110 protein-coding genes (1 of these 110 only partly in view) are annotated in these 113,046 nt (G+C 68.7%); 57 read left to right on the top strand and 53 right to left on the bottom strand.

All coding sequences use genetic code 11. From position 1 onward, the window contains the following. Both scy and mce read right to left on the bottom strand, forming a co-directional pair. Positions 1-1,276, bottom strand: partial view of a polarized growth protein Scy gene (scy, locus tag ACV530_RS08055; RefSeq protein ID WP_494331780.1) — the beginning only. The gene continues 3,185 nt to the left of window position 1, outside the view; the window shows 1,276 of its 4,461 coding nt (coding positions 1-1,276); its start codon is at positions 1,274-1,276; its stop codon lies beyond the left edge, outside the window. Between the two features lie 174 nt (positions 1,277-1,450). Then, a complete protein-coding gene (mce, locus tag ACV530_RS08050) occupies positions 1,451-1,891 on the bottom strand; it encodes a methylmalonyl-CoA epimerase (protein WP_494331593.1) in 441 nt (146 codons plus the stop codon). A 141-nt stretch (positions 1,892-2,032) separates the two neighbouring features. On the opposite strand from mce, the gene ACV530_RS08045 reads away from it, so the two are divergent. Both ACV530_RS08045 and meaB read left to right on the top strand, forming a co-directional pair. Next, a complete protein-coding gene (locus ACV530_RS08045; RefSeq protein ID WP_494331592.1) occupies positions 2,033-3,250 on the top strand; it encodes an acetyl-CoA C-acetyltransferase in 1,218 nt (405 codons plus the stop codon). A 50-nt stretch (positions 3,251-3,300) separates the two neighbouring features. Next, complete coding sequence (gene meaB, locus ACV530_RS08040; RefSeq protein ID WP_494331591.1) at positions 3,301-4,272, top strand: methylmalonyl Co-A mutase-associated GTPase MeaB; 972 nt, start codon at positions 3,301-3,303, stop codon at positions 4,270-4,272. 64 nt (positions 4,273-4,336) lie between these two features. On the opposite strand, the gene ACV530_RS08035 is transcribed toward meaB, so the two are convergent. The 4 genes from ACV530_RS08035 to ACV530_RS08020 form a co-directional block, all read right to left on the bottom strand. Then, positions 4,337-4,810, bottom strand: coding sequence for a MarR family winged helix-turn-helix transcriptional regulator (locus ACV530_RS08035; protein ID WP_494331590.1), 474 nt, complete (start codon positions 4,808-4,810; stop codon positions 4,337-4,339). Between the two features lie 140 nt (positions 4,811-4,950). Then, positions 4,951-5,661, bottom strand: a complete 711-nt coding sequence (locus ACV530_RS08030) for an AIM24 family protein (RefSeq protein WP_494331589.1) — start codon at positions 5,659-5,661, stop codon at positions 4,951-4,953. After that, on the bottom strand, positions 5,658-6,308 hold the full coding sequence (locus ACV530_RS08025) for an AIM24 family protein (protein ID WP_494331588.1): 651 nt from the start codon (positions 6,306-6,308) through the stop codon (positions 5,658-5,660). Before ACV530_RS08025 ends, ACV530_RS08030 begins: the two co-directional genes overlap by 4 nt. Beyond that, positions 6,305-6,943 carry an AIM24 family protein gene (locus ACV530_RS08020; RefSeq protein ID WP_494331587.1) on the bottom strand — a complete coding sequence of 213 codons (639 nt, stop codon included), beginning with the start codon at positions 6,941-6,943 and terminating at the stop codon, positions 6,305-6,307. The genes ACV530_RS08025 and ACV530_RS08020 overlap by 4 nt, the downstream gene beginning before the upstream one ends. Positions 6,944-7,136: 193 nt before the next feature. Here ACV530_RS08020 and ACV530_RS08015 point away from each other — a divergent pair, with 193 nt between their 5' ends. From ACV530_RS08015 to ACV530_RS07990, 6 genes are all read left to right on the top strand, one after another. After that, the gene (locus ACV530_RS08015) at positions 7,137-7,481 is read left to right on the top strand and encodes a DUF3817 domain-containing protein (protein ID WP_494331586.1); all 345 of its coding nucleotides are present in this window, start codon (positions 7,137-7,139) and stop codon (positions 7,479-7,481) included. Beyond that, positions 7,478-7,774, top strand: coding sequence for an MTH1187 family thiamine-binding protein (locus ACV530_RS08010; protein WP_494331585.1), 297 nt, complete (start codon positions 7,478-7,480; stop codon positions 7,772-7,774). Before ACV530_RS08015 ends, ACV530_RS08010 begins: the two co-directional genes overlap by 4 nt. A 68-nt stretch (positions 7,775-7,842) precedes the next feature. Continuing rightward, on the top strand, positions 7,843-8,355 hold the full coding sequence (locus tag ACV530_RS08005) for a MarR family winged helix-turn-helix transcriptional regulator (RefSeq protein ID WP_494331584.1): 513 nt from the start codon (positions 7,843-7,845) through the stop codon (positions 8,353-8,355). A 141-nt stretch (positions 8,356-8,496) separates the two neighbouring features. After that, a complete protein-coding gene (locus ACV530_RS08000) occupies positions 8,497-8,835 on the top strand; it encodes a DUF3817 domain-containing protein (protein ID WP_494331583.1) in 339 nt (112 codons plus the stop codon). 108 nt (positions 8,836-8,943) lie between these two features. Beyond that, positions 8,944-10,644, top strand: coding sequence for a coenzyme B12-dependent isobutyryl-CoA mutase large subunit (icmA, locus tag ACV530_RS07995; RefSeq protein ID WP_494331582.1), 1,701 nt, complete (start codon positions 8,944-8,946; stop codon positions 10,642-10,644). Positions 10,645-10,801: 157 nt separating this feature from the next. Next, positions 10,802-12,400 carry an Ig-like domain repeat protein gene (locus ACV530_RS07990; RefSeq protein ID WP_494331581.1) on the top strand — a complete coding sequence of 533 codons (1,599 nt, stop codon included), beginning with the start codon at positions 10,802-10,804 and terminating at the stop codon, positions 12,398-12,400. Between the two features lie 22 nt (positions 12,401-12,422). Here the strand turns inward: ACV530_RS07990 and ACV530_RS07985 are convergent, their stop codons facing one another. After that, complete coding sequence (locus ACV530_RS07985; protein WP_494331580.1) at positions 12,423-13,055, bottom strand: TetR/AcrR family transcriptional regulator; 633 nt, start codon at positions 13,053-13,055, stop codon at positions 12,423-12,425. Between the two features lie 204 nt (positions 13,056-13,259). On the opposite strand from ACV530_RS07985, the gene ACV530_RS07980 reads away from it, so the two are divergent. The 6 genes from ACV530_RS07980 to ACV530_RS07955 all read left to right on the top strand — a co-directional run bounded on the left by ACV530_RS07980 (position 13,260) and on the right by ACV530_RS07955 (position 22,713). Next, positions 13,260-14,216, top strand: a complete 957-nt coding sequence (locus tag ACV530_RS07980; RefSeq protein WP_494331579.1) for a tetratricopeptide repeat protein — start codon at positions 13,260-13,262, stop codon at positions 14,214-14,216. Positions 14,217-14,792: 576 nt separating this feature from the next. Further along, a complete protein-coding gene (locus ACV530_RS07975) occupies positions 14,793-15,422 on the top strand; it encodes a DUF6230 family protein (RefSeq protein WP_494331578.1) in 630 nt (209 codons plus the stop codon). Positions 15,423-15,534: 112 nt separating this feature from the next. Then, the gene (locus tag ACV530_RS07970) at positions 15,535-16,023 is read left to right on the top strand and encodes a DUF6114 domain-containing protein (protein WP_494331577.1); all 489 of its coding nucleotides are present in this window, start codon (positions 15,535-15,537) and stop codon (positions 16,021-16,023) included. Next, positions 16,013-17,236 (top strand): hypothetical protein, encoded by a 1,224-nt coding sequence (locus tag ACV530_RS07965; protein ID WP_494331576.1) that lies wholly within the window; start codon positions 16,013-16,015, stop codon positions 17,234-17,236. The genes ACV530_RS07970 and ACV530_RS07965 overlap by 11 nt, the downstream gene beginning before the upstream one ends. A 447-nt stretch (positions 17,237-17,683) precedes the next feature. After that, positions 17,684-22,027 (top strand): RICIN domain-containing protein, encoded by a 4,344-nt coding sequence (locus ACV530_RS07960; protein ID WP_494331575.1) that lies wholly within the window; start codon positions 17,684-17,686, stop codon positions 22,025-22,027. Then, the gene (locus ACV530_RS07955; RefSeq protein WP_494331574.1) at positions 22,024-22,713 is read left to right on the top strand and encodes an immunity protein CdiI family protein; all 690 of its coding nucleotides are present in this window, start codon (positions 22,024-22,026) and stop codon (positions 22,711-22,713) included. Before ACV530_RS07960 ends, ACV530_RS07955 begins: the two co-directional genes overlap by 4 nt. Positions 22,714-22,793: 80 nt before the next feature. On the opposite strand, the gene ACV530_RS07950 is transcribed toward ACV530_RS07955, so the two are convergent. Then, positions 22,794-23,252: an ATP-binding protein gene (locus ACV530_RS07950; RefSeq protein WP_494331573.1), complete on the bottom strand. Its 459-nt coding sequence runs from the start codon at positions 23,250-23,252 to the stop codon at positions 22,794-22,796. Positions 23,253-23,529: 277 nt separating this feature from the next. Here ACV530_RS07950 and ACV530_RS07945 point away from each other — a divergent pair, with 277 nt between their 5' ends. Together ACV530_RS07945 and ACV530_RS07940 are read left to right on the top strand one after the other, a co-directional pair. Then, positions 23,530-24,417: a helix-turn-helix domain-containing protein gene (locus ACV530_RS07945; RefSeq protein WP_494331572.1), complete on the top strand. Its 888-nt coding sequence runs from the start codon at positions 23,530-23,532 to the stop codon at positions 24,415-24,417. 9 nt (positions 24,418-24,426) lie between these two features. Beyond that, on the top strand, positions 24,427-24,624 hold the full coding sequence (locus ACV530_RS07940; protein ID WP_494331571.1) for a DUF397 domain-containing protein: 198 nt from the start codon (positions 24,427-24,429) through the stop codon (positions 24,622-24,624). A 90-nt stretch (positions 24,625-24,714) separates the two neighbouring features. On the opposite strand, the gene ACV530_RS07935 is transcribed toward ACV530_RS07940, so the two are convergent. The 8 genes from ACV530_RS07935 to pta all read right to left on the bottom strand — a co-directional run bounded on the left by ACV530_RS07935 (position 24,715) and on the right by pta (position 34,010). Beyond that, positions 24,715-25,566 carry a hypothetical protein gene (locus ACV530_RS07935; RefSeq protein WP_494331570.1) on the bottom strand — a complete coding sequence of 284 codons (852 nt, stop codon included), beginning with the start codon at positions 25,564-25,566 and terminating at the stop codon, positions 24,715-24,717. 114 nt (positions 25,567-25,680) lie between these two features. After that, positions 25,681-26,949 carry a PP2C family protein-serine/threonine phosphatase gene (locus ACV530_RS07930; protein ID WP_494331569.1) on the bottom strand — a complete coding sequence of 423 codons (1,269 nt, stop codon included), beginning with the start codon at positions 26,947-26,949 and terminating at the stop codon, positions 25,681-25,683. 14 nt (positions 26,950-26,963) lie between these two features. Further along, entirely contained in the window at positions 26,964-28,484 is a 1,521-nt protein-coding gene (locus tag ACV530_RS07925) for an AMP-binding protein (protein WP_494331568.1), read from the bottom strand. Then, the gene (locus ACV530_RS07920) at positions 28,481-28,843 is read right to left on the bottom strand and encodes a VOC family protein (protein ID WP_494331567.1); all 363 of its coding nucleotides are present in this window, start codon (positions 28,841-28,843) and stop codon (positions 28,481-28,483) included. Before ACV530_RS07920 ends, ACV530_RS07925 begins: the two co-directional genes overlap by 4 nt. Further along, positions 28,833-29,012, bottom strand: coding sequence for a ribbon-helix-helix domain-containing protein (locus tag ACV530_RS07915; RefSeq protein WP_494331566.1), 180 nt, complete (start codon positions 29,010-29,012; stop codon positions 28,833-28,835). The genes ACV530_RS07920 and ACV530_RS07915 overlap by 11 nt, the downstream gene beginning before the upstream one ends. Positions 29,013-29,128: 116 nt before the next feature. Beyond that, positions 29,129-30,553, bottom strand: a complete 1,425-nt coding sequence (gene pyk, locus ACV530_RS07910; protein ID WP_494331565.1) for a pyruvate kinase — start codon at positions 30,551-30,553, stop codon at positions 29,129-29,131. A gap of 72 nt (positions 30,554-30,625) precedes the next feature. Further along, complete coding sequence (locus ACV530_RS07905; RefSeq protein WP_494331564.1) at positions 30,626-31,837, bottom strand: acetate kinase; 1,212 nt, start codon at positions 31,835-31,837, stop codon at positions 30,626-30,628. Between the two features lie 76 nt (positions 31,838-31,913). Further along, positions 31,914-34,010 (bottom strand): phosphate acetyltransferase, encoded by a 2,097-nt coding sequence (gene pta / locus ACV530_RS07900; protein ID WP_494331563.1) that lies wholly within the window; start codon positions 34,008-34,010, stop codon positions 31,914-31,916. A 215-nt stretch (positions 34,011-34,225) separates the two neighbouring features. Between pta and ACV530_RS07895 the strand changes: the two genes are divergently transcribed. Beyond that, positions 34,226-35,251, top strand: a complete 1,026-nt coding sequence (locus ACV530_RS07895; RefSeq protein WP_494331562.1) for an ATP-dependent 6-phosphofructokinase — start codon at positions 34,226-34,228, stop codon at positions 35,249-35,251. Between the two features lie 40 nt (positions 35,252-35,291). Here ACV530_RS07895 and ACV530_RS07890 read toward each other — a convergent pair whose 3' ends face one another. From ACV530_RS07890 to ACV530_RS07870, 5 genes are all read right to left on the bottom strand, one after another. Continuing rightward, complete coding sequence (locus tag ACV530_RS07890; protein WP_494331561.1) at positions 35,292-36,161, bottom strand: NAD(P)-dependent oxidoreductase; 870 nt, start codon at positions 36,159-36,161, stop codon at positions 35,292-35,294. A gap of 106 nt (positions 36,162-36,267) precedes the next feature. Continuing rightward, positions 36,268-38,802 (bottom strand): ABC transporter permease, encoded by a 2,535-nt coding sequence (locus ACV530_RS07885; protein WP_494331560.1) that lies wholly within the window; start codon positions 38,800-38,802, stop codon positions 36,268-36,270. Positions 38,803-38,927: 125 nt separating this feature from the next. Further along, complete coding sequence (locus tag ACV530_RS07880; protein WP_494331559.1) at positions 38,928-39,707, bottom strand: ABC transporter ATP-binding protein; 780 nt, start codon at positions 39,705-39,707, stop codon at positions 38,928-38,930. A gap of 207 nt (positions 39,708-39,914) precedes the next feature. Further along, a complete protein-coding gene (locus ACV530_RS07875) occupies positions 39,915-40,733 on the bottom strand; it encodes a carbohydrate ABC transporter permease (protein ID WP_494331558.1) in 819 nt (272 codons plus the stop codon). Between the two features lie 29 nt (positions 40,734-40,762). Then, the gene (locus ACV530_RS07870; RefSeq protein ID WP_494331557.1) at positions 40,763-41,341 is read right to left on the bottom strand and encodes a TetR/AcrR family transcriptional regulator; all 579 of its coding nucleotides are present in this window, start codon (positions 41,339-41,341) and stop codon (positions 40,763-40,765) included. A 98-nt stretch (positions 41,342-41,439) separates the two neighbouring features. On the opposite strand from ACV530_RS07870, the gene ACV530_RS07865 reads away from it, so the two are divergent. After that, positions 41,440-42,204: an SDR family NAD(P)-dependent oxidoreductase gene (locus tag ACV530_RS07865; protein ID WP_494331556.1), complete on the top strand. Its 765-nt coding sequence runs from the start codon at positions 41,440-41,442 to the stop codon at positions 42,202-42,204. Between the two features lie 27 nt (positions 42,205-42,231). Here ACV530_RS07865 and ACV530_RS07860 read toward each other — a convergent pair whose 3' ends face one another. Beyond that, positions 42,232-42,663, bottom strand: a complete 432-nt coding sequence (locus ACV530_RS07860; RefSeq protein WP_494331555.1) for a CBS domain-containing protein — start codon at positions 42,661-42,663, stop codon at positions 42,232-42,234. A 204-nt stretch (positions 42,664-42,867) separates the two neighbouring features. Here ACV530_RS07860 and ACV530_RS07855 point away from each other — a divergent pair, with 204 nt between their 5' ends. Further along, entirely contained in the window at positions 42,868-43,650 is a 783-nt protein-coding gene (locus ACV530_RS07855) for a VOC family protein (RefSeq protein ID WP_494331554.1), read from the top strand. A 60-nt stretch (positions 43,651-43,710) separates the two neighbouring features. On the opposite strand, the gene ACV530_RS07850 is transcribed toward ACV530_RS07855, so the two are convergent. Together ACV530_RS07850 and ACV530_RS07845 are read right to left on the bottom strand one after the other, a co-directional pair. Continuing rightward, positions 43,711-43,908: a DUF397 domain-containing protein gene (locus tag ACV530_RS07850; RefSeq protein ID WP_494331553.1), complete on the bottom strand. Its 198-nt coding sequence runs from the start codon at positions 43,906-43,908 to the stop codon at positions 43,711-43,713. Between the two features lie 13 nt (positions 43,909-43,921). Next, positions 43,922-44,773: a helix-turn-helix domain-containing protein gene (locus tag ACV530_RS07845; protein ID WP_494331779.1), complete on the bottom strand. Its 852-nt coding sequence runs from the start codon at positions 44,771-44,773 to the stop codon at positions 43,922-43,924. Between the two features lie 254 nt (positions 44,774-45,027). On the opposite strand from ACV530_RS07845, the gene ACV530_RS07840 reads away from it, so the two are divergent. Continuing rightward, on the top strand, positions 45,028-45,504 hold the full coding sequence (locus ACV530_RS07840; RefSeq protein ID WP_494331552.1) for an ATP-binding protein: 477 nt from the start codon (positions 45,028-45,030) through the stop codon (positions 45,502-45,504). Positions 45,505-46,128: 624 nt separating this feature from the next. Further along, entirely contained in the window at positions 46,129-47,220 is a 1,092-nt protein-coding gene (locus ACV530_RS07835) for a hypothetical protein (protein ID WP_494331551.1), read from the top strand. A gap of 12 nt (positions 47,221-47,232) precedes the next feature. Here the strand turns inward: ACV530_RS07835 and ACV530_RS07830 are convergent, their stop codons facing one another. Then, positions 47,233-47,709 (bottom strand): rhodanese-like domain-containing protein, encoded by a 477-nt coding sequence (locus ACV530_RS07830; RefSeq protein ID WP_494331550.1) that lies wholly within the window; start codon positions 47,707-47,709, stop codon positions 47,233-47,235. A 93-nt stretch (positions 47,710-47,802) separates the two neighbouring features. On the opposite strand from ACV530_RS07830, the gene ACV530_RS07825 reads away from it, so the two are divergent. After that, the gene (locus tag ACV530_RS07825) at positions 47,803-48,261 is read left to right on the top strand and encodes an Lrp/AsnC family transcriptional regulator (RefSeq protein WP_494331549.1); all 459 of its coding nucleotides are present in this window, start codon (positions 47,803-47,805) and stop codon (positions 48,259-48,261) included. Here the strand turns inward: ACV530_RS07825 and ACV530_RS07820 are convergent. Then, positions 48,194-49,018 carry a TetR/AcrR family transcriptional regulator gene (locus tag ACV530_RS07820; protein ID WP_494331548.1) on the bottom strand — a complete coding sequence of 275 codons (825 nt, stop codon included), beginning with the start codon at positions 49,016-49,018 and terminating at the stop codon, positions 48,194-48,196. The genes ACV530_RS07825 and ACV530_RS07820 overlap by 68 nt on opposite strands. A 120-nt stretch (positions 49,019-49,138) precedes the next feature. Between ACV530_RS07820 and ACV530_RS07815 the strand changes: the two genes are divergently transcribed. From ACV530_RS07815 to ACV530_RS07800, 4 genes are all read left to right on the top strand, one after another. Next, complete coding sequence (locus ACV530_RS07815; RefSeq protein ID WP_494331547.1) at positions 49,139-49,357, top strand: hypothetical protein; 219 nt, start codon at positions 49,139-49,141, stop codon at positions 49,355-49,357. Between the two features lie 109 nt (positions 49,358-49,466). Then, positions 49,467-49,838: an MmpS family transport accessory protein gene (locus ACV530_RS07810; protein ID WP_494331546.1), complete on the top strand. Its 372-nt coding sequence runs from the start codon at positions 49,467-49,469 to the stop codon at positions 49,836-49,838. Between the two features lie 556 nt (positions 49,839-50,394). Next, positions 50,395-51,240, top strand: a complete 846-nt coding sequence (locus ACV530_RS07805) for an MmyB family transcriptional regulator (RefSeq protein ID WP_494331545.1) — start codon at positions 50,395-50,397, stop codon at positions 51,238-51,240. Between the two features lie 85 nt (positions 51,241-51,325). Beyond that, positions 51,326-52,384 (top strand): PhlD, encoded by a 1,059-nt coding sequence (locus tag ACV530_RS07800; RefSeq protein WP_494331544.1) that lies wholly within the window; start codon positions 51,326-51,328, stop codon positions 52,382-52,384. A gap of 1 nt (position 52,385) precedes the next feature. Here ACV530_RS07800 and ACV530_RS07795 read toward each other — a convergent pair whose 3' ends face one another. From ACV530_RS07795 to ACV530_RS07785, 3 genes are all read right to left on the bottom strand, one after another. Beyond that, positions 52,386-53,255, bottom strand: coding sequence for a helix-turn-helix domain-containing protein (locus ACV530_RS07795; RefSeq protein WP_494331778.1), 870 nt, complete (start codon positions 53,253-53,255; stop codon positions 52,386-52,388). A 141-nt stretch (positions 53,256-53,396) separates the two neighbouring features. Beyond that, a complete protein-coding gene (locus ACV530_RS07790; RefSeq protein ID WP_494331543.1) occupies positions 53,397-54,050 on the bottom strand; it encodes a maltokinase N-terminal cap-like domain-containing protein in 654 nt (217 codons plus the stop codon). Positions 54,051-54,157: 107 nt separating this feature from the next. Next, on the bottom strand, positions 54,158-54,772 hold the full coding sequence (locus ACV530_RS07785; RefSeq protein WP_494331542.1) for a TetR family transcriptional regulator: 615 nt from the start codon (positions 54,770-54,772) through the stop codon (positions 54,158-54,160). Between the two features lie 82 nt (positions 54,773-54,854). Here ACV530_RS07785 and ACV530_RS07780 point away from each other — a divergent pair, with 82 nt between their 5' ends. The 6 genes from ACV530_RS07780 to ACV530_RS07755 all read left to right on the top strand — a co-directional run bounded on the left by ACV530_RS07780 (position 54,855) and on the right by ACV530_RS07755 (position 59,690). Further along, positions 54,855-55,778, top strand: coding sequence for an oxidoreductase (locus tag ACV530_RS07780; protein WP_494331541.1), 924 nt, complete (start codon positions 54,855-54,857; stop codon positions 55,776-55,778). Between the two features lie 118 nt (positions 55,779-55,896). Further along, on the top strand, positions 55,897-56,283 hold the full coding sequence (locus ACV530_RS07775) for a hypothetical protein (protein ID WP_494331540.1): 387 nt from the start codon (positions 55,897-55,899) through the stop codon (positions 56,281-56,283). Positions 56,284-56,480: 197 nt separating this feature from the next. Then, on the top strand, positions 56,481-57,161 hold the full coding sequence (locus tag ACV530_RS07770) for an AzlC family ABC transporter permease (protein WP_494331539.1): 681 nt from the start codon (positions 56,481-56,483) through the stop codon (positions 57,159-57,161). Further along, entirely contained in the window at positions 57,158-57,472 is a 315-nt protein-coding gene (locus ACV530_RS07765) for an AzlD domain-containing protein (protein ID WP_494331538.1), read from the top strand. The genes ACV530_RS07770 and ACV530_RS07765 overlap by 4 nt, the downstream gene beginning before the upstream one ends. A 62-nt stretch (positions 57,473-57,534) precedes the next feature. After that, positions 57,535-58,920 carry a class-II fumarase/aspartase family protein gene (locus ACV530_RS07760; RefSeq protein WP_494331537.1) on the top strand — a complete coding sequence of 462 codons (1,386 nt, stop codon included), beginning with the start codon at positions 57,535-57,537 and terminating at the stop codon, positions 58,918-58,920. Further along, entirely contained in the window at positions 58,917-59,690 is a 774-nt protein-coding gene (locus ACV530_RS07755; RefSeq protein ID WP_494331536.1) for a methyltransferase domain-containing protein, read from the top strand. The genes ACV530_RS07760 and ACV530_RS07755 overlap by 4 nt, the downstream gene beginning before the upstream one ends. Positions 59,691-59,693: 3 nt before the next feature. Here the strand turns inward: ACV530_RS07755 and serC are convergent, their stop codons facing one another. From serC to ACV530_RS07715, 8 genes are all read right to left on the bottom strand, one after another. Further along, complete coding sequence (gene serC / locus ACV530_RS07750) at positions 59,694-60,788, bottom strand: 3-phosphoserine/phosphohydroxythreonine transaminase (protein WP_494331535.1); 1,095 nt, start codon at positions 60,786-60,788, stop codon at positions 59,694-59,696. Position 60,789: 1 nt separating this feature from the next. After that, positions 60,790-62,175, bottom strand: coding sequence for a glutamate-cysteine ligase family protein (locus ACV530_RS07745; protein ID WP_494331534.1), 1,386 nt, complete (start codon positions 62,173-62,175; stop codon positions 60,790-60,792). Positions 62,176-62,256: 81 nt separating this feature from the next. Continuing rightward, the gene (locus ACV530_RS07740; protein ID WP_494331533.1) at positions 62,257-62,904 is read right to left on the bottom strand and encodes an O-methyltransferase; all 648 of its coding nucleotides are present in this window, start codon (positions 62,902-62,904) and stop codon (positions 62,257-62,259) included. Next, complete coding sequence (locus ACV530_RS07735; RefSeq protein WP_494331532.1) at positions 62,904-64,067, bottom strand: amidohydrolase family protein; 1,164 nt, start codon at positions 64,065-64,067, stop codon at positions 62,904-62,906. Before ACV530_RS07735 ends, ACV530_RS07740 begins: the two co-directional genes overlap by 1 nt. A gap of 70 nt (positions 64,068-64,137) precedes the next feature. Continuing rightward, a complete protein-coding gene (locus ACV530_RS07730) occupies positions 64,138-65,010 on the bottom strand; it encodes a carbohydrate ABC transporter permease (protein WP_494331531.1) in 873 nt (290 codons plus the stop codon). 2 nt (positions 65,011-65,012) lie between these two features. Next, positions 65,013-66,356, bottom strand: a complete 1,344-nt coding sequence (locus ACV530_RS07725; protein WP_494331777.1) for an extracellular solute-binding protein — start codon at positions 66,354-66,356, stop codon at positions 65,013-65,015. 78 nt (positions 66,357-66,434) lie between these two features. Beyond that, positions 66,435-67,109, bottom strand: coding sequence for a response regulator (locus tag ACV530_RS07720; RefSeq protein WP_494331530.1), 675 nt, complete (start codon positions 67,107-67,109; stop codon positions 66,435-66,437). Further along, complete coding sequence (locus tag ACV530_RS07715; protein WP_494331529.1) at positions 67,106-68,803, bottom strand: sensor histidine kinase; 1,698 nt, start codon at positions 68,801-68,803, stop codon at positions 67,106-67,108. The genes ACV530_RS07720 and ACV530_RS07715 overlap by 4 nt, the downstream gene beginning before the upstream one ends. Before the next feature lie 45 nt (positions 68,804-68,848). Here ACV530_RS07715 and ACV530_RS07710 point away from each other — a divergent pair, with 45 nt between their 5' ends. Continuing rightward, positions 68,849-70,234: a cation:dicarboxylate symporter family transporter gene (locus ACV530_RS07710; RefSeq protein WP_494331528.1), complete on the top strand. Its 1,386-nt coding sequence runs from the start codon at positions 68,849-68,851 to the stop codon at positions 70,232-70,234. Between the two features lie 95 nt (positions 70,235-70,329). Here ACV530_RS07710 and ACV530_RS07705 read toward each other — a convergent pair whose 3' ends face one another. Next, positions 70,330-71,619, bottom strand: a complete 1,290-nt coding sequence (locus tag ACV530_RS07705; protein ID WP_494331527.1) for a helix-turn-helix domain-containing protein — start codon at positions 71,617-71,619, stop codon at positions 70,330-70,332. A gap of 205 nt (positions 71,620-71,824) precedes the next feature. Between ACV530_RS07705 and ACV530_RS07700 the strand changes: the two genes are divergently transcribed. Continuing rightward, on the top strand, positions 71,825-72,319 hold the full coding sequence (locus tag ACV530_RS07700) for a hypothetical protein (RefSeq protein ID WP_494331526.1): 495 nt from the start codon (positions 71,825-71,827) through the stop codon (positions 72,317-72,319). Positions 72,320-72,395: 76 nt separating this feature from the next. On the opposite strand, the gene glgB is transcribed toward ACV530_RS07700, so the two are convergent. The 4 genes from glgB to ACV530_RS07680 form a co-directional block, all read right to left on the bottom strand. After that, entirely contained in the window at positions 72,396-74,699 is a 2,304-nt protein-coding gene (glgB, locus tag ACV530_RS07695; RefSeq protein ID WP_494331525.1) for a 1,4-alpha-glucan branching enzyme, read from the bottom strand. A 25-nt stretch (positions 74,700-74,724) separates the two neighbouring features. Continuing rightward, positions 74,725-76,137 carry a maltokinase N-terminal cap-like domain-containing protein gene (locus ACV530_RS07690; RefSeq protein WP_494331524.1) on the bottom strand — a complete coding sequence of 471 codons (1,413 nt, stop codon included), beginning with the start codon at positions 76,135-76,137 and terminating at the stop codon, positions 74,725-74,727. 202 nt (positions 76,138-76,339) lie between these two features. Beyond that, positions 76,340-78,091 carry a maltose alpha-D-glucosyltransferase gene (gene treS, locus ACV530_RS07685; protein ID WP_494331523.1) on the bottom strand — a complete coding sequence of 584 codons (1,752 nt, stop codon included), beginning with the start codon at positions 78,089-78,091 and terminating at the stop codon, positions 76,340-76,342. Continuing rightward, the gene (locus tag ACV530_RS07680) at positions 78,088-80,091 is read right to left on the bottom strand and encodes an alpha-1,4-glucan--maltose-1-phosphate maltosyltransferase (RefSeq protein ID WP_494331522.1); all 2,004 of its coding nucleotides are present in this window, start codon (positions 80,089-80,091) and stop codon (positions 78,088-78,090) included. The genes treS and ACV530_RS07680 overlap by 4 nt, the downstream gene beginning before the upstream one ends. Positions 80,092-80,694: 603 nt before the next feature. Between ACV530_RS07680 and glgP the strand changes: the two genes are divergently transcribed. The 7 genes from glgP (at position 80,695) to ACV530_RS07645 (ending at position 87,066) form a co-directional block, all read left to right on the top strand. Further along, complete coding sequence (gene glgP / locus ACV530_RS07675; RefSeq protein ID WP_494331521.1) at positions 80,695-83,322, top strand: alpha-glucan family phosphorylase; 2,628 nt, start codon at positions 80,695-80,697, stop codon at positions 83,320-83,322. 195 nt (positions 83,323-83,517) lie between these two features. Next, a complete protein-coding gene (locus ACV530_RS07670; protein WP_494331520.1) occupies positions 83,518-83,910 on the top strand; it encodes an SAV_915 family protein in 393 nt (130 codons plus the stop codon). Next, positions 83,900-84,220: a DUF6317 family protein gene (locus ACV530_RS07665; protein ID WP_494331519.1), complete on the top strand. Its 321-nt coding sequence runs from the start codon at positions 83,900-83,902 to the stop codon at positions 84,218-84,220. The genes ACV530_RS07670 and ACV530_RS07665 overlap by 11 nt, the downstream gene beginning before the upstream one ends. Continuing rightward, a complete protein-coding gene (locus tag ACV530_RS07660; RefSeq protein WP_494331518.1) occupies positions 84,217-85,533 on the top strand; it encodes a WXG100 family type VII secretion target in 1,317 nt (438 codons plus the stop codon). The genes ACV530_RS07665 and ACV530_RS07660 overlap by 4 nt, the downstream gene beginning before the upstream one ends. Positions 85,534-85,642: 109 nt before the next feature. Next, complete coding sequence (locus ACV530_RS07655; RefSeq protein WP_494331517.1) at positions 85,643-86,047, top strand: hypothetical protein; 405 nt, start codon at positions 85,643-85,645, stop codon at positions 86,045-86,047. 88 nt (positions 86,048-86,135) lie between these two features. Continuing rightward, positions 86,136-86,561 carry a hypothetical protein gene (locus tag ACV530_RS07650; RefSeq protein ID WP_494331516.1) on the top strand — a complete coding sequence of 142 codons (426 nt, stop codon included), beginning with the start codon at positions 86,136-86,138 and terminating at the stop codon, positions 86,559-86,561. Between the two features lie 142 nt (positions 86,562-86,703). Continuing rightward, positions 86,704-87,066 carry a hypothetical protein gene (locus tag ACV530_RS07645; RefSeq protein ID WP_494331515.1) on the top strand — a complete coding sequence of 121 codons (363 nt, stop codon included), beginning with the start codon at positions 86,704-86,706 and terminating at the stop codon, positions 87,064-87,066. Positions 87,067-87,115: 49 nt separating this feature from the next. Here ACV530_RS07645 and ACV530_RS07640 read toward each other — a convergent pair whose 3' ends face one another. Both ACV530_RS07640 and ACV530_RS07635 read right to left on the bottom strand, forming a co-directional pair. Next, positions 87,116-88,678, bottom strand: coding sequence for a M4 family metallopeptidase (locus tag ACV530_RS07640; protein ID WP_494331514.1), 1,563 nt, complete (start codon positions 88,676-88,678; stop codon positions 87,116-87,118). 402 nt (positions 88,679-89,080) lie between these two features. After that, positions 89,081-89,500, bottom strand: a complete 420-nt coding sequence (locus tag ACV530_RS07635) for a DUF6415 family natural product biosynthesis protein (protein WP_494331513.1) — start codon at positions 89,498-89,500, stop codon at positions 89,081-89,083. A 135-nt stretch (positions 89,501-89,635) separates the two neighbouring features. Here ACV530_RS07635 and ACV530_RS07630 point away from each other — a divergent pair, with 135 nt between their 5' ends. Then, positions 89,636-90,988 (top strand): NsdA family TPR-like regulatory protein, encoded by a 1,353-nt coding sequence (locus ACV530_RS07630; protein WP_494331512.1) that lies wholly within the window; start codon positions 89,636-89,638, stop codon positions 90,986-90,988. A 23-nt stretch (positions 90,989-91,011) separates the two neighbouring features. Beyond that, positions 91,012-91,560: a GNAT family N-acetyltransferase gene (locus ACV530_RS07625; protein WP_494331511.1), complete on the top strand. Its 549-nt coding sequence runs from the start codon at positions 91,012-91,014 to the stop codon at positions 91,558-91,560. Here ACV530_RS07625 and ACV530_RS07620 read toward each other — a convergent pair. From ACV530_RS07620 to ACV530_RS07600, 5 genes are all read right to left on the bottom strand, one after another. Continuing rightward, entirely contained in the window at positions 91,541-92,359 is an 819-nt protein-coding gene (locus ACV530_RS07620; protein ID WP_494331510.1) for a class I SAM-dependent methyltransferase, read from the bottom strand. The genes ACV530_RS07625 and ACV530_RS07620 overlap by 20 nt on opposite strands. Positions 92,360-92,468: 109 nt before the next feature. Beyond that, the gene (tgmC, locus tag ACV530_RS07615) at positions 92,469-93,689 is read right to left on the bottom strand and encodes an ATP-grasp peptide maturase system methyltransferase (RefSeq protein ID WP_494331509.1); all 1,221 of its coding nucleotides are present in this window, start codon (positions 93,687-93,689) and stop codon (positions 92,469-92,471) included. Next, a complete protein-coding gene (gene tgmB / locus ACV530_RS07610) occupies positions 93,673-94,641 on the bottom strand; it encodes an ATP-grasp ribosomal peptide maturase (protein WP_494331776.1) in 969 nt (322 codons plus the stop codon). The genes tgmC and tgmB overlap by 17 nt, the downstream gene beginning before the upstream one ends. Then, positions 94,641-94,946: a putative ATP-grasp-modified RiPP gene (gene tgmA / locus ACV530_RS07605; RefSeq protein ID WP_494331508.1), complete on the bottom strand. Its 306-nt coding sequence runs from the start codon at positions 94,944-94,946 to the stop codon at positions 94,641-94,643. Before tgmA ends, tgmB begins: the two co-directional genes overlap by 1 nt. A gap of 128 nt (positions 94,947-95,074) precedes the next feature. Continuing rightward, positions 95,075-95,476, bottom strand: coding sequence for an ATP-binding protein (locus ACV530_RS07600; RefSeq protein ID WP_494331507.1), 402 nt, complete (start codon positions 95,474-95,476; stop codon positions 95,075-95,077). Between the two features lie 273 nt (positions 95,477-95,749). On the opposite strand from ACV530_RS07600, the gene ACV530_RS07595 reads away from it, so the two are divergent. From ACV530_RS07595 to ACV530_RS07585, 3 genes are all read left to right on the top strand, one after another. Beyond that, on the top strand, positions 95,750-96,904 hold the full coding sequence (locus tag ACV530_RS07595) for a helix-turn-helix domain-containing protein (RefSeq protein WP_494331506.1): 1,155 nt from the start codon (positions 95,750-95,752) through the stop codon (positions 96,902-96,904). 21 nt (positions 96,905-96,925) lie between these two features. Beyond that, the gene (locus tag ACV530_RS07590; RefSeq protein ID WP_494331505.1) at positions 96,926-97,501 is read left to right on the top strand and encodes an HD domain-containing protein; all 576 of its coding nucleotides are present in this window, start codon (positions 96,926-96,928) and stop codon (positions 97,499-97,501) included. 296 nt (positions 97,502-97,797) lie between these two features. After that, positions 97,798-98,643, top strand: a complete 846-nt coding sequence (locus ACV530_RS07585; RefSeq protein WP_494331504.1) for a class I SAM-dependent methyltransferase — start codon at positions 97,798-97,800, stop codon at positions 98,641-98,643. Here ACV530_RS07585 and ACV530_RS07580 read toward each other — a convergent pair. The 3 genes from ACV530_RS07580 to ACV530_RS07570 all read right to left on the bottom strand — a co-directional run bounded on the left by ACV530_RS07580 (position 98,636) and on the right by ACV530_RS07570 (position 103,626). Next, positions 98,636-100,060 (bottom strand): M4 family metallopeptidase, encoded by a 1,425-nt coding sequence (locus ACV530_RS07580; protein WP_494331503.1) that lies wholly within the window; start codon positions 100,058-100,060, stop codon positions 98,636-98,638. The genes ACV530_RS07585 and ACV530_RS07580 overlap by 8 nt on opposite strands. A 79-nt stretch (positions 100,061-100,139) precedes the next feature. Then, entirely contained in the window at positions 100,140-101,711 is a 1,572-nt protein-coding gene (locus ACV530_RS07575; RefSeq protein ID WP_494331502.1) for a M4 family metallopeptidase, read from the bottom strand. A 232-nt stretch (positions 101,712-101,943) separates the two neighbouring features. Next, a complete protein-coding gene (locus ACV530_RS07570) occupies positions 101,944-103,626 on the bottom strand; it encodes a M4 family metallopeptidase (RefSeq protein WP_494331501.1) in 1,683 nt (560 codons plus the stop codon). A gap of 332 nt (positions 103,627-103,958) precedes the next feature. Between ACV530_RS07570 and ACV530_RS07565 the strand changes: the two genes are divergently transcribed. The 6 genes from ACV530_RS07565 to ACV530_RS07540 all read left to right on the top strand — a co-directional run bounded on the left by ACV530_RS07565 (position 103,959) and on the right by ACV530_RS07540 (position 107,773). Then, on the top strand, positions 103,959-104,381 hold the full coding sequence (locus tag ACV530_RS07565) for a hypothetical protein (protein ID WP_494331500.1): 423 nt from the start codon (positions 103,959-103,961) through the stop codon (positions 104,379-104,381). Further along, a complete protein-coding gene (locus ACV530_RS07560) occupies positions 104,378-104,911 on the top strand; it encodes a thiol-disulfide oxidoreductase DCC family protein (protein WP_494331775.1) in 534 nt (177 codons plus the stop codon). The genes ACV530_RS07565 and ACV530_RS07560 overlap by 4 nt, the downstream gene beginning before the upstream one ends. Before the next feature lie 39 nt (positions 104,912-104,950). Continuing rightward, the gene (locus ACV530_RS07555) at positions 104,951-105,679 is read left to right on the top strand and encodes a TetR/AcrR family transcriptional regulator (protein WP_494331774.1); all 729 of its coding nucleotides are present in this window, start codon (positions 104,951-104,953) and stop codon (positions 105,677-105,679) included. Positions 105,680-105,703: 24 nt separating this feature from the next. Next, positions 105,704-106,264 (top strand): hypothetical protein, encoded by a 561-nt coding sequence (locus ACV530_RS07550; RefSeq protein WP_494331499.1) that lies wholly within the window; start codon positions 105,704-105,706, stop codon positions 106,262-106,264. Between the two features lie 274 nt (positions 106,265-106,538). Then, entirely contained in the window at positions 106,539-106,808 is a 270-nt protein-coding gene (locus tag ACV530_RS07545; RefSeq protein ID WP_494331498.1) for a hypothetical protein, read from the top strand. A 113-nt stretch (positions 106,809-106,921) separates the two neighbouring features. Then, entirely contained in the window at positions 106,922-107,773 is an 852-nt protein-coding gene (locus ACV530_RS07540) for an LLM class flavin-dependent oxidoreductase (RefSeq protein ID WP_494331497.1), read from the top strand. A gap of 99 nt (positions 107,774-107,872) precedes the next feature. Here the strand turns inward: ACV530_RS07540 and ACV530_RS07535 are convergent, their stop codons facing one another. Beyond that, positions 107,873-108,736, bottom strand: coding sequence for a YwqG family protein (locus ACV530_RS07535; RefSeq protein WP_494331496.1), 864 nt, complete (start codon positions 108,734-108,736; stop codon positions 107,873-107,875). A gap of 218 nt (positions 108,737-108,954) precedes the next feature. On the opposite strand from ACV530_RS07535, the gene ACV530_RS07530 reads away from it, so the two are divergent. The 5 genes from ACV530_RS07530 (at position 108,955) to ACV530_RS07510 (ending at position 112,800) form a co-directional block, all read left to right on the top strand. Then, positions 108,955-109,221: a hypothetical protein gene (locus ACV530_RS07530; protein WP_494331495.1), complete on the top strand. Its 267-nt coding sequence runs from the start codon at positions 108,955-108,957 to the stop codon at positions 109,219-109,221. Continuing rightward, positions 109,190-109,723: a DUF6879 family protein gene (locus tag ACV530_RS07525; protein WP_494331494.1), complete on the top strand. Its 534-nt coding sequence runs from the start codon at positions 109,190-109,192 to the stop codon at positions 109,721-109,723. Before ACV530_RS07530 ends, ACV530_RS07525 begins: the two co-directional genes overlap by 32 nt. Before the next feature lie 16 nt (positions 109,724-109,739). Then, on the top strand, positions 109,740-110,588 hold the full coding sequence (locus ACV530_RS07520) for a helix-turn-helix domain-containing protein (RefSeq protein ID WP_494331493.1): 849 nt from the start codon (positions 109,740-109,742) through the stop codon (positions 110,586-110,588). Between the two features lie 391 nt (positions 110,589-110,979). Further along, on the top strand, positions 110,980-112,059 hold the full coding sequence (locus ACV530_RS07515; protein WP_494331492.1) for an NsdA family TPR-like regulatory protein: 1,080 nt from the start codon (positions 110,980-110,982) through the stop codon (positions 112,057-112,059). 183 nt (positions 112,060-112,242) lie between these two features. Further along, positions 112,243-112,800: a hypothetical protein gene (locus ACV530_RS07510; RefSeq protein WP_494331491.1), complete on the top strand. Its 558-nt coding sequence runs from the start codon at positions 112,243-112,245 to the stop codon at positions 112,798-112,800. Positions 112,801-113,046: the final 246 nt, after the last annotated feature.

Genomic DNA, 113,046 nt, shown 5'->3' with positions numbered 1-113,046 from the left:
CCTTCGCCTCGCCCTTGAGCTGCTCCGCGGTGTCCGCGGCCTGCTCGCGCAGCCGCTCGGCCTCCGCCTCCGCCTCACGGCGGATCCGCTCGGCCTCGGCGGCGGCCGACTGGGTGGTGGCCATGGCGTCCTCCGACGCCTTGCTCAGGACCTCCTCCGCCGTACGCGCCGCCAGGGCGAGCTGCGCCGCCGAGTCCTCGGCGGCGGCGCTGCGCGCCTTGTCCGCCGTCTCGGCCAGCAGCCGCTCGGCCGTCGCCGCCGCGTCGTCGCGCAGCTGCTCCGCCTCGGCCCGCAGGGCCTCGGCCTCCTTGGTCGCCTCGCCCACCAGCCGGGAGATCTCCGCCTTGGCGGTACGGGCACGCTGCTCGTTGTCCGTCTCGGCACCGGCAAGCCGCGCGGCGGCGGCCTCCTTCGCCTCGGCGACCAGCTTCTCGGCCTCGGCCCGCGCCTCGCGCAGCGCCGTCTCGGCCTCCTGCATCCGCGCCTCGGCGGCACGCGTCAGCTCGGCCGACGTCACCCGGGCCTGGTCGGACTCCGCGCTCGTCGTCGTACGCAGCTGCTCCGCGTGGTCGGTGGCCTCCTGCGCCTGCGTGGACGCGGCGGTCAGCAGCCGCTCGGCGTCCGTACGCGCCCGGCGCAGGATCGCTTCGGCTTCCGCGCGCGCCTCCTCGGCGGCCGAACCCAGCCGGCCACGGGCCTGCTCGGTCAGCCGCTGGGCCTCCGTACGGGCCGTGGCGAGCGACTGCTCGGCCTCCGCCCGCGACTCCTCGAGCAGCCGGCGGGCCTGGGACTCGGTACGGGTGCGCAGCTGCTCGGCCCAGGCGACGTTCTCGTTGACGTGCGACTCGACGGTCTGGCGGCGCTCGTTGAGCTCCTCGTCCAGCCGCTGACGGCGCGCCACGGCCTCGGCGTGCAGCTCGGCTTCCAGCCGGGCCTGCCGCTCGGCCTGCTCCTGGAGCAGACGCTGCGTCTGGGCCCGCGCCTCGCGCAGCTCGCGCTCGGCGTCCGTGCGCAGCTGGTCGGCCTGGATCTGCGCGTTGCGCAGCAGTTGCTCGGCCTGGTAGTCGAGACCGGCCGTGTCATAGGCAGGGCGGTGCGCGAGAGTGCGGCGCGCCTCATGGAGTTTGGCGCGCAACACCTCGACCTGGTAGCCGAGGTCGTCGGCGTGCTGGACCGCTTTCTCCCGCTCGGTCTTCAGCCGATCCATCTCGGCCTCGAACATCGAGAGGGTGTCGGCCTCAGCCCGTTGACTCTCCTGGCGCTCGTAGCCCCGCACAGCGCGGTCCATCCGTCCCCTGGTCGCGTCGGCGGCCGGCCCCGTACTGCGTGGTGGTGGAACCCGGAGCCCGCCCTTCCGAAGAAATGGTGTCAGATCATCGGCACAGCCTGGGCCGGGCCCCACCCGCACCCCGGCCGAACCTGCACTCTACCGGCCGGGGGAAGGTGAGGGTCAGTGCTCCTCGGCATGGCGGGGCGCGGAGGTGACCAGTTCGGTCAGCACACCGTGGCAGTCCTTCGGGTGCAGGAAGGTGATGCGGGACCCCATCGAGCCGATGCGCGGCTGCTCGTAGAGCACGCGCACACCCTTGCCCTTGATGTCCTCCGCGTCGCCGTCCACGTCGGCGGTGCCGAAGGCGATGTGGTGGACCCCTTCGCCGTTCTTGGCAAGCCACTTGGCGACGGTCGAGTCCTCCCGGATCGGCTCCAGGAGCTGGAGATACGAGGCGCCGCCGTCCGACGTCTCATTGATCTTCAGCATGGCCTCGCGTACGCCCTGTTCCTCGTTGACCTCGGTGTGGAACACCTCGAAGCCGTACGTGGCACGGTAGAAGTCGACGGTCTTGTCGAGGTCGAAGCAGGCGATCCCGATGTGGTCGATGCGCGTCAGCATGCAACCAGTCCACCGCCGTACGTTTGGTTACGCAACGTGCGCGCGATCACACCCGCAGCCCGGTGACCCGGCGGGTACTGCTCAGTACATTTTCCGAAACACCCTTGCACCTCTCGGATTCCGCTCGAAGGAGCCGTGTTCATGTCTGGTACGAACGGTTCGACCGGCAATACCTCCGTGATCGTCGCGGGCGCCCGTACGCCCATGGGCCGGCTCCTCGGCTCGCTGCGCTCGTTCTCCGGGGCCGACCTGGGCGGTGTGGCCATCAAGGCCGCCCTCGACCGCGCGGGCATCGGCGGCGACCAGGTCCAGTACGTGATCATGGGTCAGGTGCTCCAGGCCGGTGCCGGCCAGATCCCGGCGCGGCAGGCGGCCGTCAAGGCGGGCATCCCGATGAGCGTTCCGGCGCTGACCATCAACAAGGTCTGCCTGTCCGGCCTCGACGCCATCGCGCTGGCCGACCAGCTCATCCGCGCGGGCGAGTTCGACATCGTCGTGGCCGGCGGCCAGGAGTCGATGACCAACGCCCCGCACCTGCTGCCCAAGTCCCGCGAGGGCTACAAGTACGGCGCGGTCGAGATGCTCGACGCGATGGCGTACGACGGGCTCACGGACTCCTTCGAGGGCATCGCCATGGGCGAGTCCACCGAGAAGCACAACACCCGCCTGGGCATCCGCCGCCCCGAGCAGGACGAGATCGGCGCGCGCTCCCACCAGCGGGCCGCCGCGGCGCAGAAGAACGGCCTGTTCGAGGCCGAGATCACCCCGGTGGAGATCCCGCAGCGCAAGGGCGAGCCGGTCGTCTTCAGCAAGGACGAGGGCATCCGCCCGGAGACCACCGCCGAGACGCTGGCCAAGCTGAAGCCGTCCTTCGCCAAGGACGGCACGATCACCGCGGGCACGGCCTCGCAGATCTCCGACGGTGCCGCCGCCGTGGTGGTGATGAGCAAGGCCAAGGCCGAGGAGCTGGGCCTGCAGTGGATCGCCGAGATCGGCGCCCACGGCAATGTCGCCGGCCCCGACAACTCCCTCCAGTCCCAGCCGTCCAACGCGATCAAGCACGCGCTGGGCAAGGAGGGGCTCGGCGTCGAGGACCTCGATCTGATCGAGATCAACGAGGCGTTCGCGGCCGTACTGGTGCAGTCAATGAAGGATCTGGGCGTATCCCCGGAAAAGGTGAACGTCAACGGCGGGGCCATTGCCCTGGGTCACCCCATCGGCATGTCGGGCGCCCGCGTGGTGCTGCACCTCGCCCTCGAGCTCAAGCGCCGCGGCGGCGGAATCGGCGCCGCGGCCCTGTGCGGAGGCGGCGGCCAGGGCGACGCGCTGATCATCCGCGTCCCCGGCAACGGCGAGTGACCTGACCGGACCTGACCGGACTCCCGACGGCACGACGGAACGGAGCGGACATGACGGACGTCCCCGCACTGGTCGAGCAGGCACGGTCGGGCCGGCCGCGAGCCGTGGCCCGGCTGATCTCACTGGTGGAGGGGGCGTCCCCGCAACTGCGCGAGGTGATGGCCGCGTTGGCCCCCCTCACGGGCCACGCCTATGTGGTGGGCCTGACCGGCTCGCCCGGAGTGGGCAAGTCCACTTCCACCTCGGCCCTGGTGACCGCCTACCGGCGGATGGGCAAGCGGGTCGGCGTGCTCGCCGTCGACCCCTCCTCGCCGTTCTCGGGCGGCGCGCTGCTGGGGGACCGGGTACGGATGTCGGATCACGCCTCCGACCCCGGGGTCTACATCCGCTCGATGGCCACGCGCGGCCACCTGGGCGGCCTGGCCTGGGCCGCCCCGCAGGCGATCCGGGTGCTGGACGCGGCGGGGTGCGACGTGGTGCTCGTGGAGACCGTCGGCGTGGGGCAGTCGGAGGTGGAGATCGCCTCCCAGGCCGACACCTCGGTGGTGCTGCTCGCACCGGGCATGGGCGACGGCATCCAGGCGGCCAAGGCCGGAATTCTGGAGATCGGCGACGTCTACGTGGTCAACAAGGCGGACCGGGACGGCGCGGACGCCACGGCCCGCGAGCTGAACCACATGCTCGGCCTCGGCGAGGCCCGGACGCCCGGCGACTGGCGCCCGCCCATCATCAAGACCGTGGCCGCCCGGGGCGAGGGCACCGACGAGGTGGTCGAGGCCCTGGAGAAGCACCGGGCATGGATGGAGGAGCGCGGCGCGCTCGCGGAACGGCGCGCCGCGCGGGCGGCACACGAGATCGAGACGATCGCGGTCACCGCCCTGCGAGCCCGCATCGGCGACCTCAGCGGCGACCGCCACATCGCCGCCCTGGCCGACCGCGTGGTGCAGGGCACCCTGGACCCGTACGCAGCGGCGGACGCTCTGATCGAGTGCCTGACCAAATCAAGCCCGGCCAGCGCTTGAGGCCGAGCGGCGAAGCCGCGACAAGCGGGGTCTGGGGCGCAGCCCCAGGAAACGGCGAACGGGCTTACTTCCCCCGCGTGGCACGCAAGTGCTTCGCCACCGGCACCAACGACTCCCGCAGCGCCTTCAACTCCTCCGCCGACAGCAGATCTATGAAGTGCTCGCGCACGGACGCGACATGGTGCGGCGCCACCTTCCGCATCGTCTCCCACCCATGCTCCGTGAGGACGGCGAACAGACCGCGCCGGTCCGACTCGCAGTTCTCACGCCGCACGAGCCCCGCGTTCTCCATGCGGGTGATCTGGTGCGAGAGGCGGCTCTTGGACTGGAGCGTCGCGGTGGCGAGGTCGCTCATCCGCATCCGGTGGTCGGTCGACTCGGAGAGGTTGACGAGGATCTCGTAGTCGTTGTTGGTCAGACCGAACGGCTGGAGGTCCCGTTCGAGCCGGTGCATCAGCAGCCGGCTGACCTCCAAGTGGGTCCGCCAGGTGCACTGTTCCTCGTCGCTGAGCCAGCGTGTGCCGTTCTCGGTGTCCATAGGGGGATTCTACCTAAGAAAGTTGAAAACTGAACCAATATATGCAGGAAATGGCCGAGCGAGAGGTCACGCGTTCGACGTTACACTCCGGAGGGTACCGCTCACAGCCCGAAGCGGCGCACGGGGTCCCCACCCCGCCTCTATGGCTGATTCGCACGGGCCGCACCCGGCACCCCCTCCTCGTCCGGCGCCCCGCCGGTCGCCCGCCCCGCGAGCAACTGCTCGGTGGACTGCAGCAGTACGGTCCCCGCGCCGACGAACTCGAATTGGTGCTCCTCGCCCGACGTCCCCCCGATGCCGGTGAGCATTCGCACCCCGCCCAGCACCCCGCGCAGATACCGGTGGTCGTAGTGATGACAAGGCGACGGGCAGTCGGCCCACCCCACCAGCGCCTGGGGGTCAACCCGGATGGGAGGCTCGGCGAAGACCACCGGACCGTTGGAGGCCGCCACGAACGTGCCTGTCCCTATCAGGGTCAGAAACCCCGGGATGATCGACTGCTTCAGCGACAGCGACGGCTCGAAGGCCAGCAGATTGCCCGAGCGCACGGTCAGGTTGCCGTCCTCGAGGTCATAGGAGTTGACGTCGAACGCCCGGTCCGCGAGGACCATCTTGCCCCGCCCCTCGGCCACCACCCAGTCCGAAGCGTGCAACGGGCTGTGAAAACTGGCCGCTATGAGGTGCTCGAGGGGCCCGTGACCTATCCCATGGAAGTTGATCTGCCCGTAGTAGGCGACCATCTTCCCTTTCTGCAGGAACCACCGCCCGTCGAGATTCACGCTGAACGCATAGGGGTTGATGTTGTCGTTGACCGGCAGCGTATGGACGTCATGGATCACCGGACCGTTCAAAGCTTCTCCTCCGACGCCTGGACGTACACCGTGCCGCTGCCCGACAGCTCCAGCCGGAACGCCTCGCCCGACCCCCGGCCGACCAGCTCACGCCAACCCACCGCCGCCGAGATCCTGTTGCGCACTTCGCCGCGATGCGCGACATAGGCCTGCGGATCGACATGCACAGGCCGGTCCGGGGTGATCGGCAGTTCGATGAAGCCGCCGTGCGCCATCACCGCCACCGCGCCATGGCCCTGGAGGGTCGTCGTGAACAGGCCCTGGCCCGTCATCTGCCCGCGCACCACCCCCATCACCCCGCCCTGCGACCCCATGAACATCGTGCCCTGCTGCAATGAACCCTCGAACGCCAGCAGCCGGTCGGCCTCCACATACAGCGTGTCCCCGGCCAGCTCCACGACGTGCACATGGTGGCCCCCGTGGCCGAACATGACCGAGCCGTCGCCCTCCACCGTCATCAGCGGGGTCGCCTCGCCCGTCACCCGGCGCCCGATCATCCCCATCACGCCGCCCTGGCCGCCCGTGATGCTCGGCGTGAACGACACCTCGCCCCGGTACGCGAGCATCGCGCCCCGCTGGCTGAACAGCCGCTGCCCCGGCACCACTTGGGCCTCGACCATGCGGGAGTTGAGTATCCGGAACATCACACGTCACCCCCGAACGTCTCCCGCTCACTGGGCTGCACATACACCAGACCGTCACCCTCGAACCGGATCTGGAACGCCTCGCCCGAGCCCTCCCCGATGAACGTCCGGAAGTTCACGCCCGACTGGAAGTGCTGCCGCAGCCGCCCCGTGTGGGCTATGTACGCACCCGGATCCACCTGGAGCGGCATGTCCGGCGTCACCCGCAGCACCACCGCCGTGCCCTCCGACAGGATCGCCGCCTGCCCCGAACCCTCCACCGTCGTGGTGAACAGGCCATTGCCCTGCGCACCGCCGCGCAGCCCCGTGAACGTCGTGCCCGTGCGCAACGCCCCGTCCGTGCACAGCAGATTGCTCGCCTCGACGTACAGCGTCTCGTCGTGCAGCGTGACGAGGTTGATCTCGCTCGCCCGGTCGGCGAAATAACAGGTGCCCGTCCCCTTCACCTGCATGACCGCCATCTGTTCACCGGTGATCCGGCGCGTGACCATGCCGCGCAGGCCGTCACCGCCGCCGGTCATCTTCTTGAACGTCATCTCCCCTTCGTACGCGACCATCGCACCGTTCTTGGCCTTGACGGTGTCACCGGCCATGTCGACGGCGAGGACCCTGCTTCCCTGGAGCCGAAACTGTGCCACGCCCCGACGCTATCGGGCACCACTGACAATTCGACAGGCCCAAAGGCCCAAGATCACCGAACCCGGATCCCCGGCCGGATCCCCGGACCCGGATCCCCTGATCCACAACGCGACTGCGACAATAGGGAAACTTGTGAATACGGTCACAAGCCGTGACCGTACGGACACCCGCTCCCGACCCCGAAGGTGCCCCGTGGACCTCAAGACCGCCACCGCCCTGCGCCGGCTCCGCCTGGTCTCCTCCCCGGAGGCCGTCTCCTGGCTCGTGATGATCGTGTGCATCGTGCTGAAGAACACGACGTCGTTCAACGCCGTGCCGGTCATGGGCTGGGTACACGGCATCGCCTTCCTCCTCTACGTGCTCTTCCTCGCCGACGCCTGGAACCGCACCAAGTGGCCGCTGAAGACCGTCGCCCTCTACCTCTTCCTCTCCGTCCTGCCGACCGGCGGCTTCTTCGCCGACCGCATGCTGCGCCGTGAGGCCGAGGCGAGCGTCATCGCCGCCCGCGCCCGCAAGGAAGGCGTGATGAACGCATGATCGTCGCCTTCTCCGTCACCCCGATCGGCGCCGGCGAGGACGTCGGCGCGTACGTCGCCGAAGCGGTGCGCGTCGTCCGCGAGTCCGGGCTGCCGAACCGCACGGACGCGATGTTCACCTCCCTCGAGGGGGAGTGGGACGAGGTCATGGACGTCGTCAAGCGCGCGGTCGGCGCGGTGGAAGCCCGCTGCGGCCGCGTCTCGCTCGTCCTCAAGGCCGACATCCGCCCCGGCGTCACGGACGGGCTGACGTCGAAGGTCGCCACGGTGGAGCGTCACCTGGCGGAGGGCTGAGCCGCGGGCTTCGGTCCGCAGTACGAGACACCGAAACCCGGCATATGGCCGACCGGTACGCTCGTACCGTGCCGAAGCCGCTCAGCCTCCCCTTCGATCCCATCGCCCGTGCCGACGAGCTGTGGCAGCAGCGCTGGGGGGCCGTGCCCTCCATGGCCGCGATCACCTCGATCATGCGCGCCCAGCAGATCCTGCTCGGCCAGGTCGACGCGGTCGTCAAGCCGTACGGGCTGACCTTCGCGCGGTACGAGGCGCTGGTGCTGCTCACCTTCTCCAAGTCCGGCGAGCTGCCGATGTCGAAGATCGGCGAGCGGCTCATGGTCCACCCCACGTCGGTCACCAACACGGTCGACCGCCTCGTCAAGGCCGGCCTCGTCGACAAGCGCCCCAACCCCAGGGACGGGCGCGGCACGCTCGCCTCGATCACGGAGAAGGGCCGCGAGGTCGTCGAGTCGGCGACCCACGACCTGATGGCGATGGACTTCGGCCTGGGCGTGTACGACGCGGAGGACTGCGGGCGGATCTTCGACATCCTGCGGCCCCTGCGGGTGGCGGCGGAGGATTTCGAGGACGCGGGCTGAAGCGCGCCCTACAGTGCTGGTGAGGTCAGCACGTTTCCCCCGCCATCGCGGGGGTGGTCCGACCAGGTACAGGACGTAAGGCCGGCCTTGGGCGTCGTCCCCGCCGACGCGGGGGTATTTCGGGCGGTTACGCTCGTATCCATGAAACGAAGCGTGCTGACCCGCTACCGCGTGCTGGCCTATGTCACCGGTGTTCTGCTGATCCTGCTCACCATCGGCGTCATCGCCAAGTACGGGCTGGATATGGACGGCGTGGCGGGCCTGGTCCGGATCGTTGCCATCGCCCATGGCTGGCTTTACGTCGCCTACTTGATCTTCGCCTTCGACATGGGCTCCAAGGCCAAGTGGTCCTTCGGCAAGCTCGGCTGGATCCTGGTCGCCGGCACCATCCCGAGCGCCGCGTTCTTCGTCGAGCGCAAGGTCTCCCGCGAGCTGGAGCCCCTGTTCGCCAACGAGGCCCCCGCCCCCGCGAAGGCCTGACGCCGCAACGCCGCCCCGGAGCCTTGTGCCCGGGGCGTTCGTGCGCGACCATTTACTAGGACGTCCTAGTAAATGGTCGCGCACGCGCGGAGAGGCGGACGGCACCCCATGGACGCATCAGCCATCGAGGCGGGACGCAACCGCTGGCAAGCGCGCTACGACGCGGCCCGCAAGCGCGACGCCGACTTCACGACACTCTCCGGCGACCCGGTCGACCCCGTCTACGGCCCGCGCCCCGGCGACGCCTACGAGGGGTTCGAGCGCATCGGCTGGCCCGGCGAGTACCCCTTCACCCGAGGCCTGTACTCCACCGGCTACCGCGGCCGCGCCTGGACCATCCGCCAGTTCGCCGGCTTCGGCAACGCCGAGCAGACCAACGAGCGGTACAAGATGATCCTCGCCGCGGGCGGCGGCGGGCTGAGCGTGGCCTTCGACATGCCGACCCTGATGGGCCGCGACTCCGACGACGGCCACTCGCTCGGCGAGGTGGGCCACTGCGGCGTCGCCATCGACTCGGCGGCCGACATGGAGGTCCTCTTCAAGGACATCCCGCTCGGCGATGTCACGACCTCGATGACGATCAGCGGCCCGGCCGTACCCGCCTTCTGCATGTACCTGGTCGCCGCCGAGCGGCAGGGCGTGGACACCGGCATCCTCAACGGCACGCTCCAGACGGACATCTTCAAGGAGTACATCGCGCAGAAGGAGTGGCTCTTCCCGCCCGAGCCTCATCTGCGCCTGATCGGCGACCTGATGGAGCACTGCGCCGCCGCCATCCCCGCCTACAAGCCCCTGTCGGTCTCCGGCTACCACATCCGCGAGGCCGGGGCCACGGCCGCGCAGGAGCTGGCGTACACCCTCGCCGACGGCTTCGGCTACGTCGAGCTCGGCCTGTCCCGCGGCCTGGACGTGGACGTCTTCGCGCCCGGCCTGTCCTTCTTCTTCGACGCGCACGTCGACTTCTTCGAGGAGATCGCCAAGTTCCGCGCGGCCCGCCGCATCTGGGCCCGCTGGATGAAGGAGGTCTACGGCGCGCGGACCGACAAGGCCCAGTGGCTGCGCTTCCACACCCAGACCGCGGGCGTCTCCCTCACCGCCCAGCAGCCGTACAACAACGTGGTCCGCACCGCGGTCGAGGCCCTCGCCGCGGTCCTCGCCGGCACCAACTCCCTCCACACCAACGCCCTCGACGAGACGCTCGCCCTGCCGAGCGAGCAGGCCGCCGAGATCGCGCTGCGCACCCAGCAGGTGCTGATGGAGGAGACCGGCGTCGCCAACGTGGCCGACCCGCTGGGCGGTTCGTGGTACGTCGAGCAGCTCACCGACCGCATCGAGGTCGACGCGGAGGCGATCTTCGAGCAGATCAAGGAACGCGGCCTGCACGCGCACCCGGACGCCCGGCACCCCATCGGCCCCATCACCTCCGGCATCCTGCGCGGCATCGAGGACGGCTGGTTCACGGGCGAGATCGCCGAGAGCGCCTTCCGCTACCAGCAGGCCCTGGAGAAGCGCGACAAGCGCGTCGTGGGCGTCAACTGCCATGAGGGCTCGGTCACCGGGGACCTGGAGATCCTGCGCGTGAGCCACGAGGTGGAGCGCGAGCAGGTGCGCGTACTGAAGGCCCGCAAGGCGTCCCGCGACGACGCCCGCGTGCAGGCCGCCCTCCGCACCATGATCACCGCCGCCCGAGACTGCTCCAACATGATCGGCCCCATGCTCGAGGCGGTCCGCGCCGAGGCCACCCTCGGCGAGATCTGCGACGCGCTCCGCGAGGAGTGGGGCACGTACACGGAGCCCGCGGGTTTCTAGGGTCTGCAATCAACGGGCCAGGGGCGGGTAAAGGGCCCGTCAAGCCGTCGCGTAGCCTCCAGGCTGACCAATTCCGGCCGTCGCCAGCGGCCTTCGCACCACCACTGGGGGCTACGACACCGTGCGTGTCCGTCGCAACACTTCCAAGCTCGCCGCCATGGGCGTCACCCTCGCCCTGGCCGCCGGTTCCGTCTCGCTCCTCGGCGCGTCCGCGCCGGCCGCGTACGCCGACAGCAAGACCACCCTGCCGATCACCGATGACTGGCCGCGCGGCGAGATGGTGGTGGACGGGGCCCACCGCCAGGTCTTCATCAGCGATCCCAAGACCAGCTCGGTGCTCGTCACCGACTACAACGGCAAGCTGGTGAAGCGGATCACCAACGAGACCAGCGGTGGCGGCCTGGCGCTGAGCCAGGACTCGGGAACGCTGTACGTCGCGCTGACGGAGGTCGACTCGATCTCCGCCATCGACACGGCCACCCTCAAGGAGAAGGGCCGCTACGCCACGGGCACCCGCACCGCCCCGGCGCACCTGGCCTTCACCGGCGGCAAGCTGTGGTTCGGCCACGGGTCGTACGGCGCGGGCGGCATCGGCTCGCTCGAGTTCGCCGGGGGACGGGCCAAGGTCACCCTCGACCAGGCGGACGGGGTCGCCTGGGACTACGCGCCGCTGGTGGCCGCGGCCCCGGGCAAGGACCGGGGCCTCCTGGTCGTCCAGAACGACGACGGGGACCCGCAGCACCGGGCGGTCTACGACGTCTCCTCCGGCACCGCCAAGCAGCGCGCCCACCGCAAGGGCTTCTTCGGCATCGCCGACAACGGGGGCATCGCCCTTTCCCCGGACGGCAACGAGGTCGTGTCCGCGGACGGCCGGGAGCGCCTGATCTCCCTGCGCTCCACGGACCTCAACGACTCCGATGTGACCCGCTACCTGGGCGGCAAGGACGAACCGCGGTCCGTGACGTTCGCCCCCAACGGCACGCTGGCCGTGGGCACCTGGCACAACGCCCTGATCTTCCGGCCGGGGGAGCGGCTGCCGATCCGCGGTTTCGACCTGGGCGACTACACCATCGGGCAGTCGCGCGGGCTGGCCTGGGCGCCGGACGCGAGCAAGCTGTTCGTCCTCACCAGCACCCTGGAGACCAAGGACAGCCTTGTCCTGCGGACGTTCGACAACCCCACCAAGGAAAGGACCGAGCTCAAGCTGAAGGCGCCCGCCAAGGCGCCCCTGGACAAGAAGCTCACCCTGCGCGGCACCCTCAACTTCTCGATCCCCGGCTGGCGTTCGCTCCCGATGGAGCTCATCCGCACCGACGCGGCCTCGCCCAAGGGCAAGTCGCTGGGCGTCCGCACGGTGTACCCGTCGATGGCCGACCACGCCTTCGAGGTCGAGGACGTCCCGGCGGTCGGCGGCAAGGTCACCTACACCCTTCGCTACAAGGGCGACGCCGACCACGCTCCGGTGGCCGCTTCCGTCTCGGTCCAGGTCCCGCGCAACAAGACCACCCTCGGCCTGACCGCCGATGCCAAGAGCGTCACCGCCAAGCTCGGCAAGACCTGGAAGGAGCGCACGGTCTCGGTCTACGCCCAGCCCGCGGGCGGCACCAAGAAGCTGCTGCGCAGTGCCAAGGTGGACCGCAACGGCAAGCTCGTGATCGCGTACAAGGCCGCCAAGACCACGACCTTCACGGCCGTGTTCGCGGGTGACGCCCGCACGGAGCCCGCCCAGGCGAAGACGGCGTTCAAGCGCCGCTGACGTCAGCCGACATCAGCCAACGTCAGCTGACGGAACCCTCTGCCGCCGCCGCGGCCAGCCCGCCGATCAGCAGCGCCGTGAAGCGGCGGGCCCACTCGCCGTCCACCGGCTCGGCGCTCACCAGTGTCCGGTGGACGACCGCGCCCGCGATCACGTCGAAGATCAGGTCGGCGGTGCGGGCAGCCAGGGCCGGGTCCGTTTCATAGGGCAGCTCACCGCGCCGCTGGGCGCGTTCGCGCCCGAGGAGCACCAGGGTCTTCTGGCGGTCGACGATCGCGGTGCGGATCCGGTCGCGCAGGGCGTCGTCGTGGGTGGACTCGGCGACGACGGCCATCAGGGCCGTCTTGGTCTCGGGCCGGTCCAGCAGATTCGCGAACTGGAGCACCACGCCCTCGATGTCGGCCACCAGGCTGCCCCGGTCGGGCAGTTCGAGGTGCTCGTCGAAGAGATCGGCCACCGCGTCCACGACGAGCTCGTTCTTGCCGGCCCATCGCCGGTAGAGGGTGGTCTTCGCGACCCCGGCCCTGGCCGCCACATCCCCGAGCGTCAGCTTCCCCCAGCCCAGCTCCACCAGCGCCGCACGTGTCGCGTCGAGGATCGCGCGGTCGGCCTCGACGCTGCGGGGTCGGCCGGTACGGCCACGGGCAGGGGTCATGGCCGAGACCTTACCGCCGAGTAGGGGCGGCTACCGGGTATGAGCCAGATCACCGAAAAAGCTTGCCCGGGCCCCTGTGGTTCCAGTTACGCTACGGGTCGTAGCGTAAAAGCGAGCGACAACCACGCCGCCGGGTGGGGACCCGGCGTTGCTGTACCGCTACGTACTTTTCCGATCGCAGCGCGGAAGGGGGAGGATAGACCCATGCAGCCACGGAACATGTCCATGAGTGGAGTGGTCGACCTCGCCGCGGTGAAGGCGGCCGGGGAAGCCAAGCAGAGGGCGGAGCAGACGCGTGCCGACGCGGCGCGCCACGGCGGTGCACCGGTCGCCGGTCCGCTGGTCTTCGACGTCGACGAGGCCGGTTTCGAGCGGGACGTCCTCCAACGGTCCGCCGAGGTGCCGGTCGTCATCGACTTCTGGGCCGACTGGTGCGAGCCGTGCAAGCAGCTGGGCCCGCTGCTGGAGCGCCTCGCCGGTGAGTACGGCGGCCGGTTCGCACTGGCCAAGGTCGATGTCGAGGCCAATCAGCTGCTCTTCCAGCAGTTCGGCGTGCAGTCCATCCCCGCGGTCTTCGCCGTGGTGGCCGGGCAGGCGCTGCCGCTGTTCCAGGGTGCCGCGCCGGAGGCGCAGGTCCGGCAGGTGCTGGACCAGCTGATCCAGGTCGCGGAGCAGCAGTTCGGCATCGTGGGCGCTCCGGCCGAGCCGGGCGCCGAGCAGCAGGCACCCGCGCGCCCCGCGGGTCCGTACGACGCCGTCCTGGGTGCGGCGCACGACGCGCTGGACCAGGGCGACCTGGGCGGTGCGATCCAGGCGTACAAGAACGTCCTGTCCGACGACCCGGGCAACACCGAGGCGAAGCTGGGCCTCGCCCAGGCCGAACTCCTGCTGCGCGTCCAGGACATGGACCCGCAGCAGGTCCGCAAGGCGGCGGCCGACGCCCCGGGCGATGCCGCGGCGCAGATCGACGCGGCCGACCTCGACCTGGTCGGCGGTCATGTCGAGGACGCCTTCGGGCGGCTGCTCGACACGGTCCGGCGGACGGCCGGCGAGAACCGGGACGCGGCGCGCGTGCGGCTGCTGGAACTCTTCGAAGTCATCGGGCCGGACGATCCGCGTGTGACGGCGGCCCGTACGGCGCTGTCGCGGGCACTGTTCTGACGGGCTCCGACGAGGTGGAGGCCAGAGCTCTGGCCTCACGCCCGCAACAAACGGCACAGCGTCTGCCCTTTATCAAATCTTAATAAACGCGGCAGCTGCTACTGCAAGTAACGGAAAACCCGGGCCTTCGCCCGGGTTTTCCGCTTATCCACCCCTTCGCCCGAACACGCTCCGGCAGCATCCGGTGTCCGGTTGATACGGAGCGGACGCCCTTCGGTTATCGGTGCGTTACTCGCTAGTAATGAACCTCTTGTGCCCCGCCCTGGAATAGACCACGATCGGCGAAGCTCGGTCCATCACCGTCAGCCCGGCAGCCGGTCGGGGCGCGGGAGTTGGTTCCCCACCGGGCGGGCCGGCGACCATGCCGGTTCTCGGGGCAGGGGGGTCGCCGTCGTCAACGGCGGTGCCTGTCCCGGCGGTTGCGCAACCAGCGTGGCCAAGTGGTTGTCGCTCGGGGGTGTTCGCTTCGCCGGGGTCCCGGCCGCGGTGTACCTCCCGAGGACGTAGCACGTCTCCCACCCGAGGCAGGGTTCCCACGCCCGTACCTGGGGTGTACGTCCGAGAAGGAGGCAAGTCATGAAGTCCCAGGCTCGTGGCGGGACCAGATGGAAGCGGTTCGCCGTCGTCATGGTGCCCAGCGTCGCCGCGTCGGGTGCGGTGGTCGTCGCGATAGCGCAGGGCGCGCTCGCGGCGTCGTTCAGCGTTTCGGGGCAGCAGTTCCAGGTCGCGGCGCAGCACATTCACGGTACGGGGTTCACCCAGTACGGCTCGGCGGACCCCAACAAGAAGGGGCCGAACCCTGTCGCCGTGGTCGGTATGGACAAGGCGGAGATCACCAGCCTGTGCCAGTCGGTGACCATCCCCACGCCGTTCGGCGATGTGGGCCTTCAGCTGAAGGCCGGTGACAAGGGGACGGACGTCGAGGCGCAGAAACTCTACATCGACGCGACCGACATGAACGTCAACAAGGCTGTTTTCAAGAACATCGACATCGGTGTCTCGGCGGACGGGACCACCAAGGGCCCGGGCCCGAACCCGGGCGACAAGACAGGGCACGTGCCCGGCTCCTTCGCCCAGCAGGCGACGGAGGTCGACTTCACCGGCGTCGACCAGAAGGCCTGGGCGTCCTCGGCGGGAACGTTCACCCTGCCCAACCTGAAGATGGGCGTCAGCCTTGGCGCGCAGAAGTGCGAAGTGAAGCAGTAGCGCTGACGCGCCGAACGGGCGGGTACGGGAGCGCAGTTGATATTCCCGTACCCGAACGTGTCTCTTCCTCCTCACGTACCACCGATTCGCCAGTTCCGAGGAGCTGCACATCATGAGCGCCGATACGCGACCACGGTCGATCGACAACTTGGGAAGCGCACGCCGTTCGTTTCGGGACTGGCGGTGGCAGCGCCCGTTCTGGGCAGGGCTGTGGACCATGCTTTCGGGTGTGCCGACCATGTACATCCCGTACCAGACCATGAAGATCGGTGACTTGAGCCTCCGGCTCTCCACCACCGCGGGCGCGGGCTCGCTGATCATAGGGGTGCTGCTGGTCGTGCTGGGGCTGACCATGTGGTTCCAGCGGCAGTCGAGGGTCTTCGCCGGTGTCGCGGCGATTCTGCTTGCGGTGGTGTCCCTCGTTGTCGCGAACTTCGGGGCGTTCCTGCTCGGTTTCCTCCCCGCTCTCCTGGGCGGCGCGCTCGCTGTCTCCTGGATGCCGGGCAAGCCGCTCGTGGAAGCGGTGGACGGCGGTGACACCGCAGGCCCTCAGCCCGTGAACCTGATGAAGGACGGCGATGGGGGCAACCATGCCGACTGACGACGTGTACGAGGACGACCGGGCCAGAAAGGGGCCGCGCCACGCGGCCCCGAAGAAGCCGCTGTTGGCGCGGCTGCACATGCCGGCGGGCAAGGCGGTCGCTCTTGCGGCGATGCCCAGTGCCGTGCTGATGGGCATCGGTTTCACGCCCCAGCTCGCGCAGGCCAAGCCCACGGATCCGCCCAACCCCTTCGGTGACGCGCTGTGCGCGACGGCATCTCCGGACAAGACGCCCGAGGCCACTCCGAGCGCAAGCGCAAGTGCGAGTCCGGACGATAAGGCGAAGGAGCCTTCGGCGACTCCCACTCCGACGGCGTCGGATGACGACGAGGGCAAGGACGACAAGCCCGCGCCCTCACCGACGGTGAGCCACAAGGACCATGCGCCGCAGCCCATACCGGCACCGACGCACACTCCGTCCGTTACCCCGTCCCCCTCGGCATCGGCCACTGCCACCCCGTCGCCGACCGCGACGCCCTCGCCGTCCCCGAGCGCCTCGAAGACGGCCGAGCCGAGCGCGTCCCCCAGCCCGTCCGCGAAGCCCAAGCCCACCGGGTCGGCCAAGCCGGACCGGGCCGACAAGGCGAAGAAGCCCACAGAGGCGCCGGCCACCCCGACTCCTGCGGAGACGACGTCCAAACCCAGTACGTCACCGACACCTTCGCCCTCGGAGACCCCGTCCTCGACCGCGTCTCCTTCGCCGAACGCCAGCGCCTCGAAGACGCCGCCTCCGTGCCCGAAGCCCAACGCGAAGGCAGCGAATGGTGAGTTCGCCTTCGCCAACAACCCGTGGTACCTCGAGTCGAGCAGGCTCACCCTGACATGGGTGACGTTCGAGGGCGTCAAAACGGTCACGACGGCGGACGGTCACCAGAAGAAGGTCTTGAAGTTCTCCGCGAGCTCGCTGAAGATCAAGGATCTGCACGCTCTGGTCAACGACCGGGGAAGGACCATGCACCAGGCCGGTATCGGCCAGACCTCCACGATCGACGGTGGCAAAGTCACTATGTATACCGAGGAGTTGAAGGGCAAGCTCCTCAGTTTGCTGCCGGTTGACTTCACCCCGTCCAGCCCGCCGCCGATGATTCCCGGTGTGCCGTTGCCCATCATGTGGTTCGACAACGTCAAGATCACCCAAGCGGGCCAGGCGGGCGGCACGCTCACGATCCCCAACATGCGGATCTACATCACGGACGGTACGTACCACCCCTAGACCGGGAGCCGCCGGAAATCGCTGTGGCCGCCACCTCAACTAGGTGGCGGCCACGGCCTGTACAGCGCGTATGAGGTACCGCCCTGGTCTCGAAGTTTTCCTTGTCACCTACACGGTCTGTGTGGCTAGGATGACTTCGCGTTGAGTGGGCCTTTACCTGCTCAGCTATCACGTATGCCAGTCAACTGGCGGCCGGAAGAATGCCGTTGCCCACGATGAGGGGTTCGCCGTCATGCCGTCGTACCGGTCGCTCGTGCGCGTCAACGCAGTCTGTGCTGGGCGCCGTTTCCCCTGAGCGACACCGCATTGTGCCCCTCTTCGGCTGCGCTTCGGCGCCCTCGCCTCTAGTAAAGAAGGGATGTTCTTTTGTTCCGCGGATTAGGGTTCTCAAACCCCAGATCACGAAGACCTGCAACTCCCACCCGCATCATCACATCTGTCACCGTCATGGCCGTCCTCGGCGGTGTGGCTGTCCAATCCGGTCTGTCGAACCGCGACGCCAAGCATCGCATCGATCTGGTCGACTACGAGGACACGGCTGCCGCGCAGTTGCGGCAGGACCAGTGTCTGATGGCCGATGTGCTGCGCCTGGGTGGTTCGACCATGGCCGCGACCGCGCAGGACGGCCTCAATCAACCCCCGGACAAACTGCACACCTTGGCCGACCGGAAGTTCTGGGAGGACACGCCACTTGCCCAGGCGTACAAGAAGGACCGGGATGCGGCCGACAAGGAAATGGACGCCATCCATGCCCTCCGGGACGAATGGAAGAAGCCGCTCGACGGACTGACGACTCCGGCTGGCTTCAACGAGACCAACTTCCACTGGCCGCCCGATGGCAAGGACGACTTCTACGCTCAAACTGGTCTGATCAAGTGGACCGCCAACCGGTTCTGGAAAGACGACAGCGACTTCTACAAGGACCCCACTCCTCAGGCCGATGAGCAAACCGTCAAGGCTGTCAAGGACCTTGGAACTCCGCTGTACGGCAAGGACCCGGATCCAAGTCTCCCCGGGGACGAGTGGAACCGCGCCGTTGCCGAGCGGGACGCGTTCAAGCTCCTGTCTGACTGGTCCTTGCAGCCCACGGGTGCAGACAATGCCCGTATCTTCCTTGGGTCGGGGGGATTTCCCCGCGCCACCCCGCAGCCGGGTACCCCGGAATACCGCATCGCGGTCGAGGACTTGAAGACCCGGTTTGCCGCGTGCGCGTGGCGTGACCCAATCGACCCGAACAAGGTGTTGGGCGACGTATCCAGCACCGCTGCTGCGGAATGGCAGCAGGAGATCGCCTCGCAGACCGTGCAGCGCAACCAGATCCTGAATTCCAATACGGACGCCACCAAGGCGCTTGCCAACGGGGCAAAGGCTCTGGGGTACATGCTGGGTCATTCGTGGGTCGCCGATCACCTGGCCCGCTGGCAGGCCTACTGGTCGCCCGGCGGCCCCGGATGGATCGGTGACAAACCTGCGGTGATGGAGGTGCACGCTGCGCGCGGCATGTGCCTTGATGTCGAGGGCGGCGGGAAGGCCAACGGCACCCCGGTCCAGGTGCACACATGCAATGGCACGGCTGCGCAGCAGTGGCAGATCTACGGCGACGACCTCGGTCTTCACCTGCGGAACGTGAACTCCCAGAAGTGCCTTGACGTGTCCGGGAACGACACCGCAAACGGCACGAAGATCCAGATCTGGGGCTGCAACAGCTCTACGGCGCAGACGTGGGAGTACAACCTGCGCGCCACCACGAGCCTGAAGAACGTCGGCACGGGCAGTTGTCTGGACCTGCGCACGTACGACAACAATTCCGACTCGCGACTGTGGACGTGCAACGGCACCGACCCGCAGAAGTTCGACATCAAGCCGTCCGGTCACAACGGCACTGTTCAGCCGGCGGCCCAGTTCGACAAGGCGAGGAAGGGCATCGCGGACGCCCAGGCGGCGGCGAAGAAGCAACTCGACGTCCTCAAAGCACAGGCCGAGGTGGCGAAGAAGGCCGCCACCGCTTCCGACACCGCCGAGCAGGCCGCCTACGCCATCGCGGACAGCAATGGCGCGCCTCGGGGTCGTGGCCTGCTGGTCGGCCAGCAGAAGGCTCAGGTCACCAAGGGCACGGCTGCCGCGCTGGAGGCGATGGTGAAGGCTGGCGAGACCGCCGAGGCCGCCACCCGCGCATCCGGCGGTGACAGCCAGACCATCGCGCAGCGTGCGCTGGCCCAGGCCGCACAGGCAAAGGCGGAATTCCGCAAAGAAGCCGCGCACACGGCCGAGTTGCAGGCCAAGGCGGACGCCGAAGCGGCCAAGGTGCACCGGGACAACGCGAAGAAGGACAAGGAAACCGCGGAGGCGAAGCTCGCCGAAACCGTGAAGGCGGAGGCAGACGCGAAGAAGGCCGCGGCCGACGCCCACGCGAAGCGGCTCGCCGCAGAGGCGGAAGAGAAGACGGCGAAGGCGGAGAAGGAAACCGCTGCTGCCAAGCAGGCCGAGGCTGCCGAGCACAAGAAGAACGCCGAGTCCTACGCGTCGACGGCGAAGGATGCCGACAAGAAGGCCAACGAGTCGGCTGCCACGGCTGCACAGAAGCGGGAGGGGGCAGAGAAGGCCCGCGACAACGCCAAGGCAAAACGGGACGACGCGTGGGACGCCGAACAGAAAGCGGACGCGGCGCGCGCCAAGGCAGACGCCAAGGACGCGTACGCCGACGCACACGAATCCGACGACAACGCCAAGGATGCACGCGCCGCAGCTGACGCGGCTGACAAGGCCGCCGGCGAGGCGGAAGCAGCTGCGAAGTCGGCCAAGAGCGAGGCGGACGCCGCGACCAGTGCGGCTGCGGACGCAGACGCTGCGGCTACTCGTGCCGAGGCGGCAGCCAAGCGGGCCCGGTCTGATGCGGATGGCGCTCAGGCTGCAAAGCTGAAGGCCGACGCCGCGGTGAAGACGGCGACCAGCGCTGCTGCGGACGCGATCGAGGCATCGCAGCATGCCGCCTCGGAGGCGAAGGCAGCGGTCAAGTTGGCCGACGACGCGGAGAAGCAGGCGAAGGACGCCAAGTCCGATGCGGATGAGGCGAGCAAGGAAACCGCCAAGGCCCTGGCGGCATCCGCGAAGTCCGCCGGCTACGCCTACATAACCGCCCAGGCTGCCGTGGACGCAGGCAACGCTGCTTCACAGGTCGCCAAGCCGGCAAACGACGCGATCCAGCTCGGCTCCCCCTACGTCACAACGGACCTGGCGGCGGGCCTGGTTGTCCTGACGGGGCAGGCGTCGAAGACGATTGCCGAGCAGCAGCAGGCCGTTGCCGACACCCACGCCAAGAACGCCCAGAAGGAGGCCGCGCTCGCCAAGGCCCTCGCCGAAGCTGCGAAGGGAGACACGAAGGCCGCATACCAGCACGCGGCCAACGCCGCCTCGTACGCGGCGGATGCCCGCACGTACGCGAAGGAAGCCCTTGGCTACGCGGCCGATGCCGCCAAGGCCGCCTCGCAGGCAGCGGCGTCTTTGGCCCGCGCGATGGACTACGACCGCCAGGCCACCGAGGACGCGGCTGCAGCGGACAAGGCGGCCGGTGGCGCCGAAAGCTACGCCAAACAGGCCCGTGAATCCGCCGACCAGGCTGTCCTCGATGCCCAGGCCGCCCGCGACGCCGCATCACAGGCCCAGGCGGCGGCGAAGGACGCACGCGAGGCTGCTGATCGCGCGGACGCCGACGCCACCGCAGCGGAGGCGGCGGCGAAGGACGCACAGAAGTACGCCGAGGAGGCTCAGAAGGCTGCCGAGGAGGCAGCGCGGAAGCAGGCGAACCAGCAGGTCTCGACGGGGGCCGGTACCGGGATCGACCACACCTTCTACGTTGTTGACAAGGTCACCCCGGTCGGGGATCCCGAGTCGACCACATGCGAGCTGGGCATGGGCAACTCCGGCTGCGACGTGACGTTCACGCTTCACTTCGATGCCACAGTCAGCTTCTACCTGTGCATCAACCCCGATGTCCCCGCTACCGAGGCGGGATGCCCGAAATCGGATACCGTCTTCCTAGACACGCAGACCTACAAGGGTCTCACCAAGACGTTCAACAAGCACTTCTCCAACTGGGACATCGTCAAGGAAGTCGACAAGGCGTTCCTCAAGGGCATCTGGAAGGTGCTCACCCAGGACTTCGTTGACTGCTACCGCGGCAGCGTCTCCGGATGCGTGTGGGCTGTCGCGCTCGTGCCCGGTGCGAAGGTCCTCCAGGCCCTCAAGCTCGCCGAGAAGGTGAAAGAGGCGATCAAGACCGGCGTGGGTGCCGAAAAGCTCCTCGGAGACCTCAAGAAGATCTTCGGAGAGAAGCCGTCTGCGACGGATTTGGCCAATCCAGACAGCCTTGCAGGAATGGCGCTTCGGTTGTCCGAGCGTATGGCTGATCGGGCAAAGGCTGCAAACAGCGTCGACCTGGACCTAGTGAAGAAGCTCGAAGCAAGTGGAGCCAATTTCAACCGGTCGAAGGTGGTCATGGCTGTCAGGTATCCGAGGCCCGGAGTTCCCGTAGCGTGGCTGGAAGTTGGCGACTCGCGGGCCGGTCTTATCCACGTCATATTTCGGCATGCAGGCGAATTCATCGAGAAGGGCGTGGCTGCGGAGGATATTCCGAAGTTGCTCAAGAATGCCTTGACCGATGGAAAGATCGTCGGTCATCAGGGTGCGGACGGCGGACGGCCGATCTACGAGACCGTGTTCAATGGGATGACACATCGAGTCGCCATCACGGTGGGCGACAACGGTTTCATCGTAGGAGCGAACCCGGTATGAGCCACCAGGACGAACCCCGTCATCTCCTCGTGCGTGCACGAGGAGACCGGTCGCCCCTGTACACCTCGGGTGCAGGACCCAGTGCGGACCACGGCGATTTCACCAGCGGCGTTCCACTCGACGATCCCGACCTGGATCTTCCTGGGGGCCTGGCGCATGAACTGGCCTGCTGGTCCACGGCCTGCCCACCGGAAGGCATCGCCTCCCGACCCGAGCTGCGCAAGCACGTCAAGGAGGGCTTGGAGCTCGCCCAAATGCTGGCGAAGCATCTGGGACCCGCGTGGGTGGTGCGCTACTGGGACGAACAGCACGGCACGGTGAAGTTCGTGTGCTGGGGATGTCAGCGACTGCACTGGTCTCTTGAGGCACATGGCAGTCCGCCGCATCCCATGCACATCGTCGTCGAGGGTGAGTATAAGTGGCATCCACTCCGTGCAGAGGGATTCGGCGATTTCGCGCCGGACGATCCAGTTGCCGCTCTCGGGCTCTCCGACGACCTGGTCGACGACTTGTACAAGTGGTCGACCGACTTCGACGCCAATATGAACCTGTATTTGGAGGAGCGTGACACGGAAAAGGACGATGCCCGCCGCAAGGAACTGGAGCGTCGTGGTGAGAAACTGACCGAACGGATCGCCCGCGAACTAGCCCCGGGCAGGACCGTGACGTACGGAGGGCTTGCTTAGCAGATCCTGCTGAACGAGCCGTCACCTGGCGCTCTCCACCTGCCACTGGAGGAGGAGAGCGCCAGAGTTCTGTTGCCATCTCATCGAACGAGCCGGAACCACACGGACTTGCCCGGGGCGGGAGTGTGGTGGCAAATCCCCCAGTCGGTGGCGCAGGCGCTGATGAGCTGCATCCCGCGCCCGGTCACTGGCTGATCGTCGGGCTCGCGCCGGCATGGTGGGTCGAGCGTGGGCACGCCGGGTGCGTTGTCGCGTACGAGCACGCGCAGGCCGCTGGCGGTCGCCCACTCGGCGTACAGGCCGACTGGGTCCGAACAGCCGCTGCTTCGGCAGGCGTTGATGGCATTGGTCACCGCCTCGGAGGTAAGCAGGATCGCTGTGTCCGTCAGGTCCTCGCGCTTGGCGACGGCCAGCGCCGTGCGGACGGCGTCCCGGGCGGTGCGGACCCAACTGCGCGCGGGCGGGAAGACGAGCGAGAAGCCGGAGTGGGGGAGCGAGCGGGGGGCGGGGACGGGTAGGGCAGAGGCGGTGGGGCACATGCGTGACTCCTTGGGCTCACGAGATGGGTGTGCCATGAGCGCTGTGTCTTCCTGACGGTGCGGTGGCGTTGCCGGTACGTGTCGTTCCCTGCGCAGGGCAGGCCAGCGGCGCGCACGGTGCACTTCCGCTTACGGCGCCGGGGAAAGCGGTGCGGTTCGTCTTCGACGGTAGGGATTGAGGTTGCCGATCTGCAACCAGCTTGACTGGATTGCCTCCAACGAGTGGCCTTGGGCCTCCAGAAGCGGGCAAACTGCTGCCGATCAATAGGAGGGCGGCATGGGCCTACGTACCAACCCAACTCAACGGCAACGGCGTTTGGGGATCGAGCTCCGAAGACTCCGCACCTCTGCGGGTGTGTCGGTCCAGGAAGCGGCGGCGGCCGCGGGGCTCGGACCGCCGCATCTTGGTCACATCGAGGCGGCTCGAACGGCCATTCCTGAGTCGAAGTTGCGTAGCTTGGTCGAAGCCTACGGTTGCAGTTCAGAGCCCATGGTTGAGGCTCTAGTGGACATGGGTCAATCCACCGGTAAGGGTTGGTGGTCGGACTACCGAAAGCTCTTGCCGCCAAGCACACTTGACCTGGCTGAACTGGAGTCGTCCACGGCCGGCTACAAGTCCTTCCAGTGGATTCACATCCCGGGCGTTCTGCAAACGCCGGAGTACATGCGCGCTCTGTTCGCGGGAGGGGAAGCGGACGCATCCCCGGCCACTCGGGACATGTACGTCGAGTTTCGCTGCCATCGGCAGGAGATCCTTGCTCGGGCAGCCCCACCTCGGTTCCATGCCGTCGTCCATGAGTCCGCGCTGCGTATGGAGTTCGTGGGGGCAGATGTCATGCGGCGGCAGATCGAGCACCTCGTGCAGATGGCGCGCCTACCGCACGTGACCATTCAGATCCTGCCGTTCAAGGCGAGGGCCTACCCGCGCTTCAGTGCGCCATTCGTCATCTTCGAGCACGCTGTGTCCGAGCTCAGTACGGTCTACACCGATCATCCGGTGTCATCGCCATTTATCAGTGGCCAGGAGCATCTGGCCGAGTTCACCGACGAGTTCGCAAGGCTGAGTGCGGCTGGTCTGCCGGCAATTGACCCCAGCGTCGAACCTGAGTTCCATGCCAGGAGGGACTCACTTGGTTTGGTTCAGCACGTGCTGTACACGCTGTGAAGGGTTGTAATGCCGAAGTTCAGATGGCAGAAATCAAGCTTCAGCTCGGCAGCTGGGACGGGGGAATGTATAGAGGTGGCGACTAGCTGTCCAGTCCCCATCTACGTCAGAGAGAGTGACCGCCCCGAGACGGTCCTCACCGTCGCACCCGCCGCGTGGCGCGCGCTGCTGAACCATGCGATGGATGGTGCTCTCGACCGTCCATAGCCGACATGCTGCCCAGACAAACGGCCGTGGCCGCCACCCCGCAACGGGGATGACGGCCACGGCCGATGCGCGGGCTGTCGGCGCCCCGCGCTACGGGTTCGGGGTCACCTCGAACCCCGCGCCGTAGATGTTGTGCGCCGGGTCGGCGGCCTCACGCGCCCGCAGGTCGGCGACGATGTTCGCCGAGCTGGTGTAGAGGGAGGGCGGCCAGGCCAGCGTGGCGCCCTTGACGATGCCGGCCCAAGGGCCGGAAGCCTGGAAGCCGTTGGAGTTGGACGGCAGGTCGGTGCCGGGGACGTGCCAGATCACCGGGCCGCCCGAGTCGCCTGCCCAGTGCACGGTGGGGGCGCGGTAGACGCCCTTGTCGTTGCTCATCACGGTGCCGAACCACGTGCCCGTCTGGCCCGAGGTGATGATCTCGTTGTTGCCGGTCGTGAGCACCCGCTCGCTGTCGAGGGCGGGGTTGAGGGCGTTGGGGCTGACGGGGCCGCTGGGGTACTTCAGTACGCCGGTCTGCTTGAGGTGGGGGCCCTGCGAGGAGAGTGTCACCGCGGGGACCAGCTCAATGACCATGTAGTCCTTGGTGACATGGCCCGTCTGCGAGCCCTCGGGGTCCTTGAAGTACCGGATGTAGCCGATCGGGCCGAAGTCGATGTTGTTCCGGTCGTAGACGGGGCCGACGTTCTCGTGGATCTCGCGGTCGGCGTACCTCGGGTCACTGAGGCAGTGGCCCGCCGAGATGGCTATGTGGCGCTGGTGGTCGTCCGTGCCCACCGCGCCGATCGTGCAGAAAGCCTTGGGCGTGTTCGGGCTGAAAATGATCTGCATGCCGTTGTAGACGCGCTTACCGGGATCGGCCTTGTCGGCCGCTTGGGCCGTGCCGGCGCCCAGGGCGGCGGTGAGGAACAGGGCGAGGGCGAGCGTGCGGAGCCGTCTGCGCATGTGTGGTTCCTGTCTGCCGGTGGGGTGGGTGAGGCTGGGCGGCTCATGATGGCAGTCAGGAATGGCCCGGCACCGCTCGGTAATTGGCCAAAAGGCGATGTGAAACGGCCAGGGTCACCAGCTCTGCGGGCGCCATTCGAAGAGCAAGATGGTCGCGTCGTCCCGCAGTTGGTTGCGCTGGTAGTCGAGGATGGCGTGGATGAGCAGCCGCAGGACCTCCGCCGGGCGCTGGCCGGCGGCGGAGGAGCGGATGATGAAGTCGGTGAACCGGTCGAGGCCGAACTCCGCACCGTCCTCGTCGCGGGCCTCCACGACACCGTCGGTGTAGAGGAGGACGCAGTCGCCCGGTTGCAGTGTCGTCTCGTGGACTTTCCGGGCCGCCGGGGCGAGTTGGCCGCCGGCCAGGCCGATCGGTGGCTGCGGGGGGCTGTCCAGCGCCCCTTCGAGCACGCGCTCGCCGCGGATCAGCAGCGGCGGCGGGTGACCGCAGTTGACCCAGCGCAGCTCCCCGGTGACCGCGTCGAGCCGGCACAGCACGCCGGTGGCGAAATGGTCGGGCAGCCACTGGGCGAGCGTCCGGTCGAGGGAGCCGACAATGTCGGCCAGGTCGCCGCCGCCGCGGCGGGCGTTCCGGGCCGCCGCCATGGCCACCGATGTGGTCAGGCCGGCGGTCAGATCGTGACCCATCGAGTCGAGGATCATGGTGTGCAGCACGTCCTTGACCACCGAGTGGTCGAAGGCGTCGCCGGCGACGTCGTACGCCGGTTCCAGGACCGCGGTCGAGACGCACCTGCTGCTGCCGACGGTGTGGGACGGCAGGAAGGCGCGCAACATCTCGGCGGGCAGCCGCATGGTCGCGGTGCGGGTACGGGCGGCGAGCCAGTCGCTGTAGCCGCGCTTGGAGGTGATCAGCATGGCGAACAGATGAGCCAGCATCCGGCTGCGCCGCAACCGCACCCCGTCGAGCGCGGCGGCCCGTACCGCCAGTACGCCCAGCCGCTCCGCACCGTCGATCAGGGGGATCCAGACGATCACGCCGTCGTCGGCGTCGGCCACCCGTGGGGAGAGCGTGCGGTACGCCCAGCCGGCCGGTGAGCGGTCCACCGGCAGCGGCTCCGAGACGTCGTCGAGCGGGATGAGCAGCTGTTGCTGCAGGTCGACGAGGTAGAGCAGCGCGGTGTCCAGGCCGAGGGCCGAGGCGCACCGGTTCGCCAGGCCGGGCAGTTCGTACGGCAGGGCCGTCTGTGCCTCGATGATCAGCTCTTCCAGCCGATTCTCGTCGACGGCGGTGTCGGGGCCGGGTCCGGCGGACGCATGCGGTGGGTCCGGCACGGGGATCACCCCTTCCGAGCCCAGTTTCACACCGATCCCGGCCTCTCTCATGTCGGGCCTTCGGTTCAGTCGGCCAGCATCGTGCGCAGCCGCTTCTTGTCAGGCTTCCCTACCGGTGTCAGGGGGATGGCGGAGACGATGCGCACGGCCTCGGGGGCGTACATCCGGCCCTTGTGCGCCGTGACGAAGTCGCGGATCGCGGCGAGCTCGGGGGTGTGGCCCGGGGCGGGGACCACGGCGGCGTGGATGTGCTCCGTTTCCTGGTCGTCGCGGACGCCGAAGACCGCGCATTGGGCGATGGCGGGGTGGGTGAGGAGGACGTCCTCCAGCTCGGACGGGTAGACGTGGCCTCCGACCACGATGATCAGGTCCTTGATCCGGTCGACGAGGTAGAGGTAGCCGTCCTCGTCGAGATAGCCGACGTCTCCCGTGCGCAGCCAGCCGTCGCGGATCACTTCCGCGGTGAGTTCGGGCTGCTTCCAGTAGCCGGGCATGATGCGGGGCGAGCGGACGTGGATCTCGCCCTCCTCGCCCGGTGGCAGGGTGGTGCCGTTCTCGTCGCGGATGGCGAGCTCGACGCCGGGTACGGGCCTGCCGACGCTGATCAGCCCGCTGCGGCCGGTGCGCGTGTGCTCGTGGGGACCGAGGACGGTGATGTTCGTGGCTTCCGACTGGCCGTATCCGGTGGACAGGATGGGGCCGAAGACCTTGAACGCCTCGCGGATGCGCGTCGGTGAGGCGGCACAGCCGGCGTAGAGAATGCTGCTCAGGCTGGACAGGCCGGTGTCGGCCAGGGCCGGGTGGTCGAGCAACTGGTAGAGCAGGGGCGGCAGAACCCAGAGGTGGGTGATGTGTTCGCGCTCGATCGCGGCCAGGACATCCCCGGGCTCGAAGGTGCGCTGGAGTACGACGGAGCCGCCCTGGTAGAGGGCGAGGTCGGTGAAGAGGCCGGCGAGGTGGGCGAGCGGGGTGCAGGCGAGGAAGCGGGGACGGCCGCTGATGCCGGCGAGCGGGGCGTCGAGGGCGCGGCGGTAGGGGCCGTGCAGGTTGAGAATGCCCTTGGGGATTCCGGTGGTTCCGCCCGTGTGGCGGATGGAGAAGTCGTCGTCCGGCTCGATCCGTACGGCCGGTGGCTGTGCCGGTTGGCGTGCGGACGCGGTGACGGCGTCCTCGCCGAAGGGGCCGGGGCCCAGGGTGAGTACGTCCGAGACGTCGATCAGGGGGAGTAACTCCCTGGCGAACGCGTACTGTTCGGGGTCGACGAGCAGCAGCTTCGTGTCGACGCTCGCCGCGATGGCGGCCATGGTCTCGGGGCTCATGCCGTCGTAGAGGTGCACCACCCGTGCGCCCGCGAGGCTCGCGGCGTAGCGGGCGCCGAGTGCCTCGGCCGTGTTGCCGGTGAGCAGGGTAATGGTGGTGCCGCGGGCCGCGCCCCGGTCGGCCAGCTCCCGGGCCAGGCGGTACGTGCTGTCGCGGAACTCGCCCGCGGTGATCCGCGCACCGTCGGCGGTGGTCAGGGCCGGACGGCCGGGGTCCGCCCCGAGTGCGTCCAGGATTGCTTCGGCGTAGCTGACGAACACGGTCACTGCTCCCTCGAATCCCTCGAAACCGGTGCCTGCAGGTTTACATGGCGTCCGTCCGGGTCGCGTACGACCGCTTCCGAGACGCCCCAGTGCTGCGGTGTGAAGGGCTGTACGAACTCCGGCGTACGGGCCGGGGCGAAGGACGCCGCGTCGGTGACCTTCAGGATCGGGCGGGTCTCCGGTTCGCGGTCGTCGTGCTGCTCGACGATGAACACGTACGGGCCGCCCGTCGGGTGCTCCCAGTGCCCCGAGCCGTGGTCGCTCTCGAAGACGTTGCGGAAGCCGAGAGATGACCAGAAGGCCGCTGTGGCACCGTAGTTGCGCGTCTCGACGTGGAAGCCTTCGAAACCGTCAGTCGACATGTTTCCCCTCCTCTTTGGTGGCCGCGTGTCCCAAGTACTCGGTCAGCGCCGCCTCGACGATGGCGGAGAGCGACCGCTCGGTGTCCACGGCGTGGTGCTTGACCTCGCGGATGAGACTGACGGGCAAGTACACGTTGAACTGTTTGACCTGTTGTCGCTCGGCGCTCATGGGTCCTAGATTGCTAGCAATCTATCCAACTGGCAACCCCCCGCAGCGAAAACGGCTGTGGCCGCCACCCCCACGACGGGGATGGCGGCCACAGCCGATGTGCCAGGCGCCAGGCGTCAGTTGGCGTTGCCCAGGTGGTGGACCCGCACCATGTTGGTGGTGCCGGGGATGCCGGGCGGGGAACCCGCCGTGATCACCATGGTGTCGCCCTCGTTGTAGCGCTTGAGCTTCAGCAGCTCCGCGTCGACGAGCTCGACCATCGCGTCGGTGTTGTCGACGTGCGGCACGACGAAGGTCTCGACGCCCCAGCTCAGCGTGAGCTGGTTGCGGGTGGTGACGTCCGTCGTGAACGCCAGGATCGGCTGCTGGGAGCGGTAGCGGGACAGGCGGCGGGCCGTGTCGCCGGAGCGGGTGAAGGCGACGAGCGCCTTGCCGTCCAGGAAGTCCGCGATCTCACAGGCCGCGCGGGCCACCGCACCGCCCTGCGTGCGCGGCTTCTTGCCCGGGACGAGGGGCTGGAGGCCCTTCGAGAGCAGCTCCTGCTCGGCGGCCTCGACGATGCGGGACATCGTCTTGACGGTCTCGATCGGGTACGCGCCTACCGAGGACTCCGCCGACAGCATGACCGCGTCCGCGCCGTCCAGGATCGCGTTGGCGACGTCGGACGCCTCGGCGCGCGTGGGGCGGGAGTTGGTGATCATCGACTCCATCATCTGGGTCGCGACGATCACCGGCTTGGCGTTGCGGCGGCACATCTCGATGAGGCGCTTCTGCACCATCGGGACCTTCTCGAGCGGGTACTCCACCGCGAGGTCGCCGCGCGCCACCATCACACCGTCGAAAGCCATGACGACTTCGTGCATGTTCTCGACGGCCTGCGGCTTCTCGACCTTGGCGATGACCGGCACGCGGCGGCCGACCTCGTCCATGACGCGGTGGACGTCCTGGACGTCCTTGGCGTCGCGGACGAAGGACAGCGCGACCATGTCGCAGCCCATCGCGAGCGAGAACTTCAGGTCCTCGATGTCCTTCTCGGACAGCGCCGGGACGTTGACGGCCGCGCCGGGCAGGTTGATGCCCTTGTGGTCGGAGATGACACCGCCCTCGATGACGATGGTCCGCACGCGCGGGCCCTCGACCTCGGTCACGCGCAGCTCGACGTTGCCGTCGTTGATCAGGACCTGGTCGCCCTTGGTGACGTCGCCGGGCAGGCCCTTGTAGGTCGTGCCGCAGATCGTCTTGTCGCCGGGGACGTCCTCGGTCGTGATGGTGAACTCGTCACCGCGCACCAGCTCCACCGGGCCGTCCGCGAAGGTCTCCAGACGGATCTTCGGGCCCTGGAGGTCGGCCAGCACGCCGACCGGCCGGCCGGTCGCCTCGGAGGCCTTGCGAAGGCGGTTGTAACGGTCCTCGTGCTCCGCGTGGGACCCGTGGCTCATGTTGAAACGGGCCACGTTCATGCCGGCCTCGATCAGCGTCTTCAGCTGCTCGAAGGAGTCGACGGCGGGGCCCAGGGTGCAGACGATTTTGGAACGGCGCATGGGGCGATCCTATCGGTTTGTTTCAGAGCGGAATATTCGAGCTGTGGGAAAGAACAGGAGACGGGCCGGTGATCAAGCGGTGACCAGGGCGTACGCCTGCGTGGCGATCTCCAGCTCCTCGTCGGTGGGCACCACGGCGACCGCGACCCGGGCGCCGGCGGGGGAGACCAGCCGCGCGTCGTCCTGGCGCTGCGCGTTCAGTCCCGCGTCCACGGCCAGGCCCAGTGCGTCCAGACCGGCGACGGCGGCCTCGCGCACCGGTGCCGCGTTCTCGCCGACGCCGGCCGTGAAGGCCACCGCGTCGACCGTGCCCAGCACCGCGTAGTACGCGCCGATGTACTTCTTCAGCCGGTGCACGTAGATGTCGAAGGCGAGCTTCGCCCGCTCGTCGCCCTCGTCGATGCGACGGCGGATCTCGCGCATGTCGTTGTCTCCGCACAGTCCGATCAGACCGCTCTTCTTGTTCAGGAGCGAGTCGATCTCGTCGACGGACATCCCGGCGTTACGGGCCAGGTGGAAGATCACCGCGGGGTCGAGGTCACCGGAGCGGGTGCCCATGACCAGGCCCTCGAGCGGGGTCAGGCCCATCGAGGTGTCCACGCACCTGCCGCCGCGCACGGCCGAGGCGGAGGCGCCGTTGCCCAGGTGCAGGACGATCACGTTGACCTCGGACGGGTCCTTGCCCAGCAGCTCCGCGGTCTTGCGCGAGACGTACGCGTGCGAGGTGCCGTGGAAGCCGTAGCGGCGCACCATGTGCGCGTCCGCCGTGTCCACGTCGATCGCGTAGCGCGCCGCGGACTCCGGCATCGTCGTGTGGAACGCGGTGTCGAAGACCGCGATCTGCGGCAGGTCCGGGCGCAGCGCCTGGGCGGTGCGGATGCCGGTGACGTTGGCCGGGTTGTGCAGCGGGGCGACGGGGATGAGCCGCTCGATGTGGGCCAGCACCTCGTCGGTGATCAGGGTCGGCTCGGTGAACTCGCTGCCGCCGTGCACGACGCGGTGGCCGATGGCGGCCAGCTCGGGGGAGTCCAGGCCCAGCCCGTCGGCCGCCAGCTCGCCGGCGACGGCCTCGAGCGCGGCGGCGTGGTCACGGATCGGCGCCTCGGTCTCGCGCTTGGCGCCGCCGGTCGCGAGGGGGGTGTGGACCAGACGCGAGGTCTCCTCGCCGATGCGCTCGACCAGACCGACGGCCAGCCGGGAGCCGTCCGCCATGTCGAGCAGCTGGTACTTGACCGACGAGGAGCCGGAGTTGAGGACGAGGACTCGGGTGCCGTTGGCAGTCATCTGGGGCTTTCCGTATAGAGACGAGGGGGGAGGAAAGGGGGCGGGCCCACGGCAAGTGCCGTGGGCCCGAGGGGCATCAGGGCTCGACGCGCTCGCCGCGCTGTTCGCCCTGCGCCTGAATGGCGGTGATCGCGACCGTGTTGATGATGTCGCTGACGAGGGCGCCGCGCGACAGGTCGTTGACGGGCTTGCGCAGGCCCTGCAGGACCGGGCCGACCGCGATGGCGTGGGCCGAGCGCTGCACGGCCTTGTAGGTGTTGTTGCCGGTGTTCAGGTCGGGGAAGACCAGCACGGTGGCCTTGCCCGCGACCTGGGAGCCGGGCAGCTTGGTGGCCGCGACGTTGGCGTCCACGGCGGCGTCGTACTGGATCGGGCCCTCGACCAGCAGGTCGGGGCGGCGCTCGCGGATGATCTCGGTGGCCCGGCGGACCTTGTCGACGTCCGCGCCGGAGCCGGAGGTGCCGGTCGAGTACGACAGCATCGCGATGCGCGGCTCGACGCCGAACTGGGTGGCGGTCGCCGCGGACTGGATGGCGATGTCCGCGAGCTGCTCGGCGTTCGGGTCGGGGTTGACCGCGCAGTCGCCGTAGACGAGCACCCGGTCGGCCAGGCACATGAAGAACACGGAGGAGACGATCTGCGCGTCCGGCGCCGTCTTGATGATCTCGAAGGCGGGGCGGATGGTCGCGGCGGTGGAGTGCACCGCACCGGAGACCATGCCGTCGGCCAGGCCCTCCTGGACCATCAGGGTGCCGAAGTAGGAGACGTCGGCGACGACGTCGTGCGCCAGCTCCACGGTCATGCCCTTGTGGGCGCGGGCCTTGGCGTAGATCTCGGCGAAGCGCTCGCGCAGCGGCGAGGTCTGCGGGTCGATGAGCTGCGCCTCGCCCAGCTCGATGCCCAGCTCGGCGGCGCGCTTGCGGATCACGTCCTCCTCGCCCAGCAGCGTGAGGTCGCAGACGTCGCGGCGCAGCAGGACGTCGGCGGCGCGCAGCACGCGCTCCTCGGTGCCCTCGGGCAGGACGACGCGGCGGCGGGCGGAGCGGGAGCGCTCGATCAGCTCGTGCTCGAACATCATCGGGGTGACGCGGCTGGAGCGCATGACGGAGATACGGTTCGTCAACTCCGTGGTGTCGACGTGCCGTTCGAAGAGGCCCAGGGCGGTCTCGGCCTTGCGCGGCGAGAAGGCGTCCAGCTTGCCCTCGATGGCGAAGAGCTCGGTGGCGGTGGGGAAGGAGCCCTCGTGCACCGCGGCCACCGGGGTGCCGGGGGCGAGGCGGCCCGCGAGCGCCAGGATGTCCGGGCCGGGCCTCTGGTTGAGGGTGAGCAGCACACCGGCGATGTTCGGGGCGCCCGCGCTGTGCGCGGCGAGCGAACCGACGATCAGGTCGACCCGGTCCCCGGGGGTGACCACGAGGCAGCCCTCGGTCAGGGCGGGGAGGAAGGCCGGGAGCATCGCGCCGCCGAAGACGAAGTCCTTGGCGTCACGGGCGAGCCCGGCGTCGTCGCCGAGCAGCACCTCGGCACCCAGCTTGCGCACGATCTGCGCCACGGTGGGCGCGGAGAGCGAGCCGTCCTCGGGCAGCGCGTAACAGGGGACGGGCAGGCTCGCCGAGAGCCGCGCGGCTATGGCCTCGCGGTCGGCGGGGTCGACCCGGTTGACGACCAGGGCGACGACGTCGCAGCCCAGCGCCTCGTAGGCGCGGAAGGCGTTGCGGGCCTCGGCGCGCACGGACTCGGCGCTCTGGTTCTGGCCGCCGACGACGGTGAGCACGGAGGCGCCGAACTCGTTCGCCAGGCGGGCGTTGAGGGCCAGCTCGTCGGGGAGGTTGGAGCCGACGTAGTCGGTGCCGAGCACGATCACGTACTCGTACGCGCGGGCCACCGCGAGGTAGCGCTCGACGAGGGTGGCGACCAGCTCGTCCGTGCCGCGCTCGGCCTGGAGGGCGGACGCCTCCGCGTAGCTGAGGCCGTAGACGCTTTCGGGGGACTGCTCGAGCCGGTAGCGGGCCCGCAGCAGGTCGAAGAGCCGGTCGGGCCCGTCCCCGTGCACGAGCGGGCGGAAGACTCCCACCCGGTCGACATGGCGGGTCAGGAGCTCCATGACTCCCAGCTCGATGACCTGGCGTCCGTCGCCGCGGTCGGTCCCGGTCACGTACACGCTGCGCGTCACGCGTGCTCTCCTTGCTCCATCGCCGTGTTTGTCCGTCGTGGGAAATTACCCGATAGGGTGGTCTTGCCCTCTTGACAATACCTGCGACCCTGGATAAGGCGCTCGTCAGGCGGGTGGCCGTCCGGAGTGCGGCTCGGGTGCGGCAGCACCGGCGGGCCCGTGGAACAATCGGGTCCGGCTCACAGGTACCAGTAGCGAGCAGGAGACACAGCACCATGCGCATCGGAGTCCTCACGGCGGGCGGCGACTGCCCGGGCCTGAACGCTGTCATCCGCTCGGTGGTGCACCGGGCGCTCGTCGAGCACGGCGACGAGGTCATCGGCTTCGAGGACGGTTTCAAGGGTCTGCTGGACGGCCGCTTCCGCAAGCTCGACCTGGACGCCGTCAGCGGCATCCTCGCCCGCGGCGGCACGATCCTCGGCTCCGCCCGTCTGGAGCGCGCCCGCCTGCGCGAGGCCTGCGAGAGCGCCAAGGACTTCTCCCGCGAGTACGGCATCGACGTGCTCATCCCCATCGGCGGCGAGGGCACCCTGACCGCCGCCCGGATGCTCTCCGACGCGGGCATGCCGGTCGTGGGCGTGCCCAAGACCATCGACAACGACATCTCCTCCACCGACCGGACCTTCGGCTTCGACACGGCCGTCGGCGTCGCCACCGAGGCCATCGACCGGCTCAAGACCACCGCCGAGTCGCACCAGCGCGTCATGGTCGTCGAGGTCATGGGCCGTCACGCGGGCTGGATCGCCCTCGAGTCCGGCATGGCCGGCGGTGCCCACGGCATCTGCCTGCCGGAGCGGGCCTTCGACCCGGCCGATCTGGTGAAGATGGTCGAGGAACGCTTCGCCCGTGGCAAGAAGTTCGCCGTCATCTGCGTCGCCGAGGGTGCCCACCCGGCCGCCGGCACGATGGACTACGCCAAGGGCGCCATAGACCAGTTCGGCCACGAGCGCTTCGCCGGCATCGGCACCTCGCTCGCCGGCGAGCTGGAGAAGCGCCTCGGCAAGGAGGCCCGCCCGGTCATCCTCGGCCACGTCCAGCGCGGCGGCACCCCCACCGCGTACGACCGCGTCCTCGCCACCCGCTTCGGCTGGCACGCCGTCGAGGCCGCGCACCGCGGCGAGTTCGGCAAGATGACGTCCCTCAAGGGCACCGACATCACGATGGTGCCGCTCGCCGACGCCGTCACCGAGCTGAAGCGGGTGCCGGAGAACCGCATGGACGAGGCGGAGTCGGTCTTCTAGGAACGAACGCGGAACGGGCCGACGCTGTCGGCCCGTTCCGTTACTTCCGCAGCAGATCCACGATCCCCGTGAGATCCTCCGCGCCGTGCCCGTCGGCGACCCGCCGCTTCATCAGCGCGTGCAAGGCCGTGAACAGGTCCGGCCGTACGCCCTGTTCCTCCGAGGCCCGGATGAGGTTGACGAAACCCGTCGTCTGCATGGCCAGGTTGGACGTCACGCCGGTCACGTAGTCGCCGCTGTCCAACTGCTCCGCCATGCGCGGGACGAAGCTCCCGCCCATGGCGTTCATCCAGGCCCCCAGCATCGGTGCGAACTCCCGCGCCGGCACGTTCTCCGAGCCGACGAGCGCGTACGCCTGCATCACCCCCGAGAACAGCCCGTACATCCCGCTGAGCAGCGCGATGTCGTGCAGCGCCGCCAGCCCCGGCTCATCGCCCGCGAAGTGCGCGGCACCCAGCCGCTCCAGCGTCTCCCGGTGCGCCTCGAAGGCCTCCCGCGCGCCGCTGTAGAGGACGAACGCCTGGTCCGTGCCGATGCCCGGCGGTACGGCCATGATGCCGCCGTCGACGTACGAAATCCCGTGCCCGGCAGCCCACTTGGCCATCTCGCGGGCCTGGCCGGGCGTGCCGTTGGTGAGGTTGACGAGCGTACGGCCGGAAAGGGCGCCGGCGGCGTCGTCCAGCGTCGCGTGCACCGAGTCGTAGTCGAGGATGCAGGCGACGACCAGCTCGCTCGCCGCGACGGCCTCGGCGACGGACTCCGCGCGGACGGCGCCCAGCGCGACGAGCGGATCGGCCTTGTCCGGGGTGCGGTTCCAGACGGTGGTGGGGTGGCTGTTGATGAGGAAGGCGGTGGCCAGGGCCTTGCCCATGGCGCCCAGACCGATGACGGTGACGGGGGAGTTGTTCATGGTGTCCAGCGTTGTTCACGCCCACTTGCCGATCAAGTACGCACAAAAAGGTAAGGGCCGGTCCCAGGTGTGGAACCGGCCCTTACCGCCTTGCTGTTACTGGCCGCTACTGAGCCCCGATGGACTCCAGCATGTTCAGCTTCGCCGCCCGGCGCGCCGGCCAGACGGCCGCCAGCACGCCCACCGCGAGGGCGAGCAGCAGGAACACCCCGATCCGGCCCCACGGCACGACCATCTCGTACTGCGGGAACGAGGACCGCAGCAGATGCCCGCCCGACCAGGCGAGGAAGATGCCCACGCCCACGCCCATCACCGCGCCGAACAGCGCGATCATCACGGACTCGATCCGCACCATCTGCTTGACCCCGCTGCGGGCCAGGCCGATCGCGCGCAGCATCCCGATCTCGCGGGTGCGCTCGAAGACCGACATCGCGAGGGTGTTGACGACGCCGATGACCGCGATGACGACGGCCATGCCGAGCAGTCCGTACATCATGTAGAGCACGTCGTCGAGGTTCCCGGCCGCGGACCGGTTCAGGTCGTCCTTGCTCTCCACCTTGATGATCGGGTTGTTGCCCAGCGTCTCCTTGATCGTGGCGGGGAGGCCGCCGGCCTTGCCGGGGGCGGCCTTCACCAGCACCTCGCTGTCGCGCACCCGGTCCATGTGCGGGTCGACGAGGCCGGTGGTGCCGACGACGTCGCTCAGGACGTCGTTCTTCGCGTAGACCGCGACGACCTTCACGGCGGCCTTCTTGCCGTCGTAGAAGCTCATGGACAGCGTCGAACCGACCTTCAGGCCGAGCCTGTTGGCGTAATCCTCGGCCACCGCGACCTTGCCGCCGCTGATGTCGGCGGCCGAGCCGCTGACGAAGCGGATGTCGGTGACCTTGCCGAGCGCGGCCGGGTCCGTACCCGTCAGCAGCGACGGCTGGTCGCCGTTGGCCTGGAAGCCCTGCGTGCGCAGCGGTACGGCCGCCTCGACGCCGTCGTGCTTGCGGAGCTTCTTGGCGACGTCGGGGGAGAGGCCCAGGTAACTGCTCGAGCTGACCTTGTAGTCGGCGGTCAGGTCCTGCTTGCCCATCCGTTCCACGCCCTGGTTCGCGGAGACGGCGGCCACGGTCAGGCCGGTGATCAGCGTGAGGCCGATCATCAGCGCGGACGCGGTGGCGGCAGTACGGCGCGGGTTGCGCAGCGCGTTCTCCTGCGCGAGCTTGCCGCTGATGCCGGAGAGGCGGGCGGCCGCCTTGCCGAAGAGCTTCACGAACGGGCGGGACAGCAGCGGGGCGAGGACGATCACGCCGGTGAGCGTGAGCGCCGAGCCCGCCATGGCGGGCTCGAGACCGCTCATGTCGCGCATGGTCGTCACATAGAGCATGACCGCCACGCCCAGCGCGGTCAGCGCGGCACCGATGACGTTGCGCACGACGAGATTGCGGGTGACCGGCGTCTGGTCCACGGAGGCCAGCGCCTCCACCGGCGCGATCCTCGCCGCCTTGCGGGAGGGCAGCCACGCGGCCAGTACGGTCACCACGACGCCGACCGCGACGGCGGACAGGGCGGCGCTCGGCTCCACGACCAGCGGACCCTCCGGCAGCTTGGCCCCGTTGGAGTTCAGCAGCGTACGCATGCCCACGGCGATGCCGAGTCCCAGCCCGAAGCCGATGGCGGACGCGATCGTTCCCAGCAGCCCGGCCTCGATCAGCACCGAGCGCACCACCTGGCGGCGCGAGGCGCCCACCGCACGCAGCAGCGCGATCTCGCGGGTGCGCTGGGCGATGAGCATGGTGAAGGTGTTGGCGATGATGAACACGCCGACGAAGAGCGCGATCCCGGCGAAGACGAGGAAGGTGTTCCTGATCGAGCTGGTGTCGTTCTCGATCATCTTGGCCTCGCGGGCCGCCTGATGCTCACCGCTCTCGGCCTCGGAGCCCTTCGGCAGCACCTTCTGGACCTCGGCGGTCAGCCTGCCCTGGTCGGTGCCGGGCGTCGCGGAGACGACGAGCTCGCTGAACTCGCCGCGCTTGGTGAACAGTTGCTGCGCGGTCGCCGTGTCGAACAGCGCGAGGCTGCCGCCCGCGCTCACGCGCGGGTCGTCGGTCTCGGCGATGCCGACGAGCTTCTTGGTCATGACCGGCCCGTCGATCGCCAGCCGGACGGTGTCGCCGACCTTGACCCCGGCCTTGTCGGCGGTCGTCCGGTCGAGAACGATCTCACCGCGGGAGGTCGGCCCCTTGCCCTGGACGATCGGGTAACGGCTGTCCTTGCCGTCCTTGCCGGGCACGTAGTTGGCGCCGAAGCTGCCCCAGTCGCTGCCCGCGGGGTTGTTCTGCTTGTCGGCGACCGTGGCGACGCCGGTGACGGACGGACGTACGGACGCGACACCGGGCAGCGCGCGGATCCGGTCCACCACGCGCGAGTCGAGCGCACCCTGGCGGTCGGAATCGGTGCTGGGGCGCCCCGCCATCACGGACACGGCGACGTCGTCGAGGCTCTTCGACAGCTTGTTGCGGTACGCCTGCCCGACGGAGTCGCTGAACACGAGCGTGCCGGAGACGAATGCGGTGCCGAGGAGGACCGCGAGCGCGGTCATCATCAGCCGGGTCTTGTGCGCGAGGAGATTGCGCAGAGCGGTACGGAACACGGGGTAACTTTCAGGTTGGAGGGCACAATCCAGCCCGTCCGGCGTTTGAGGACAACCGCGCGGAGCGCGGTTTCGGGGTCCGGGGCGGAGCCTCGGAGGAAACGGTGAAAGGGCGGGACCGGGGCTCAGCTCACACGGCCCCTGGCCTCAAACGCCTTCATGCGGTCGAGCACCGCGTCCGCCGTAGGGCCGTGCATCTCGTCCACGATCCGCCCGTCCGCCAGGAACAGCACCCGGTCCGCGTACGACGCGGCGACCGGATCATGCGTGACCATGACCACCGTCTGCTCGAGCGCCCGCACCGACTCCCGCAAAAACCCCAGCAGTTCGGCCCCGGACCGCGAATCGAGATTCCCCGTCGGCTCGTCCGCGAAGATGATCTCCGGCTTGGCCGTGAGCGCCCGCGCCACCGCGACCCGCTGCTGCTGTCCGCCGGACAACTGGCTCGGCCGGTGAGCGAGCCGCCCGCTCAGCCCCAGCGTGGTCACGATCTGCTGCAGCCACTCGTGATCCGGCTTGCGCCCCGCGATGTCCATCGGCAGCGTGATGTTCTCGAGCGCCGTCAGCGTCGGCAGCAGGTTGAACGCCTGGAAGATGAACCCCACCTTGTCCCGGCGCAGCTTGGTCAGCTGCCGGTCGCCGAGCGAGGACAGCTCGGTGTCCCCGATCCGCACGGAACCGGACGAGACCGAGTCCAGCCCGGCCATGCAGTGCATGAGCGTCGACTTGCCGGAGCCCGACGGCCCCATGATCGCGGTGAACTCCGCACGGCGGAACTCGACGGCGACCGAGTCCAGCGCGGCGACCCGGGTCTCGCCATGGCCGTAGACCTTGCTCAGGTCATGGGCACGGGCGACAACCGCACCGCTACGGGGGATGGTGGTCAGGGGAGCCGCATGGGACACAGGGTCTCCTCGGGATAGTGGGGGGACGCGTGGAATCAACACCTCCAATTCTCGAAGCCACAAGCCGCCCAGACGTCAGCCATATGACCGGAATAAGGCATCGCACTTTTGGGCGGTGGACCCCCGCCCCCGTAGTCCTTGAGACGGACACCGTCATCCCGCGGTCGCACCGCCCCCTGCCGGGCCCCCGCCGGATCCCCGCCGGGGTCAGCCCTTCACGGCCCCGCCGAGCGCGAAGCCGCCGCCCAGGCGGCGGGCGATGAGGGCGTAGAGCAGCACGACGGGCGTCGAGTAGAGGATCGAGAACGCGGCGAGCTGCCCGTACGCGACCTGGCCGTAGTTCCCGAAGAACGTGAACACCGTGACCGCCGCCGGCAGCCGGTCGGGTGTGAGGAGCAGCAGGAATGGCACAAAGAAATTGCCCCACATCAGGACAAAGCAATAGATAGACACCACTGTCACCCCGGGCCCCATCAGCGGCAGCACCACCCGGGTCAGTGTCTGCAGCCAGCTCGCACCGTCCGTCCACGCCGCCTCCTCGAGCGACTTCGGTACGGCGTCCATGAAGTTCTTCATCAGCCAGATGGCGAAGGGGAGTTGGGTCGCCGCCATGAACAGTGCCGTGCCGAACACCGTGTCGATCAGATCCACCTGCACGAACAGGCCGTACACCGGCACCATCACGGCGGTGATCGGCAGGCAGGTCGAGAACAGGATCGTGAGGAGGTACGGCCGGTTGAACCGCGACCGGAAACGGGACAGCGGGTACGCGGCCAGCGCCGCGCACACCACGGTGAGCGCGGTGGCCCCGCCGCACAGGATGAGGCTGTTGAGCATCGGGGTGAACGTGATGTCGTCCGTCAGCACGGTGGAGAAGTTCTCCGTCGTGGGGGACGAGGGCGCCCGTACGCTCAGCCCCGCCTCGGCGTCAACGGACGCCAGCAGCAACCACACGAGCGGCAGCGCGAAGGCGGCAGCGGTAACCAGCAACGCGGCGTCGGCGGCGAGCCGATGGCGGGTGCGCATGAGGGGAGCATTCCCACATCACTGGGCCCTCACTGCGTGGGCCACGCCGCCATCGCAACGTCAATCATCTGCTCGAGTTCCTCCCGCGTGGTCCCGTTGACCGCCTGCACCCCGACCCCACGCATCACCGTGCACACAAACCGCGCCAGCGCGGCCACATCCACGCCCTCCCCCAACTCCCCGTCCTCCCGGGCCTGTTCGAACCGCGCCCGCAGCGCCACTTCCCCGGCCTGCCGCCGCGCGATCACCTCGTCGAGCGCGGGTCCGCCCTGCGCCCCGTGCACCATCAGGCAGCCGGGGCAGCCGTCCTCTCGCGTGGCAACCTCGGCCGCCCCGCGCAGCAGCCGCTCGGCGACCCCTCGCGCGGACGGTTCGTCGAACGCCTCGCGGACATGGCTCGCCGGCCCCTCCAGGTAGCGGTCGAGGCACTTGCGGAACAGCTCCTCCTTGTTGCCGTAAGCGGCATACAGGCTGGGCCTGTTGATGCCCATCGCCTCCGTGAGATCGGACAGAGCGGTCCCTTCGTACCCCTTCTGCCAGAACACCCGCATGGCGCGGTCCAGCCGTTCATCGGCATCGAACCCACGCGGACGCCCGGTCCTCGCCATGGCCTTCCCCTTCCCCGATTTCCTCGGTGACTTCTGTACCGATCGATATGATACTTTCCCTCTTACGTACCGAGCGGTACAGAACTAGGGGAGGATTCATGAACACCACCTTCGGCAAGCCCCTGACCGGCAAGGTCGCCCTCGTCACCGGCGGCTCGCGCGGCATCGGCGCGGCCACCGCCCGCGCCCTCGCCGAGGCCGGCGCGGACGTGGCGATCAGCTACGCCGCATCCGCGGACAAGGCGGAAGCCGTGGCCGAGGAGCTGGAGGCGGGCGGCATCCGTGCGCGCGCCTACAAGGCGGACCAGGCGGACCCCACCCAGGTCACCGACCTGGTGAACACCGTCGCCAAGGACTTCGGCCGCCTCGACATCCTCGTCAACAACGCCGGAGTGATCGTCGGCGGCACGGCGGTCGACAACCCCGACGCCGACACCGCCGCCCTCGACCACCAACTCGCCGTCAACTACGGCGGTATCACGGCCGCCATCCGCGCCGCATCCACCGTGATCGGCGAGGAGGGCCGCATCATCACCATGGGCTCCATCATCTCCAGCCGCCCCCTGCGGCCCGGCATCGCCGACTACGCGGCGACCAAGGCCGCCGTCATCGGCTACAGCAAGGGCGCCGCAGTCGACCTGGCCCCCCGCGGTATCACCGTCAACGTCGTCCAGGTCGGCTCGATCGCCACGGACATGAACCCGGAGGACGGCCCGAGCTCCGACGGCCAGCGCGCCGCCAATGCGATGGGCCGCTACGGCCGCCCCGAGGAGATCGCGGCCGGAGTCGTGTTCCTTGCCAGCCCTGCCGCCTCCTTCATCACGGGTAGCACGCTCAACATCGACGGCGGCTTCTTCGCTTGATCGCCTGACCGCCGATGATGTTCGTGATCAGGACGCCGGGGGAGCGGGCGAGTAGATCCGCCCCGCGAACGCGGCGACCTGGTCGTCCGGCAGGTGCCGTGCCACGTCCGCCTCGCTCAGCATGCCGACCAGCCGCTTGTGCTCGTCGATCACCGGCATACGGCGGATGCGGCGGCTGCCCATCTCGTACAGCGCCTCTTCGACGGGCGCGTCGTCCCGGACCCACCGAGGCGTCCCGTGGATGACATCGGCCGCGGTGCAGCGGGACGGATCATGGCCTTCCGCCACGCAGTTGATCACGATGTCGCGGTCGGTGACGATCCCGCAGAGGCGTTCGTCCTCGTCGCTGACGGGCAGCGCACCCACATTCAGCTGGCGCATGAGCAGGGCGGCGTGCTCGAGCGTCTCGTTCTTCGGTATCCAGTGCGCGCCCTTGTGCATGATGTCCTTCACAAGCATGGCGAGCCTCCATCTGCTTCTTGCTTCCATGGTTGCGCTCCCGCTCCGGTTGTGCACGCGGGGGCGCCCGCGCTCGCATAGCCGGGCGATTGTCAGTGGCCGGTGCCAGACTGAGTCCGGGTGGGGGGGAAGGGCCTCCGCGGGCGTCGCCCTGCCCGATGTCTCCGTACGTTTCGCCGAAAACCGTCGAAGGAGCACACCACCATGCTCACCACTGACTTTGTCGCCGGAGCGCCGAGCTGGATCGATCTCGGCAGCCCCGACACGGAGGCGGCAGCCGCCTTCTACACGGCCGTCTTCGGCTGGGATTTCCAGTCCGCCGGTCCCGACGCGGGCGGCTACGGCTTCTTCCAGCAGGACGGCAAGACGGTCGCCGCCGTCGGCCCGCTGACCGAGGAGGGCGCGTCCTCCGCCTGGACGGTGTACTTCCAGACCCCTGACGCCGACGCCACCGCCAAGTCCGTCGAGCAGCACAACGGCAGGGTGCGGGTCGCCCCGTTCGACGTCATGGAAGCCGGCCGCATGGCCTGTCTCACCGACCCGTGCGGTGCGGAGTTCGCCGTCTGGCAGCCGGCGGCCGTCGCGGGCCTCGAGCGGGCCTCGGAGGACAACACACTGTGCTGGGCCGAGCTCCATGTCGCCGACGCGACTGCGGCGTTCGCCTTCTACCGCTCGCTGTTCGGATGGCGCGGGGAGGACATGGAGGTCCCCGGCATGACGTACAAGATCCTGTCCACCGCTGACGGCGACCAGCAGCAAGCGGCGTTCGGCGGCTTGGCGCCGCTGCAGGAGGGCGACGAGCCGCGCTGGATCCCGTACTTCAGCGTGGCGGACGCGGACGCGCTCGTCGCGGCGGCGCAGGAGAACGGCGGCACGGTGCTGATCCCGGCGTCCGATGTGCCGGACGTCGGCCGCATCGCCTGGGTCGCCGACCCGTTCGGGGCCCCGTTCGCGGTCCTCAAGCCGGCGCCTTCGCAGGCGGCGTAGGGGGGCGGGCAGTTGGGTGCTGCGGAGCCGCTCGCGCGGGGCGGCTCCGCGGTTCGATGACTACGAGGTGTGCGCGTAGGGGGAGTTGACCGCACTGCGGGCGTGGGTGAGGAGGGCGCGCAGTGCGGTGGGGGTGGCGGCGATCACGGTGGTGGGGGCGTCGCTTTCACGGATGAGTATTCTGCGGGGGGTTGGGGCCAGTTCAAGGCAGTTGTCTGTGTCGGTTGAGAACGATGACTTGAGCCATTGGGTTTCCACTGTTTCTGCGCCTCTATACGTGTTGTGCCACTTCGTGGATGAAGTCCTGCGACTGATCAGGGGTGAGGGACTTCTCCTCGGTACGGTCCAGCACTGCCCGGTAATTGGTCAACTGTGACTCCGTATCCACGAATGCCGACCCTGTCGGTGTGTCGAGCTGCACGGTGTCGAGGTTGGCAACGGGGCCGGAAACGTAGAGCGTGGAACTCCCGGCGTTAGGGAAACCGCCGGCGGAAAACGGGATGACCCGGACGGTGATGTTGTCGCGCTGAGACTCCCTGAGGACATGCTCAAGCTGGGTGCGAGCCACCTTTCGACCTCCGAACTCCATGCGCAGTGCCGCTTCATGGATCAGGAACGTGCACGCAGGCGGGTTCGGCCGGTCAAGTACGTCGCGACGGCGCAAGCGGTGTGAGACCTTACGCCGAAGGACGACCGGGCTGAGTGTCGGCACCGCCTGCGCGAAGACTGCTCGCGCGTATTCCTCGGTCTGCAGCAACCCGGGCATGTGCATGATCTGGACTGTCCGAAAAGCGACGGCGTGGTGTTCCAATTCGGCAAGGTCAAGGGCGCTGTTGGGGAGCATGTCGCGGTATTCCTCCCACCAGCCCCGTCTGCGCTCCTCAGCCATCCTCGCCAATGCGTCGATGTAAAGCTGATCGGTGCAGCCGTAGATTTTCGCGAGAGCCCTGACACGTTCAGTGCTCACGCCGAAGCGCCCGGCCTCGATGTTGCTGATGCCGGTCCGGTTCGTGCCCAGTTGCTCGGCTGCTTGTGGCGCGCTCATTCCAGAGCGCTCTCGCATCTTGCGCAGCTCCGAGCCAAGTCGCTGCTGCCGTGCGGTCGGTGCTGATCTCGGTGGCACGTGCGCTCTTCCTCCCCTGGAGTCGCGCCCCATGCTGCCATGCTGGTCAGTTGAGCGACATGTAATCCCAACGGGTTTGCCGTATCGGTAGAACGGGTGCGCCTCTGTGCTCTAAGGTCCTGGCAGTGCCGCGCCGCATCGTCGCGAAGGCGCGAAGTGCCGCTCTGGCCAGGCCTGTTGAGAGTCTGGCTGGTTGCCGGAATCGCGGACGTCGGCGTGTGTCGAAGGCCCGAACCCGCGCCAGGAGGCTCACCATGAGTACGGCTACGCTCAGTTGTTCCCGTAGTGCCCCCACCCCCGGATCCGAGAAGTCCTACACGATCACCGCACCAGCGGACCCCACTACCGCCCGCCTCGCCAGGGAGTTCGTCACCGCAGCCCTCAACGCAGTGGATCGCCCCGCCCTCATCGAGAACGCCCGCATCTGCGTCTCCGACGCCGTCGCCAACGTCGTGCTCCACGCCCGCGTCGCCGACCTCACCGTGGAGATGGCCGTCCACCCCACCCACGTCATGGTCGCCGTACGCGACGACGACCCCACCCGTCTCCCCTGGCCACGCCCGGCCTGCACGGACGCGGAGGGCGGCAGGGGACTGACGCTGGTACGCCACCTCTCCGACGCCTCCGGCGTCACGTGGGTATGGGACGGCCTCGACTTGATCGGCAAGAAGGTCTGGTTCCAGCTGGGCGAGGGGGTGGGTGCGGGGGCGGGTTCGGACGATGCGGAGTGAGCTGCGCTGCTGCGCGGCTTGGTGGGGCGGCATAGTGCTCGGGTGGGTGCGGGTCTCGTCTCGCGCCTTCGGCGCACTGCGGCGGGCTACGGGCGAGGAGGGGGTCCTGGCTGGTGCCCGCTGCCGGGTGCCGATCCGTTGCGCTGTGCGGGGGTGGGCTGGGCCTCGCGGGTCCCGTGTGCCACAGCCTGGATGCCGAACGGCGAACCGGGTACCGGTTTCCTTACGTCTGAGGGCTGTTCTCGGGCGGAAACCGGTACCCGGTTCGCCAGTCACCCCTCGCGGCGGTAACAGGGGCGATATCTGGGGCTGTTGATGCGTGGCAAGTGGTTTACCGTTGAATAGCGGTGAGTTGACAAACAAGGAGTATTCGATTCCAGGAACGTAACTTACTCACCGCTGGCGGAGTCCAAGCCGCACCCCCCACCCGCGCAGCCCAGTGGACCGGCACCCGGCAGCGCGCATCAGCCAGGCCCCCTCCTCGCCCGTAGCCCGCCGCAGTGCGCCGAAGGCGCGAGACGAGACCCGCACCCACCCGAGCACCATGCCGCCCCCAACCAGCCACCGGCCTCGGCTCCCCGGCCCCCCGGTCACCCCGCCAGACCCCAAGCGCACAATGAGCGCATGTCGAATCATTCGCCTGGTGTGTCCCGTAAGGACCGGAGGAGTGCCGTCTTCGCGGCCATCGGTGGTCTCGTCATGGCGATCGCCTCGCTCGCCCTGCTGTGCGTCCTCGTCCCCAACAGGATCGCCGCGGAACGCGACTTCGTCGCCGCCACGGCGTGCCCCGCGCAGGCTCCGTCGTCGGAATGCGAGCGGCCGGTGACGGCCCGCGTGGACACGACCGTTGTCGAGCACTACAAGACGCCACGGGAGTGGATCAAGGTCACCGTGCCCGACAGGTCCACGCACACCATCCGCATGGGCAGCGGCGGCCGATCAGTCTTCGGCATGGTCAAGCCCGGTGACCAGGTGACCCTGTGGTACTGGCGGGGCGACGTCCGCTTCATCGACTTCCGTGGGGTGCGGCAGTACACCTACGAGGACCCGAGGGGCGACTACCGCCTCCCGGCCTCCATCGGCATCGGTCTGCTGGCCCTGTCCGTGGCCAACTTCTTCGGCGCCTACTGGCTGGCCCGCCGGTCGGCCGTGTCTCAGAGGGTCTCGCCCTGGCAACTCGTGGTACCTGGCATGACGGCGCTCTGGGTCGGCGGCGTCGGGGCGCTGGCCGTCTACCTGACCTCGGACATGGGCGAGGCGCTGCGGTACACCGCGCTCGGGTCCGTACCCGGCGTGCTCGTGGCAGCCGCCACGGTCGCCTGGAGGCTCCGGGCGGACCGGCGGCGGACGAGTGACACGATCGAGGTCACCCCGCTCGTCCCCAGCAGGGAGGAGCTCTTCGACGGCTTCGTCCTCGGCGACGTCCCCTATAGCGTGGACGGCTTCAACGTCCTCGTCGCCGGTCCGGGCTTCCTCGCGTCGACCCCCGACCCCACCGGCAAGATCGCCCGCAAGCCCGTGCCGCGCACGCTCGTCGTGGAACGCGTCCGGCCGCCGTACCGCTCGGACCCAGGGCCGGACATGCCGGAAGGCCAGATCGCAGAGTGCCGCGACGGTGATGAACGGGTGCTCATCGCCGCGCCTCCGGAGTACATGCCGTGGGTCCTCGGCGCCCTCCAGCCGGCGCCGTCTCCGGAGGCCGTTCCCCATAGGTAGTCCGGCAGGAGTTCAGCAGGCGCAGTGCACGGACCCGATCGGTGCCGTCAACGGGTCGGCTGCCCGCTGCTCGAGGCCGTTCGCGCCCTCGACGGGGAAGCCCTCGCGGATCCAGTACTCGATCCCGCCGATCATCGCCTTGACGCGGTAGCCGAGTTGGGCGAGCGCGAGCGCCGCACGGGTCGCGCCGTCGCAGCCGGGACCCCAGCAGTAGACGATGACCGGAACCGCCGGATCCAGCAGGTCCGCGGCGCGCGTCGGGATGTCGGCGGTGGGCAGGTGCACCGCACCCGGTACGTGCGCCTGCTCCCATGCCGCATCGCCCCGCGAGTCGACGAGCACGAACCCTGCCTCGCCGGACACCAGCGAGGCACGGACGTCGGACACGTCCGCCTCGAAGGCGAGGCGCGCGGCGAAGAAGGCCGCCGCCTCGGCGGGTGCGGCCGGCGGGGTACGGAGAGCGGGGCTGATCTGCTGTGCATTCGTCATGCCGTAAACGCTATGGTCACGGCACCTCGCCCTGAACCCGCGATCAACGCCCCTGCGTGCTTCTCGCCGTGGAATCCGTGCTATCAATCGGCCATGGCCGCTGAATCCCTTGACGCCACTGATATACGCATCCTGGAAGCCCTGCAACGCAACGGGCGGGCCAGCTATGCCGAGTTGGCCCGTAGTGTCTCCATGTCGCCGAGCGCCGTCACGGAGCGGGTCCGGCGGCTGGAGGAGAGCGGTGTCATTTCCGGCTACTCCGCGGTCGTGAGCCCTGAGTCCCTGGGGCTCGGCATCCTGGCCTTCGTCCGCCTCCGCTACCCGACCGGCAACTACAAGCCGTTCCACGACCTGCTCGGGACGACTCCCGAGATCGTGGAGGCGCACCATGTGACGGGCGAGGACTGCTTCGTCCTCAAGGTCGTCGCACGCTCGATGCGCGACCTGGAACGGACCGCGGGCCGCGTCGCCGCCCTGGGTTCCGTCACCACGAGCGTTGTCTACTCCAGCCCGCTCCCGGGCCGCTCGGTGACGGAGGCCGTGTCCTCGTAGCGTCCGGGAAGATGCGGGACAGGTGGTAGTCCAGCACCGCCCCTACGTCCGCCAGTGAGCGGCGCTCGTGCACGACGTCCAGGCCCAGGCCCGTGGTTCCCGACACCAGCAGATCCGCCTCGTGCCGCGCGTCGAGGCCCGGGGCGGTGGTCCCCGCGGCCTGGCCCGCCTCGATGAAGTCCGCGGCGAGTGCCTCCAGCGGATGCTCGGCGGCCAGGAAGACCGCCGCGAGCGACGGGTCGGTCAGGCTGCGGGCGTAGTACGCCGCGAACACCCGCAGCGCGAAGGCGCGTTGTTCGTCCTGCGGCAGGAGCTCGTCCAGAAGCGCCCGCAGCAGCGTCCGCGGGTCCGTCAGGCCGGAAGGGAAACGCGCCCTGGCCAGCCGCTCGTTCTCCTCGTGCAGCCGGCGCAGCGCGTCGACGAGGAGGGCGTGCTTGCTGTCGAAGTGGTACTGGACCACGCGCAGCGATACGTCGGCCTCGGCCGCGATCCGGCGCACGCTCGCCGCGTCCAGACCCTCTTCGGCGGCGATGCGCCACACCGCCTCCGCGATCCGATGCCGTTGGCGCGCCTGCGTGTTCGTCAGCCGTGCGGCTGTCGGCACTGCCGGGGCGCCCGGTTCGGGCAGTTGCCGCTTGCGCTGACGGTACGCCCGGGCCTGGCAGCTGCGGGAGCAGTAGACGGCGGGACGGCCGCGCGTCGAGGGGGCGACGCGCGTGCTGCACATCAGGCACGCCGTCGGGTTTTCGTCACGCATGAGCCTCACCGTAGCATCGAAAAATGTGTGACGTAATGCAAGATTTTCCCCTGTAATCAAGCCATTTGGCCCGCGCCGATTGATACGTTCGTATCCCATTACCTCACGGGAGGAGAGGCTGTGAAATACGACGTCCTGCAGGTCCTCGGCATGGCGCTGACGGTGACCTTCGCTCAGGGGCTCTTCCGGCTCCTCGTCAACCATGACCACCGGGGCCTCCTCGGCTGGCTGTCCGACGGCTTCACCCCGGTGTTGCTCGCGTATGTCTCTCTCGTCGCCATCGGCGTCGGCCTGGCGAGCTGGGCGCATACGAACGCGAAGGCCCTCGGCCGCCGTTAGTGATCCGGAGCGGACGGATCGGGGGATTCCCCTTACGGCTGTTTTGCTGTAGCTTTACCTCGCGTTTAATCTTGGCCAGTCGTTCCAAGTACCGCCAAAGGATTCGCAAGTGAAGCGCCCCGTCCGCACTGTTCTGCCCGTTCTCCTCGTCACCGGCTTTGCCGTGACCGCTTCCGGTTGCTGGACGGACGGCGATGTGGAGAACAAGGCCTACGAGGTCACGTACGAGGTCACCGGAACCGGTGTCGAGGAGATTGACTTCGGCAGCGAAAAGGGCACGGAACCGGTCAAGGGTCCGAAGGTGCCGTGGCGCAAGACGGTCACGCTCAAGGGCACCGAAGCCCCGTCTGTCGCGGCGGGCCTGGGGGAGAAGGGTGAGGCGACGTGCAGGATCACGTACAAGGGCCGGGTGCTCAAGGAGAAGACCGTGAAGAAGGAGTTCGACACCGCCATCTGCGTGGCGGTCTCGCCCGCGGTCTGAACCGGCATGGCGCCACGCCCCTGGCCAGGGGCGCGACAGCAGCCGGGAGGCGGGCACCTGGTGCGGTGCGCCGCCTGCCCGGCGGATGGCGCGGCGCGCGAGTGTGCGGCCGCGGGCGCGCGGTGCGTGGTCGTCGATGCCCGCAACTGCGCGATGGTGCAAGGGAAATGAGTGACTGCTTCCGGCGGCTGAGCGGCGGCTCCGCTCCTGCTTGCGCGGGACATCTTTCCAGCCAGTGGCCGAGAAGCTAGTGTCTCAAGTAGTCGAATCAGCCCAAGGCAGGGCGTAAGCCGGAACGTGGTAACTGCCGCCGTATGAGCTCTGCCCATTGCCGCCATTTACCGTCGAACGATGACCGCATCGTCCCCCCTCCCGTTAGAGACGCGCCACTCACCGTGTTGCGGTGGCGAATGGGTTCGTCCACCCCCGTAGGCCGAACCCGAGTCTGATGATGCAGCAGAGATGCGATCATTACTTCTGGGAACTTTTCCCAGGAAAAATTGGCCGATCAAAAGGACTTCCCTTGACGGGGGTGCCGTGATAACAGGGGGAGGGCATGGACAAGGCAGCTCTTCAGCAGTTGCTGCGCGAGCGGCGAGCCGCTATCGCCCCGGAAGAGTACGGTTTGTGTCGACCGTCCAGGCAGGGACGACGGGCTCCGGGTCTCAGCCAGTCCCAGATCGATCAGCTGCTGCATCGAACGCTCGGTACGTACAACCGGCTCGAGACGGGTAACTACCCCAATCCGCCTGAGGAGTTATTGCGGGACGTTGCCCGGCTGCTGGCGTTCAACGAGCACGAGTGGACGCTGCTATGGCTTTACATCCTGCATCGCGACCCTCCGACACCCCTCCATCCCACTTCCGGCACGGAAGTCAGCGGGGCATGGGACACGGTCGTCCAGAGCATTTCGCACATTGCCTACATCAGCGATCAAAGCTGGCGCGTAGTGACCTACAACGAGCCGTTCGCCGCGATGTTTCCCGACCGCAAGGTCCCCAGCAACACGATGCGGTGGATGGTTCTCGATCCCGCCGCGCGAGATGTCCTGGCCGGATGGCAGGAACACTGGCTGCCTCTGATCCTGCCCCAGATGAGGGCGGCAGTCGCCGCGTTGCCTCACGATGAGACGCTCGCCGAGCTGGAGGCGGACATTCTCGCCGACCCCGTCACGGGTCCGCTCTACAGAGCGGGTGGTGGCGGCAGACCGGGCGACGGCCGCAGGTTCACGCACCCGGACGGTGACGTGCGCCCCATGAATCACGCGGAAATGGGCCGCGGTTGGGTGACGCTCTGTGCGGCCGAGCCTTTGTCGTCCCCTCGCGTTCGCCTCATGGTGATGGTCTTCGAACCAGGCGAAGCGCTCCCCAAGTCCGCCCCGACCGTTCTGCGAGCCCTATGAGCCTCAACTCATCTCCAGATGCAGGGGACTTAACTCTCAGGCATTCGTGGAATCCCCCTCTATCGTCCGCTCCATGGAGGACACGTTGTCCGCATTCGTTGCGCGCCCCGCCATAGCCCTGCCGGAAAACGTCATCACCACCGACGAGATCTGTGACGACGTCCGGCGGCATCACAGCGACAATCCGCGCTTGGAGTCGCTCCTGCGCATCCTTCGCGCCACCGGCGTACGTACCCGCCGGTTCACCCGGCCGCTTCACTCACCGACCGTCTCCGGAACCGCCAAAGTCGGAGAGCGCAATGCCGTGTCCTTCGACGACAGTGCTCGGCTGGCCGCGGAGGCGGCCCGGACCGCAATCGCCAACGCGGGGCTGAAGCCGTCGGACATCGACGCGGTCATCACCAGCCACACCACATCGTGGACCATGCCGGGCCTCGACATCCATCTCGTCAACGCGCTCGGCCTGCGCCCCGACATCCGGCGGATCCCCATGAGCACCCTCGGGTGCGGCGGTGGGGCGCAACTCCTCATCCGTGGCGCGGATGACGTGGCGGCCCACCCGGGCAGCCGCACTCTGGTGGTCGCCGCCGAGACACTCAGCACGGTCTACCGCCATGAGGACACCGACTTGGGGTCCATGATCTACAAGGCCCTGTTCGGTGACGGCGCAGGGGCATGCGTCATCACCGACACCCCCCTCGACCGTGGCTTCCGCATCGATGCCACGTGGGAGTACGTGCTCTCCGACAGCGTCGACCGCTATTGGACCAGCGTGGACGAGCTGGGAGTGCACTTCAACTCCACCGGCAAGGGCCCCGAGGCCGTCCTGGACGTCATGCCGCCGCTGCGCAAGTGGCTGGACACCGTCACGAACTCGCCGTCGCACCAGCCCGATTGGGCGGTGATTCACCCCGGCGGGCCGCGGATCCTCACGAGTATCGAGGAGGAGCTCGGCCTCGAAGCCGAGCTGCTGGGGCACTCGTGGGACAGCCTGGGGGAGAACGGGAACCTGGGTGGCGTAGCTGTCCTGGACGTTCTGGCCCGTACGTACGAGACCCCGCCCGGCGCCGGTGATTCGGGACTTCTGGTGGCGCTCGGGCCCGGCTACTACGCCACCGCGTGTCACGGCACTTGGTGCGACTGACTCACTCGGTCATGTCCGGCTGAGGCCCGGCCGACGGGGCAGGGAAATAGCCTGTCGGATCCAGGTCGGCCGGGTACTTCAACGTCGGCCGGTTCGGCCGGGCTGTGCCGTCGGGGTGGAACAGCAGCTGGAAGAGCTGGATTCCACGCGATCCGATCGGCTCGCTGACGGAAATGGTCACCGAACCGGGCCCGAGCTCCGAGTGGAACAAGGGCCTTTCCGACCCGTCGGGATGGGCGTGTCCGGGAGGCACGCTTCTGTACAGGTCGCGCGTTACGGGATCGGCCAGGCAGCGTCGTACCAGCCAGCGCAGCGTCGGGTTGTCCTTGTACTGCGTCAGTGCCACGCGGAGTTGGGGGACCACCAAAGGAGCCCACCGAGTCCCCCAGTCCATCAGGACCTTGTCGCGGGCATCGTCGCTGAACAGCATCCAATGCATGCTGTTCAGCGGCACCCGACGGTCGGGAAAGATGGCGGCGAAGGCGTCGTTGTAGGCGAGAACGTTCCACCCACGGTCGCACAGGTACGCAATCCCTGAGTACGCGTCAATGACGTCCGCCCAGCGCCCTGGTGCCTCGGTCGCCGTCATGTGGCGGCCGAGCGAAAACGGGGGCTGCTCGCCGCGGGCGTAGCCGTAGAAGACGACCCATTCCTGTGCGCTGAACCCCAGAATCTCGGCGATGTCGCGCAGATACTCCGGCGAAGGGTTGTCCAGAACCCCCCGCTCCAGCTTGCCGTACGTTCCCGGTGCCCGTATGAGCAACTGGTCCATCTGTGCCTGTGTCAGCCCCGGCGACTTCCTGCCCCTCGGGTCGGACCGTACATGCCCCACACTCTCGGGCCTGATCGCCCCTCTCCGTTCGGTAAGCATCTGTCGCAGCGCTTCGACATCCATCCCCAAGCCCCTGGCCTAGTCCAATTGCCCTCTACCGGCCGAGTTCGGTCGGTCCGGCGAGGGCTTTTCAAACGGCAGGTTATTTCAGGAATTTCGCTGACGCATAAACGGCAATGCTCAGACCTGCGGGGCGGTGTGCAAGGCGGCGAACAGACCGTGGACGCGGGTGCCGTCCGGCTGCTGCCACCAGCCCGTGACATGGCCGGCCGCGTCCTGCGGGATTGCCGTGCCGGGGCGCAGGATGCGGTTCAGGCGGAGGGTCGCGGTGTGGGAGGGGGCGGTGAGTTCGGTGGACTCCTGGTTGTCGGTCGCGGTGGGGAAGTCTGTCGGGAGCGGGCCGTCGCCGGTGAAGGAGTAGGCGATGTCGGGGTCAGGGGCGTTGCTCGCGTTCTGGTCCTGGGCCTGGGCCCGGCCCTCCATCAGAGCGAGCAGCTCGGCGACGAGCACCGGGTCGTGACAGCCGTCGTAGGCCCAGCGCTTGCCCAGCACCCCGTGGTCCATTGTCCCGACGAGGGCGTCCTCCGCGCCCTCCAGCGGGGCGCCTCGGTAGGTGAGCGGCGCCAGGTAGGCCGTCGGCTCCGCGGCTGCCGTGTCGGTCATCACCATGAACTCGATGCCGACCTCGCCCGCCGGGTCGTCCAGCCGGAAGCCGCCTGCCCTTTCCAGCTGCGGTGCGCCGGCGCCGGGCCGGAACCACGGGCGGGTGGGCAGCCAGGAGGCGAGCAGCTCGTCCTTGGAGGGGCTGAGGGTGGTGTTGTGCACGACGGCCATGAGGAGGGTTCGCCTTCGTCGAGGGGAGGGATGGATGACGCCCCATCCTGACCTGCCGGTTGGGGCCGCGCCAGGTGATGCGTGCCTCAACCGGAGCCGTCCGGTCGTCAGTTGCGCTGTGCCGCGTCCAGTGCCGGGGCGATGACCGCGAAAGCGCGGGCGACCAGTTCGGCCGGGTCGTCCGTGCCGTCGCTGCTGCTCCAGCGGTGCAGCACGGTGTTGAAGGCGGTGAGCGCCATCCCCGCGGCCAGCTGGGGGTACAGGTCGGCGCTGTGGTCGAGGTCCAGGCGGTGTGCCAGTTCCGTCGTCAGGGCGTCGCGCCACTGGGCCTGGCGTTCCAGGAAGCGGGCGTGCAGGGCCGGGGTGCGCAGGATGAGCTGGACCACGCTCAGGGCCCGGTCGGCGTGGTCGCCGCAGGCGGCCAGGGGAGCCGAGACGGTGTGGAGGAGGGCCGTGGAAGGGAGTTCCTCGGCGGGGCGGGCGGCCAGGTCTGCGGCCATGCCCGTGCCCATGTCGGCCAGGAACTGGACGACCACGTCCTCCTTGGACGCGAAGTAGCGGAAGAACGTCCGCTTGGAGACTCCGGCGGCGGTCGCGATCTCGTCGATGGTGACCGCGTCGAACCCCTTCGACGCGAGCAGCTGCAGTGCCGCGCTGGTCAGTTCGTCCGAGACGAGCCGGCGTTTGCGCTCGGCCAGGGTGACGTCGGGGCGGGGATTCACGGGGTCCAGGGTACATGGCGTGCTGCGCATGACACTGAGAGACATCTTGACACTTGGTGCCACGAACGGCAGTTTATGTCTCATGACACAGCATCAGCGTTGGACCGCCGCGCAGATACCGGACCTGACCGAGCGGGTGTTCGTCGTCACCGGGGCCAGTAGCGGCCTCGGTCTGGCGGCCACCCGGGCGCTCGCCCGCAAGGGGGCGCACGTGATCCTTGCGGTACGGGATGTGGAGAAGGGCTGCCGGGTGGCCGCGGAGATCGGCGGCGAACTCGAGGTGCGGCGGCTCGATCTGGCTGATCTCGAGTCTGTGCGGGCCTTCGCGGATCGGTTGCGCGCCGACCATTCGCGGTTGGACGTGCTCGTCAACAACGCCGGTGTGATGGCGCCACCTCGGACGCTGAGTGCGCAGGGGCACGAGTTGCAGTTCGCCTGCAATCACCTCGGCCACTTCGCCCTCACCGGGTTGTTGATGGATCTGCTGGTTGCCGGGCGCAACCCCCGTGTGGTGAGCGTGAGTTCGGTCAATCACCGGAAGGGGCGGATGTTCTTCGATGACGTCTCCGGTGAGCGCCGTTACTCGCCCATGGGGTTCTACAACCAGTCCAAGTTCGCGAATGCCGTTTTCGGGTGGGAGCTTCACCGGCGGCTCGCGAAGGCCGGCAGCCCGGTGCGCAGTGTGCTCGCGCATCCCGGCTATACCGCCACCAACCTGCAGATGAACGGGCCCGTCGGGCTGTGGCGGGTGGTGTTCGGGCGGATCGGCAACCCATTGCTCGCCCAGGCCCCGGACGATGGTGCGCTGCCCCAGCTGTACGCCGCGACGGACCCGAGCGTGAAGGGCGGGGAGTTCATCGGGCCGGATGGGATGGCCGAGTTGCGTGGGGCGCCCACGCGGGTGGAGCTGGCGGCCGCGGCGGCCGACGCGGAGACCGGGCGGCGGCTGTGGGAGCTGTCGGAGAAGCTGACCGGCGTGCGGTTCGGGTTCCCGGCCGCCGTTTGAGGCGTGGGTGGGCCGAGCGGGTGGACTCGGGGATGTTCTTGAGAATGTCGATATGTCTCGATCGTGACGTCATTCATTCTCAATGAACAGGTTTGTCGATAATGATCGGAGTGCTCCCATGCGTCGCATCCTCCCCGCGATCCTGGTCGCGGTCGCTCTCCTGCTCGGGATGGGAGCGCCCGTGGCCGCCGGAGAGGGACCGGTCAAGCCCCCTCCGAAGCCGGCGCCGAAACCGGCGTCGAAGCCGAAGCCCCGCAAGGGCGGGGACGTGGAGATCGTGAAGTCGTCGGCGACGGCCCAGTTCACGGCGATCGGGATCGCCCGGTGCCGCGACGGTTTCCATGCCACCGGAGGCGGGTTCGACGGTACGCGGGGGCCGGGGATCGCGCCGGACTTCAGCAGGCCCATGGACGACGGGCGGGGATGGACGGCGAGCCTCTCCAATCAGACCTCTTCGCAGATGTCGATCACTGTGAACGTGTACGCGATCTGTCAGGAGGACTGACGGCCTGCCAGGGGGATTGACGGCCCCCTTCGCACCCCCTTCGCCGCCGCGCTCCCGGGTACTGCGCCACCCGGTGAGCGCGGCGGTGCGTGTGTACCCCACAGGGTGAGTGCCCGTCGGATCGCCCTCGGCGGTGTCGGCGGGCGTGGTTACGTGGGGGCGGGAGAGAGGGGGGCGGGAGAAAGGGAGGGTGTGACATGACCCCGAAGGCGGGCCCCTTCATCCGGGGGCTGGGCCACTCGGCCGGGGCGGCCATGGGGTATCTGCCGGTCGCGGTGGCGTTCGGTGCCATCGCGGGGCGGGCGGGGATGTCCGTCTGGCTGACGGTGCTGATGTCGGCGTGGGTGTACGCGGGCGCCGCGCAGATGGCCGGGCTCCAGGCGCTGGCTCTGGGGCAGCCGCCGTTGCTGGCCGCGGTGGGCATGCTGGTGGTCAACCTGCGCCATGTGCCCATGAGTCTCGCGTGCGCGCCGGTCTTCCGGCGGCTCCGTCGCAGGGACCGGTGGATGCTGGCGCAGACGCTCACCGACGAGGCGTTCGCGTTGGATCTGCAGCGGCCGGACGCGCCCGTCGGGTTCTACTACGGCATTCACGTCTCGTGCTGGGTGGTCTGGGTGGCGGGGACGTTGTGCGGGGCCCTGGTGGGGCCGGTCGTTCCGGAGAGCTGGACGGCCTTCGCCCTGCCCGCCCTGTTCGTGGCGCTCGCCGTGGAGGCGTTGGGCTCGATCGCACGCCGCCACCGGCTGTGGGTCACCGTGGCGGGGCTGGGGTTCGTCGCCGTCGGGCGGGCGGCCGGACCGTTCGCGGCGCTGGCGGCGATGGTCGCGATGACCGCACTGCTCGCCACGGCGGACCGTCGCTGGAGTCTGGCGACGTGAACACGACCGGAGTGGTGCTGGCCGTCGTGGCCACCGGACTGGGCACCGCCCTGATGCGGCTCGTGGGGACCACGTCCCTGAGCCACCGGCTCACCGGGACGCGGTGGATACGGCAGATCCCGCTCGCCGTGCTGCTCGTCCTGGCGATCACGTCCGTGTCCGGGACCGAGCTCGAACTGCCGCCTCCCGCCGTGGTGTTCGGTACGGCCGCGGTCGTGCTCGCCGCGGTCCGGCGTGCTCCGCTGCTGTTGAGCGTCGTCGTCGGCTGCGGGGTCTATGTGGCGGTGCAGCACCTGTGGCCGCGGTGGTGAGCGCAGAGTAGTGCTGAGCGCGGAGTATTGGCGGCCTGCCGTCCGCGCGGTTCAATGGCGCAGTGCGATGCAGCCACGACCGGGGGCACATAGTCGACTCGCTGTTCCATGGTGCGGGGTATGCCACACCGGCCAGCCGCCGGATCTTCTGTGATCTGTGCAGGCTGCAGCGGTGGCTGTGGGTCGAGGCCGAACTGGCCGCGGCCCAGGAGGAGATCGGGGCGGTCGCCCCGGGGACGGCCGCGCGGGTGGCCAAGGCGTGCGAGCCGGGCCGTATCGATCTCGTCGCTCTCGCCCCGGAGTTCCGGCGCACCGGACATTCGCTGGTGCCGCTGCTGCGCGGCCTCGAGGCGGAGTGCGACGGCGCGGGCGAGGCGGTGCATCTGGGAGCCACCACGCAGGACATCCAGGACACCGCGCAGGCGCTCGAGATGCGGGACGTGCTCGCCGAGGTGGACGCGGGGCTGGCCGTCATGGTGGCGCGGCTGGCCGACCTGGCCGAGCGGCACCGGGACAGCGTGATGGTGGGACGCACCCACGGCCAGCCCGCGCTGCCGATCACCTTCGGGCTGAAGGTCGCGAGCTGGCTCGACGAACTGGCCCGGCACGGCGAGCGGTTGGCGCAGATGCGGGAGCGGGTGCTCGTCGCCCAGCTGTCCGGCGGGGTCGGCACGATGGCAGGGTTCGGCGGCAGGGGCCGTGAGCTGCTGGCCGTCTTCGCCGGACGCCTGCGGCTCGGCGTGCCCGAGGTCGGCTGGCACGTGGCACGGGACCGGGTGGCGGAGTACGGCACCGTCCTGGCCATGCTCGCCGGCACCCTCGCCCGTGCCGCCGACGAGATCCGGGGGCTGTCGCGGCCGGAGATCGGCGAGGTGGCCGAGGGCTGGGAGTACGGGCGGGTGGGCAGCAGCACGATGCCGCACAAACGCAATCCCGAGCGGTCCGCCCAAGTGGTGCTGCTGGCCCGGCTGGCGAGGTCCCATGCCGCCCTCGGCATCGAGGCCATGGTGCAGGAGCACGAACGCGACTCCCGGGGCCTGCGGATGGAATGGGTCGCGGTCGCCGACGTCTCCCACTGCACCCTGGCCGCACTCGGCATCCTCAACGAGGTCCTCGCCGGTCTCGAGGTGCACCACGAGCGGATGGCCGAGCACGCCCGGGCATCGGCCGAATCCCTGTGCACCGAGGCGATGATGCTGGCCCTCGCCGGTACGGTCGGCCGCGAGAGGGCGCACGCCCTGGTGTACGAGCTGAGCCAGCGCGCCCTGAGCGAGGGGCGCCCGCTGCGCGCCTGCCTGGTCGAGAGCGAAGCGTTCAGCGCCCGTGTCTCCGCCGCCGAGCTCGATGAACTGCTCGACCCCATCCGCTACTTGGGCGAAGCGCGGGAGCTGACCGACCGCGCGGTGGCGCGGGCGCGCCGGTGGCCGGAGACGGGAGCGGCGTCATGACGGATCTGCTGCGGTTCGACGGGGAACGGGCCACCGAGGCCGATGTCGAGGCGCACACGCCGGACATGCTGAGGCAGCGCGCGCACGTACGCGGGCAGCTGGCGGTGTCCCCGGGGCAGCGGGTGCTGGACGTCGGATGTGGGCCGGGCTACCTGACCGCGGAGCTCGCGGAGCAGGCCGGCCCCGGCGGCGAGGTCTGCGGCATCGACATCAGCGAGTCGATGCTCGCCCTCGCGCGCCGGCGGTGTCCGCAGGCGCGCCTGCGGCAGGGGCGGTGCGAGGAACTGCCGTTCCCCGACGGGATGTTCGACGCGGCGGTCGCGGTGCAGGTCTACGAGTACGTCCAGGACATCGGGCAGGCCCTCGCGGAACTCTTCCGGGTGCTGCGGCCGGGCGGCCGTGCGGTCATCCTGGACACCGACTGGGACTCGCTGGTGTGGCACTCGGCCGACCGGCCGCGCATGCGCCGGATCCTGGACCTGTGGGACGATCATGTGGCCCACCCCCGACTCCCGCAACGGCTGGGCCCCATGCTCCGGGAGGCGGGGTTCGGCGAGGAGAGCCTGACCACACTGACCTTCCTCGACCGGGCGTGCGACCGGCAGGCGTACAGCCACTGGCAGATCGGCTTCATCGAGGCGTTCCTGGCCGGTCACCCCGAGGCCGATCCGGAGCGGACCCGTGCCTGGAGCCGGGAGCTGCGCGAACTGGGCGCGGCCGGACGGTACTTCTTCAGCCTGGGGCGGTATGTGTTCACCGTGCGCCGCTGACCGTCAGCCGTGGCGCCGCTCGAACTCGCGGAGGAAGCCGGCCAGGGCCCGTACGCCGTCCTCGGGCATGCCGTTGTAGAGCGAGGCCCGTACGCCGCCGACGAGGCGGTGTCCGGCCAGGCCGAGGAAGCCCTCCGCTTCCGCGTCGGCCAGGAAGCGGCCGGTCAGTGAGGTGTCGGTGAGGCGGAAGACGATATTGGTGACCGAGCGGTGGCCGGGGTGCGCGGTGGGGCGGTAGAAGCCCGTACGGTCGAGCTCCTGGTAGAGCAGGTGCGCCTTCGCCCGGTTCGTCCGCTCGACCGCCGCGAGACCGCCCTGGTCGCGGACCCACTCGAGGACGAGGGAGAGCACGAACACGGCGAAGGTGTTGGGGGTGTTGTCGAGCGAGCGGGATCCGGCGTAGACGGAGTAGTCCAGCAGTTTGGGCGTGTGCGGCAGGGCGTGGCCGAGGAGGTCGTCGCGGACGACGACCAGGGCCATGCTCGAGGGGCCCAGGTTCTTCTGGAACCCGGCATAAGTGATGCCGAAACGGGTGTGGTCCAGGCGTCGGGAGAGGATGTCGCTGGTGGCGTCCACCACCAGCGGCACCGGGACGTCCTCGGGGAAGTGGTGCCAACGGGTGCCGTACACCGTGTTGTTGCTGGTGATGTGGAGGTAGGCGGCATCCCGCGGGCAGCGCGGGGCGATCGGCCCGGGTATGCGGTCGAAGCCGGTGTCCTCGCTGCTGGCGACGGTGACGGCCGTGCCGTGACGGGCCCCTTCCTGCTGGGCCTGCCGGGAGAACAGGCCCGTCAGGACATAGCCCGCGGTGCGGTCGGGGGACCGGCCGATCAGGTTGAGCGGCACGGCGGAGCACTGCATCCGGGCGCCGCCGTGCACGAAGAGCAGGTGGTACTCCTCCGGGACACCGCACAGTTGCCGGAACAGGGCGGTGGCGTGGTCGAGCACCTCGGTGAACCGGGGGCCCTTGTGGCTGATCTCGATGATCGAGGCACCGTCGTCGGCGTGCTCCGCGAACTCCTCGCGCACCCTGCGGGCCACCTGCCGGGGCAGAGTCGCGGGGCCCGCGGAGAAGTTGTACGCCGGCCGCGGTTCCACCTCAGCACATCCTCAGTCTCTCGACGAGCGCGTCGATGCCCTGGCTTCGTACGCACGCGACGGCATCGGCCGATGGGCTCGTGCGGTCCGCCAAGCGCCGTGTCAGCAGGTCCAGTTCGCCGACCGGGGCGACCGGATCCCGGTGCAGCGACGCGGTCGCGAGGTCGAGTGCCCGGCGTCCCCATTCCGTCAGCGGGACGCCGGCGACGGTGGCCGCCCAGCCGTGGGTCTGGACCTCGCCGACGGCCCGCCGGGCCTCCTCGAGCGTCCAGGCGCCGAACAGCTTCCGGCATCCCTCGAGGTCGCCCAGCCAGCCCAGCAGCAGTGCCAGCCAGGAGAAGGTCTCGGCCCGGTCCATCGTCGGCAGATGGCGGATCTCGACGAAGGTGCCGCGCCCGCCGTCGCGCAGCACCGACTCGGCCCGGCCGGCGGCCACCGCGGCGAGGATCTCCGGCACGGTGCACGACTCGTCGAGGCGGAGCCGCACCCGCACCGCCGGCCAGTAGAAGACCAGACCTGCCGCCAGGTCGGCCGGGGTGCAGTGCAGGGTGCACTTCGCCCCGTTCATGTCGACGAACTCGGCGTGCCCGTCGGCGGCGTACTGCGCGGTGGTCAGGTCGTGCACCACCGGGCTGTAGATCACGCCTTCCCGCTCGACTTCGAAGATCGGCAGTGCCCATGCCTCGCTCATGTACGAGGCAAGGTCGGGGTAGAGCCGGCGGGGGAAGTGCAGCCGGTGGGCGAAGAACGGGTTGGACGCGGACAGCTCCAGGTAGCCCTGCAGGCGAAGGGAGTTCCACGGCTGCACCTTGCCGCCGAACACCGCGGAGTTGGCGCCCCACGCGTAGATCAGGGGCGTCATCCTGATCAGCGTGTTGCATGCGGTGATCACCTGCGGCAGGGGCACGTCCACGTTGAACTGGACGGCCGCGAAGCCCGGCCAGGCGTCGGCAGCGTAGTGCCCGGGGAACCGCTCGGCCTGGGCCAGCCACAGCTTGTAGTGGGCCTTGTCCGCCAGGTACGGACGGCCGAGGGTCTCCGTGCGCACCTGGCAGCCGTGGGCCAGGGCGGAGAGGCCCTCGGCCGCGAGGGCGGGCAGGAGCAGTGAGTCGAGGGCGTCGTTCCAGGCGGCCTTGGCGGGGGCGAAGCCCTCCTCCGGGGGCAGGGCCATCTCCACCGTGCAGATGCCGTAGTCGTTGCCGATGACGACGGTGCCGTTGCTCCGGGGCGAGGTGGCGCCGACCAGCGTGCCGCTGGTGGCGTCGTGGTAGGCGGTGAACCCTTCCCGCGCGGCGATCCGCCGGAACAGCGCCTGCACGGTTTCACTGCCGACGGCCTCGCCCGCGCGGTCGACCACCGGGAGCTCCGACTCGATGCCGATTTTCATGAACCAACCCTTGTGTGCGGCGGCGATGACGGGGGACACGCTAGGCGGACGGACCGGCCGTTGCCCGGTCACCGAAGGGGATTAACGCTTAATAGTGATTTCAACCCCGTCTCCTATGGCCAATACCTGGCTCTGCGCATCCGGAATGCCGCTGATGTGCTGCCGGTAGCGGGCAATGGCCAGGGCATTCTTCACCGGCACCAGAATGTTGTCGGCCACCACCGCACCGCCCGTCCGCACCGACGGCCAGCAGGCGTCGAAATCCCGGACGTAGAGCTCCTTCCAGTGGTCCAGCAGCACCAGGTCGACCGCGCCGGGGAGGCGGGGGAGCAGCGCGGGCGCCTCGGCCCGCGTCAGCTCGACCACCTCGTCGAGTCCGGCGGCGGCCAGGTTGGCGCGCTGATCGGCCTGCTTCCCGGCGTCGACCTCGATGGAGTACAGCCGGCCGCCCGTGGCCCGTACCGCTTCCGCGAGCCACAGCGTGGAGTAGCCCACCGAGCCGCCGACCTCCACGACCGTCCGTGCCGCCATCGCCCGCACCAGGGTGTTGAGCAGCAGGCCGACCTCGGGGCCGACGTCCAGCATGAGGGAGCCGGCCCGGTCGCGCACGGCGCTGCCGCCCACGGCGCGCAGTGCCTCGAGCTCGGCCCGTTCCTTCCGGGAGCGTTCCTCCAACGCGCCAAGGACGGAGGCGAACCGGGGCTCGAGCTCCGGTATCACGGGCTGCATCAGTCCCTCCCGAAGAACCGGCGGGCGTTGTCGCACAGGAGCTTGCGCTTGACCGCGGCCCCGAGGTCGTCGCGCTCGGCCAGCGAGGTGACCGCACCGGGGAACTTGGCGTCGAAATGCGGGAAGTCGGAGGCGAAGAGGAGGTTTTCCTCCAGGCCCTGCTGGACGAGCATGGGCAGCAACGGATCCTCGGGTTCGATGCCGAGCCAGCACTGGCGCCGGAAATAGGTGCTGGGTTTCTCCGGCAACGGAGGCCGGTCCTTGGCGAATTGCTCGACGTGGTCGTCCATCCGGTGCAGCCAGAACGGGGCCCATCCCGCACCGCTCTCCATGAAGGCGAAATTCAGGCGCGGATAACGCTCCATGACGCCGCCGGTGATGAGCAGCATCACCGCCGCCATGTGCTCGAAGGGGTGGCTGACCAGATGCCCCTGCATGCTGTCGTGGGTGCGCTCGGTCCCGATCCGGGGGATGCGGGCCACCCCGAAGCCTTCGTGGAAGCACACGGCCATGCCGTGCTCCTCGCAGAACCGCCACAGGGCCTCGTACACCGGGTCGTCCACATTGGTGCCGGCCACGGTGTTGGGCCGGAGGATGACCGTACGGACGTCCGACTCCCGCATCCGGCGCGCTTCTTCCACCGCCAGGGCCAGATCGTGCTGCGGCAGGGCAGCCACCGGGCGCAGCCGGGTGCGGTCCGCGGCGCAGTAGGAGAGCACCCAGTCGTTGTAGGCCCTGACGATCTCGTGGGCGAAGGCGGAGCTGCGCAGGGCCGGGAGCAGCCCGAGGACCTTGGACGGGAAGACATAGGCGGTGGTGATCCCCTCCCGGTCCATGGCGGCGAGCCGGTCGGCCGGTTCGAGGCCGCCGCGCCGGAGCGCGTCGAGCACGTCGAGCGCGGCCGGGTCGTCGTGCGTCCAGCTGCCCGGGGTGTAGGTGGCGCCCTGGGTGCTGCCGAACCAGGCGGCCTGGATGGGGCGGCCGTGGAAGGTCGGCGCGGGCCCCTCGATGATTCTGCCTTCCGCGGTGAGCGTGCCGTCGTGATACGCGGGCATCCACGCGGCGTATTTCTCCGGGATCTTTCCGCGCCACCAGGCGTCGGAATCGGGAAGCACTATGTGGCTGTCCGCGTCGATGACGGGGAAATCTCTCGGGCCGGGCATGTGCGACTCCTTCGAGCGGCATGCGTCACAAAGCCTTGTCCGTGAGTCTTCCCCGATGGTGGACGAGCACTCAGATGTCGTCCTCGAGCAGGCGCAGATACGTCACCGAGAACAGTGCACCCACCAGCAGCAGGAGCAACGCCACTGCCGTCCCGTAACCGATCAGGGACTTGAGGAACGCCTGGTCGTACATGAAGACGGGCAGTGTCTGGCTGCGGGTTCCCGGGCCGCCGCGCGTCATGGCCCAGATGAGGCCGAAGACGGAGAGGGTCTGGAGGGTGTTGAGCATGAGGTTGGTGCCGATGGAGCGGCGGAGGAGGGGGAGGGTGATGTGCCACAGGCGGCGCGGACCACTGGCCCCGTCGACCTCGGCGGCTTCGGTGACGTCCCGGGGGATGGAGTCGAGAGCGGCGGAGTAGACCAGCATCGAGAAGGCGGTGCCGCGCCAGACGTTGGCGAAGGAGACGGCGAGGATGGGGAGGGTGAACAGCCAGTTCTGCTGCGGGAGATGGAGCTGTTCCAGGATGGCGTTCAGGGTGCCGCGGCGGTTGAAGAAGGTGTAGAGGAGGAAGCCCGCCACGATCTCCGGGATCACCCAGGCGGCGAGCACGATCGAGCCGGTGAGGGTACGGACGGGCCGCGAGGCGCGCCGCATCAGGGACGCCAGGACGAAGCCGAGCGTGTTCTGGCCGAGGATCGCCGACAGCAGGGTGAAGAGGAGCGTCAGGACTACGGAGTTGCGGAAGTTGTCGTCCGAGAAGGCCCGGCGGAAGTTGGCGAGGCCGACGAACGAGGACGACTCCTGGCCCGTCAACTGGGTGTCGGTGAAGGCGAGATAGCAGCAGTAGGCGATGGGCCCCGCGAGGAAGAGGAGCATGAGGACGGTGGCCGGGGTGATCGGCAGCCAGCGGAGGGCGCGACGGTACGTGGACGTTGTCGGCATGGTCAGTGCCCGCCGGTGATCGAGGACAGCTGTTCGTCGTAGCGGCGCGCGGCCTGGTCCACGGAGGCGTCACCGGTGGTGACGGACTCCGTCGCGTCCCTAATGGCGGCCGACACCTGGGGGTAGGCGGGCAGCGCGGGGCGGTAGTGGGTGTCCTTGACCAGGCCCGTGAAGAAGTCGACGCCCGGCATGGAGCCGAGGTAGCGGCGGTCGGCGGCCACGTCGTCGCGAACGGCGATCTGGGCATCGCGTACGTCCCATTCGACCGCGTTCCGCTGGGTCTGGAGTGTCTCGATCAACTGCCAGGCCAGGTCCGCCTTGTGGGACTTGGCGCTGATCGACCAAGTCCAGCCGCCGGAGAGACTGACCCTGCCGGGCGCCTGGCCGTGCTGGGTCGGGAAGGGGGCCTGGCCCAGCGTCTTCGTCCACTCCGGCCATGGACGGGCGCCGGCGGGCAGCCAGTTCTGGGCGAGCCAGGAGCCGTCGAGGTCGATGGCGAGCTTGCCGGAGGGGAACCAGTCCGTCATCACCCGCGTGCCGACGTTGGGGTCGAGCGCGTCGGAACGGTCGGGGCCGAGCTTCTCGGCGTAGACGGTGCGGACGAAGTCGAGGGAGTCCTTGAAGCCCTTGCTGCCCGTGACCCATTTCTTCTGTTGCGGAGAGTAGAGCGGGTCGGGGCCCGTGCCGTACAGCAGCATCTCGAAGCCCTGCATCACCGAGCCCTCGCCCGGGCCCTTGCCGGTGTAGACGTTGAGCGGGATGACGCCGGGGACCGTGCGTTTGACCGTACGGGCCGCGTCGAGGACGTCCTGCCAGGTGCGGGGGTGCCAGTCGGCCGGCAGCCCGGCCTTCGCGAAGATCTCCTTGTTGAACCACAGGCCGCGGGTGTCGGTGCCATCCGGTACGCCGTACGTCCTGCCGTCCTCGCTCTTGACCGAGGCCTTGGAACTGGGGGCGTAGTGGCTCCAGTCGTGCCAGCCTCGCAGCTTGTCGTCCAGGGGTCTGAGATAGCCGCTCTTGATGTCGGAGTCGAGGAGGAAGGTGTCCTCGCGGACCACGTCCGGTGCGGTCTTCGGGGACCGCATCATCTGCTGGATCTTGGTGTAGTAGTCGTTCTCCGCGGCCTGGATCGGGACGAGTTCGACCTTTTTGGTGGGGTGGCTCTGCTCGAACTGTTTTTTGACGGCTGACAGGTAGCCGTCCATTCTGCGGTCCTTGTTGTCCGTGCTGCGCTGGTACGCGATCTTGACGGTGTTCGGGTCGCTGCTGGAGTCGCTGCCGCAGGCGGTGAGCGCGGCGCCGGCGAGAGCGAGGGCGGCGAGGAGTGCGGGGGTGGTGGGGCGCACGGGACTCACGGGACGGCCTCCTCCTGGGTCGGCGCCTTGCCCTTCGTACGTTCCCGCGTGGGGCCGTGCCCACGCGCCTCAACGTTCCGTCAGCCAGCGGTAGAAGAGTTCGGGGCGGCCCACCTGCCCGTACTGCGGGGCGCGGGCGGCGCGGCCCATGGTCACCAGGTGTTCGAGGTAGCGGCGTGCGGTGATGCGCGAGATGCCGAGGGTGAGACCGGCCGCGCCCGCGGAGAGGCCGTCCGGGCCCGCGCCGCGCAGGGCGTCGGTGATCGTGCCGAGGGTGGCCTGGCTCAAGCCCTTGGGGAGGGTGGCGGGTTGGGGTGAGCGGAGTGCGGCGAGGGCGCGGTCCACCTCGTCCTGGCCGCTCGCCTCGCCCGCGGCGGCGCGGAATTCCGCGTAGCGGACGAGGCGGTCGCGGAGGGTGGTGAACGTGAAGGGCTTGAGGACGTACTGGACGACCCCGAGCGAGACGCCCTCGCGGACCACGGCCAGGTCGCGCGCGGACGTCACCGCTATGACGTCCGCGCCGTGGCCCGCCGAGCGGAGGGAGCGCAGGAAGCGGAGGCCGTGGCCGTCGGGGAGGTAGAAGTCGAGCAGGAGGAGGTCGACGGGGGTGCGCTTGAGGAACTGGGTGGCGTCGGCGACGGAGTGGGCCGTGCCGGTGACGGCGAAGCCGGGGACACGGCTGACGTACAGGGCGTGTGCGTCGGCGGCCACGGGGTCGTCCTCGACGACGAGGACGCGGATCATGTGCGGCCTTCCAGGGGGAGGCGGACGGTGAACTCGGCTCCGCCGGATGGTGATTGTGCGGCCGCGACGTGACCGTTGTTGCGGTGGGCTGCTTGTTGGACGAGGGCGAGGCCGAGGCCACGGCCCGGGGACTTGGTGGACCAGCCGCGCTGGAAGATGTCGTCGAGCGAATCGGGCTCGAGGCCGGGGCCGGTGTCGGTGACGCGGAGGAGGAGGTCGGTTCCGTCGGGGCGGAGGGTGACGGTGATCTGGGGTGCGGGTGGGGGGATGTCGCCCCTGCCCCGCCCTTTCACCGTTTCTTCCGGGGCTCCGCCCCGGGCCCCGGAACCGCGCTTCGCGCGGTTGTCCTCAAACGCCGGACGGGCTGAATGTGTCGCCTCTACCGCGTTGTCTATGAGGTTGCCCAGGATGGTGACCAGGTCGCGGGTGGGGAGGTCCGGGGGGAGGAGGCCGTCGTCCACGTGAGTGTCGGGGGTGAGGAGGAGCTCGACGCCGTGTTCGTTGGCCTGGGCGGCCTTGCCCAGCAGCAGGGCCGCGAGGACCGGTTCCGCCACCGCGGCGACGACCTGGTCGGTGAGGGCCTGGGCGAGCTCGAGCTCGGCCGTGGCGAAGCCGACGGCCTCCTCCGTGCGGCCCAGCTCGATCAGGGACACCACGGTGTGCAGCCGGTTGGCCGCCTCGTGCGCCTGGGAGCGCAGCGCCTCGGCGAAGCCGCGTACGGAGTCCAACTCGCCGGAGAGGGCCTGGAGTTCCGTGTGGTCGCGCAGGGTGGCCACCGTGCCGCGGCGTTCGCCGCCGGAGACGGGCGAGGTGTTGAGGACCACGGTGCGTTCCGCGGTCAGGTGCAGCTCGTCGACGCGCGGCTCGGGGGCGAGCAGCGCCTCCGTCAGCGACGGCGGCAGGCCGAGCCCGGCGACGGGGCGGCCGATGACGTCGCCGCGCAGGCCCAGGAGTTCCCGGCCGCCGTCGTTGACGAGGGCCACCCGGCGCTGTCCGTCGAGCATCAGCAGCCCCTCGCGCACCGCGTGCAGCGCGGCCTCGTGGTAGTCGTGCATCCGGGCCAGCTCGGCGGCGTTCATGCCGTGAGTGTGGCGGCGCAGACGGGCGTTGAGGAGGTACGTACCGGCGCCGCCCAGGGCGAGGGCGGCCACGGCGACGCCGAGCAGGGCGAGGAACTGGCGCCGGATCTCCTCGCTGATCGTGTCGACCGTGATGCCCGCGCTCACCAGGGCGGTGATCTTGCCGTCGGCGTCCCGTACGGGCGTGACCGCGCGGACGGACGGGCCGAGCGTCCCGGTGTAGGTCTCGGAGAACGTCCGGCCCTCGAGGGCGGGGGCGGTGTGGCCGAGGAAGCGCTTGCCGATCCGGGACGGATCGGGGTGGGTCCAGCGGACCCCGTGCGGATCCATGATCGTCACGAAGTCGACGCCGGTGTCGTGGCGGACCTGCTCGGCGTACGGCTGGAGCGAGTGCTCCGGGTCCCGCGTACGGACCGCCTCGCGTACGGCCGGTGAGGCGGCGACGGCCGTGGCGGTGGCGGTCGCCTCGCGCCGGGCGGCCTCCTCGGCCTCGGCGCGGTCGGAGAGGTACGCGAACGCCGCGCATCCGGCCACCACCGCCGCGACCAGCACGATCTGCACGGTGAAGAGCTGGCCGGCGAGGCTGCGGGGGCGGCGTATGCGAAGTTTGCGCATGGCCGACAGTGTGCCAGCGCACCCGGCGGCGCTTTTGTGAACGTAATGCACGTAACAGTGACCGCCATCACAGAGGAGTGCATAGTCGCCGGGACCCCTTTCGGCCACGGGAAACGAGGATGCGCTGTGGTGAACAGACGGCCGGACCGGACCCACTACCTCTATCTCGCGGTGATCGCGGCCGTGCTCGTCGGCATCGCCGTCGGTTTCGCGGCCCCCGGGTTCGCCGTCGAACTCAAGCCACTCGGCACCGGGTTCGTGAACCTGATCAAGATGATGATCTCGCCCGTCATCTTCTGCACGATCGTGCTCGGCATCGGTTCGGTGCGCAAGGCGGCGAAGGTCGGTGCGGTGGGCGGGCTCGCCCTCGGCTACTTCCTGCTGATGTCGAGCGTCGCGCTCGCCATCGGCCTGGTCGTCGGCAATGTGCTCGAGCCCGGCAGCGGACTGCACCTGACCGACAGCCTGCGGCACGCGGGGGCGGCGCAGGCCAAGGGTGCGCACGAGTCCACGGCCGACTTCCTGCTCGGCATGATCCCGACCACCCTCGTGTCCGCCTTCACCGGCGGCCAGGTGCTCCAGACGCTGCTCGTCGCCCTGCTGTGCGGCTTCGCGCTCCAGGCGATGGGGCCGTCCGGCGAGCCGGTGCTGCGGGGGATCGGGCACATCCAGAAGCTGGTCTTCCGGATCCTCTCCATGATCATGTGGGTTGCGCCGGTGGGGGCGTTCGGCGCGATGGCGGCGCTGGTGGGGGCGACGGGCGTCGACGCCCTGAAGTCGCTCGCCGTCATCATGGTCGGCTTCTATGTGACCTGTCTGCTGTTCGTGATCGTGGTGCTGGGCACGGTGCTGCGGCTGGTGGCGGGGGTGAACATCTTCGCCTTGCTGAAGTATCTGAGCCGTGAGTTCCTGCTGATCCTCTCGACCTCGTCGTCGGAGTCCGCGCTGCCGCGCCTGATCGCGAAGATGGAGCACCTCGGCGTCAGCAAGCCGGTCGTCGGCATCACGGTGCCGACCGGGTACTCCTTCAACCTGGACGGCACGGCCATCTACCTCACGATGTCCGCGCTCTTCGTGGCCGAGGCCATGGGCAAGCCGCTGGCGCTCGGCCAGCAGATATCCCTGCTGCTGTTCATGATCGTGGCGTCGAAGGGCGCGGCGGGCGTGACGGGCGCGGGACTCGCGACCCTCGCGGGCGGCCTGCAGACGCACCGGCCCGAACTGGTCGACGGCGTCGGGCTGATCGTGGGCATCGACCGGTTCATGAGCGAGGCGCGGGCACTGACGAACTTCGCGGGCAACGCGGTGGCCACGGTGCTGATCGGTACGTGGACCAAGGAGATCGACCGCGAGCGGGTGAGCGAAGTCCTGGCCGGGCGGCTGCCGTTCGACGAGGCGACGTTCGCCGCGGAGGCGGACGCGCACTCCTGACACTCCTGACACGCCTCAGACCACCCCCACGGCGGGCCGGTTCCCCACACCGGCCCGGGCCCGTCGGCACCGCCGGGCCGCGCCGTGGGGGTTTCCTACCGGGAGAGGGGCAGCCAGACGTTCGTGGCCGCGTTGTACCAGTAGCGCTGCTCGGTGTTGAGGGCGACCGTACGGAAGGGGCGTCCGTGGTCGTCGATGCGGGTGGTGTCCTGGCGGCCGCCGCTGCTCCAGTCCAGTTCCAGGTACCAGCTGACGTCCTGCCCGACCGTGAAGGCGTCGATGTTCAGTACCTGGGGGTCGTCGGCGGACACCTTGTACGGGAAGTCGGTCGAGGTCGTCGGCCTCTCGCCCTCCTTGCCGGGGACGGGTCTGGGCAGGGGCGAAGGGTTGTCGAGGTCGACGGCGAAGGACGCGGGGTCCAGTTCGCCGCCGCAGCCCGACCCCATGGTGTACGCGTTCCAGCGCGGTGCCTTGTGGCTGCCGACCACGTGGACGGACATCCCGTGCAGCACGGTGTGGCTGCTCCCGGTGCCCTGGACGGTCAGCTGCAGCCGCAGATGACCTGCCGGGACGGCCTGCAGGGCCCCGGCCCACCCCACGGTCGCCTGCCGGGCGGGAGGCGGCGGGACCTTGCCGGGTGCCTGGTCCAGGGCGAACCACTGGTCGCAGGGGCTGCCCCAGTTGTCGGGCATGACGCTGACGGTGAAGGGGGCCGCCCCGGTGGCGGACGAAGTGTCCTTCCTGGGCGCGGCCTCCTCCTTCGCGGTACCGGGGGAAGCGGATCGAGCCGCTGTCGCCGAGGACGACGGCGAAGGAGCGGCCGACGGCGACGCACCACCGTACGACGCCCCCGGCGTCAGGCCCTCACGCGATGCCGCACGCACGGTGTCGTGCCGGGCCTCGGGGGAGGTCCGTCCCGCGTCCGTGTCCCCCAGGGCCGCGACGGCGATGGTGGCGCCCGCGACCGCCGCGACGGCTACGGCCGCCGCTGCGGCAAGGAGCAGCCGGCGGCGCCCGGCCCATGACCTGGGCTTCGTCACGGCGACCGGAGTCTCCTCGTCTTCCAAGGCGGCCTCTTCCAAGGCGGCCTCTTCCGAGCCGGCCTCGTCGGGACCGGCCGGACGGGGTGCCGTCTCCCGGCGGCGCTCGGCGAGCGCCCGGTGCCACTGCCCGTGCAGGGCGAGCAGTTCGTCGGCCGTCGCTCCGCAGACCTTGGCGAATCTCTCCACAGGTACGAACTCCGTGGGCACCGCCGCGCCGTTGCAGTAGCGGTGCAGGGTCGAGTTGCTGGAGTGCAGGCGCTTCGCGAGGGTGCCGTAACTGCGCCCCGAACGCTCCTTGAGCTCACTCATCAGTTCCGCGAACCGCTCGGTCTCCGTGGCCATTCCACCCTCCCCCTCACCCTGGACGCGCGTTCCAGGTGCAGATGTATCCCCAGGTGAGAGGGGGTGGAACGGTCCAGGGTTCCAACTTCCCCCCGGTTCACGGCCGCTGGGACGAAACCGGGCACAAAGTTGCTCTCGTCAGCCGGTCGGCCCGCCGATCGGATCCGTCGCCCCGTGCGACCTTCCTCATGGGAGAAGCCTCACCATGTCCATGCCCCGCGCTTTCACCTCGCTCACCGCTCTCGCCCTCGGCTCCGCCGCGCTCGTCGGTTTCATGGGCACGTCCTCCGCCTCCGCGGCGGAGGCCAGGGTTCCGTACTGCCAGGCGTCCCAGATCGGCGTCACCACCACCCCGGTCATCGGCCCGAACGACCTCCTGCTGATAAAGGCTCAGAACGTCGGCGACAAGCCCTGCGACCTCGGCATCATCGGCGACGTCACCTTCGACGGAAAGATCCGCGCCGAGCTCCCGGGCGGCATCGGCGGCGGCCCCAACATCCTGCGGCCCGGCGACTCCAACTACGAGGCCGTCACCCTCGCCCGCTGGTACACCCCCGGCACCACCGTCCGGACCAGCACCCTGACCCTCGGGCTCGACGGCGGCGCCACCATCAAGGTCCCCGCCGCGGTCACCGTCGACTCCCCGCTCGTCAACTCGCCCTGGCAGGACACCGCGGAGCACGCCCTCTCCGCCCACTGACCGGGAACACCGTGCCCTCCGGGCCCGTCGTCCCTTGCGGACGGGCCCGGAGGGGGTCCCGAGGTATGCCCGCGCCCTACAACGGCCGTAGCCACACCGTCGCCAGCGGTGGCAGCGTGAGCGTCACGCTCGACGCGCAGCCCTGGTGACGGAACGGTTCCGCTTTGACCGGGTCCGGGTTGGCGATGCCACCGCCCCCGTACCGCCGCGCGTCCGTGTTGAGGCACTCCGCCCACGCGGCGTTCCCCGTCCCGATGCCGAGCCGGTAGCCGTGCCGTACCACCGGAGAGAAGTTGCTGACCGCCAGCAGCGGCGAGCCGTCGGCCGCGAAGCGGAGGAAGGCGAAGACGTTGTCCTCGGCCGCGTCGCCGAGCACCCACGTGAAGCCCTCCGGCGAGGTGTCGCACTGCCACAGGGCGGGCGTGGCGCGGTAGAGCGTGTTCAGGTCGCGGACCAGGTCGCGTACGCCCCGGTGGTCCGGCTCGGCGGCGTACGACGGGTCGAGCAGCCACCAGTCGGGGCCGTGGCTCTCCGACCACTCCGCACCCTGGGCGAACTCCTGCCCCATGAAGAGCAGTTGCTTGCCCGGGTGGGCCCACATGAAGCCCAGGAACGCGCGGTGCGTGGCGCGCTGCTGCCACCAGTCGCCCGGGATCTTCGAGACCAGCGACCGCTTGCCGTGCACGACCTCGTCGTGGGAGATGGGCAGGACGTAGTTCTCGCTGTAGGCGTAGACCATGGCGAAGGTCATCTCGCCGTGGTGGTACTTGCGGTGGACCGGCTCCTTCGTCAGGTACTCCAGCGAGTCGTGCATCCAGCCCATGTTCCACTTCAGCCCGAAGCCCAGCCCGCCGAAGCCGCCCGGGCCCGCATGGTGCGTGGCGCGCGTGACGCCGTCCCAGGCGGTGGACTCCTCGGCGATGGTGACGACGCCGGGGCAGCGGCGGTAGACGGTGGCGTTCATCTCCTGGAGGAAGGCCACCGCGTCGAGGTTCTCGCGGCCCCCGTGGGCGTTGGGCGTCCACTGACCCGACTCGCGGGAGTAGTCGAGGTAGAGCATCGAGGCCACGGCGTCCACGCGCAGGCCGTCGACGTGGAACTCCTCGCACCAGTACACGGCGTTCGCCACAAGGAAGTTGCGGACCTCCGTGCGTCCGTAGTCGAACTCGAGCGTGCCCCAGTCGGGATGGGCCGCCCGCTGCGGGTCCGCGTGCTCGTACAGCGGGCGGCCGTCGAACTCTGCCAGCGCCCAGTCGTCGCGCGGGAAGTGCGCCGGTACCCAGTCGACCAGCACCCCGATGCCCGCCCGGTGCAGGGCGTCGACCAGGTACTTGAAGTCGTCGGGGGTCCCGAGCCGGGCCGTCGGGGCGTAGAAGCCGGTGACCTGGTAGCCCCACGACCCCCCGAAGGGATGCTCTGCCACGGGCAGGAACTCCACGTGCGTGAAACCCAGATCGGCCACGTACGCCGGGAGCTGGTCGGCGAGTTGGCGGTAGGTCAGGCCGGGGCGCCAGGAGGGCAGGTGCACCTCGTAGACGGAGAACGGCGCCTCGTGCACGGGCCGCTCCGCACGCCGCGTCATCCAGCCCGCGTCGCCCCAGACGTGGTGCGAGGCGTGCACGATCGACGCGTTGGCCGGCGGTACCTCCGTACGCCGCGCCATCGGGTCGGCCCGCAGCGTGCGCGAGCCGTCGGGGCGGGTGAGCTCGAACTTGTACAGCGCCCCCTCGCCCACGCCCGGCAGGAACAGCTCCCACACGCCCGAGCCGCCGAGCGAGCGCATCGGATGCCCCGCGCCGTCCCAGTAATTGAAGTCACCGACGACACGCACCCCTTGGGCGTTCGGCGCCCACACCGAGAAACGGGTCCCCGCGACGCCCTGGTGGGTCATCGGCTGCGCGCCGAGCGCCTGCCACAGCTCCTCGTGCCGGCCCTCGCCGATCAGATGCAGATCCAGCTCGCCGACGGCGGGCAGGAAGCCGTACGGGTCCCGGATCTCGAACTCCCCGTCCTCGTACGCCACCAGCAGCCGGTAGTCGGGGATCTCCCCCAGCGGCAGCACCCCCGCGAACAGTCCGTCCCCTTCGTCGATCAGCTCCGCGCGCAGTCCCTTGGCGGTGACCGTGACCGACCGCGCGCACGGCCGCAGCACCCGGAACCCGACCCCGCCCGGCGCGTGGTGCGCCCCGAGCAGGGCGTGCGGATCGTGGTGGGCGCCGTGCAGCAGCCGTCCGCGCTCCGCCTCGTCGAGAGGTCGCGCGGGCCGCACCCCGCGCCGGGTGGGACGAGGTGGTCGTGCGGGGCTGGGCAGGAAGGTGGCGGGGACGTGTCCGGGTACGGGGTCGTGGTGCGGGGGGCGGGACGGGGGTCGTGCGGTCACAACTCTCCTCCAGAGTGCGGTGGTGTCAACGCCGGGGAGCCGCGCCGTCGGCCTGTGCGGCGAGCCGGCGGATCGCGGCCATCGGGACGGGGAGCCAGTCCGGCCGGTGGCGGGCCTCGTAGAGGACCTCGTAGACGGCCTTGTCCGTCTCGTGCGCCCGCAGCAGGCGCGGGTCCTCGCGCGGGTCGTGGCCGAGGGAGGCGTATCCCTCGCAGTAGGCGTCGCGTGCCCGCTCGGCCCAGCCGGGGTCGTGGGCCCGGCCCACCGCCGCCGCGTAGTCGAACGAGCGCAGCATGCCCGCGACGTCCTGGGTCACGGGCTGCGGGGCGCGGCGCTCGGCCAGCGGGCGGGCGGGCTCGCCCTCGAAGTCGATGAGGGACCACTGCCCGTCGGGCGTGCGCAGCACCTGGCCCAGGTGCAGGTCGCCGTGGATGCGCTGGCCGCGCCGGGTCTGCCCGGCCCGGCCGAGGTGCGCGACGTCCTCGAACGCGGCGCGCAGCGCGTCGCGGTAGGGGCGCAGCTCCGGTACGGCGTCGGCGGCGGCCTCGAGGCGGCGGGTCATCGCGGCGGCGAGCTGCTCGAGTTGGGGGCGGCACAGGACGACGGTGGGCAGCGCCCCGGCGAGCGACCGGTGCACCTCGGCGGTGGCCTGGCCGAGGGCGCGGGCGGGGGCGGCGAAGTCGGCCCGGTCGGCGAGCGCGGCGAGGGCGAGGCGCCAGCCGTCGGCGGAGCCGGAGAGGAAGGGCTGGAGCACGCCGAGGGTCAGCGGGTCCTGCTGTGTGCCGGACGGCGCGGCCTCGAACCACGCGGCCGGCGCGGGCACCCGGGCACAGCCGGCACGGGCGAGGGCGCGGGGGATCTCGAGGTCGGGGTTGGTGCCGGGGCCGACGCGGCGGAAGAGCTTGAGGATGTACGTATCGCCGTACACCGTCGAGGAGTTGGACTGCTCGGCACCGAGCGGCCGGGGCGTGAGACCGCCCGCGATGTCGGCGTCGGCCGCGCGGCAGAAGTGCAGCGGGCCGAGCCGGCCGGGCACGCGCAGCCGTTCCAGGAGCAGGGCGGCGAGGCGGGGGTCGAAGAGGCCCTCGTAGACCGTGCGGCCGCGCAGCGGCCCGTCGTCGGGGCGGCCGATGAGGGCGGGGGCGAGCTGAGGGGGCAGGGTGTCACGGACGCCGAGCAGCAGCTGGTAACAGTCGTCGGTCGGTCCGGGCTGCCTGGCGCGTACGAGCAGGTGCAGCAGGCCGGGGGAGCCGGAGCGGGGGAGGAGGTCGGTGGCGGAGACGAGCGTGAGGCCGGTGAGAGGACGGCCCTTGCCGGCGAACCAGCGCTGCCGGGGCAGCCAGTGGGCAAGCAGGGGCGCGAGTGGGCCGAGCGGTTCGACAGAGGAAGCGGTGTCGGTGGTGTCGGTGAGGTCATGGGGCGGTGCGGCATCCGACATGGCGTCGCGTCCTTTCCCCGGGGCACACGACAGATTGGGCAAAGTGTCCCGGATTGCGGCTTTGGCCAGTGCGCGGTGCGGGACGTGTCGGGCGAGGATCGTCCGTACGATCACGTGACGGAGGCGATCGGGTGCTGCCCGGCCCGTATTTCAGCAAGGGTTTCCGGGGATCCCGGATCGAAACCCGGGATCCCCGGACTTCTCACTGTGGTGCGGAAGCGGACGCGGACGTGGATACGGGGGCGTTGCGGCGCAGCCGGAACCAGTAGAAGCCGTGGCCCGCGAGGGTCAGCAGGTACGGCAGTTCACCGATGGCCGGGAAGCGCACACCGCCGATGAGCTCCACGGGATGGCGGGTGTTGAAGCTCCGCAGATCGAGCTCGGTCGGCTGTGCGAAGCGGGAGAAATTGTTCACGCACAGGACCACGTCGTCACCCCCGTCCCCGGTCGGGGGTGCCTCCCGCAGGAAGGCCAGCACCGCCGGGTTGCTCGACGTCAGCTCGGTGTACGAGCCCAGCCCGAAGGCCGGGTTCTGCTTGCGGATCTCGATCATCCTGCGCGTCCAGTGCAGCAGCGACGACGGACTGCTCATCGCCGCCTCGACGTTGGTGACCTGATAGCCGTAGACCGGATCCATGATGGTCGGCAGGAAGAGCCGCCCGGGGTCGCTGGAGGAGAAGCCCGCGTTGCGGTCGGGCGTCCACTGCATGGGCGTGCGCACACCGTCGCGATCGCCGAGCCAGATGTTGTCGCCCATGCCGATCTCGTCGCCGTAGTAGAGGATCGGCGAGCCGGGCAGCGACAGCAGCAGCGCGGTGAACAACTCGATCTGGTTGCGGTCGTTGTCGAGCAGCGGGGCGAGCCGGCGCCGGATGCCGATGTTGGCGCGCATCCTCGGATCCTTGGCGTACTCCGCGTACATGTAGTCGCGTTCTTCGTCCGTCACCATCTCGAGCGTCAGCTCGTCGTGGTTGCGCAGGAAGATGCCCCACTGGCAGCCCGAGGGGATGGCCGGGGTCTTGGCCAGGACCTCGGAGACCGGATAGCGCGATTCGCGCCGGACGGCCATGAAGATGCGCGGCATGACGGGGAAGTGGAACGCCATGTGGCACTCGTCCCCGCCCTTCTCGTAATTGCCGAAGTAGTCGACGACGTCCTCCGGCCATTGATTGGCCTCGGCCAGCAGCACCGTGTCCGGGTAGTGGGCGTCGATCTCGGCCCGTACGCGCTTGAGGAACTCGTGCGTACGGGGCAGGTTCTCGCAGTTGGTGCCCTCCTCGGCGAACAGATACGGCACCGCGTCCAGCCGGAAGCCGTCGATGCCGAGGTCCAGCCAGAACCGCAGGGCCGCCAGGATCTCCTCCTGCACGGCCGGGTTCTCGTAGTTGAGATCCGGCTGATGCGAGAAGAACCGGTGCCAGTAGTACTGCTTGCGCACCGGGTCGAAGGTCCAGTTCGAGGTCTCCGTGTCGACGAAGATGATGCGCGCGTCCTGGTACTGCTTGTCGTCGTCGGCCCAGACGTAGTAGTCGCCGTACGGGCCGTCGGGGTCGCTGCGCGACTGCTGGAACCACTCGTGCTGATCGCTCGTATGGTTCATGACGAAGTCGATGATGACGCGCATTCCGCGCTGGTGCGCCGCGTCCACGAACTCGACGAAATCCGCCAGGTCACCGAACTCCGGGAGCACCGCCGCGTAGTCCGACACGTCGTACCCGCCGTCTCGCAGCGGTGACCGGAAGAAGGGCGGCAGCCACAGGCAGTCGATGCCCAGCCACTGCAGATAGTCGAGTTTGGAGGTCAGCCCTTTGAGGTCGCCGATGCCGTCACCGTTGCTGTCCTGGAAGGAACGGACGAGGACTTCGTAGAACACCGCGCGCTTGAACCAGTCAGGATCAAGATCTTTGGCGGGTGTGTCCTCGAAGGTGTCCGGTACGGGCTCGTTGACGATCATGATGTGGGTGACCCTCCGATCGGTGAGGACGGTCGCAGCGAGAACACGTGCGCGGGCGCGATCGATCGGCCCGGCTCAAGGCGCACATAGTTGTCCCTGCCCCAGTTGTAGGTCTCTCCGGTGAGCTCGTCGCGCACCGTGGCGGACTCGTGCCAGTCGAGGCCGAGCTCCGGCATGTCCAACGAGACCGTCGCCTCCTGGGTGTGGTGGGGGTCGAGGTTGACGACTGTCAGAACGCAGCTGCCTCCAGGACCTGAAGTGCGCTTCGAATAGGCGATGACGGCGTCGTTGTCGGTGTGATGGAAACGGAGGTTGCGCAGCTGCCGCAGGGCCGGCTGCCGCCGCCGCAGCCGGTTGAGCACGGTGATCAGCGGAGCGATGCTGCGGCCCTCGCGCTCGGCCGACTCCCAGTCGCGCGGCCTGAGTTGGTACTTCTCCGAGTCCAGGTACTCCTCGCTGCCCGGATGCACCGGGACGTTCTCGCACAGCTCGTACCCCGCGTAGACGCCCCACGAGGGCGAGAGCGTGGCGGCGAGCACGGCCCGGATCTCGAAGGCGGCCCGGCCGCCCTCCTGGAGATAGGCATGCAGGATGTCCGGGGTGTTCACGAAGAAGTTCGGGCGCATCACCGCCGCCGACTCCCGGGAGAGCTCCGTGAGGTAATCGGTCAGCTCCTGCTTGGTGTTGCGCCAGGTGAAGTAGGTGTACGACTGCTGGAAGCCGATCGCGCCCAGCGTCCGCATCATCGCGGGCCGCGTGAACGCCTCGGCGAGGAAGACCACATCGGGATCGGTGCGCCCCACCTCCGCGAGGACCTTCTCCCAGAAGGCCGCCGGCTTGGTGTGCGGATTGTCCACCCGGAAGATCCGCACGCCGCGCTCCATCCAGAAGCGCAGCACGCGCAGCGTCTCGCGGACGAGACCGTCGAAGTCCTCGTCGAAGGCGAGGGGATAGATGTCCTGGTACTTCTTCGGCGGGTTCTCCGCGTAGGCGATCGTGCCGTCCGCCCGGTGGTGGAACCACTCCGGGTGCTTGCCGACCCACGGATGGTCCGGGGAGCACTGGAGCGCGAAGTCCAGCGCCACCTCCATGCGCAGCTCGCGCGCCTTGGCGACGAAGTGCGCGAAGTCCTCGAACGTGCCCAGGTCCGGGTGGATCGCGTCGTGCCCGCCCTCGGCCCCGCCGATCGCCCAGGGGCTGCCCACGTCACCGGGGCCCGCGCTCAGCGCGTTGTTGGGGCCCTTGCGGTAGGAGGTGCCGACGGGGTGGACGGGCGGCAGGTAGACGACGTCGAACCCCATGGCAGCGAGGGCCGGCAGACGCCGGGCCGCCGTACGGAACGTGCCGCTCAGCGGCGGCCGGCCCGGGCGGACGACCGCGCCCTCCGAGCGCGGGAACAGCTCGTACCACGAGCCGAACAGCGCCCGCTCCCGCTCGACGAGCAGCGGCAGCGGCCGCGTCGCGGTGACCAGTTCGCGCAGCGGATGACGGGACAGGACCGCGGTGACCCCGTCGGCCAGCGCCACCGCGAGCCGCTCCCCGGCCGGACGCTGTGCGTCGCGCAGCGCGTCGGCCGCACGCAGCACCGCCTCCCGGCCGTCCTTCTTCGGCACCCCGGCGGCCGCGCGCTCGAGGAGGCGCGCCCCCTCCTCCAGCGTCAGCTCGGTGTCGATGCCTGCCGGCACCTTGATCCGCGCGGCGTGCCGCCAGCCGGCGACCGGATCGCTCCACGCCTCCACCGCGTACGTCCAGCGGCCCTCGGCGTCCGGAGTGACCTCCGCGCCCCAGCGGTCCGTGCCCGGCGCCAACTCCCGCATCGGGGCCCAGGGTCCGCGGCGGCCCGCCGCATCGCGCAGCACCACGTTCGCGCCGACGGCGCCGTGGCCCTCGCGGAAGACGGTGGCGGTGACCTCGAAGGTTTCTCCGACCACGGCCTTGGCCGGTCTGCGGCCGCAGTCCACGAGCGGGGCGAGGTCCAGGACGGGGATGCGACCGATCATGGAATCACCTGGGGGTTCGACGATTGTGGCCAGTTCTGTTCTTTCTATCCGTTCCGTCCTCCGCCGACGGGCCGTGCGCATGACGGCTTCCGTCCGCGTTCACCCGGGTGGGCGGCGGATGACGAACGGGCGGGCTGTGGAGTACGGATCACGGTCGGGAGGACGGGCAGGCGTTTTCTGGATACCGGGGGAGCTTTCCCACCAGGCCCGGGCAAGCATGCCCGTACCGTGTGAACTACCGGTGCGTAGTTCACATGGCACCGGCTGGGGAAGGGCCTCCCACCTCCGTCACTCGTACGGAGTCTGCTCGCCGGACCCGGGCAGTGCAACGCCGAAAAGCGGGGTATCCGACGGCCGGACGGGCGAACGGCGTTGTGGCCCAGCCTTCGAAGGTCGCAGCGACTTCTCGCCTTCGACACTGCTGATGGACGCGGGGCGTATTTCTGACTCGTACCAGCACAGCAGCCGCGGGCCCGCCCTCGGCGGACGTCAACTACGCGCCGCACGGCCGGGGTTGCGCGTCGGTCAGGCGGACTTCCAGCGGAAGGGGGCACTTGGCCGCTTGACCCCGAACCGTCCCCGCCGCGCCGCTACCGTCGAGGCGTGAAGGCCATTCGTCGATTCAGCGTGCGCCCCGTCCTTCCGGAGCCCCTACGACCGCTCAGTGAGCTGGCGCGCAACCTGCGCTGGTCCTGGCACCCCGAGACGCGCGAACTGTTCCAGACCCTCGACCCCGAGGGCTGGCAGGCCGCCGACGGGGATCCTCTGCGGCTGCTCGGCACCGTCTCCGCCGACCGCCTCGCCGCCCTCGCCGACGACCGCCGCTTCCGCCGGCGGCTCGCGGCGGCGGCCGACGACCTGCAGGACTATCTCACCGGACGCCGCTGGTACCAGGAACAGCCCCCCGGACTCCCGGCCGCCGTCGCCTACTTCTCGCCCGAGTTCGGCATCACCGCCGCCCTCCCGCAGTACAGCGGCGGCCTCGGCATCCTCGCCGGCGACCACCTGAAATCCGCCAGCGACCTCGGCGTGCCCCTCATCGGCGTCGGACTGCTCTACCGGCACGGCTACTTCCGGCAGTCCCTCTCCCGCGAGGGCTGGCAGCAGGAGCACTACCCGCTGCTCGACCCCAACGAGCTCCCGCTGTCCATGCTCCGCGAAGGCGACGGCACCCCCAGCCGGATCTCCCTCGCCCTCCCCGGCGGACGCTCCCTGCGCGCCCACATCTGGTGCGCCAGGGTCGGGCGCGTGCCCCTGCTCCTGCTCGACTCCGACGTCGAGGAGAACGACAGCGGCGAGCGCGACGTCACCGACCGGCTCTACGGCGGCGGCAGCGAGCACCGGCTGCTCCAGGAGATGCTGCTGGGCATCGGCGGCGTCCGCGCCGTCCGTACGTACTGCCGCATCACCGGCCACCCCGAGCCCGAGGTGTTCCACACCAACGAGGGCCACGCGGGCCTCCTCGGCCTGGAACGCATCCGCGAACTCGCCGAGCAGGGCGCCGACTTCGACTCCGCGCTCGAGAGCGTACGCGCCGGAACGGTCTTCACCACCCACACGCCCGTCCCCGCGGGCATCGACCGCTTCGACCGCGAGCTCGTCGCCCGCCACTTCGGCGACGGCGCGGAACTGCCCGGCCTCGACGTCGAACGGATCCTCGGCCTCGGCACCGAGAACTACCCAGGCGGCGACCCCGGCCTGTTCAACATGGCCGTCATGGGACTGCGCCTCGCCCAGCGCGCCAACGGCGTCTCCACCCTGCATGGCCAGGTCAGCCGCGAGATGTTCGCCGGCCTGTGGCCGGGCTTCGACCCCGAGGACGTGCCGATCACCTCCATCACGAACGGCGTCCACGCCCCCACCTGGGTCGCCCCCGAGGTCTTCCGCCTCGGCGCCCGCCGCCTCGGCATCAGCCGCACCGAGGACGCGCTGACGATCGGCGGCTCGGACCGCTGGGACTCCGTAGCCGACATCTCCGACGCCGACATCTGGGACCTCCGCCACACCCTGCGCGAACAACTCGTCGAGGAGGTACGCGACCGGCTGCGCGCCTCCTGGCGCGAACGCGGCGCCGGAACCGCCGAAATCGGCTGGATCGGCGAGGTGTTGGACCCGTCCATCCTCACCATCGGCTTCGCCCGGCGCGTCCCCTCCTACAAACGCCTCACCCTCATGCTCCGCGACCGCGAACGCCTCACCGAGCTCCTCCTCGACCCCGAGCGCCCGATCCAGATCGTCGTCGCAGGCAAGGCCCACCCCGCCGACGACAGCGGCAAGCGCCTCGTCCAGGAACTCGTCCGCTTCGCCGACGACCCGCGCGTACGCCACCGCATCGTCTTCCTGCCCGACTACGGCATGGCCATGGCCCAGAAGCTCTACCCCGGCTGCGACGTCTGGCTCAACAACCCGCTGCGCCCGCTGGAGGCCTGCGGCACGAGCGGCATGAAGGCCGCGCTGAACGGCTGCCTCAACCTCTCCGTCCTGGACGGCTGGTGGGACGAGTGGTACGAACCCGACTTCGGCTGGGCCATCCCCACCGCGGATGGCTCCGCCACGGATGAGGACCGCCGCGACGACCTCGAGGCCGCCGCCCTCTACGACCTCCTCACCCAGCGCGTCGCCCCGCGCTTCTACGACCACGGCCCGGACGGCCTGCCCGGCCGCTGGATCGAGATGGTCCGCAGCACCCTCGCCTCCCTGGGGCCGAAGGTCCTCGCGGGGCGCATGGTGCGCGAGTACGTGGACCGCCTCTACGGCCCCGCCGCCGAGGCCCAGCGGTCCCTCGTCCCGGACGCGGCCCGCGAACTCGCCGCCTGGAAGGCCCGTGTCCGCGCCGAGTGGCCGGCCGTCGCCGTCGACCACGTCGAGGCCGTCGCCGACGCCCCGCTCAACGGCACGGCCGAGCTGGGCTCCACGCTCTGTCTGCGGGTCAGCGTCCGCCTCGGCGGCCTCGACCCCTCCGACGTCGAGGTCCAGGCCATCGCCGGCCGTGTCGACCAGGCGGATCGCCTGACCCATACAACCGCCTTCCCCCTCAAGCCCACGGGCGCCATGGGGTTGGACGGCCGCCGCCTGTACGAGGGCCCCCTCACCCTCGACCGCACCGGCCCCTTCGGCTACACGGTGCGCATCCTCCCGGCCCACCGCCTGCTGGCGAGCGGCGCGGAGCTGGGGCTGGTGGCCGTACCGCCGGAGGCCTCGGGGGAGGCGGCGGGGGTGCTGATGCGGTGACGCTGATGTGGTGACGCCGAGCCACGGCCTGGTCAATGGGGGGTCAACCCTTGGCCAGGCCGTGGCCAAGGCCGCATATCAATTGCATATGCGAGCGCCTTCTTGCGGTGAATTGCGAGGATATGACCTCTTGCTCTCTGTCTACGGTGGGCGGCGATCCACGATCCAGATGATCTGCCGAGCCGGGAGAGGCGCATGGAGGGGCCGATACGTTCGCGCATCCTCGATTACTACGAGGACGCGGATCCGCCCGTTGGCGGCCCGTCCTATTCGACGCCGGTATTCGTGCCCGCGCATCCGCGCTATCCGCAGGACGGGGGCGCGCCGTGGATCGCCTATGAGCTTTTCGGCCGCCAGGACGGGCCGCCGACACCCGTGGCCTTCACCACCCTCGAGAAGCTGGTCGATGCTCTGGGCCCTGCCCAGCCCTGGATAGCGGTCTCCATCGGCCCGTTCGTCGAGGCCATGCGGGACGCGGAACTGCCGAAGGTCTGGCTCGACCCCGCAATGGATCCGGGCGCGACGCGCTGGCAGGCCGAGGATCTCGAGGCGTACGCGAAGGAGGTCGGCCCCGACGATGAGCGCTGATTTCAAGGCCATTCTGGCTGACCTGAAGTCGATGGGCGACACGTTCCACCGCGAGGCGGGCAACTATCGCAAGCTCGAGTCGCAGGTCTCGCCAGCTGTGGTGAGCGGCGGTGACGCCGGACTCGACCATGAGATCAAGGCGGCTGCGGACCTCATCAAGGCCTTGCACCTCAAGTTCGCGGACCGGCTGGACCGCCATGGCGACCTGGTCCTCAAGTCGCGCGGTGCGTTCGAGCGGAACGACATTGATCTGCACGGCCTGTTCGAGGACTTGGTGGACGGGCTCCCGAACAATGACAGGCGGACATGACGGACAGCTGGGTCGGTGGGGACATCGGCGGCCTGCGCGTGATGGGCGAGGCCTACAAGAAGGCGAAGAAGGAACTCGACGGCGTCGTCAAGCCGCTGAACGACACGGTGGACAGGCTGGCCTCCGACTCGAGCTGGAAGGGCGATGCGGCGACGAACTTCCGTGGCAAGTGGAGCGAGGACGCGATAACCGCGGGCGCCTTCGCGACTCTTGTCCATGACGTCGGCGACATCCTCGCCACGCTCGCGGACAGTCTGTCGGACTGCGAGACCTCGCTGCAGAACGCGGAGGACATCGCGGTGAAGGCCGGGGTGCCCATGCACGACAAGGGCATACCTGCCGAGTTCACGGTGAGCAACCCGCCGACGGAGAAAGACCAGAAGGCCATCCAGGCCCTGAAGGACTACACGACGGCGCGCACCGAAACACTCCACATCGCGCAGCACGCACGTCTGCAGGCCGCGGACAAGCTGCGCAGTGTCTGCGCGCTGATCACGAATCCGGTGTCGCCGAGCGACAAGGTCACCATCGCGGACTTCTTGCGGGGCCTGTACGCGTACGACGCGGATGACGCGAGAGGCGACGGCAAGAAGGCCAAGGGCCTGATCGACGAGGCCCGCAAGGAAGAGGAGCTGGCCAAGAAGGAGCTCCGCAAGGAGCGCAAGGCGTTCCAGGCCGAAGGCCGGTCCATACCTAAGGACTTCGCAGCGAAGTCCGCCTACCGGGATGCGATGTCGCGGGTCGAAGACCTGGAGATGAAGATTGCACGTGCCGAGAGCGGCAGCACGGCGTTGCCGTATGACCGGCAGCTGAACGTCAAAATCGCGGATGCAGCCGAGGCGTTGAAGCTGGGCAAGAGCGTCGAGGCACTGCCGAACTTCCTTAAGGAACTCCCGATCATCGACGTTGCGGCGGCCGGTGCGTGCACCATCCTCTCGGCCAAGAGCGACCATGAGAAAGGGTGGTCATGGAAGCGTTCCTTGGCGGTGGACGGTGGCGCCAACTTTGGTGGCTTGGGGGCGGGGGCGCTCGCTGCCGCGGGAGTCGCTGCAGTCATTGACGCGCCAGCCGTGGCAGTCGCGGGTGTCGGTGTCGTCGTGGCGGTCGGTGCGACCGAGCTGATCGACAAGACCTTCCATGAGCACTGGCGCGAGGATATTCACGACCACGGTGTGGTGGGCGGTATCGCCTATGGGACCGAGCATGTGTTCTCGGGAGTAGGTGACGATGTGGGTCGCATGATGAGCGAGGGGGGACACGCGGTCGGGAGCGCGGCGAAGAAGGTGTGGCATGGTTTCAAAAGCTTGTTCTGAGCCCCCTGCGCCGGCCAAGCTTCCAATCGTAGGCACCAGTTGGTACCGCCGCGGTGTTGTGTACTGGTTGCGCAGAGGCGGTCTCAGCTGCTTCCTGATTGTTGTCTTGATGGCGATGGTCGGGGTCTCTTTGTCCACCTACGGCTATTTTGCTTCGGGATTTTCACCGACGTTGCGCATGGTGTGCAACGTGGCACAGATCGTGGCGAGCTGTGGGGCCCTGGCCTGGGGATGGATCTCTGCGCGCCGACAGGTGCGCAAGAAGCTGTTGCAAGATCCGCCAACTCCTCGACAGGCCTGGGAGAAGCACAACGCAGAACAGAGCCGGGCAATCAGGCTGGCATTCGCGGGCCGTATATTCGGACTCTTTCTGATGCCGGTCATGACGCCCCTCGTGGCGTATGTGATCGGGGCGATCTTCGCCGTCTCGTTCGTCCGTGAACTGCCCACCGAAGCCGGAGCCCGGCGTGAGTTGGAGGAGGCGATGGTGGCGAGGCGTAGTGCGACGAAATGAATCCGATGCCCCGCAGCCTCCTGCCATCCCATTCCTCGGCAGGTCCTGGTACAAGCGCGGTCCTATGTACTGGCTGAGGCGCTTCGGGATGACTCTCCTTCCGTTGCTGGTCACGGCCTTGGCTGCGTTCGTCCTGGTGGCCGGCTACCGCGGGCTCACGGAAGATCTGTCATCGGCATGGCGCACGGCATGCGACTTGGTGGAAGCCGCAGCGTGTTGTGTCGGCTTCGCCTGGGGGTGGATGTCGGCACGCAGGCAAGTGAAGGAGAAACTGAAAAATCCGCCCACTCCCGAACATGCATGGCTGAACCATCGGCATGCGAAGGCGAGCGCCACCGGAAGGGCTGTCGGCGGGCGGTGGATGATCTTTATTGCCCCCTTGGTGGTGCCGTTGGTGGCGTACCTCGGCGGTGTTTTGACCGCCGGTGCGTTTGTACGCGAACTGCCGGCAGAGGTCGGGGCCCGGCGTGTGCTGGAAGAAGCAATGGCTGCGGGGCATGCGACAGGGGCGTAGTGCACGGGTTGGCGTCCGCCTCATCGGAGCGCTTTTTCTGTTGGCCGGTTTGCTGATGTCCACCGTCGGTGCCGTCGACTTGCGGTATGCCCTCGGGATGGCGGGTACCCGTGGGACGCTCACTGTCCTGTGGTGCTATTCCGTGTCTTCCGGCAAGGGCCACAACACGGTCTGCGAAGGGCCGTTCCGGTCCGACGACGGCAGGGTCGTCGACGACGGCGCAGCGATACAGACGGAGTACTCAAGGGGACAGCGGGTTCCCGTAACCCAAGGTTCCGATGGGTACTACTCGGTCAACGCAGGCGCCGCGTTGGGCTGGTTCGCGTTCATCCTCCTCGGAGCGCTGTTTGCGACCTTGGGATTCCTTCCGCTCGTCCATGGACGGCTTCCGCGCGACATGCTGCCGTCACGCCGCACGCGTGTGCTAGGGCGCCTCATCACAGGAATTTTCATCGCCCTCATCGTGTGCGGCGTGGCATCGGTGGTCCTCGACCCGTCGAAATGAATGGGTGGCGCACGGAACCCTCCGCACGCCACCCGCCACCGTCAACCGGTTACTTGACGTTCACGCCGTCCCACGCGGCCTGAACTGCCTTGTACTGCTGGCTCTTCGTGCCGTACAGATCCCGCGCCGCCTTCAGGGTCGCGGAACGCGCGCCCTTGTAGTCGGTGGTGGAGGTCATGTACTGGGTCAGGGCCTTGTACCAGATCTTCTGGGCGGCACTGCGCCCAATGCCGTTGACCTTCTTGTTGTTGGCAGTCGGGCTGTTGTAGTGGACACCGTTGATGGTCTTCTTGCCACTGCCCTCGGAGAGCAGGTAGAAGAAGTGGTTGCCGATGCCGGAAGAGCGGTGAACCTCGAGGTTCTTCGTGTTCGGCGTCCAGAAGGAGGCGGACTTGCCGTCCTTGGCCGGGTCGTCCATGTAACGCAGCGGCTTGCCGTCGCCGTTGAAGTTGATCTGCGCGCCGATGAAGTAGTTGCCCTTCTTCGGCTTCGAGTAGAACTCGACCGCCTTGCCGAAGATGTCGGACGTGGCCTCGTTCAGACCGCCGGACTCACCCGCGTAGTTGAGGCGGGCCGTGGCGGCCGTGACGCCGTGGGTCATCTCGTGCGCGGCGACGTCGAGGGACGTCAGCGGGTGCTTGTTGTCGAAGCCGTCGCCGTACGTCATGCAGAAGCAACCGTCGTACCAGAAGGCGTTCTTGTAGTTCTTGCCGTAGTGCACGACGGAGTACGCGGCCTTGCCGTCACCGCGAATGCCCTTGCGGCCGAAGACGTTCTTGTAGAAGTCCCAGGTCTGGGCCGCACCGTACTCGGCGTCGACGGCAGCGGTCTGGGCCATGGTCGGCTTGCCGTTGCCCCAGACGTCCTTGTTGTTCTTGAACGGCGGGTAGGTCTTGGGGTTGTCCTCGTTGCGGGCGCTGTAGATCGTGTGGCCGCCACGCGCGTTGTCGCGCATGTAGTACGAGTTGCCGTACTTGGCCGTGCCGATCTTGACCCGGCCGCTGTACTCGCTGTTGCCGATGCCGGCCTCGATGGCCTGGTTCTCGTACAGCTTCTTGCCGGTGGCCGCGTCGGTGACGACGTGCAGCTCGCTCGGCGTTCCGTCGGCCTGGGTGCCGCCGATGACGGTCTCGTAGGCGAGCGTCGGCTTGCCGTCCGCGGCCCAGATGACCTTGCGGGGCGCCTTGTCCTGGGCGTACTTGCCGCCGTCACCGCTCGAGTCGGCGAGGCCCATGGCGGTCTTCTGCGCGGCCGGCGGCGCGATCTTCGCCTTGGTGGTGGGGACCTTGATGGTCGCCTCGGTGGCCTTGTCGACGTCCTCGACCTTGCCGTTCTTGGCCGAGTGGACGACGACGTCACCGCCGAGGACGGGCAGCCCGTCGTAGGTGCGCTCGTAGCGCGTGTGGACGCTGCCGTCCTCATCGGTGATGGTGTCGCGCGGGACCAGCTTTTCCTTGTCGCCCAGGTGCAGCGCCTTGGCGGGGTCGTCCGTGCGGCCGTCGGCCTGCGCCGGCGCGGTGAAACCCGCGGCCAGCAGGACTGCGGCGATGGAGGCCGCGCTCAGGGCGACCGCCGGACGAGAGGCAGAACGGGCTATTCGAGACGTGCGCACACATACTCCTGGTCTGCAGATGCGCCTGTCGCGGGATCGCGACTGGTTGCGCCAGTTTGATCGAACTTTCGTGCGCTTCGACGCGAATATTGGGGCTGTAGTGGCGGGAGTTGGATAAAGCTTTCGTCAAGTGTCCTTAAGAATGCGGGAGATAAGGCCTGAATCGGGCGGAACTGCATGTTCCGGCCAGGTTGGTGAATGGGCTGCTCCGGTTCTCAGGGGCGTCCGACGGTCAGCATGTGCGAGCTCGCGGCCAAGAGGGCCGGGTACGGCTCCGCCATGCGGGCTGCCGCCAACGCGGCCCGGAACATCGGCGTGTCGGCAAGGTGATCGCCCGTGTGCTGTTCAGTGGCCTTCAGCAGCGACCAGGTCGGTCCCGTGGTCAGCTCGTCCAGAGACCGCCTACCGTTTCGTCATGCCCGTGTGCTGCTGCTCTGCGGTCTCCTCGGCGAGGGCCAGAGCCAGCATCTGCCGCACGTAGCGGGCGGTTTCCTGAACCCAGGCAAGGGCGGGGAACGGTTCGACGTGAGCGTCCGGGGCCTTGCTGGTGAGCCGGCGCTCGAGGTAGCCGATCCCATGGCCCAGTACAGGGTCGCGGTCGCGGACTGGCGTGGCGCAGTACCTGGCTCGCACGAGGGGCAAGAGCAGGGCCAAGTGGCCAGTGAGGTCCTGCACCAGGGCAGCGAGGCCGTCGCTGTTGAGCCTGGCCCCGATGGCGGGTTCTGCGAGTGCTGCGTCGATGCTGGCGCTGATGGCGTCAGCAGGCAGTTTGGGATGGGGACAGGCGCTCTCGCCGGGCACGGGGTGAGTGGGCGGAGACATGGGGCTGCTCCTGAGGGGACGGGCGGTGAACGGTGAGCGGTGCATGCGAAGAGGTAACGCCTGTGTCGGCCCCCAGCGGTACCGTTGGAGGAACGCATGAACGTGAAAGCCATGAAAGTGGCCGGGAGTTGACGCATGGCTGCGAGCAAGCGCACGCCCAACACCAGCCTTGCCAGGCTGCTCGACGAAGCTCGCTGGTCCCGCACTCAGCTCGCTCAAGCGGTGAACCGAACCGGCGCCGAGGCCGGGCTCACCCTGAAGTACGACCAGTCTGCCGTGTCCCATTGGATCGCCGGCACGATGCCGGGACCGAAAGCAAGGCCCGTGCTTCTCGAAGCGCTCTCACGGCGGTTGAAGCGGCCTGTCACACACACCGAAGCCGGGCTGGCCGTGTCGGCAGGCTCCGCCCCGCACGCGGACCGTGACGCTGTCGAGCAGCTTCTCGACCTCGCCAGGGCGGACATGGACCCGTCCCGAAGAGGCGTGCTCGCGGCCGGTCTGTACTCGGCGGCGTTCGTCGTGCCGTTGTTCAACGATCTGCTCGCCTCCGGCGGCACCAAGTCCACGCCGGTGCCGAGAAAGACCGGGCGCGTCGGCCAGGCCCAGGTCGATACGGTGCGCAAGGTGACCGATCGCGTCGCGGACATCCTCGACGAGTTCGGCGGGGGCCACGCTCGCCCCATGGCCGCCGCCTTCCTGACGAACTCCGTCGGCCCGTGGCTGCGGGCCTCGGCGACTCCGAAGGTCCACAAGGGCCTGATGGCCGCGGCTTCGGACCTGACGTACCTGGTGGGCTGGATGGCCATGTACGAGCGTCAGCAGGGCCTGGGCCAGAAGTACTACGTCAAGGCACTGGAGCTGGCGGGAGAAGCGGAAGACCACGTCACGTACTGCCGCACCTTGCGCGGCATGAGCCTTCAGGCTTCCCATCTCGGCTTCGGAACCAGGGCATTGGCACTGGCCGACTCCGCAGCCGAGGCAGCTCCCAAGGCTGGCCCACGTCTGGTGGCCTTCCTGCGCGGACAGCAGGCGCACTCCGCAGCGATGACCGGCAACCGGCACATGGCATTCACACGACTGCGCGAGACCGAGGAAGCGCTGTCGAAGGCGGATTCCCGGCGTGAGTCGATCGGCGGATACGACCAGTCCGCCTACCTGTTCCACGTCTCCCACGTGCTGTACGAACTCCGAGACCTTCCGGGATCGATCAAGGCGTTGCAGGACTCGCTGAAGGTCCAGCCGAAACAGGAGCGTCAAGGGCGCGTGCACTTCAACGCCGTACTGGCGCAACGCCAGTTCGCGATAGGACACCTGGACGCCGCGTGCGATGCGTGGCATCGCTTCCTCGACGACTACGCGGAGCTGTGCACGGCACGGGGAGACGAGCACTTCGAGAGGATGAACCGGCAACTTCGTCCGTACCGCGTGTCCCGCTCCGTACGGCCTCTGGCAGAGCGGGCACGCGAAGTCGCCGTACTCAAGGCGTAATGGGGCGGCCGCTTCCGCAGCGAATGGAGCCGAGCTTGACCACCATCGACGTCCGGCACTTCACCCACGACGACGCGGCCGAGATCCGCCAGACGCTTCTGGACGTACATGCCGACGCCTACGCCGACAGCGCCGACGACCCGTTCGTCCAACGCTTCCCGTGGTTCGTGGACCACTGGTCCAGCCATCCCGGGTTCTCCTGTGTGATCGGCTATGACGGCTCCGAGCCCATCGGCTACGCGTACGGGGCCGCCGCCAACCCTGACCGTGAATGGTGGCGGGAGCACCTCGACCCGGCACCGGAGCGGGCACGGACGTTCCACGTGTCCGAGCTGATGGTCCGGCCGCAGTGGCGGAAACAAGGGCAATCCGAGCGACTGCACCGAGCGCTCCTGGCCACCCGGGATGACGACCTCGCCGCGCTCCTGGTGGACGTCACCCACCCCAAGGTCCAGGCCCTGTACGAGTCATGGGGGTACCGGAAAGTCGGTGAGCGCCGGCCATTCCCCGACTCCCCGCTGTACGCGGTCATGCTTGCCGGCCTGCCCGCTATCAGGGCCGCTCGGCCGTGACCACGTAGTAGTCGAGCAACCCCTCCCGGTACGCGCGCAGGAAGTTGCGCGGCCACGTGCCGGGCTTCCACCAGCCCGACAGCCACTGGTCCCAGCCGGGCCATACCGACGGGCCGATCGAGGTGGCGCGTACGTCGGTGAGCCCGGCGCCGGTGAAGGCGTCGGTCAGGTGGGTGACGGAGTGGGCGACGTCCAGGCCGCTGGCGAAGCTCTCCAGCAACTCGGCCAGTTGTCCGGCCCGTTCCGGTGTGCTGTCGGGCACGAAGAAGCTCGTGACCGCCACACGGCCGCCCGAGCGCAGGACACGAATGGCCTCGTGGGCGAAGGCGGTGAGGTCACGGAAGTGCTGGGCGGCCTCGACGCTGTAGAGACGGTCGAAGGTCTCGTCCTCGAACGGCATGTCCTCGGCGGCGCCACGGGCGAAGCGGAGCTGGCCGGAACGTTCGTCCAGGAGACGGGAGTTCGCCTGCCGGGCCCGCTCCAGCTGTTGCGGGTGGATGTCCATGCCCGTGACGCACGCGTAGCCGCGCTCGTCGAGCGCCATCGCACAGCCGATGCCCAGCCCGCAGCCGACCTCCAGGCACTGAAGTCCGTCGCCGGGGCCGAGGAGGTCGTGCATGTGCCGGTACAGCGCTTGCTGGCTGCGGATGCGGTCGTGCTCGGTGAGTGGCTGATCCAGGTCGATGCCGTCCCAGTGGCCGAAGTTGATGAATCCTCCGGCGAAACCGGGGGTCGCGCTGAGGTCGGCCGGGCCGTACGTCTCCTGGACCGCGGGTGCGATCACGGATTCCTGTGACATCTTCACCACCTCCGTAGGAAGCGTACGGCAGGCCGATTCAGCGCAACCGGCCAGACGGCGTCCGGATGCTCTGGCATCAATGGCTTGGCCTGGCCTGTGCATTCGCGACCTAGCTGTATTGGCCCGGAGCCTCCTTTGCTGTCGGCAAGCGCCAGCTCGGACCATCGGGCGAGCCGAGCCACACACTTTGAAGCTGTGGGGTGACCGTGACCCCGAATTCTGTTGGTGACGGGGAGCCGGCTGCGTGCCAGACGGCGAGCGACTTTTCGAGCTCGTCCCAGAGGGAGTCCGGACCACCCTGACGGATGTTCCATTCGCCGTCGCCCTTGGGCGTGAGGACGGCGAAGGACTCGTTCGTGGCGTCGAGCACGTACGTGTTCAGGGTGCCGTCGTCGCCCGGCATGGAGAAGAAACGGACCCCTGGCATGGCGAGTTGGGCCAGGAAGCCGCTATCGGGCATGGTCAGCAGATCGGGCCCGTGTGGGGTGCTGCGTGTGGTGCCGTCGTCCGGCGAGGGGATCATGCCGAGGTTCTTGGGGGCGTCCTGCTGACGCGCGATCATGAAACTGGTGTCCTCGGCGATGAACCGGCCCTCGGCGCGGCCGGCACGGTCGACGGTGAGGCGCACGAGGCCGAGGGAGCGCATCCAGCCGCGAAGGGTGGTGAGGATGATGCCGCCGGGTTGGGCCTGTTGCACCCATGTGTGGGGGATGCGGCGAACGCCACAGGTGGCGATCGTCCGGTCGTAGGGGGCGCCCTCAGGGGCTCCGGCGAGCCCGTCGCGGACAATGAGCCGCGGGGCGTATCCACAGCGGTTGAGCGCGTCACGGGCTCGGTCGGCGACATCGGGGTCGGTCTCGATGGAGGTCACCTGTCCGGCGCCGAGGCGGTGGCACATGAGAGCGGTCGAGTAGCCGGTACCGGTGCCGATCTCCATCACGGTCATACCGTCGTGCACTTGGAGCTCTTCCAACATGCGTACGACGAGGGCCGGCAGGGTCGAGGACGATGTCGGGTGTGCGTCGCTGATCGGCTGCGGGTCACTCCAGTCGATCTCGCGGCCGTCGAATTGCGTGATGAGGGTGTCGTCGGTGTACGCCTGCCGCAGCCACTCCTCGACGCCGACGAGGTCGGCCGTGATGGGGGTCCACGTGGTCAGACCAGGGGCGTCGGACTCGCGGTAGAAGCGGCGGACGAACTCGTGACGAGGGACGGTCTCGACGGCGGCGCACCATTGAGGCGAGCGCAGCCAACCGTCGGCTGTGAGGCGGGTGGTGAGCTGCTGGCGCAGCTTGGCTGCGGTCGAATCGACGTCAGGTACGGCGGTCATGGGTGCCTCGTTCCAGAAGGTCGGCGAGAGCCGCGGTCATGGGCAGCCCCGTTGGGGGTTCCATCCAGGCCCATTGGCCCGAGGGATTGCATTCGATGAACGTCCACTCGCCGCGATGGGAGAGAGCGAAGTCGAATGCGCCGAAGACGAGCCCGAAGTGTTGAAGGTAGGCGAAGACCGCCCGTTCGATGTCCGGCGGCGGGGTGATGGGGGTGTAGGTGTGGGTGCCGTAGTCGGTACGCCAGTCGAGCAGTCCGGAGTCGATGCGCACCGCGAATATCCGGTTCCCTATCGCGGTCACACGGGCGTCCGCGGACTTGTCCACTTGGGCTTGGAAGAGGTGCATGGTGCCGACGATGGAGTCGTCGATCTCCTCGGCCTCGACCGCGGCGACGGGCACGGTCTGCGCTTTACCGTCGACGAGATACAGCGGCACGGAGATGGGTTTGAAGATGACGGGCCCGTGCCGCTTGATGAAGGCGCGGGCATCGTCGGGCCGATTGGTGATGAGAGTGAGTGGGACGGTGAAGCCGCATGCCGCTGCGGCGGCGAGGCCGGAGGGTTTGTATTCGGCGTCGCCGATGCGGTGGGGATGGTTGACGTACAGGCAGTCGGGGAGCGAGGCGAGCACACCACCGAGGCCGAAACGGGCTTGTGCGGCGGTGAACCGTGCGTCTTGACGGTTGAGGTGGGGGAAAGCAAATCCGGACGGGCGCCGGTAGTACAGGGACCGGACGGTGCCGAGTTGGGCGATACGGGTCGGGGTCTGTACGCTTCCGCGCCACTGCTTCGTGTCTCCGCCGATGAAGGCGGTACACGACAGGGTGGCGGGGAAGTCACCGGAGTCGAAGCGCACGACCGGGACAGCCCGGTCGTGCAGCTCGGCAATCACCTGGTCGGCGGTCGGGTCGTCGAGGTTGGTGACGACCAGAACCGGGCGTCGGGGATCGATCACTGGTCGGTGTCGTTCCCCGTGTCGCTGTCGGGTGAGTCGCCGCCGTGGCGGTCTCCCTGACCGGTGGTGCCGGTGGGCGGGTTGGTGCCGGATGACGTCCCATGCCCCGGTGCCATCACGACCGCGCCGGAGGCGTCGAAGTAGCGAACGGTCTGCATGTCGCCGTCCAACTCGACGCGGGCGTACTGGTGAGCCTCGAACGGGGGATACGGAGCGAGCCGTCCCAGGGCCCACGGGGCGGGGGTCCGGTGTCCCTGGGGGAGCGGTGTCCCGGTGGGGAACCGGTCGGAGTAGTTGAACATCGCGAGCCTCTCCAATCGGAGACGGACAGGACTGTGCGGTGGTGCACCGCCCGCGAAGTGCGGGGCGGCGGCTTAGAAGGCGCTGGGACACAGCAGTCCCGGCGTCGGGGCGGGTGGCTTGGCGCCGGTCAATATGTCTTGCTTCTGTTGAGTTCGAACCATACGTACTTGCCAAAGGGGCGCGAGACGACGCCCCAGCGGGCGGCGAGAGAGTCGACGAGGAGCAGGCCGCGCCCGTGTTCCTCGTCGGCATTGGGGCGGCATAGCCGGGGTCGGTGGTGCTTCGAGTCGTGAACTTCGACTCGGACGTGCGCAGCGTCGACGCAGACCTTGATCAGGAAGCGTTTGCCTTTGCGTACGCCGTGCCGCACGGCGTTGGTCGCGAGTTCGGATACGCAGAGCTCGACATTGTTGAGCAGGCCGGGCTCGGCGGTATCGCTCAATACCTCGCGTGCAAACACACGGGCATCACGGACAGCTGTTGGCGTGCCATCGAACGTCTGTGACACCTTCTCCATGGCTGCTGTCATGCCCCGCCCCGTCGAGTCACTCCGATGGATCGCGGTTTCACGGGGGGACCTCCAGAAGGTCGAGACCGTTCCGATCAGCCCTTCGTGATCGGTGAGGGGCGGGCCGACACCAAGCCTTGGCATGAGCGTGAGCGCGCCGTCGCTGTCCGCGACTATGCTCGACGCGCACCTGCCGAGGTCGTCGTCGGACCCCTGAAACTACGGGGAGCGTGCAGGTGAAAGAACTGACGCAGGGTACGAGTTGTTAGAGGCCACGCAGTCGGGGAGCAGGCCATGACTCCAACGCGGTCACCAGCACGGCAGGGAACACTGGCTGTGGCGCAGCGTTTACGAACTCGGACCAGTTCAGGGGCCGTTACGGGGCACCTGCTCAAGATCATTCGTGAGCGCGTCCCGCTTACCCAGGCACAGCTTGCGGAGAGGTTGCGCGTCGATACGACGACGGTGCAGGGGTGGGAGTCAGGTCGGCGGCCGCTCAGTGCCGTGTCCGCCGCGCATCTGCTGACACTTCGGCGTCAGCTGCTGGCGGTGGGCGCAGACCCGGCCTCACTCGTGCTGCTTGATGTCGCGATGGATGCCGATCTGGTCATCGGCTACGCACTCGACGAGGGTCTGCCCGCCGGAGGTGTGAGTGATCACCCTTTGGCCGACTGGGTCTTCAATCGCGCATCGATCCACATGATCGCTTGGGCTCTCACGGGTGCCCCGCCCGCAGCGTTGCCGTCGGCACCGGCCGCCACACCGCGCCGCCGCGGGCCGTCTCCCAGCTCGCCCATCCTCGCTGAGCCGGAGCGACGGCAGTTCTTCTCCCATTTGAGACGGTCGGCCGAAGTCGCCGACCGGGCCGGCAACCCTGGGGCGCTTCTGCGACGTCAGGCCGTGTATTTGTGCAGCTACGACTCGGCATCCGATACGCGAGACTGGCTCACTGCGATAGAGGGGCGTAGGCCGGCACGGTTCAAGCGCTCGGCTTGGTCGCCTGAGTGGGCTGATGCACGGTCGCTGGCGACATCTCTGACCAGATACGGGAATCTCGACCAACTGCACGGCTTCATTGAACACGGCATGGATGACGACACCGGGGAGCTCGCAAACCTCAACTACTGGGCGCACTGGTTCGGGTTGGACGGGCTTCCTCGGTCCGACGATTCGTTCATGGCCGATCCGTCGCCGCAATGGTGGGACGCCAGCGCCTTGCTGCGACGCCTCGCGGACAGGCTTGATCCCGACCTGGGGTGCATTGACCTCAACGTCCACTCGGTCTGGTCCCTGCTCGCCAACAAGCCTAGTTTGCTCGCGAGTGACCCGGCGTTCGCGCGGGACCTGCGCCACCGAGTCGCGTGGCTGCTCGACAGTGGCTCGGTCTCGCAACGAGCGCGCCGTGAGCTTGACCAGGTGCACTACGGTCTGAGGCTGAGCATCCATTGATCCATGGAAAGGACAGGCCGCATGACTGACGATCAGCACGCCAAGGGTTCCGTGAGCTATCTGATGGAGATGGGTGCGCTCAAGCGGGCCAAGCGTTCAGGCTGGTGGATCGCGGGTGTGAAGGACCCTGAAACGATCGCCGAACACAGCTTTCGCACCGCCGTCATCGGAGCCGTCCTGGCCATGATGGAAGGGGCGGACCCGGCAAAGGTCGCGCTTCTGTGCACCTTCCACGACACTCAGGAGACCCGTGTCGGTGACATCCCGTGGATTGGCCGTCGCTACCTCAAGGCGGCCAAGAACGAGGAGGTTACGGCGGATCAGGTCGCTGAAGCTCATCCTTCGGTCGCCGCGGGCATTCAGGCCGTTGTCGACGAGTACGAGAACGGTGACTCTCCCGAGGTCGTGATCGCCCACGATGCCGACAAGCTCGAGTGCATGATTCAAGGGCTTGAGTATCTGGAGCAGGGTTACAGCAATGCCCAAGAATGGGTCGACAGCACGCGGGCCAAGCTCAAGACACCGTCCGCGATCGCCCTCGCAGACGCGGCGCAGAACATGTCCTCGATCGAATGGCAGCGCGTTTACCTGCCCTGACGGCAAACGACAGCAGCGCGCACCCCTGCGCCGGAGCGAGTCCGAAGCGGGGGCCTGTGCGGTGAGTTCGGTGTCGCGTGGTCGTCGTATCGTCTCCGTGCGCAGGTGTGCCGCGATCTCGCGTGCTGTGCGTGCCCAGTTGAGGCACCACGAGCGTGTGCAGTCCTTACGAGGATGTTCGGCGAAGGCGGCGATGAGAGACAAACGTCTGGTGGGACAAGGCAGAACCTGCCCTGTCCCACCCACCGGCTCCGGCGCGACCCTGGACTGTGTCCCGACGCTCCCCAGGAGGCCCCATGGAAGCCGGACAGCCGAGCCGCACCGCGCTGCGCGTAGCCCGCAGGCGCGCCTGCCACCAGCGTGATCCCCAGCGGATTCTCACCGACCCGCTGGCGCCGAAGATCCTGCGTCTCGGTTCCGACGATCTGCCGCCGCTGCCCGACGATCCGGTGGACCTGTACGGCATCCGGTTCCTCGCCGCGCGCAGCCGCTTCGCCGAGGATGCGCTCGCCGCAGCCGTGGCCACGGACACCCGGCAGTTGGTGGTCCTCGGCGCGGGCCTGGACACCTTCGCGTACCGCAACCCCCATGCCGGGCTGAGGGTGTTCGAGGTCGATCACCCGGCTACCCAGGCATGGAAGCGGCAACAGCTGGCGGCGGCCGAGATCCGCGTCCCGCCGTCGGTGACCTTTGCCCCCGTCGATTTCGAACGCGACACGCTGGCCGGGGCATTGGCCTCGGCAGGGCTGGACCGCACCCGGTCGGCGTTCTTCTTCTGGCTCGGGGTCACGCCCTACCTCACGCGGGACGCCTTCCTCACCACCCTGCGCTTCTTGGCCGGGCACTCCGCGCCGGTGGAGGTGGTGTTCGACTACTACGACGAAGCACCGCCGACGTTGTCCCCGGAACTCCACGCCGTGCGCGAGGCCGCGGTAGAGATGCTGACAGAGCTCGGCGAGCCCTGGCTCGCCTGCTTCACCCCGGAGGACATCGCCGACGGGCTGCGTGCGGTGGAGCTGGGCCGCGTCGAGGACCTGGCCGGGCGGGAACTGGTCGCTCGGTACATCGACGACCCCGTCCCCGACATCGACCCAGTCGGCCGTCGCGTGATCCACGCAGGACGACGCACCACGGCTATTTGACGTTGACGGCCGTCCACGCTGCCGCAACGGCCTTGTACTGCTTGCTGTTCTGGCCGTAGAGGGACTTGGCGGCCTTGAGGGTGGCGGTGCGGGCGCCCTTGTAGTCGGTCGAGGACGTCATGTAGGTGGTGAGGGCCTTGTACCAGATCTTCACCGCCGCATCGCGGCCGATGCCGGTGACCTTTTTGCCGTCGACCGTCGGGCTGTTGTACGTGATGCCGTTGATGGTCTTCTTGCCGCTGCCCTCGGCGAGCAGGTAGAAGAAGTGGTTCGCCACACCCGCCGAGTCGTGGCCCTCTCGCTTGCCGAGCCTGGGGCTCCAGTAGTCGGGGGACGAGCCGTCCTTGCTCGGTTTGTCCATATAGCGCATCGGCTTGCGGTCGCCGCGGAAGTCGACCTGGTCGCCGAAGAGGTAATTGCCCGGGTGCTTCGGGTCCTTGGCGTAGAACTCGATCGCGGCGCCGAGAATGTCGGACGTGGCCTCGCTCAGGCCGCCGGACTCACCGGTGTTGTTGAAGTTGGCCGTGGCGCGCATGACGCCGTGGCTGAATTCATGGCCCACCAGGTCGACGGAGGTGAGCGGATGCTTGTCGTCTCGGCCGTCGCCGAAAGCCATGCAGAAGCAGTCCTCGTCCCAGAAGGAGTTGGCGAACTTCTTGTCGAAGTGGACGAGGGTATCGGGTGCCTTGCCGTTGTTCTTGGGGCCGTTGCGGTGGAAGACGTTCTTGTAGAAGTCCCAGGCCACGGCGAAGCCGTGCTGCGCGTCGACGGCGGCGGTCTGGGGCATAGCCGCCTTGCCGTTTCCCCAGGTGTCCGTCGCGTTGGTGAAGGAACGGCCCACTTCCTGGGCGATGTTGCCTGAATTGCGGGGCTGGTGGCCGCCGCGTGCCGGGTCCTTCAGCAGGTACTTCGAACCGCTCTTGACGGTGCCGATCCCGACCTTGCCGCTGTACTGGCTGATGCCGGTGCCGTAATCGATGCCCCGCCACGCGCTGAGCTTCCTGCCGGTGGTGGCATCGGTGATGACGTGCAACTGGTCGGCGCCGGTGACGGTTTCGTACGCGAGCGTCGGCTTGCCGTCCGCGGCCCAGATGACCTTGCGGGGGGCTTCGGCGCCGGCGAGGGTTCGCGGAGGGGCGACCTTGGCGTGAGTGGTGGGGACGGTGATGGTGGCGGTCGTGGCCTTGTCGATGCCTTCCACCGTGCCGTTCGCGGCGCGGTGGATGATGAGGTCGCCGCCGAGGACGGGGAGGCCGTCGTAGGTGCGCTCGTAACGCGTGTGGATGGTGCCGTCGGGGTCGGTGATGGTGTCCCGCGGGATCAGCTTTTCCCTGGCCTCCGCATGGGCCGGGGTGGCGGTGAGGCCCGCGGCCAGAAGGACCGTGGCCAGTGCGGATATTCGGGTGGTGCGACGCACACGTACTCCTCGAGCCGAGAGAATCAAGAAAAAGGTGGCCGGAGGAAAAGCCCTCCGGCCACCGTGCTGTGTCAGTCCGTCACTTGACGTTCACGCCGTCCCACGCGGCCTGAACCGTCTTGTACTGCTTGCTCTTCGTGCCGTACAGGTCCCGCGCCGCCTTCAGGGTCGCGGAACGCGCACCCTTGTAGTTGGTGGTGGAAGTCATGTACTGGGTCAGGGCCTTGTACCAGATCTTCACCGCGGCGTTGCGGCCGATGCCGGTGACCTTCTTGCCGTTGATGGTGGGGCTGTTGTACGTGACACCGTTGATCTTCTTCTTGCCGCTGCCCTCGGCGAGCAGGTAGAAGAAGTGGTTGCCGATGCCGGACGTGTAGTGCACGTCCTTCTTGTCGACGCCCGGCTTCCAGTAGTCGATGGACTTGCCGTCCTTGCTGGGCTTGTCCATGTAGCGCAGCGGCTTGCCGTCGCCGTTGAAGTTGATCTGCTCGCCGATGATGTAGTTGGCCTGCTTCGGCTTCGAGTAGAACTCGACGGCGCTGCCCATGATGTCGGACGTGGCCTCGTCCAGGGCACCGGACTCGCGCTTGTATATCAGGCCCGCGGTGTTGGAGGTGACGCCGTGCGTCATCTCGTGACCGGCGACGTCGAGGGACGTCAGCGGGTGCTTGTTGTCATAGCCGTCGCCGTACATCATGCAGAAGCAGTCGTCGTTCCAGCCGGCGTTCTGGAGCTTGTCGCCGACGTGCACGACAGAGTACGCGGCCTTGCCGTTGCCGCGGATGCCCTTGCGGCCGAAGGTGTTCTTGTAGAAGTCCCAGGTCTGGGCGGCGCCGTACTGGGCGTCGACGGCAGCGGTCTGGGCCATGGTCGGCTTGCCGTTGCCCCAGACGTCCTTGCTGTTCTTGAACGCCGGGAAGGTCGTGGCGTAGTCGTCGTTGCGGCCGTTGTACAGCTGGTGGCCGCCGCGTGCGTTGTCGCGCAGGAAGTAGCTGCCGCCGATCTTGACGGAGCCGACCTTGACCTTGCCGCTGTACTCGCTGTTGCCGACGCCGGCCTTGACCGCCTCCCACTCGGAGAGCTTCTTGCCGGTGGACGCGTCGGTGACGATGTGCAGTTGGCTCGGCATGCCGTCGTCCTGCTTGCCGGCGACGACCGTCTCGTAGGCCAGGACCGGCTTGCCCTCCGCGGCCCAGATGACCTTGCGCGGCGCCTTGTCCTGGATGATCTTCACGCCCTCGCCGACCGAGCCAACCGAGCCGGCCGAGCCTGCCAGGGAGCGGGCGGTCTTCCGCACGGCCGGCGGTGCGACCTTCGCCTTGGTGGTGGGGACCTTGATGGTCGCCTCGGTGGCCTTGTCGACGTCCTCGATCTTGCCGTTCTTCTCGGCCTGGTGGACGACGACGTCACCACCGAGGACGGGCAGGCCTTCGTAGGTGCGCTCGTAGCGGGTGTGGACCGTGCCGTCGGGGTCGGTGATCGTGCCCTTCGGGACCAGCTTCTCCTTGGCGCCGAGGCGCAGGGCCTTGGCCGGGTCGGTGCTGCCGGAGTCCGCCTGGGCCGGAACGGCGGTGAAACCGGCGGCCAGCAGGACCGTGGCGAGGGCGCCCGCGGTGAGGGTGCCGGGACGGGCTATTCGGGACGTACGCACACATGCTCCTGTTGATCAGAGACGACCCGAACATTTGTATCGAAAATGCGTGCGCGCATCTGGGGGTATTGATGTCGATGTGGCGGATGTGTCAGTAACGATTAAGTAAAGTCAGCCTAAATAAAGGGTGATAGGGGCTTAAAACGGGCGGCAAGACTGAGGCGCCGCCCGGGGGAGGTGAACTCGCCCCGGACGGCGCCCGGTTCATGGGGCCCTGTCCGGCATCAGCCGGTCAGGAGAGCCGGCTGCCGACGTTGACGGCCGCCCATGCGTTGCCGACGTTGTTGTACGTGTCGCTGCCGACGCCGAACAACTGGCCCGCCGCCCACAGAGTGGCGTCACGCGCGGCCGCGTAGTTGGTGTTGGACTGCATCTTCTCGCTCAGCGCCTTGTACCAGATCTTCGCGACGTTGTCCCGGCCGATGCCGGTGACGGGCAGGCCGTCGGAGGTCGGGCTGTCGTAGTGGAACCCGTTGATGTCCTTCGCTCCGCTGCCCTCGGAGGCGAGGTAGAAGAAGTGGTTCGCGACGCCGGACGAGTAGTGCACGTCGAGGCCGCCGACCCCGGAGTACCAGCTGTCCGCGGACCTGCTGTCCTTGCTCGGCTTGTCCATGTAGCGCAGCGGGGTGCCGTCACCGTTGATGTCGATCTTCTGGCCGACGAAGTAATTGCCCGGACTGGCCGGGTTGTTGGCCCAGAACTCCACCGACTTGCCCATCAAGTCGGAGGTCGCCTCGTTGAGGCCGCCGGACTCCCCGCTGTAGGTGAGGTTGGCGGTGGCGGAGGTGACGCCGTGCGTCATCTCGTGCGCCGCCACGTCGATCGCGGTCAGCGGCTTGGCGTCGCCCGCCCCGTCGCCGTACGTCATGCAGAAGCAGCCGTCGTCCCAGAAGGCGTTGATGTAGCTGCTGCCGTAGTGGACGCGGGAGTACGCGCCCACGCCGTCGCCGCGGATGCCGGAGCGTCCGTGCACGGTCTTGTAGTAGTCCCAGGTGAGCTGGGCTCCGTAGTGCGCGTCGGCGCCGGCGGTGGCCGGGTCGTTGACCGTTCCGTCGCCCCACACGTCCGTGGAGTTGGTGAACAGCGTCCCGGTGCCGTCCGAGCCGTGGTTGAGGTTGTACGTCTTGTGGCCGCCGCGCGTCGGGTCGTTGAGCTCGTAGTTGCCGCTGGTGCCGAGGGTGACCTGGCCGCTGTACTCGGTGTTGCCGGTGCCCGTCTTGATGCCCTGGAACTGGAACAGCTTCTTCCCGGTGCTCGCGTCCGTGATCACGTGCAGCTGGTTGGGCGTGCCGTCCTCCTGGAGGCCGCCGACCACCGTCTCGTACGCCAGGACCGGCGTGCCCTTGGCCGCCCAGACCACCTTGCGCGGGGCCTTGTCGGCCTTCCGGGCCTTCGAACCCTGCGCGCGCGCGGACTGCACGGCGTCCTTCTCGGCTGCGGCGGTGGAGAAGGACGCCGTGGTCGAACGGACCGCGATGCGGGCGTTGTTGGCCTTCGAGACCGACTTGACGTCGCCGCTCTTGGCCGCCTCGACGACGAGGTCTCCGCCCAGGACGGGCAGGCCGTCGTAGGTGCGCTCGTAGCGGGTGTGCAGGGTGCCGTCGTTGTCCTTGAGGGTGTCCTTGACGACCAGCTTTTCCTTCGGGCCGAGGCCCAGGGCCTTCGCGGTCTCCACCTTGGTCGCGTTCGCGTGGCGTATCAGCTCCGCCCGCTGCGAGGGGGAGAGTTTCGCGGGCTGGGCGCCGGGGTCCGACTTCGCGATCTTCTGCTGGGGGACGGAACTCTTCGCGTGATCCGTACCGGCGTTGGCCGAGCCGGCCTGCACGCCGACGGCGAGCAGAGCGGTGGCGGCGACGAGCGCACCGGCGGCCGTGGCGCGGGTGCGGGGGACGGATTTATGGGGGGTTGGTCTCACTCTGACTCCTTCTGCGGCGGCCACGCCGGTGGGTGTGCGTGGCCAGTGGAGATTGAGCAGAAATGCGGCGATCGGCCGATGTGAGGGGGTGAGGAGTGGGGGTGTGCGGTGGGGGGTGGGGGGTGGTGTGGTGCGTGTCGGTCGAGACGAAGGGTCCCACCGGCGACGTGAACATGTCAGTCTGCGTCGGCAAGTTGGCCGGAAATTGTCCGTTGCTCATGGCGCACTGTCCGGATAGCGGGCGGGCCGGGCTGCCGACTTGAACGCGTTCAAAAGTGGGTCTACAGTCACCGACATCAGAGTTTTGAACACGTTCAAGAAGGGGTGAGGGCGTGGACCTCGCAGTCGTCGCTTATGTCATCTACCTGCTGCTCAGCGTCGGTCTGACGATCTGGGTGGCACGCACGCTCAGCCGCAACGGGAGGGTCTTCCTCGCCGACGTCCTCAAGGGGGACGAGAAGCTCGCGGACGCCGTCAACCACTTGCTGGTCGTCGGCTTCTATCTGGTCAACCTCGGCTTCATCACGCTCTACCTCCAGGACGATGCCGTGATCGTCAACGCCCGCGGGGTGTTCGAGCAGCTGTCGCAGAAGCTCGGCGTCGTCCTGCTCGTGCTTGGCGTCATGCACCTCGGGAACGTCTACGCGCTCAACAAGTTCCGCCGCCGCGGGGCCATGGAGAAGGAGCAGTACCCGCCGGTGTACCCCACGGCCCAGTACGGTGCGTCGTACCCCGCGCCCGCCGAGGGGCGCTGAGCGCGGTGACCGCAGCCACCATCACCGCCGGACCGGGCGCCCTGCGGGCCCCGGTCCGCGGGCTCACCGTGCTGTACGACGCGCAGTGCCCGCTGTGCACGTTCGTCCGCAACTGGCTTGTACGGCAGCGGCAGTTGGTGCCGCTCACCCTGGTCGCGGCCGGGTCGGACGAGGCCCGGCACCGCTTTCCGCGGCTCGATCATGCCGCCACCCTCGAGGAGATCACCGTCGTCGGCGACGGCGGGCAGATCTACCAGGGGTCCCATGCGTGGGTCGTGTGCCTGTGGGCACTCGCCGGCCACCGGCCCCTCGCGCACCGGCTCAGCACGCCGGCCGGACTCCGCGTCGCGCGCGGCGCGGTCCTGGCCGCGGCCAAGTACCGCGGGGTGACGCGGCGGCCCGATCCGTCGCACGTCCCGTCGTACGCCCCGTCGTACGTCGACGGGAACGGCTGGGCCTACGACCAGGCGAGCGGCTGGTACCTCGAGGAACCGCCTGCCTGCGGTGATCGCTGCTCCGCGCCGGATTAGGCTTCGGTCGTGCCAGCAGAGACCGCGCCCGCAGAGAACGTGCCCGCAGCGAACGAGCCCCCAGCGAATGAGCCTCGCCCCCCCAAGAGCGAGCAGACCCGCACCCTGATCCTGGAGACCGCCATGCGGCTCTTCCAGGAGCGGGGATACGACAAGACCACCATGCGGGCCATCGCCAAGGAGGCCGGTGTCTCCGTCGGCAACGCGTACTACTACTTCGGGAGCAAGGAGCACCTGATCCAGGGCTTCTACGACCGGATCGCCGCCGAGCACCAGGCCGCCGTCCGCGACGTCCTGGCCCGGGAGACCGGCCTCGAGGCACGGATCTCCGGCGTGCTCCAGGCCTGGCTGGACATCGCCACTCCGTACCATGAATTCGCGGCCCAGTTCTTCAAGAACGCCGCCGACCCGGACAGCCCCCTCAGCCCCTTCTCCGCCGAGTCCGCCCACGCGCGGGAAGCGGCCATTGCCGTCCACCGCGAGGTGCTCGCGGGCTCCAAGGCGAAAGTCCCGGCCGAACTCGCCGACATTCTGCCCGAGTTGCTCTGGCTCTCCCAGATGGGCCTCGTCCTGTACTGGGTCTTCGACCGCTCCCCGGACCGCGAACGCAGCCGCCGCCTCGCCGACCGCGGCGCCCGCCTCACCACCCGCGGCGTCTCCCTCGCCCGCTTCCGCGTCCTGCGCCCGCTCGTCCACGAGGTGCACGAATTGTTCACGGACTTCCTTCCGGGAATGGCCCAGACGGCCGTGGCGCGGAAGGGCGCCTGAGGAATGCGCTTATGGTTACGGGCCTTGCTGCGCGATCTGGCGAGCTGGGTGACGCGTCGCCCCCTGCCGCTCCCGGACGGGCAGCAAGCCATCCCGCATTCCTCGGACTTCCGCACGATCGTCTGGGCCCTCGTCGGAACCGACCTGGCCACCGGGCTCCTCCTCGAAGCGAGGCTTCCACCGGCCGGCCGGGTCGTCCACCTGGTGTGGGTTCTCTCCTCGCTCACCCTGTCGCTGGGATTCTGCGCGATGACGATACGCGCGCCGCACATCGTCGACGGCAGGACGCTGCGCTTACGGACCGGGCCTTTCCGCGGGCTGGAAATCCCGTTGGGTTCCTTGGGGCTTGTGCTTGTCGCCCATCATTCCGTCCGCGGGTACGGACTGCGGAAGGTCGACGGGGAGGAGGGGGCGATAGCATGCTCCGTCGGCGGTGCCACTCATCTCGTCCTCGAACTCGACGAGCCGATGCTCGTGCGGTTACGGAAGGGCGAGACCCTGCTGGCCAAGCGGATATACGCCGCCGCTGACCAGCCGGCGAAGGCGGTGCGGCTGATCAGCCGCTCGATCGCAGAAGGTGCGTAATTGACTCGCTTTGCATGTGCCGCTTGCGGCCATGAACTGACCGCGGAACTGCGGCAATTGCCGGAGATGCCGGAGCGGCCCCACTGGGAGGGGTACGTCGGGGAGGACGGCCTGCGCAGAGCGCCGTCCACGGTGGCGACGGGGTTCTACGCGCTCGATCCGGAACCGTGGGGGGCGCCCTTCAGGGCGGTGGATGACGACGAAGGCGACGAACTCGCCCCGATCTTTCCCGGCGGCCCCTGCGTCCTCGACGAGACGGGGGGAGTACTCGCTCGTGTCCGACGGGCCACGCAACAGCATCGTGCTGCACGCCGCCGACGCGCCTGCGCTCCAACCCGTTGATCTCGGGGACAACTGGGGGGAGCCCTTCGGGTGTTGCGGGTGGCACGGGCGGGGCGGGATGAACCGCCTCTGCCCGTGCGGGGTCGCGGTGGGTACGGAGATCAACGAGTGCAGCACCGCGTACGAGCTCCACCTGGACCCGGGGCGGGTGGTGAAGCGTTGCGCGGAGGCGAACGGCTGCGATACGGTCCCGGCACTCTGAAGATCACGCTCTCTGGAACGAAAGCCGCAGAACGGGAGCAAGCACGGGCATACGCGCCCGATGCCAGGAGGGGCGGCAGCTGACTTTCGCGTACCCTCCGGAGGACTCCCGTCATGAAGATCGGCCTTGGCCTTCCTGTCGACGACCCCGCCCTGCTGCTGACGTGGGCCCGGCGCGCCGACGCCGGCCCGTTCACCACGCTCGGCCTGCTCGACCGCCTCGTCTTCGACAATCCCGAGCCCCTCATCACCCTCGCCGCCCTCGCCGGTGCGACCTCCCGCATCCGCGTGCAGACCGAGGTGTTGATCGCTCCCCACCACAACACGGCGATGCTCGCCAAGCAGGCCGCGACCCTCGACCGCATGTCGGGCGGCCGCTTCACGCTTGGCATCGGCGTCGGCGGCCGGGAGGACGACTGCCTCGCCGCAGGCATCGACATGCGTCGGCGAGGCCGTCGCCTCGACGAGCAGATGACCGCCCTGCGCCGGACGTGGTCCGGCGAGCCGTTCGCCAAAGGCGTCGGCCCCGTTGGCCCCGCCCCCGCAACGCCCGGCGGACCGGAGGTCCTCTTCGGCGGCTTCTCCCCGGCGGCACTCGAGCGCGTCGGCCGCTTCGGCGACGGCTTCCTCGGCGCCGCGCTGCCGCCGCAGTTCATGGCCCCGCTGTTCCGCGATGTGGAGGCGGTCTGGCAGAAGCACGGCCGCGCCGGCCGACCGCGCTTCGTCGCTCAGGCGAACGTTGCCATCGGCCCGGAGTCCACGGTCGAGCAGGCGCGGCGGAACATCCGCGCGTACTACGACTTCACAGGCCGCGCCGACCATGTGGCGAACGGACTTCTCACGACACCCGGTGAAATCCGGCAGGTGGTCGAGGAGTTCGTCGGCATCGGTGCTGATGAAGTGATGCTCTACTGCTGGTCGTCGGACATCGACCAGATCGACCGCCTTGCGGATGCTGTCGGCTGACTGGGCTGGAATGTGATGCTGCGTCAGCGGTGGATTGGTTACCTGCAATAAGGGGCAAATGGCCCGGGCGAACGTAACCTTTCCACCGCTGAGATGTCGTCAGCTGCACTGCCAGGTGAACATGGCCCGGTCGAAGCGCCGCTCGGCCAGGTCCTGCGGACGGATCAGCCAGTACAAGGCCCCGCAGTCACCCCACATCATGTCCGCAGCATCATCGCTGTCGAACTGCGCCAGCAGCAGCCAGCTGTCCGCCTCCTCGGACAGTCGAGGATCATCCCAGGACACCTCCCCGTCAAGGACCGCTTCCGCGACCTCGATCTCCACCGGGTTCTGCACCGAGTGCGCATGGCCACCCAGCTGGTGCCCCACCGAGTCATCGAATTCCCACAGCGCGTCGAGGAAACCCTCAGCACACACCGGGTGTTCGTAGCGTTGCCCGAGAGGAGCGCCCGGAGCAAAGGTCTTGCGGGTCTGCGGATGCCATGGTTCGGCCGATGTCATCTCCACCCGCGCGGCCAGCGGCACCACGGGGTAGGGCTTCAGTTCCCCAGGTGCATCATGCTCCGACACCTCCGATCCGTCTGGTACGTAGAGCACGCGAGCCCCCGCCCAGCTCTCACGATCCTCAGCCAGCACGAGCGCCTCACCGTCGTCCAGCTGACCATCGAAATAGAAGAACAGCAGCGTCCCCGCGTTCGGCAGGTCGATGTCCAGGGCATCCGAAGGCAGCGCTGCGCAGTCGATGGAAGCGATGAACGAGAGTGGCCCGTGCCCCTCCCATGTCGGCCAGCTCGTGTCGGTCGGCAACCGTGGCAGGCCGCCGAGTTGGCCGACCACATCCGAACCGGCCGTCGGCTCAAGGCTCGCACCAGGACGCAGCAGACCGAGCCACTGCTCAGCAGCGTTGGGCGGCAGATGTTGCAGAGCGAGAGAGCGCAGAGCATCGAGCGATCCATGTGTCATGGGTCCGATCATCCACGGCACCACTGACAGATTGCCCACCCGGCCGCCCGCTCGTAGGCCGCTACGACAGTGGGAGCCAAAGGCGTGGCGGGCGCATACCCGCATTCTGCGCTACGGGGCAGGCTTCTAGACCACGGTGGTGCTCCCTTGACGCTCACCCGAGCCCTCAGGAAGCGTTGTACGCAAGTACGCGCAACCAACTGCGACGGGAGGGCATCATGGATCTAACCTTCGTTGGGATCGATCCGGAGACCACCGGCGGTGGCTCGCCAACCGTGTGGGTGCACGACGAGACTGCCGACCTGGTATTTCAGGGCGAAGAAGCGGACCTGCTGCTGAAGGAGCAGATCGGCGAGATCGAATGGGTTCCCGGTCACGATCGGGGTATCCCCGGACACGAGACCGTGATCCGCATTCCGGCACGCATGGTGCCGATTCTGAGGAAGGCGTGCGATGTCGCAGAACAACGTGCCGGACTTCGCTGAGCTGCTCCGCGGAGCTCAACGCACGGCCGTCCACCTGGAGATGCGCGACAGCTACGCTGTTGGCGACGAGGCGGGCAGCTTCGAGCGGTTCAGGCGGCTGGGTGAGGTCGATCTCGATCCCGACTCGACGTTCTGGCAGGGCTGGACGCCGCTTGTGCGCGAGACTGTCGGACGAGGCGTCGTGATGCGCCGTGCTCGGATCGTTTCCGAGCCAGTAACCGACTACATCCGGTACGAACACGCCCTGACATCGGTCAACGTCGCAGTGGGCGAGCAGGTCCGTTGGCTCCCGCGCCGTAAGGCATCGGACATTGCCCTGCCTGGCAATGACTTCTGGGTGATTGACGACCAGCTCGTGCAGTTCAACCACTTCACCGGCGACGGTGATTGGGCCGAGCCTGGTTACACGTGCTCAGAAGACCCCGCAGTGGTCAAACTCTGCACCTCCGCGTTCGAGTCTGTGTGGGAGCGCGGCATCGATCACGAGAAGTACAGCGTCTGACTCAGCAGCCCAGTTCATGCCTGCCTCACCTTCTTCCAGCGCTCAGGCGGCCCGTGAAGCGCTCGCTGTGCGCTTGCAGCACCTCCGCAAAGACGCCGGTCTCACCGGGCGGGAGCTCTCTGCCCGGTGCGGCTGGCACCCGGCGAAGACCACCCGCCTTCAGAAGGGGGAAGCTGCACCCACCGACGCGGATATCCGCGCGTGGTGTGCGGCCTGTGGCACTGAGGATCAGGCGGAGGACCTGATTGCCACCGCCCGTGCGGTCGATTCCATGTACCTGGAGTGGCGCAGACTTCACAGACATGGCATGCGCAGGGTCCAGGAGGATTTCTACGCGCTGCATGAGCAGACCTTCATGTGCCGCGTCTATGCTTCCAATGCCGTTCCCGGGTTCATCCAGACGCCCGCGTATGCCACCGCTCTCATGCAGTCCATCACGGACTTCCAGGGCACCCCTGACGATGTCGCGGAGGCCGTTGCCGCCCGCGTTGCCCGCTCCCGTTTTCTTTACGAAGGCAACCATCGATTCGTCGTGCTCCTGGAGGAGTGGGTTCTGCGGTCCCGGATCGGAGACCGTAAGACCATGATTGGCCAGCTCAGGCACCTGGCTAATGTCATGCCGTTGCCATCTGTCTCCCTGGGCATCATCCCGTTCACCTCTTCGCGGAGCATGTGGCCGCTGGAAGCGTTCTACCTGTACGACGACCGACGCGTACTCATTGAAACCCTCACTGCAGAGGTCAATGTCACCCAGCCCCGCGAACTCGCCGACTACCACCGTGCGTTTGCGAAGCTGGCGAAGATGGCCGTGTACGGCAATCGCGCCCGCGCCCTGATCGCATCGGCGATCGACGCGCTCGCGTGAGCTCGCGCAACTACTCGCAATTCTGTTGGTGCCGTTCTCTGGTGCTCCATACCTTCGATGAAGCCGCCGGGAGTGCCCGTGGGGCGTGAACAACACTGAGAGGGAGAGCCGAAGTTGGGTGATTGCATCCGACCTCATGGGGAGGTGGACCGATGAACGAACCGGGTATCAGCGCCCAACCAGCCCATCAGAACGGCTCGTTCGTAGTGGACACCCGGCGTGATGAACTCGGCCAGGTCATGGGTCACGAAGGCCCCTGCTACCAGCTACGCCCACCATGCGGAGGCCGGGAGTGGGAAGCGCGGCCGAGCGACCTGCGAGCCGCGACAGCCGCTGAAGTGCTCAGGGCCAAAGTCCAGGTCGCCAACACCGGAGAGCGGTGGGGCAGGGGATGAGCGCTCACGCCGTGATCCGTTTCGCCGACTGGATGATCAGCCCCGACAGCACCACCCACGCTCTCCGAGAGGCTCTGAGCTCATTGATCGACCGCCGGACCTTCGTCAACTACATCCCCGTCGTGCTCGCCGGCCTCGCCGTCCAGTGGGCCGACCGCGACCCGGGCGTTCTGGCCATCGCGCTTCGCGGCCGTCACGTGGACGCCGAACTCGTCGAAGGGCTGGAACGCCACAGCGCCTGGCTGACGAGCCGGGCAACCGAGCAGCGCCAGCGCCTTGCGCCCCTCCTGGTCGGTCACCTGGAGACGGTCACGGAACTGATCGACAATGGCCGCTACAGCCAGGAGTTGGGCAAGCGGTTGCGCGTGCTGGCCGCGACAGTCGCCCAGACGATCGGCTGGCACCGCTTCGACCACGGCCACCACGCCTCCGCGACCAGGTTCTGGCACGGTGCTTTGCACAGCGCCCACGAGAGCGGCGACCGCGACCTCGGCGCTGGAATCCTCTCGGACATCGCCTACCAGCAGACCTGGCTGAACGACCCTCGCACGGCCGTGGAGATCCTCGATTACGCGATCCGCCGCGCCGACCACCCCACCGCCCGGTCTCTGCTCCAGCTCCGCAAGGCCCGCGCCCACGCCGCCCTGGGGGAAGAGCTTCTGTGCACGCGTGCCCTCGGGGCCGCCGAGGCCGCCCTCAACGCGGCCTCCGGTCGCTCCTCTCCAGCCTGGTGCTCCTGGCACAGCGCCTCGGACCTCGCCGTGGACACCGGCCGGTGCATGCTCGACCTCGGCCACCACCGCCGCGCCCGCCAGCTCATCGACGAGGGCACCGAGTTGCTGCCCTACGCCCGCATGAAGACCAAAGCCGTCTTCCTCACCTACGAGTCCCGCAGCCACCTGGCTTCCGGAGAAGTCGAACAGGCCGCCACCGTCGCCCACGAGGCGCTGTCCATGTCGACTCGCATCGGTGCTCCCCGCTGCGTTGCCTTGGTCCATGAGCTGCTTCTCACCTTCACCCGGCACCGCTCAGCGCAAGGCGTTCCCGAACTGCTGGAACTGGCCCGGGCCGGCTAGGGCCTGGCCGGCGAGGTCGGGCGTGGCGCCGGCAAGGAGTTCGTCGGGCGCCGGGGCGCGCTCCCGGGCGCTTGTGAACTCAGCGGTGCGCCCGTGCACGACCGGGTGAGCATGTGGCACACCGGCCACACACTGGCTCCGTCCACCCGACGAATTTCAGCCACGGGAGGTACGGATATGGCGATGCTGCGCGCAACCCGACGCAGGAGTCTCACGCGGGCCGGTGTACTCGCGGCCTCGGGAGCGCTGGTGTCCATGGGGCTCGCGATACCCTGCGCGCCTCCGGCTGCCGCCGCCGCGGGAGACCTGACGTGCAACGCACCTGCCACGCTGAGCTTCGCTCCACCCCTCGTCCCGGGCGGCACGGCGAAGGTGGCCGTCGCGGGGAATCTGAACGTCTGCAAGTCGGCCAACGGCAACTTCTCGCAGTTGACATCGGCCGCTGTCAGCGCCAAGGGCAAGGCCACCGCCTCGGCAGGGGCCGGTCAGTGCCCCGCTCAGTTCACGGTCACCGGTACCGGGACATTCACGTGGAACAACAACACCAGGAGCGACTTCACCTTCAGCGTCATCACCGACCTCAACAAGGGCACCGTCGGCTTCAACGCCACGATCACCAGCGGCCAGATGAAGGGTGACAGCGCCACTGCGGCACCTCTGGTGGCCACCGTCAACACGGACTGTGCCACCAGTGGTCTCAAGGCGTTCACGACGACGGTCGCAGCGGTGGCCTTCTTCTGAGCCCGTCCGTTCGGCAACAGCATGAAGTGCCGCCCGTGCAGCTCGGGTTGAGGGCGCGGGCGGTGCCTCTGGAATGTATGACGGTGCCGGCGGAGGCCTAAGAGGATGTCTCACGTGGTGCTGTGGTGACGTGCGGCATCATGGTCGCTTGTGAGTGTTGATCTTTCGCGGCGGCTGGTTCCTGACGGGTTGTGGGAACTGGCCGCTCCGTTGCTGCCATCGTTCAGGTCCCGTCCGCAGGGCGGT

This window comes from Streptomyces sp. SX-6 (genome assembly GCF_059089585.1).
The sequence above is the reverse complement of the archived record's forward strand: the minus strand, read 5'-3'. Positions and strand labels throughout refer to the sequence as shown.

Coding starts and splice junctions, on each gene's coding strand:
- ACV530_RS07830 (WP_494331550.1), bottom strand. CDS start 47,709: ATGACGAATGCACAGCAGATCAGCCCCGCTCTCCGTACCCCGCCGGCC.
- pyk (WP_494331565.1), bottom strand. CDS start 30,553: ATGCGCCGTTCCAAAATCGTCTGCACCCTGGGCCCCGCCGTCGACTCC.
- ACV530_RS07510 (WP_494331491.1), top strand. CDS start 112,243: ATGCTGCGCGCAACCCGACGCAGGAGTCTCACGCGGGCCGGTGTACTC.
- tgmC (WP_494331509.1), bottom strand. CDS start 93,689: ATGACCGCCGTACCTGACGTCGATTCGACCGCAGCCAAGCTGCGCCAG.
- ACV530_RS07950 (WP_494331573.1), bottom strand. CDS start 23,252: ATGTGCCCCACCGCCTCTGCCCTACCCGTCCCCGCCCCCCGCTCGCTC.
- ACV530_RS07540 (WP_494331497.1), top strand. CDS start 106,922: ATGAAGATCGGCCTTGGCCTTCCTGTCGACGACCCCGCCCTGCTGCTG.
- ACV530_RS07975 (WP_494331578.1), top strand. CDS start 14,793: ATGAAGTCCCAGGCTCGTGGCGGGACCAGATGGAAGCGGTTCGCCGTC.
- ACV530_RS07595 (WP_494331506.1), top strand. CDS start 95,750: ATGACTCCAACGCGGTCACCAGCACGGCAGGGAACACTGGCTGTGGCG.
- ACV530_RS07955 (WP_494331574.1), top strand. CDS start 22,024: ATGAGCCACCAGGACGAACCCCGTCATCTCCTCGTGCGTGCACGAGGA.
- ACV530_RS07905 (WP_494331564.1), bottom strand. CDS start 31,837: ATGACTGCCAACGGCACCCGAGTCCTCGTCCTCAACTCCGGCTCCTCG.
- ACV530_RS07915 (WP_494331566.1), bottom strand. CDS start 29,012: ATGAGCGCCGAGCGACAACAGGTCAAACAGTTCAACGTGTACTTGCCC.
- ACV530_RS07690 (WP_494331524.1), bottom strand. CDS start 76,137: ATGTCGGATGCCGCACCGCCCCATGACCTCACCGACACCACCGACACC.
- ACV530_RS07680 (WP_494331522.1), bottom strand. CDS start 80,091: ATGATCGGTCGCATCCCCGTCCTGGACCTCGCCCCGCTCGTGGACTGC.
- ACV530_RS08000 (WP_494331583.1), top strand. CDS start 8,497: ATGAAACGAAGCGTGCTGACCCGCTACCGCGTGCTGGCCTATGTCACC.
- ACV530_RS08035 (WP_494331590.1), bottom strand. CDS start 4,810: ATGGACACCGAGAACGGCACACGCTGGCTCAGCGACGAGGAACAGTGC.
- ACV530_RS08045 (WP_494331592.1), top strand. CDS start 2,033: ATGTCTGGTACGAACGGTTCGACCGGCAATACCTCCGTGATCGTCGCG.
- ACV530_RS07720 (WP_494331530.1), bottom strand. CDS start 67,109: ATGATCCGCGTCCTCGTCGTCGAGGACGACCCCGTGGCCGCCGACGCA.
- icmA (WP_494331582.1), top strand. CDS start 8,944: ATGGACGCATCAGCCATCGAGGCGGGACGCAACCGCTGGCAAGCGCGC.
- ACV530_RS07970 (WP_494331577.1), top strand. CDS start 15,535: ATGAGCGCCGATACGCGACCACGGTCGATCGACAACTTGGGAAGCGCA.
- ACV530_RS07920 (WP_494331567.1), bottom strand. CDS start 28,843: ATGTCGACTGACGGTTTCGAAGGCTTCCACGTCGAGACGCGCAACTAC.
- ACV530_RS07730 (WP_494331531.1), bottom strand. CDS start 65,010: ATGCCGACAACGTCCACGTACCGTCGCGCCCTCCGCTGGCTGCCGATC.
- ACV530_RS07875 (WP_494331558.1), bottom strand. CDS start 40,733: ATGCGCACCCGCCATCGGCTCGCCGCCGACGCCGCGTTGCTGGTTACC.
- ACV530_RS07865 (WP_494331556.1), top strand. CDS start 41,440: ATGAACACCACCTTCGGCAAGCCCCTGACCGGCAAGGTCGCCCTCGTC.
- ACV530_RS07705 (WP_494331527.1), bottom strand. CDS start 71,619: ATGGCCACGGAGACCGAGCGGTTCGCGGAACTGATGAGTGAGCTCAAG.
- ACV530_RS07895 (WP_494331562.1), top strand. CDS start 34,226: ATGCGCATCGGAGTCCTCACGGCGGGCGGCGACTGCCCGGGCCTGAAC.
- ACV530_RS07625 (WP_494331511.1), top strand. CDS start 91,012: ATGGAGCCGAGCTTGACCACCATCGACGTCCGGCACTTCACCCACGAC.
- ACV530_RS07735 (WP_494331532.1), bottom strand. CDS start 64,067: ATGCCCGGCCCGAGAGATTTCCCCGTCATCGACGCGGACAGCCACATA.
- ACV530_RS07700 (WP_494331526.1), top strand. CDS start 71,825: ATGTCCATGCCCCGCGCTTTCACCTCGCTCACCGCTCTCGCCCTCGGC.
- ACV530_RS07790 (WP_494331543.1), bottom strand. CDS start 54,050: ATGGCCGTCGTGCACAACACCACCCTCAGCCCCTCCAAGGACGAGCTG.
- mce (WP_494331593.1), bottom strand. CDS start 1,891: ATGCTGACGCGCATCGACCACATCGGGATCGCCTGCTTCGACCTCGAC.
- ACV530_RS07890 (WP_494331561.1), bottom strand. CDS start 36,161: ATGAACAACTCCCCCGTCACCGTCATCGGTCTGGGCGCCATGGGCAAG.
- ACV530_RS07980 (WP_494331579.1), top strand. CDS start 13,260: ATGCAGCCACGGAACATGTCCATGAGTGGAGTGGTCGACCTCGCCGCG.
- ACV530_RS07635 (WP_494331513.1), bottom strand. CDS start 89,500: ATGTCTCCGCCCACTCACCCCGTGCCCGGCGAGAGCGCCTGTCCCCAT.
- ACV530_RS07795 (WP_494331778.1), bottom strand. CDS start 53,255: ATGCTTACCGAACGGAGAGGGGCGATCAGGCCCGAGAGTGTGGGGCAT.
- ACV530_RS07715 (WP_494331529.1), bottom strand. CDS start 68,803: ATGCGCAAACTTCGCATACGCCGCCCCCGCAGCCTCGCCGGCCAGCTC.
- ACV530_RS07945 (WP_494331572.1), top strand. CDS start 23,530: ATGGGCCTACGTACCAACCCAACTCAACGGCAACGGCGTTTGGGGATC.
- ACV530_RS07660 (WP_494331518.1), top strand. CDS start 84,217: ATGACGGACAGCTGGGTCGGTGGGGACATCGGCGGCCTGCGCGTGATG.
- ACV530_RS07840 (WP_494331552.1), top strand. CDS start 45,028: ATGAGTACGGCTACGCTCAGTTGTTCCCGTAGTGCCCCCACCCCCGGA.
- ACV530_RS07670 (WP_494331520.1), top strand. CDS start 83,518: ATGGAGGGGCCGATACGTTCGCGCATCCTCGATTACTACGAGGACGCG.
- ACV530_RS07990 (WP_494331581.1), top strand. CDS start 10,802: ATGGGCGTCACCCTCGCCCTGGCCGCCGGTTCCGTCTCGCTCCTCGGC.
- ACV530_RS07780 (WP_494331541.1), top strand. CDS start 54,855: ATGACACAGCATCAGCGTTGGACCGCCGCGCAGATACCGGACCTGACC.
- ACV530_RS07520 (WP_494331493.1), top strand. CDS start 109,740: ATGCCTGCCTCACCTTCTTCCAGCGCTCAGGCGGCCCGTGAAGCGCTC.
- ACV530_RS07630 (WP_494331512.1), top strand. CDS start 89,636: ATGGCTGCGAGCAAGCGCACGCCCAACACCAGCCTTGCCAGGCTGCTC.
- ACV530_RS07655 (WP_494331517.1), top strand. CDS start 85,643: ATGGCGATGGTCGGGGTCTCTTTGTCCACCTACGGCTATTTTGCTTCG.
- ACV530_RS07665 (WP_494331519.1), top strand. CDS start 83,900: ATGAGCGCTGATTTCAAGGCCATTCTGGCTGACCTGAAGTCGATGGGC.
- ACV530_RS07775 (WP_494331540.1), top strand. CDS start 55,897: ATGCGTCGCATCCTCCCCGCGATCCTGGTCGCGGTCGCTCTCCTGCTC.
- ACV530_RS07530 (WP_494331495.1), top strand. CDS start 108,955: ATGGATCTAACCTTCGTTGGGATCGATCCGGAGACCACCGGCGGTGGC.
- ACV530_RS07770 (WP_494331539.1), top strand. CDS start 56,481: ATGACCCCGAAGGCGGGCCCCTTCATCCGGGGGCTGGGCCACTCGGCC.
- ACV530_RS07535 (WP_494331496.1), bottom strand. CDS start 108,736: ATGACACATGGATCGCTCGATGCTCTGCGCTCTCTCGCTCTGCAACAT.
- ACV530_RS07930 (WP_494331569.1), bottom strand. CDS start 26,949: ATGAGAGAGGCCGGGATCGGTGTGAAACTGGGCTCGGAAGGGGTGATC.
- ACV530_RS07940 (WP_494331571.1), top strand. CDS start 24,427: ATGCCGAAGTTCAGATGGCAGAAATCAAGCTTCAGCTCGGCAGCTGGG.
- ACV530_RS07835 (WP_494331551.1), top strand. CDS start 46,129: ATGTCGAATCATTCGCCTGGTGTGTCCCGTAAGGACCGGAGGAGTGCC.
- ACV530_RS07965 (WP_494331576.1), top strand. CDS start 16,013: ATGCCGACTGACGACGTGTACGAGGACGACCGGGCCAGAAAGGGGCCG.
- ACV530_RS07820 (WP_494331548.1), bottom strand. CDS start 49,018: ATGCGTGACGAAAACCCGACGGCGTGCCTGATGTGCAGCACGCGCGTC.
- ACV530_RS08010 (WP_494331585.1), top strand. CDS start 7,478: ATGATCGTCGCCTTCTCCGTCACCCCGATCGGCGCCGGCGAGGACGTC.
- meaB (WP_494331591.1), top strand. CDS start 3,301: ATGACGGACGTCCCCGCACTGGTCGAGCAGGCACGGTCGGGCCGGCCG.
- ACV530_RS07825 (WP_494331549.1), top strand. CDS start 47,803: ATGGCCGCTGAATCCCTTGACGCCACTGATATACGCATCCTGGAAGCC.
- ACV530_RS07600 (WP_494331507.1), bottom strand. CDS start 95,476: ATGACAGCAGCCATGGAGAAGGTGTCACAGACGTTCGATGGCACGCCA.
- ACV530_RS07805 (WP_494331545.1), top strand. CDS start 50,395: ATGGACAAGGCAGCTCTTCAGCAGTTGCTGCGCGAGCGGCGAGCCGCT.
- ACV530_RS07585 (WP_494331504.1), top strand. CDS start 97,798: ATGGAAGCCGGACAGCCGAGCCGCACCGCGCTGCGCGTAGCCCGCAGG.
- ACV530_RS07755 (WP_494331536.1), top strand. CDS start 58,917: ATGACGGATCTGCTGCGGTTCGACGGGGAACGGGCCACCGAGGCCGAT.
- ACV530_RS07590 (WP_494331505.1), top strand. CDS start 96,926: ATGACTGACGATCAGCACGCCAAGGGTTCCGTGAGCTATCTGATGGAG.
- ACV530_RS07620 (WP_494331510.1), bottom strand. CDS start 92,359: ATGTCACAGGAATCCGTGATCGCACCCGCGGTCCAGGAGACGTACGGC.
- ACV530_RS07745 (WP_494331534.1), bottom strand. CDS start 62,175: ATGAAAATCGGCATCGAGTCGGAGCTCCCGGTGGTCGACCGCGCGGGC.
- ACV530_RS07740 (WP_494331533.1), bottom strand. CDS start 62,904: ATGCAGCCCGTGATACCGGAGCTCGAGCCCCGGTTCGCCTCCGTCCTT.
- ACV530_RS07855 (WP_494331554.1), top strand. CDS start 42,868: ATGCTCACCACTGACTTTGTCGCCGGAGCGCCGAGCTGGATCGATCTC.
- ACV530_RS07710 (WP_494331528.1), top strand. CDS start 68,849: ATGCACGTAACAGTGACCGCCATCACAGAGGAGTGCATAGTCGCCGGG.
- ACV530_RS07985 (WP_494331580.1), bottom strand. CDS start 13,055: ATGACCCCTGCCCGTGGCCGTACCGGCCGACCCCGCAGCGTCGAGGCC.
- ACV530_RS07515 (WP_494331492.1), top strand. CDS start 110,980: ATGAGCGCTCACGCCGTGATCCGTTTCGCCGACTGGATGATCAGCCCC.
- ACV530_RS07960 (WP_494331575.1), top strand. CDS start 17,684: ATGGCCGTCCTCGGCGGTGTGGCTGTCCAATCCGGTCTGTCGAACCGC.
- ACV530_RS07860 (WP_494331555.1), bottom strand. CDS start 42,663: ATGCTTGTGAAGGACATCATGCACAAGGGCGCGCACTGGATACCGAAG.
- treS (WP_494331523.1), bottom strand. CDS start 78,091: ATGATCGTCAACGAGCCCGTACCGGACACCTTCGAGGACACACCCGCC.
- ACV530_RS07525 (WP_494331494.1), top strand. CDS start 109,190: ATGTCGCAGAACAACGTGCCGGACTTCGCTGAGCTGCTCCGCGGAGCT.
- ACV530_RS07935 (WP_494331570.1), bottom strand. CDS start 25,566: ATGCGCAGACGGCTCCGCACGCTCGCCCTCGCCCTGTTCCTCACCGCC.
- ACV530_RS07650 (WP_494331516.1), top strand. CDS start 86,136: ATGACTCTCCTTCCGTTGCTGGTCACGGCCTTGGCTGCGTTCGTCCTG.
- ACV530_RS07870 (WP_494331557.1), bottom strand. CDS start 41,341: ATGGCGAGGACCGGGCGTCCGCGTGGGTTCGATGCCGATGAACGGCTG.
- tgmA (WP_494331508.1), bottom strand. CDS start 94,946: ATGTTCAACTACTCCGACCGGTTCCCCACCGGGACACCGCTCCCCCAG.